The organism is Streptodolium elevatio (assembly GCF_053592165.1).
Map to the genome: position 1 here is coordinate 2985 of NZ_JBSFVE010000028.1, position 94674 is coordinate 97658.

Consider the following 94674-nt stretch of genomic DNA (forward strand, 5'->3'; position numbering starts at 1 on the left):
GGCGCTGGGGGGGGGCCGGGGGGTGGCGCGGGCGCGGCCCCCCCGCCCCCCCGGCCCCCGGCGGGCCGGGGGGGGGGGGGCCCTCCCCGCCCCCCCACCCCACGCCCGCCTGGTCCCCGCCCCCCGGCCGGAGCCGGCCAGGCCCAGCCCGGTCCCGCCCGGTTCGGATCAGGCCGCGCTGTCCGCGAACTTGCGTACGGCCTCGTCGATCTGCTGCTCGCTGACCGGGAATCCGGGGAAGCGGGCCAGGCGCGACAACGGGATCGCGCGGATCATCTGGCCGCTCTCCGGGTCGAAGAGCATCGCGGCGAAGCCCTCGGTGCCGACGGCCTCCCGCAGCCAGGGGCCCGCGGTCGGGTGGGCGAACCACTGTTCGGCGGTGGAGTCGGCCTGGAGCGGCACGGCGAAGGCGTCGCCGCTCAGTTCGACCGTGCCTTCGAGGCGGATGTCGCGCGAGGACGCCCCGACGCGCAGCCCGAAGACGCCGCCCTCGACGATCCAGCGGTTCACGGCCTCGTGCCAGAACGCGAAGGCGCGGCGGCCCAGCGTCAGGGTGACCGGGGTGCTCTCGCCCGGCTCCAGGGTGACCCGGGCGAAGGCGCGCAGCTCCTGCTCGGGGCGGAAGACGGACGCCTCGGGGTCGGCGACGTACAACTGCACGGTCTCGGTGCCCGCGCGGTCGCCGGTGTTGGTGACCGTGACGGTGACGTCGACCTGCGGCTCGGTGCCGTCGGCGCGGACCGCGACCTGGAGGCTGTCGTACCCGAACGTGGTGTACGACAGGCCGTGCCCGAACGGGTAGGCCACGGGCAGGCGGTGCGCGTCGTACCAGCGGTAGCCGATGAGCAGGCCCTCGCCGTACTGCACGCGGCCGAAGTCGCCGGGGAAGTTGCCGATGGTCGGGTTGTCCTCGTACCGCACCGGGACGGTCTCGGCCAGCTTGCCGGACGGCGCGACCGCGCCGAGCAGCAGGTCCGCGACGGCGCTGCCGCCGGCCTGGCCGAGCAGCCAGCTCTCCAGGATCGCCTTGGCGCGGTCCTGCCAGGGGGCGAGCGAGACGACGGAGCCGTTGGACAGCACGACGACGAGGTTCGGGTTGGCGTCCGCGACGGCGTGCAGCAGGGCGACCTGCTGGGCCGGGAGGTCCATGTGGGCGCGGTCGTAGCCCTCGGACTCGTAGGCGGGCGGCAGGCCGAGGAACAGGACCGCGACCTCCGCGCCCGTGGCGGCGGCGACCGCCTCGGCGACGAGTCCGGGGTCGGCGTCCTCGGACTCGATGACGTAGCCCGCCGCGAACGCGACCTCGCGGCGTCCCTCCAGGGCGGTACGCAGCGCGTCGAGGGCGGAGTCGACGCGGGTCGGGTTGACCTGCGACGAGCCGGCGCCCTGGAAGCGCGGGGTACGCGCGAACTCGCCGATCACGGCGACGGTTCCGCCCGCGGACGAGTCGAGCGGGAGCACGCCGCCGTCGTTCTTGAGCAGGACGGCGCTCGCGGCGGCGGCCTCGCGGGCGAGTGCGTGGTGCGCGTCGGCGTCGTAGCCGGCCGGGTCGGCGAGGGCGGGCAGCGCGCGGTCGACGAGCGTGAGGACGCGGGTGACGGCGAGGTCGACGTCGGCCTCGGTGAGCTGTCCGGAGGCGACGGCGTCCAGGATGATGCGCGTGCCGACGCCGCCGGAGGACGGCATCTCCAGGTCGAGGCCGGCCGCGACGGTCTCGGCGCGGCGGCTGACGCCGCCCCAGTCGGAGACGACGAGGCCGCGGAAACCCCAGTCCTCGCGCAGGATTTCGGTGAGGAGCTGACGGTGCTCGGCGACGTACGTGCCGTTGACCCGGTTGTAGGACGACATCACGGTCCACGGGTCCGCCTTGGCGACCACGGTCTCGAACGCCGGGAGATAGATCTCGCGCAGCGTGCGCTCGTCGACCTCGGCGGAGACCGTCATGCGGTCCGTCTCCTGGTTGTTGGCGGCGTAGTGCTTGACCGACACGCCGACACCCTGGCTCTGCACGCCCTGGGTGAACGCCGCGCCCAGCTCGCCGGCCAGCGCGGGGTCCTCGGAGTAGTACTCGAAGTTGCGGCCGCAGAGCGGCGAGCGCTTCATGTTGACGCCCGGGCCGAGGACGACCGCGACCTGCTCGGTGCGGCACTCGCGGCCGATCGCCTCGCCGACCCGGGCGACGAGCGCGGTGTCCCAGCTCGACGCGAGGCCGGCGGCGGGCGGGAAGCAGGTGGCCGGGACGCTGGCGAGCAGGCCGAGGTGGTCGCCGCTCTCGTCCTGCTTGCGCAGGCCGTGCGGACCGTCGGACAGCATGATCGCCGGGATGCCGAGGCGCTCGATCGGCTGGGTGCGCCAGAAGTCGGAGCCGTCCAGGAGCGCGGCCTTCTCCTCGAGGGTGAGTTCGGCGAGGAGCGCCGGGATGTCGAGGTGTGCGGGGACGTCGAGCTGTGCCGGGACGTCAAGCGGTGCGGGGTTGTCGAGCCGTGCGGGGTCGCTGGTCATTTGCGTCGTCTCCGTGGGTGCGGTGGATGGACGGCCCGCCGCCGGAGCGGCCCGCGTCGGCCGTGGCGCCACTATAGGCACAATCCCGACCGCGTGGTAAGTATTCGTGGCAAGAAAACTTATTGCCTGGTAAGTATTGGGTGTGTGGCATTCTGTCGCGAATCCAACCGCGAGGCCGACGCCCCGCGAGGCCGAGGCCGGGAGGAACGGACGTGACCGCCCAGGTGCGGCGCAGCTACGCCAAAGGCCGCGCGAAACGCCGCGAGATCATCGACCAGGCCGTGGCCCTGTTCGGAGAGGTCGGTTACCGCGGCGCCTCGCTCCGCGAGATCGCCGCCCGCTGCGGCATATCCCACCCGGGGCTGATCCACCACTTTCCGACCAAGGAAGCGCTGCTCCTCGCCGTACTGGCGCAGCGGGACGAGGACGACGCCCGGCGCCTCACCGCCGCCGGCGAGGTGGGCGTGGCACGTCTGCGGCGCATGGTCGAGGTCGTCGAGCTCAACACCGGCCGCCGCGCGATCGTCGAGATGTTCACCGCGCTGGCGGCGGAGGCGACCTCCGCGGACCACCCCGCGCACGCGTACTTCGCCGAGCGCTACCGGAACACGATTGCCGGGCTGACGTACGACTACGCGCACGCCCGCAAGGCCGGTCTCCTGCGGCCCGGCATCGACCCGGAGGAAGCCGCGCGCCAGCTCATCGCGCTGATGGACGGATTGCAGGTGCAGTGGCTGATCGACAGCGAGGGGACCGACATGGCCGCGATCGTGCGGGCGCACGTACAGGCGCAGCTCACGGTCGGGGTCTGAGCCCCGCCGTACGCCCGCTTCGGGCGCGCCGGAGCGGTCCGTACGGGTCCGCCGCAAATGCGAACATACGCGCGACGCGCGGACCGAGATCTCCCTGATTCCCCGCGCGGCGCGCTAACCTGCAAGTCAGGGGCCCTGTCCCGGGTCCCGTCGACGCCGTAGCCCCAGGGGAGGGCCCATGTCCGGTGTCACCCCGAGTTCGACGAGCCGCGGCCTGGTCATATGCACCGGGGTCTACCTCGCCCTAGCGTCGCTCTACTCCGCGATCTACAGCCCGCCGGCGTGGATGTGGTTCGGCTGGTCCGTCATGGCCATCGCGACCGTCATCCTCATCGTCACCGACCGCTGACCTTCACCAGCCGCCGATTCCGTCGATTCCGTGGCGCGGCCGTCCGCGAGGCGCGGACCGCCCGCAGGCTTGGGCGTACGCGCGCGCCTGCCTCACAGCACGAGCAGGTCGAACAGCCGGTCGAGCTCCGCCGCCGGGTTCGCGGTCAGCCCCCCGTGCACCGGCCCCGGCTGCACCACCGCGCTGCGCGGCGCCGTCAACCAGCGGAACCGCCGCCCCGGCGGCTCCGCACCCGCGGGCCCGGCCCCCGGCGCCCCCGCGCACACCAGCTCCCACGCCGCCAGCGCGGCGCGCGTCTGCACCGAGTCCGCCGCCGGATCGAGCGCACACAACCGCGGCACGTCCAGGTGCGTACGCGCGCCCAAGAAGCCGAACGCCTGGCTGTAGAGGACAACGCCGGCGTTGATGCACTCGCCGCGGTCCACCCGCGGGATGACGCGGATGAGCGCGTACTCGAAGAACTCGCGCGGCCGCGGCGCCACTTCGGCGGTCAGCGGGGTCGCGCGCGGCGCGGTGGACGGCACGGAGTCCGGCAGGTCGCGCGGCTCGGCGGCCGCCGGAGTCCGCGGGGTCGGCGAGGCGGAGGCAGTCATGAGGCGTCCACCGCCGGGAGCCAGGCGTCGCGCTGCGCGACGCGGGCGAGCAAGTGGTCGACGTACGCCGTGCGCAGCGCCTCGGCCGAGTCGAGCCCGAGCGCGACCTCGGAGTCGTTCGGCACCAGCCACTCGTCCGGCACCAGCCCCGTCACCTCGCTCAGCAACTCCCGCGTGACCAACGGCGCCAGGGCCTTGTCGGCATCGCCGAGGTGCCCGGCGGCCATGGGAGCGAGTACGTGGTCGGACGCGTCGTACGGACGCGTCGCCGCCGCCTTCGCCGCCGACCACGCGTGGTGGAACCACAGCGCGGCCCCGTGGTCGATGAGCCAGAGCCGGTCGTGCCACACGAGCAGGTTCGGGTTCCGCCAGGAGCGGTCGACGTTGCTGGTCAACGCGTCGAGCCACAACACACGCGCCGCGGTCGGGCCGTCCGGCTGCCACGCCACCGGGTCGAAGCCCACCGCCCCGGGCAGGAAGTCCATGCCGAGGTTGAGCCCGCCGGACGCGCGCAGCAGGTCCTGGACCTCCTCGTCCGGCTCGCTGCGGCCGATCACCGGATCGACCTCGACGCGGACCAGGTCGGGCATCGCCAGCCCGAGCCGGCGCGCGAGCTCACCGACGATCACCTCGGCGACCAGGACCTTGGGCCCCTGACCGGCGCCGCGGAACTTGACGACGTACGTGCCGAGATCGTCGGCCTCGACGATGCCCGGCAACGAGCCGCCCTCGCGCAGCGGGGTGACGTACCGGATGGCATGGACCAGGGGAAGCACAAGATCAGCCTAGCGGTGCCCGGGCAGGCGGGCGCACGGCGGCGGCGCGCCCGGCTGTCGCACACCCGGGCCGCAGCGAGGCTGCGCCCCGGGCCGTCCCCTTGGTCGCGCGCCCAGGCTGCGCATTACTCGAACTGCCGGATGATGGTCGGGTCGGTGATCAGGTCGTCCCGGGCCGGCAGCATGGCCTTGCTCAGAATGACCGACAGGGTCCGGTCGCCCTCGCAACGGAGGTACGCCCCGGCGGGAACCGCCTCCCCGCCCACCTTCGAGACGATGCACAGGTACCGGTCGTTCGGGCTCATCAGGACGTTCCCCGACCCGAGATGGATGGCGTACGTCCGCAAGGTGCCGGTGACGCGCAGAAACCTGCCGTCCAGTTCGCAGCGGGAGCCGATGGCGAGGCGGGGCACCAGCCGTGCCGGCAACTCGCGCCGCGTGTCGTCGGCGACGCGGTGCGGGCGCTGAACGGCCGTGCGGGTATGCGGGCCGCCGCCCGCGTCTCGCGGCCGACCGGCCGCCCGGGGGATGCGGCAGGTTCTAGGCTGGTGCCCTACAACTGCACTGCGGATGGCGAGGGTTCGAGGCGCCGCCGCGGGACCGGGGACGGCCGGGGACGGCCAGGGCTGGGGGGACGACGGTCGATGCGCGTGACGATCACCGTGAACGGCGGGGACGGCTCGGACGGCTCGGACGCGGCGGAAGACGTCCGGCACCTGTACCGGTGGCTTCGTGATGCCGACCAACTCCGCTATGACGCGCGTGTCGAACTCGCCTCGGCGGAGGCACCGGACGGGGCGGCGATGGGCCCCGCCCTCGACGTGATCGACATCGTGCTGGCGAGCGGCTTCTCGGCCGCGAGCCTTGCCGCGACGCTGGCCATGTGGCGGAGCAGCCGTCCGCGGGCGGGTTCGGCGACGCTGATGGTGGGGGCGACGACGGTGACCGTGCAGGACGGTTCGCCGGAGACCATCCGGGCGATCGTCGATGCGCTGACGGCGACGCCGAGGTCGGTTCCCGCTCCGACTCGGGTGCCGGCGCGGGCGGATTACCCGGCTATTGGGGCGGTTGCCGCGCCGCCGGCGGATCCCGCGCCGACGGCGGCGCGGCGGCCCGCGGACGGGGCCGCCGAAGGCGACGCCTGATGGCGCCGGGCCTGCACGACCCGCGCGCGTCGCGTGCCGTGCTCATCGGCACCCACACCTACGACCACCTCACCGACCTCCCGGCTGTCGCGCACAACCTGCGCGCACTGCGTACGGCGCTCACCGACCCCCTCGTGTGGGGGCTGCCCGACGCGCACTGCACCGTCGTCGAGCAACCCGGCAGCGCCGACGACGTGCTGGAGACCGTCGCCGAAGCCGCCTCCGCCGCAAGCGACTTGCTGCTCGTGTACGTCGCCGGGCACGGCCTGCTGTCCCCGGTCGACGACGGACTCGACCTCGCGCTCCGCGGCTCGCGGCACGACCAGCGGTTCCGCCGCCTCGGCTACGAGTCGGTACGCGGCGTCCTGCGCGACGCCCGGCACATCCGCGCCAAAGCGGTCGTCCTCGACTGCTGCTTCGCCGGACGCGCGATCGTCGGCGCGATGGGCCCTCCCGTCGAACTCGCCGACATCTCCCAGGTGGAGGGCACGTACCTGCTGGCCGCCGCGTCGGCCACCGAAGCCGCGCTGGCGCCGCCCGGCGAGACGTACACCGCGTTCACCGGCGAACTCCTCGACATCCTCGCCAACGGCATCGCGGGCGCCGACGCGTACCTGGACTTCGCCGTCGTCCACGACCACCTCAGTGCCCGGCTCGCCGCCAAGGGGTGCCCGCGTCCGCAGCAGCGCAACGACGGGCACGGATCGCGAATTGTGCTGGCACGCAACCGCGGTGCCGTGCCGGAGGCCGAGGAGAACGGCGGCCTGCGGGGGCCGCTGCGCGACCTGCTCGTGGCGCAGCAGCGCGCGGCGAGCAAGTTCCCGTACCGGCTGTACGGGGCTCCGTCCAACGCGCTGGCGACGGTGTACGTACGGCAGCAGACACGCGCGTACGTCTCCGAGCGCGACCGCGCCACGGCCGCCGAAACGGACGGGGAGCACAGGCGCGAGTTCGGCCCCGAACATGGCCCGGACGAATCGCACGTACGCCCGGGCAACGGCCCGACCGCCGAACGGCACGTCCGGGCGCCTGGCCCGCGCCCTTCACCCACCCGCTCGACCGCCGCGCGCCCGGCGACCGTCGCCCCGCTGCGCCCGGTGGACGAAGCGCTCGCCCTGCACCGTCACTTGCTCATCCTGGGCGGTCCAGGGCAGGGGAAGTCCACGCTCACCCTCCAGCTTGCGTCGACCCTGGCCGCGGAGTTCCGTGCCGGCGGCGGCGAATGCCTCGTGCCGCTGCGCGTCACAGCCGCCAAACTCGCGGACCTGGACGGGCCCTGGAACACCCGCGTCGAACGCGCCCTCACCGACGAACTCGGCCCGTTCCTCGACGGCGCCCTGCCGCCGGACCTGCCGGCGTTCCTGCCCGCAGAGCACACCCGGCTGCTCATCGTGGACGGACTCGACGAGATCACCAACCCGGAGCAACGGCGGGCCTTCATCGCGATGCTGGGGAGCCGGCTGCAGGACGAGGGCGTACCGTACCGCTTGTTGATCACCAGCCGTCCGCTGCCCCGGGACGAGCTGGAGTTCCTGAACCAACTGGCGCTCGGGACCTACACGTTGGAGCCGTTCAGCCGCGAACAGTTGGCGGAGTTCGCGGGCCGGTGGTTCGGCGGCACGCCGAACGGCCGCCACCGGGCGCAGTCGTTCCTGCACCAGATCGGGCGCGCGGGCGTACGGGAGCTGAGCCGCGTACCGCTGCTGGCCACCATCGCGGCGATCGTGTTCCGCGAGGGAGAGTCGGGGGCGCTGCCGACTAGCCGATTCCGGCTGTACGAGCAGTACTTCGCGTACCTGGACCGCGACCAGACCGCGATGCACCACAAGCAGAAGGCGCGGATCCTCGACGATCTCAAGTACGCCCACGCGGTGCACGTGCAGAGCGTGTCGTACCTGTTCTCGCACCTGCGCGAACTGGTCGAGCACCTGGCCGAGTCCGTCGTCAACGTCCGGGACGCCGACGCCGAACCCCGCGACCTCCTGCGAACAGCCCTGGCCTGGCTCGACGGCCAAGGCTGCCGCCCGACGCGTCTGCAACTGCCGCAGTGGCCGACCCTCGTCGCCACCTTCCTCGGCGCATCCGGCCTGTTCGTGCTGCAAGGCGACCGACTCCGCTTCGTGCACTACACGTTCGCCGAGCACATCGCCGCCGACGTCCGCGCAGCGGGCCTGCCGGTCGAGTTCGACCCGGAGGACGCGGCCTGGAGCACCCTGCTCGACGAAGCGCAGAACGCCGACATGCAGGCATGGGCAGTCGTTGTTCATCACTCGAACATGCACGCGAGCGGCGATGCCATCCTGACCTGGCTGAACGGCGGCGGCACTCAGCACCAGGCCCTGGCGGGCACCTTCCTCGCCAACGGCATCGAGGCGGACGAACGCCACGCCTCGCGCTTCGTGGACCACGTGCTCCACCGTCTGGCGAACCTGCTGCCGCACGAGGAACGCCGACAGATCGTCAGCGACATCGCGGCGATGGTCCAGTATCCGGAGATGCGCACCGCAATCGACCGGTACCTGCGGGAGGGCTACAGGACGTACGACATGCAGATCGCCGTCGCCGAGGCCATCGGCCCCGACGTCCCTCGGATTGTCGAGCCGGTGTTGCACGCCGCCATGCGGGACACGGATGCCGCCGGCAGTCATCGTGCGGCCGCGGCTCGCGAACTCGTCGACCTGGCACCGCACTACTTCGGCGAAGCCGTCCAGGTTCTGCGCGGCATCGTGTCCGCGGAGCGCTCCACTCCCGATGACCGCCGGGTGGCGGCGGCCGCCCTGGGGTCGCTCGATCCTGGGTTCGCGGACGAGGCCGCGGGCGCCCTGCGCGGCATCCTGGCCTCGCAGGCGAGGCTGACTGCCCGCGTCGGCGCGGTTGTGGCACTCGCCGGCCTGGGGCCGAACCACGTCGACGAAGCCGCGGCACAGCTACCAGGGCTCGCGACCGTTCCGGAGGCATCGTGCGAGGACGTCGTGGACATCGCGACGGCCTTTGCCGAACTCGGCGCCGAGCACGCGGTGTCGGCCGCCGAGTTGCTGCGCGCGGCCGCCCACGGCCGCCCCGAATGCGACCGTATGACGGTCGCCGCCGCCCTGCCGCGATGCGGATCGGCGTACCGGGACGAGGCGGCCCGCATGGCACGCGAGACTGCCGCGAGCCCGGACGCCGAGCCGGACGATCGCGAGCAGGCGGCCGCACTGTTGGACCGGCTCGGTCACACCGCCGAGGCGGCGGCGCTGTGCATGGCCATGGCCCGTGAACCGGACAGTTACAGCGGTTCGCGCCGCGCCGCCGCCGCAGTGAGAGCGGCGCAACTCGACGTCGGGTACGCCCCCGAGGCAGCCGAGCTCCTGTGGCAGGCGGCCGTCAACGAGGACGACGCCGAACGGGAGCGGGCCGCCTCCGCCGCGGCACTCGCATCGCTCGGCACGGCGGACCGCGAGCGGGCGGTCGCCTTGCTGCGTGCGGAGATGACCTCCCCGGAGGCCACCGCCGATGCCCGCATCGCCTTTGCGACAGCGCTGGGGAAGCTGAGCCCCGCATACACCGCCGAGGCAACGCGGGCACTCCTCGACCTGAGGTCGGTGGTCCCTGCGCTGCGGTCCGAGTCCCTGGCGGCGGCACTTGCGGATTTGGGGGCCCAGAACACCGAATCGGCCGCCGCACTGCTGCGTACGGTCATCGGCCACCCTGACGCCCACGCCAGGGACAGGGCGTCGTGTGCGAGCGCACTCGCCGAGCTCGCGTCCGCTTACCTCGGCGAAGCGGCGGTCGCGCTGCGAGAGAACGCCCGCGCACCCGACTCGGATGGATATGCGCGCGTGGACAGCGCCGTCAGACTCGCCGGCCTGGCGCCCCGCCATACTGCGGAGGCCGCCGCGATGTTGGCGGCGATGGTGTCCGACGACGGCCACAGTGTCTGGGTACAGAAGGTGGCGGCCGAGGAACTGTCCGAACTCGATTCCCCGTTGGCCGAGTTGGGAGTCGCTCGCCTCCTAGGGGTGCTCGACCAACCTCACACGCGAGCCCACGCGATGGTCTCGACCGCGCGGGCGGTCGCCCGCTTGGCTCCGCAACACGCGGCTGCCGCGTCAGACAAACTCCGTGAGCGTATAGGGGCTCCCGACACCCCGATCGAGGACATAGCCGTCCTCGGCCGCCGCCTGGCCCAACTCGAACCGGAGGACACGGAACGGTTCGCCGAGTTCCTACGCGGCGTTGTTCGCGAGGGTGAGACGACGCCGTACGCGCGGCGCTGCGCGGTGCAGTCGCTCGGCGGACTCGGGCTCGCATTCCACGATGAAGCCGTCGCGCTGGGCGATGTTGTGGCATCGGCCGCCGACGTGCCCAACGAGTACCGCTGGATGGTCGTCGCGGATCGTTCCGAATGGGGACCGAGATACCGTCACCAGGCGCTGCAAGTCTTTCGGGCCGCGCGCTCCGACCGCACCCTCTCCCGGCGTGAACGGTTCGAACTCGCGCGGAAGTTCCGGGATCTGGGGGCCGCGGGGCAGGCGGACGCGACGGCTGTGATGTTCGAGGTGTTCACCGACGCGGACTCCCCTCGCTGGCTGCGCCACCTGGCCGCTCGCGAGGTCGGCACAACCCACCGGGGGCGGGCGCGTGAAGTCGTCGAGCTGCTGCGCCGGGCGACCGCGGACGCGGAACGCCCGGTCCTGGCACGGGTACAGGCGATCGAGGTTCTGGCGTTCGTGGATCCCGACGCCGGAGCACAAGCGGCGGAACTGCTGCCGGAACTGCTGGAGTCCACGTCGGACGCGGCTGCACGCATCGACATCGTCCAGGCCTGGGACGCTTCCGGCCGTCGCTTCGGTCGAGCGGCGGCCGAAACCGTGCGCGCGGTCCTGGCCGACGCAACAGCCGATCCTGCCGAGCAACTCCGTGCCGCATCCGTGCTGTTGTGGATCGGCCCGCAGCACCAGGAGGAGGCGGCAACGGCTTTCCGCGGCATCGTCACCTCGACGCATGCCTCGCTCGACGTGCGCACCATGGCCGCCTACCGGCTCGCCGACATCGCCCCTAGGTACGAGGGCGAAGGTCTGACGCTGCTGCTCGGACTCGGCGACGAGGCGGGAACCGCCCAGGCCGCCGTACTCGTCGCCGGCCGTCTCGAATTCCTCGGCGGGGCGCACGGGCCCGCAGCGACCACCCTGTTCCGCCGCGTCGCGCGGGACGTTGCGGCGCCCGCGTACCTCAGGGGCCTGGCCGCCGGCCGCCTGGCGTACCACGGGCGGGTGAACCGGCGCGAGGCCAAGACGATCCTGCGCGGGATCGTCGCGGCCCCGGACACCCCGCGCCGCACCCGCCGGAGGGCGGCTGTGGACCTCGGTCAGCTCGGAGCCTCCTGCGCCGCCGAAGCCGCGGATGTCCTGTTCGGGATGGCCGCGGCCAGTCCGGCCGGTTCGGTCGCCCGCCGCGCCGCGCTGCGGTCGGCGGCACTCATCGGGCACGCGTACGCGAGCAAGGCATTGGCCGAACTCGACGCCCTGGGGGCGCAATCGCCCTCCTACTGCCACCGGCCGGCGCCGGGGACGGGCCGGGGGAGCGGGGGCGGCGCCGTGGTGGCCACGTGAGCCGGGCGGTTGAGGAGAGCAATCGCAATCTGTTGCGTGCACGGGACGCGATGGATCGCTGCTACGCGCAGCCACTCGACGTCCCGGCGCTCGCCCGGATCGCGCACGTCTCTCCGGCGCACTTCAGCCGGACCTTCCGCGCCGCGTTCGGTGAGACACCGCACCGCTACCTGCAACGCCGCCGCGTCGAGCGGGCGATGTTCCTGCTGCGCGAGACCGACCACCCGGTGACCGAGATCTGCCACGCCGTGGGCTTCGGGAGCCTGGGAACGTTCAGCCGGACCTTCCGCGACATCGTCGGTCGGTCGCCGCGCGCGTACCGGCGGGAGGCGGGTGGGGGCGCGAGCCGGAGCCAGGGGGCCGCGTATGTGTCCACCTGCTTCACGATGGCCTGGACGCGGCCGCGGAGTTGAGCAGTTTCGGAGAAGTTTCCGGCGGACCCGGCAACTAGATTCGTACGCATGTTCACTTCGATCACGCACTCGCAGATCTACGTCCTCGACCAGGACCAGGCCCTGGACTTCTACGTCGGGAAGCTCGACCTGGAAGTCGTCGCCGATGTCGACCTCGGCTTCATGCGCTGGCTGACGATCGGCGTCCCGGGTCATCCGGACCGGCAGATCCTGCTGGAGAAACCGGGGCCGCCCGCGATGTCCGAGGAAACGGCCGAGCAGGTACGCGAGTTGCTCACGAAGGGCGCGCTGGGCGGCCATCTCATCTTCAGCACCGACGACTGCCGGAAGACGTACGAAACGCTGCTGGCCCGCGGCGTCGAGTTCACCGAGGGCCCCACCGAGCAGACGTACGGCATCGACTGCGGCCTCCGCGACCCCTTCGGCAACAACATCCGCTTCAACCAGGCGAAGGCGTAGCCGCCAAACGTACGCTCGCGGCCCGCGACGTGGCTACAGCGCCCAGGCCCACCACTTGCCCTCGCGCGCCACGGCGCACCGGCCCGCAGTGGTTTCGACGGTCCAGGCTCTGCGGGACAGGCGGGTTCCGCCGCCTCTGACGCGGCGGATCGTCCCTACCTGCGCACCGCTCGCTTCGCGGATTCGGTAGACGGCCGAGCGTCCGCGGACCTCCTCGGTCGTCACCGTGGCGACCGGGAGGGTGCGGTCCGGATCGCCGTACAGCGTCCAGGAACGTTCGCCTGCCCCGCGTACGTGCCCGGCCGTGGAGGCACCTTCGGCGATGTGGTCGTACGTGGCGTGCAGCACCGGCCGGTCGTCCGCGCCCTGACGTACTCGGACCGAGGCATGGTGCACCCACCTGGCACCCACCTGCCCCGCCTGTCCCGATGTCACGTACAGCGAAACCGGCACACCCAAGCTCCCGCGCATTGGCCCCCCAAGCGGATTCGTCCGACTCCCCCGAGCCGGCCCGCCAAGCCTAGGCCGGGCCGCGTGCTGCCACGTCGGAAGGTGCGGCGGGGTGCTTGGGGGGCTGACGGCGACTGCCGGACTCTCTCTCGCGCAGGGCGACTTGGACGTGGTGTGCGCCCGGCGGATTCCTCGTCCCATCCGACCGAGATTCAGCAAGCGGGTGATTGAATCTCTGGCCGCTGTGCCCCTCGGAACCCCCCTGAGGGAATTTGAGGGACCAGCGGCACAGCGGCACAGCGGCGCAGCGGCCGCGCCGGGGTGTCTCGTCAGGCCGGCGTCAGCCGACGGCCAGCATGACCGGGAGGATTCGCCGGACGTTCCCGGCAAGGTCGTCGGCGGCGTCCGGGTCGCCGGTCAGGTGGCGCAGCAGGGCGTGCTGGAAGACCCCGTCGTACATCGCGTACGCGGTGGCGGTCGGGAACGCCGCCGGACGGCCGGAGAGTTCGGCGTACTGGTCGACGATCCGGGCGATCATGCGCTCCAGGCTGCGGTCGATGTCCTGGACGTCGTCGCGGAAGGACTCCTCGAACAGGCTCTGGTTGCGCAGGTCGTACCAGAGCCGGTGCAGCGTGGCGTCGTCGCGCAGGGTGGCGGCCATCGCGTCGCCGAAACCGCGCGCCAGGCCGTCGGGGGTCTCCGCGGCCGAGACGCCCTCGTCGTACCGCTTGACGCACTCGACCTTGTACTGCCGGACGCAGTGCGTGATCAGGTCCACCTTGTCGCGGAAGTAGTAGTGCAGGACGCCGTGCGAGAACTCGGAGTTCTGCGCGATGTCGCGCAAGCTCGTGCGCGCGTACCCCAGTTCGGCCAGCGTGCGCAGCGCGGACTCGGCGAGTTGACGTCGCCGGGCCTCGAACTTGTCGACCTGGCGGCGGGAGATCCTGTCCCGGCCCCGGTCCGCAACCTGGGTCATAGCGCGTCTTCCCGTCGGCCGCCGCGGCTCCGGACCTCCCGCGCTCCACCGTCGGCAAGGTCCTCAAGCCGGCCATCCGGCAGCGGCTGCTGTCCTGACCGCCCGAGCCGCGGACGACCTTCAGTACCTGCACATGATCGTGCGCGGGCGACCGCCGAGACGTCGGCCGAGCTCGGCGACGAAGTCGTCCCTCAGTTCGGGCCAGTTCTCGAACGCGACCGCCAGTTCGGCGACGTACGCGCCGAACTCCCATTCCCAGTCGCCCAGCAGCGCGCCGGCTCCGCAGTCTCCGCAGGTGGCCGAGGGCTCGGCGTCCTGCCGCCAGGCGTGCAGCAGCTCGTGGAACCGCTCGAGGTCCAGGGGACTGCCGCACCCGGGGCACGGCGGCGGTTCGAACAACTCGTACGCGGTGTAGGCGTCACGCGTGCACAGGATGTCCGCCTCGTAGCGGCCGTTCAACCACTCGTCGGTGATCCGCCCCTCCGCGGTCGGACCGGCGAGGAACTCGCCGGAATCGCGCGGGCGTACGTGGCTCGGGTTGCGGACGAACAGCCCTTCGCCGGTCAGCCACTGCTCGATCTCCGCGCGGCGGGCGCGCGCCTCGTCGGCGGACAGGTCGAGGGCAAGGACGTACACGATGGTGTCACTCACCCCTCGGATCGTAGGCGCCGCCGACGGCCGCGGAAGCGACGCACCGGGCGCGCACCCGGAAACCGGAGGCGGAGCCGCGGTACCGCGCGGGATGCTCGCGGGCATGACCAGGACGCCGCCGGACCGCCCCCGCACGCTGGTGCTCGCCCCGCGCAGCACGGAGACCGACCGGCGGCTGGGACCGGCCGCGTACCGCAAGGGGCTTCGCGTCGAGCGGTCGCACGACTGGGCTGTTCCCGACGGCGTGCCGCGCGGCGAGGCCTACGTCTACGCCGGGCCGCTCTTCGCGGACGCGGTCGCCCGGGAGTTGGGTGTGGGCCCGCTCGAACCCGCCGACGACTGGCTCGCCCGGCTGCCCCGCGGGCTGACCGGGCGCCGGGTCGAGGCGATGCCGCTGGGGCGGGCCCGCGCACTCCGCGGGCCGCGGTTCGTGAAGCCGCCTGCGGACAAGACCTTCCCGGCGCGGGTGTACGGCGACGGCTCCGAACTGCCCGGGCCCGATGTGGCGGATCAGGACGCGGTCGTACTGGTGTCCGAAGTGGTGCGCTTTCGTACGGAGTTCCGGATGTTCCTGCTGGACGGACGCGTCCGCGCCGCGTCGCGGTACGCCGTCGACGGGGACCTCGCGGTCACTCCGTTGGACGGGTGCGCGGAGGGGGCGGACGCCGAGGCGTTCGCGGCCGAGGTCGCCGCGGACCCGACCCCGGGCCGGCCGAGCGCGGTCGTCGTCGACATCGGGCACACGGACGCGGGGGAGTGGGCCGTCGTCGAGGCGAACGCGGCGTGGGCGTCGGGCGGCTACGCCTGCGACGACGACGGCGTATTGGAGGTGGTGATGCGAGCCGGGGGACCGTTGGCGGAGGTGCGCGCGTCCGATCGGGTGTTCGTACGCGCCGCACCGGAAGTTGTGCGATGAAAAGCCGAGGAACCAGGACAAAAGCCGCCGCCTCCGAGAAAATCCGCATGACTTGCGGGCATCCGGGTAGACACGCGAACCATACCGGCGCCCGATCCGGGCGCCGGTCCGTGCTGCGTGGAGGTATCGCATGCTGATGGCGCATCCGGCGGTTCTGGCGGACCTGGTCGAGCAGTACGAGGCACTCAGCCTCCTCCACGCCGAGCAGGGCACCCCGGAGGCGAGGCGCCGCATGGAGGACGTCGCCTACACGCTGTGCGTCTCCACCGGAACGCGGGACGTCCACGCGGCACTCATCGCCGCGAAGCTCCGCCTCCCCGGGGCGAGGCCCGAGGACGACTCGCTCGTCGAGGCCTGATCTCCGGGACCCTTCGCGGCTGTTCCACCGGGCGTGCCCCCGCGGCACGCCCCTTTGCCGCGCCCCTTCGGGCCTTGCTTCGTCGGCCCACCTGGCCGACCCGCCGTCGGCCCACCTGGCCGACCTGCCCGTGCCGGCAGCCGCGCCGGTTCGTCATCGATCGCGCGTGGCCGGGTAGCCGTGATGCGCAGGTGCAGGCAAAAGGCCTGCGGATCCGACGCGGCTGGTGGTGAGCGGACGTGGTGCCGGGAAGCGGCCGAGGAGTGAGTCCGCGCGCGTTTCCGCGTGCCGAGCGGCGCAACGCTCGGCACGCGGAAACACGCGCCGAGGCAGGGGCAGGGACGCGGTCGGGCGGGGGCACTCGAACCCGGACCGGGACCCGGGCCGCGCCCGGGCGTACCGGGCCGGGGGCCCGTACCGTGGCGGCGCTCACGGCCGTCGGCTGCGCGGTGTTCGCGGTCCTGGCGGTCCTCGTCGAGTCGGCGTGGGCACCGCTGGAGCGCCTGGACGCGGACGTCGCCAAGACGTCCGACCGCTGGGTGCGCGCGGATCCCGTCCGCGAGGACGTCCTGCGGATCCTCAGCGACTGGGTGTGGGACCCGTTCGCCTTCCGCGGCGTCGCGCTGGTGCTCTGCGCATGGCTGTGGTGGCGCCGCGCCGCCCGCCGCCACGTGCTGTGGGCGGCGGTCGCACTGGTGGCGGCCGTCGGGATCAGCGGCCTGTGCAAGGTCGCGTTCGACCGGCCGCGACCGCAGGGCATGACGGTGACCGGACCTGGTGGTTCCTTCCCGTCCGGACACGTCATGACCGCGACCGTCGGCGCCGGAGTGGTGGTGCTGCTCCTGCTCCCGTACCTGTCGAGCCGGGTGCGTCCCTGGGTGTACGCGCTGGCGGCCCTGTCGGTGGTCGGCGTCGGCATCACACGCGTCGTCCTCGGCGCGCACTACCTCTCGGACGTCGTTGCCGGATGGTTCCTCGGCGCGGCCATCCTGGCCGCATCCGTCGCCGTCTTCGCGTGGCGCGGAGCCGACCCGCTGGTGCCGCCCGAACGCCGGTGAACCGAACGGCCGCCCGGGGCGTCCCGGGCGCGCGCGGCACACCGCGTCGGGCCGCCCACACTGGGGGTGTGGGCGGCCCGACAGCCGAGCACGTGACGCGAATCGGCCGGTGCTGCCCGCGGCAGCCCCCGCGCAGCCACCGGCCACCCGCGACCAGCCCGCGCTCAGCCCCCGTTCAGCCCGCCGGGACCGGTTCCGCCGCCGGCACCGGCAGCGGGGCCACCGTGACGGGGATGCCGTTGACCGCGGCGTTGCCGGAGATGGCGTCCACGAACGCGCCGGGCGCCAGGACGTTGGAGTTGACCCCCGCGTGGGCGCGGGCCGTGGCCATGCGCGTACCGGGCTCGTCGTGGCCCCATCCGTGCGGCATGGAGACCACGCCCGGCATCATCTCGTCGGTGACCTGCACGGCGACGTTGATCGTGCCCTCGGGCGAGGCGACTTCGGCGTCCTGGCCGTCGGCCAGCCCGGCACGCGCGGCGTCGTCCGGGTGCATGAGCAGCGTGCACCGATTGGTGCCGCCGACCAGCGCCGGGACGTTGTGCAGCCACGAGTTCTTCGACCGCAGGTGGCGCCGGCTGACCAGCAGCAGCGACGACGGGTCGGCGGCACGTTCGACATGGGCGCGCAGCCGGGGCAGGTCGGCGGTGATGTAGTCGGGCGCGAGCTGCACGCTCTCGAACCCGGCCGCCGCCAGCACCTCGGCGATGCGCGGTTCCATCGGCCCCAGCTCCAGGCCGTTCGGGGCGTCCTTGAAGTTCTGGAGGGTCAGGCCGTCCTCGACCCGCCCGTAGCGGTCGCCCCACGGGCCCGTACGCACCGACAGGTCCGCGATGCGCTCCGGCCCGCCGCGCTCATAGTGCGGCAGCACCTCGTCGGGGTCGAGGCCGCAGATGCGCACGAGCGTGGAGAACCACATGTCGTCGAGCGCCGCGACGTCCACCTCGTCGGCTTTCTGGCCCGCGAGTATCGCCGCCAGCCGCAGCACGATCTCCCACTCCGCCGGGCGGTCGGGGTCGGCCGGCAGCACCGGCTCGGACCACTTCCCGGCACTGCCGACGGCGAAGTTCCACATCAGGTCGTCGAAGTGCGGCACCTGCAGCGGCCCGGGGCCGGGCAGGATCACGTGCGCGTGCCGGGTGGTCTCGTTGATCCAGTTGTCGATGCTGACCATCGCGTCGAGCTTCGGCAGCGCCTCGCGCAACCGCGCCGCGCCCGGCGCACTGACCGCCGGGTTGCCCGCGATGGTCACCAGCGCCCGGATGCGGCCCTCGCCCTCGGTGTCGATCTCCTCCGCGAGGCACGACGCCGGGACCTGGCCGAGGACTTCGGGGGCACCGCGCACGCGCGAGTGCCAGCGCCCGAACGGCGCGCCCTCGGCCGACTTGCTGTGCTGGGTCAGCGTCGCCACCGACCAGTTCATCGGCTTGGGGAACATCAGGCCGCCGGGCGTGTCGAAGTGCCCGGTGAGGATGTTGACGACATCGACGAGCCAGCTCGCGAGGGTGCCGAACTCCTGGTTGCACAGGCCGATGCGGCCGTACACGACGGCGGAGCGGGCGGCGGCCAGCTCGCGGGCGAGCTGCCGGATGCGGTCGGCGGGCACGCGGGTGGCGTCCTCGACGGACTCGGGCGCCCAGTCGCGCGCGAGGTCGCGAAGCGTGTCGATGCCCGCGATGTGCGCGGCGGCGGGACCGAGGTCGACCAGGCCGTCCTCGAACAGCACGTGCACGACGGCCATCAGCAGGGCGGCGTCCGTGCCCGGCACGATGGGCAGCCATTCGTCCGCCGCGTCCGCGGTTCCGGTGCGCCGCGGGTCGACCACGACGACGCGGCCGCCGCCGCGCCGGATGCGCTTGATCTCGCCCATGATGTCCGGGCACGCCAGCAGCGACCCCTGGGAGGCCTGCGGGTTGGCGCCCATGACGACGAACAGGTCGTCGGTGCGCCGCAGATCGGGCACCGGGATGGTCCACATGCCGCCGTACATCAGCAGGGCCGAGACGTTCTTGGGCCACTGGTCGACGGTGCCGGACGAGTAGATGTGGTGGATGCCGGCCATGCCGACCAGCACGCCCGCGTACCGGGCGAGGGCCATGTTGTGGGCGAGCGGGTTGCCGAGGAAAGCGGTGAGCACCTGCGGGCCGTACGCGTCCAGCACCGGCCTCATGACGCGCTCGCACTCGGCGAACGCCTCGTCCCAGGTGACCTCGCGCCAGGTGTCCCCGTCGCGGACCACGGGCGCGCGGAGCCGGTCGGGGTCCTCCTGGAGGGCGCCGAGCGTCGTGCCCTTGGGGCAGATGTGGCCCTTGCTCCACACGTCGTCGCGGTTCGGCCGGATCTTGTGCACGCGGCCGTCGCGTACGTGGACCTCAAGGCCGCACATGGCCTCGCACAGGTGGCATGTGCGGCGGTGCACCGTGGTGGCGCCTTCCGCGGCGCCTTCGCCGGTGCTTTCTGTGGCGCTTTCTGTCGCGCCTTCGGTGGCGCCTTGTACGGTGCCTGTCGCGGGGCCGGTCGTGCGTGCCGTGCCGTCGCCGTCGGTCTGCTGTGCCGTGCTCATCCGGACCGGCCTCCCTAGCTCTGCCGAAACGTGCGCGACTATCGCAGAGATCGCGTGCGGGGAGAAGGGCGACTACTGGTTTTCGTTGGACGCAATTCCGGAAACTGCGGCCGACTCCCGACGGGAGGCGCGGTCACGAGACGGAACGTACCTCTGCACGCTCCGGGCGGTCCGCGTCGCTGCCACCGAGCGCCGCGCCCGTCCGGTCGGCCCGCGGTGTCGGCGCGGCCAACTCCTCGAGCGCGGACCGAGTCCGGGCCCGGAACTCCGCCACCCGGGCCAACTTGATGTCCTCGTAGCCACGCACGACATCCGGCAGTTCCGCGAGCGCGACCACGGCGTCCACGGTCGACGCGTCCAGGAAGCCGAACGCGGCGTCCACCGCCCGGCGGTACTCGCCGACGAGCGCGCGCTCGACCTTGCGGACCCTGGCGTACCCGAAGACATCGAGCCGGGTGCCGCGCAGCCCACGCGCGGCGTGCAGCGCACGGAACGCCGGAACCGCGGTACGCCGCAGCCGAATCTTCCGCTTGACCCCCAGCGCGCGGAGGACCGGCGGGTGCAGCAGCACCGACACGTCCGCGTCGGCACCGAACTCCTCGTCGCGGCGCGCCTTCTCGACCGTGTCCAGGTGCAGGCGCGCGACCTCGTACTCGTCCTTGTATGCCATGAGCTTGTGCAGCCCGCGCGCGTACGCGGCGCCGATCCGCGCGCCGTCCGCCGCGCCGACCCGGGCACGCGCGGCCTTGGTGACGCGCCGGACGTCGTCGGCGTAGGTGCGCGCGTACGCCTCGTTCTGGAACCCCGTCAGATCCGCGATCCGGGTGGCCAGCACGTCGCGCAGCCCGGCGTCGCCCACGGGCGGACCCCCGGCGGCGGAACTCGCGTCGGGCGAACTCGCGTGGGGCGAACTCGGTTCGGGCGCGTTCGCGTCGGCCGCCGCGCGCTCGGCCAGTGCCTGCGACACCGCGTCCACCGCCACCACCGGGCGGTCGGGAACGGCGACGGCGGCCGGCACGGCGGCCGGGTCGACCGCCGCCGCGCGGCCCCAGCGGAACGCGGCCAGGTTCGCTTCCACGGCCGCCCCGTTCAGGCGTACCGCGGCCTCCACCGCCTCCGCGCCGAGCGGCAGGCAGCCGTGCTGGTACGCGGCGCCCAGCAGCAGCATGTTCGCCGGCATGTGGTCGCCGAACAGGGCCTCGGACAGTCCCAGCGCGTCGAAGTACAGGTTGGACCGGGCGGCCGCCGTGCCTTCCGCCGACGGGGCCGCGCCGGGCGCCGCGGTGGCCGCCTCGATGCGCGCCACCGCGTCGTCCGGCGAGCCCGGCAGCGCGAGTTGGTTCGTGACCATCGCCGCCGTCGGCACGATCGCCGTGTTGACCACCGCCACCGTGTGCCCGGCGCGCACCGACGTGAGATTGCCGTCCGCCGCCGCGCCCAGCAGGTCGAAGCCCACCAGCACGTCGACCGTGCCACGCGACGCCCGCAGGGCACCCTCGATCGGGGCGTCCGCGATGCGCACGTCGCTCACCACCGGGCCGCCCTTCTGCGCGAGACCGGTCTGTTCCAGGCCCGCCGCGTACCGGCCGTCCAAGTGCGCGGCCATCTGGAGGATCTGCGACACCGTCACCACCCCCGTGCCGCCGATCCCGGGCATGCGCAGCAGCACGCCGTCACCGTCCGCCGCGAACCGGCGCACCGGCTCCGGCAGGTCCACCGGAAGATCCGGCCGCGCCGCGCGGCGCGTACGCGTTCCCGGCTCGACCAGCAGGAACGACGGGCAGTCCCCCTTCAGGCAGGAGAAGTCCGAGTTGCACGAGGCCTGGTGGATGCGCGTCTTGCGACCGAACACGGTGTCCACCGGATGCACCGACAGGCAGGTCGACTGGTCCCCGCAGTCGCCGCAGCCCTCGCACACCCGCTCGTTGACCACGACGCGCTCGGCGGGAGTCGGCAGCTGCCCGCGCTTGCGCAGCCGCCGCTCTTCGGCGGCGCAGCGGTCGTCGTGGATCAGCACCGTGACACCCTCGACCCCGGCGAGTTCGCGTTCCACGTCGGCCAGTTCGTCGCGGTGCCGGACCCGCGCCACCGGGTCCAGGGCGATGCCCCGATACGCCGCGGGGTCGTCGGTGGTCACCACGACCCGCCGCACGCCCTCCAGCGCGAGCCACCGCGTGAGCGTCGGCACGTCCATGCGGCCCTCCGCGCGCTGCCCGCCCGTCATGGCCACCGCGTCGTTGTAGAGCAGCTTGTACGTCATCCGCACCCCGGCCGCGACCGCCGCCCGCACCGCCAGCGAACCCGAGTGGTGGAACGTCCCGTCGCCGAGGTTCTGCACGAAGTGCCGGTCGTCCGTGAACGGCGCCAGGCCGATCCACTGCGCGCCCTCGCCGCCCATCTGGGTGAGCCCGATCTGGGTGCCGCGCCCGCGCCCGTCGAGCGCGATCATCGCGTGGCAGCCGATGCCGACGCCCACCAGCGTGTCGTCCGACGTCCGGGTGGAGGTGTTGTGCGGGCAGCCCGAACAGAAGTACGGCGTACGCGACGCCGCCATCGGCAGCGCGATCCGCGCGGGCCGCTTCGGCGCACCCGACGACAGGACCGCGGCCGCGGTGTGCGGCAGGCGGTCCGCGCCGATCCGGGCGGCCAGGACCCGCGCCACGTCCTCGGCGCCGACCGCGCCGCGGGCGGTCAGCAGCGGGCGCCCCGCCTCGTCGCGGCGACCGAGCACCAGCGGCGCGTCCGGCCGCCGGTACAGTGCCTCCTTCAGGTGCCCCTCCAGGAACGGCACCTTGTCCTCCACCACCAGGACCTCGTCCAACCCGAACGTCAGCTCGGCCAGTTCCGCGGCGTCCACGGGGAACGGCATGCCCAGGCGGATCAGCCGCAGCCCCAGGTCCGCAAGCTCCGCCTCGCCGATGCCGAGGTCGCGCAGCGCGCGGACGACGACCGCGTACTGGGTGCCCGAGGCGAGGACGCCCAGCCGCGCGCCCGGGGTGGCGGTCGCGGGGGAGTGCGGGGCGCCGGCCATGATGCGGTTCAGGCCGACCGACCGGGCGTACGCACGGGCCAGGTCCAGGCGCCGGGTCAGCATGTCGAGTTCGGCGTCCAGCGACGCCGGGCCCACCAGCGCGGCGGCGGCACCGCGCGGCGTCCGCACCGGCTCCGGCACGACGCCCGCGAACCCGCCCGCGTCGACCGTCGCCGACGCGTCCGCGACATCCGCCACGATCTTCAGCCCGGTCCACAGCCCGCTCGCCCGCGACATCGCCACCGCGTGCAGCCCGAACTCCAGAACCTCCGCCACCGATCCGGGAGCCAGCAGCGGCATCGCCAGGCTCTCCGCCATCGGCTCGCACGAACTGGGCACCGTCGACGACTTGCTCGACGGGTCGTCGCCGATCCACGCCACCGCCCCGCCCAGCGGCGCGGTCCCGGCCAGCGTCGCGTGCCGGATGGCGTCGGCCGCCCGGTCCAGGCCCGGGTTCTTGCCGTACCAGAACCCCACGACGCCGTCGTGCCGGCGGCCCGGCACTTGGTCGGCCAACTGGCTGCCGCCCACCGCGGTGGCCGCCAACTCCTCGTTCAGACCCGCCTGGAACACCACGCCTGCCGGGTCGAGGAACCGGGCCGCACGGCCCATCTCCAGGTCCAGCGTGCCCAGCGGCGAGCCCTGGTAGCCGGACACGAACACCCGCGTGTCCAGGCCGCGCGCGGCGTCGAGGCGGCGCTGCTCCAGCGTGAGGCGTACCAGCGCCTGGACGCCGGACAGCAGAACGCGCCCCTCCTCGGCGGCGTACTTGTCGTCGAGCGACACGGCGGACGGATCGATACGCACAGGAGCCTCCGACACGCAGGGCAGGAGCGGGAAATGCAGGCGACGCGAACGCGGACAAACGGAAAGCGCGGAGCGGGTGGTGCCCCGAAAGCACATCAACGCTCCCGAGGTCACGCAAGTACCTAGAGGTAAATGCGCCGGAAGACGCAAATGCTTGACGCTGAGACGGGAAGGATCGTCAATAGTTTGCGTACGAAGCCCCGAATCGAGAGGTCTCCGATGGCCGACGCCGACGACACCGACCACCGCCTGCTCCGCCTCCTGCGCGAGGACGGCCGCCGGACCTTCTCCGACATGGCCGCCGAGGTCGGCCTCTCCGTCGCCGCCGTCAAACGCCGCGTCGACCGGCTCCGCGACCTCGGCGTCATCACCGGCTTCTCGGTGCAGATCGACCACGCGAAACTCGGCTGGGGCATCGAGGCGTTCACCGAACTGCGGTACGCCGGCAGCACCACCGTCCAGGAGATCATGCGCACCACCACCGGCGTCCCGGAGATCCAGGCCGTCTACACCATCGCCGGCGACCCCGACGCGCTCATCCACGTGCGCGTCCGCGACATCGCCCACCTCCAGGAAGTCATCGACACCCTGCGGCGCGACGGCCGCGTCACCGGAACCAAGACCCTGATGGTCCTCGGATCCTGGACTCGCGAGGCATGATCCGCCACGATCGGCAGCCGTACCACCCCGGGCGCCCGGAGCCCGGCACACGTACCCACCGCCCGGCCCCGAAACCGGACGGTCCGTCAGGAGGCCCCTCGTGTCCGTCCCGACCACCCACAGCACCGACGCGGTGATCATCGAAGCCGCCCTCAACGGCATCAACCCGCTCGCACCGCGCGACCCCGCCGACATCGCCCGCGACGCCGTCGCCGCCATCGACGCCGGCGCGGCGATCCTGCACAACCACATCGACCTGTCCGGACCCACCACCAGCGAGGAAGTCGCCGAACGCTACCTGCGCGCCTGGCGCCCCCTGATGGCCGAACGCCCGGACACCCTCGTCTATCCCACCGTCGGCTACGCCCCCGACGTCGCCGGCTCCTACGCCCACGTCGAACTCCTCGCCAAGGGCGGCTGGCTGCGCATCGGCATCGTCGACCCCGGCTCGGTCAACCTCGGCGGCTGCGACGCCGACGGCATCCCCACCGGCGGCATCGTCTACCGCAACAGCTACGACGACATCCGCCACCAGATGGCCCTGTGCGCCGAACTCCGCCTCGGTCCGAGCCTCGCCATCTACGAACCGGGGTTCCTACGCGCCGTCCTCGCCTGGCACCGCGCGGGACGCCTGCCGGCGGGGGCCATGGTCAAGATCTACTTCGGCGGCGAGTACGGCTACCTCGGCCGCACCACCGCGGGCCCGTCCTTCGGCCTGCCGCCCACCGCGGCCGCGCTCCGCGCCTACCTCGAAATGCTCGACGGCACCGGCCTGCCGTGGTCCGTCGCCGTCATGGGCGGCGACCTGTTCGCCACCCCCGTCGCCCGCCTCGCCCTCGAACTCGGCGGACACCTCCACGTCGGCCTCGAGGACCACGCGGGCCCGGGCCTGCGGGAGACCACCAACGCCGAACTCGTACGCGAGGCCGCCGCCTTGGCCAAGGAAGTCGGCCGCCCCCTGGCCACCCCCCGCGACGTCCCGGCCCTCCTCGCCCTCCCCTCCCCGCAATACCCAGGCCCCGTCGGCGACTGAGCCAAAAGCCACGCGCACCGCACCGAACGACGACCCGCAACGGGAAGCGGGCGGCGCCCTTCGGTGGGCGCGGGACAAGCGGCGGGATGATTCCCGCAGTTGGGGGTGGTATTCGGGGGATCAATTTCGCGTTCGGCATCGTGCATTCCGCCTCCGCTCGCTACGTTGCGCGGGTGACCCTCCAGCAGCTGCGCTACCTCATCGCGATCGTGGAGCACGGCTCGATCTCGGCGGCGGCCGAGGCGCTGTTCACCGCGCAGCCCGCCGTCACCCGCGCGATCCAGGCACTGGAGCGCGAGCTCAAGGTCCCGCTGCTGCTCCGCTCCCAGGGCCGGGCCCGGCTCACCTCCGAGGGCGAGGCGGTCGTCCAGCTCGCGCACCGGGTCCTGGCCGGCGTCGCGGCGATCGGCGAGTCGATGCGTCCCAAGGACGCGACCCCCGCGGCCGCCGCACGGCCGGTACGCCTCGGCACCACGCCCGCGCTCGCCATCCAGATGATCAGCGCCCTGTCGCCCCGGTTCGCCCGGCACCTGCCCGGCATCACCGTCGACGTCGTCACGTTCCCGAGCCGGGACCCCATCTTCGACGCCTTGCGCGCGGGAGAGATCGACGTGGGCCTGACCGACCTGCCGGCGCCGACCGACCTCGAAATGGACCTCCTCCGCCCGCACGAGGTGGTCCTCGTCTCCCCGCAGAACGTCGACCTGCCCGATCCGCTGCCCTGGGAACTCCTGGACGGGCACCCGATGATCGTGCCCACGCGCGCCTCCCCGCGCCGCGCCGACTTCGAGGAGTTCTTCGCCACGGCCGGGATACGCCCCGCCGTCGTCCTGGAGACCGACGAACGCGCCGCGTGGCTGGCCGGCGTCGCGGGCGGCCTCGGGTCCATGCTCTGGTACCGCGACCTCCTCGAAGGGTTCGACGCGATGGTGCGCATGCGGTCCTTCTCCCCGCCGATCCACCGCACGATCGGGCTGGTCTCCGCGCGGCGCGCGATGCGCGCCGAAGTCCGCGCGTTCTACGGCTTCGCCCGGCGCATCAACGCGACCGTGTTCCACGCGAGCGGCGACGGACGCGGCGAGGCACGGGGTGAAGCACGCGGTGAAGCACGGGGCGAGGCGCGGGGTGAAGCACGGGGCGATGGACGCGGCGACGGGCCGGGCGGCTGAGTGCCCGGCCGCACCCGACTCCACCGGCAGCTCAGCGGCGGCGGCCCCAGATGTACGCCCGGTCGCCCTTCTGCGTGAGCGAGAACAACCGCTTCGCGTCCGCGAGCCGCATGTTCACGCACCCGTGCGAGCCGGGCGGCGTGGTGATCGCGCCCGCGTACGCGTGGAACGCCTGCCCGCCGTCGAAGTACTGCGCGTACGGCATCGACACGTTGTAGGCGTACGACCAGTCCTTCACCCGCTTGGCGTAGATCGACTTGAGGCCGGTACGCGTCGGAAAGCCCTTGCGGCCGCTGCGGATCGGGACGGGGCCGTACGTACGGCGGCCGTTCTTGTCCTGCATCCACAGCGTCTGGTTGTCGAGGTTCACGCAGACGATGCGGACGTACCCGCGCGGGCAGGGGTTCGCCGCCGCCGCGGGCGCCGCCTCGACCGCGGGCGCGAGCGCGAACAGCAGCGCGCCGGCGAGCGACGACGACAGCAGCACGTGCCTGAGCGGACGCCGCGGCCCGTCGGATCGGGCGGCGAAGCGGGCTGCTGTTCGCATGTCACGCATGACGGTCTCCTGCGCTGGGCCGAACGCCCAGGGCGGGATCGGAGCCCGGGGCGGCCCTCCAGGATCACGGTGCCCACCCGCCCCGCGCATCTCGGCGTCACCCGCCCGGAGGAAGGCCGATCGTGGTAGCGAAGACCCGTTCGCAGCAGCCGCGCGATCACGCAAGTCCCCGCACAATCGGAGTCATATACCAGGCGCCGCAACGGAGTTCGGCTCCGCCGGCCGACCGCCGGGGCACCGGCGCGCACCGCCGCCCGAGCCCGGAATTCCACCCTCCAGGAGCGCCGACCATGCCCGTCCGGCCCTACGACGCCGTGCTCTGCGACATCGACGGCGCACTGCGCCACTGGCCCGCCCCCGGACACACACCGACATCGACCGCACGCCCTACCTCCCGGTACGCTCGCCGCCGCCCGTAAACCGGCGATGACAGCCGTCCACTACCGCAGCACCGAAGACCTCCGCACCGCCCTGCACCCCCCATCAGGGACGCCCCCACCAACAGCGACAGTCACTCGGCCCGTGAACGTCACCCGGCTGCCCAGACCCCCTCAGGCCCGACGATCCCCGCATCGAAATCCTGTGGTCCGCCAGGGTGGCAGCCGACACGATTGCGCAGTGATCACGCGCCAAGAAGCCGTCTCCCAGGTCGTCGCACGCCTGGTGCCCGAGGCCACCGCCGCACGGGCGGCGTTCGAGGATGCGGTCCGCGTACGGGACCTCGGCTTCGGCTGGCTCGTCCGCCACGAACCGCGCGAAGGCCGGAACGACACGTCACCCCCCGACGATGACAGCGTGCGAGGGGGTGGAGCGTACCTGGTCGATGCGAAGACAGCAGTGCTGTATTTCGTGCTGGCCGTCGACCTGGCGGACGACGCGTGGATCGACGGGTTCCTCTTCCACCACACGCGGCGTCACGTACCCGACGCCCTCGAGACACGCATTCGCGACGTCCTCGCCGCCGGCGGGCGGATGACCGCCCTACGCGAACTTCGCCGATTGGCACCGGCCTTCGACCTCGAACGTGCGCGCGGGTATGTGGACGCGCTCGAGAACCGGGCGGCCCCGCCACGCGTACTGCCCCCGCCGTCAATCCAAGTGGGCCAGCTGGACCCGCCAACAGCCGGTCTGAACGAGCACGTGCACATGTGGACGACCGACCGGGACCAGTGGTACCTCTCAACTCTCCCCGACCATGTTGCGATCCCGATCCATCGAGTCCATCGAGGCGCGGAGGAGTCTGCGCTGGTGATCTGCGACGATCGGCTGGCCGCCGCTGTCGTGGCGCACATGGCCGAGGCCGGAGTGGAGATGGTGGCGCGGGCGCTCGTACCGCCCAACCCGGCGCAGTAGCCGGTGGCTGATTAAGGCATTCGGCGAGCGGTTACTTGCTGGTGACGAGGGATTGTTGGTCGAGGTCGTCGAGGAAGCGGTCGACGATTCGGCGTTGGAGTGCCTCGTCCCTGAGCGATTCGCCGACGATGCGGCCGGCCAGGTCGGTGGCCAGCTTGCCGAGGTCCTGCCGGACCACCATGGAGGCCTGCCTGCGGTCGGCTTCGATCTGCGCGTGGCCGGACGCGACGATCTCGTCCTTGATGCGCGCGCCTTCGGCCCGCAGCTCGGCCAGGGCCGCGGCACCCCGCTCACGCCCTTCCGCGGTGAGGCGGCCCGCTTCGCGTCGGGCGTCGATCAGCTCGGCGCGATGACGCAGCAACTCGGCCTGCGCTTCCGCCTGGGCCTCTTCCGCACGGGCAAGGCCGCCCTCGATGGCGTCCGTACGCTCTTCCAGCGTCTTCCTGATCCGCGGCAGGAGCACCTTCGCCAGGAAGTAGAAGACGATGAGGAACGCCACGCCACCGATGACGATCTCGTCGAGCGGTGGGAGGAGGGGGTTCATCGGCTCGTGCCTGGGGACGCACGGGACCGTCGGGTCGTACGTCGGGTCGTGCGTCGGGACGCAAAGGATCGTCGCCTCGTCGCCTGCGGCAAGGTGCCTCACGGTGGCTTCTTCCGTTGCCAAGTCCAAGGTCACACAAGGAAGACGCGGCGAAGCCCGGGAATGCTGTGCCGGGTACCGGCGACTTTTTCGGTGCCTTCGAAGGGGCGCGCTGCGGATCGGCGGGAGCGTGGCGCGCCAACTGTCCGGAAGCGGGTACGCGGCGGTTGTCCTGCCGAACTGCGCGCCGTGATCGACCTCGGCTGCGCCACGCAGGGCCCGTCGGGCCGGCGTACGGTCCAGGCGGTGATCGCCCTCGCCGACCTGCACACCCGTATGGACGACTGGGCGCAGGCGCGGACGCCGCTGGAGACCGTCGTACTCGAAGGCGACGCCACCGGGCGGCAGGACGACCCCTGGCTGCCGATCACCCGGGCGCGCCTGGCGCGGTCACCGAAGGACTGAACCGGAACCTATGACCCGTCGACGGAACATGTGACCCGTCGAGCAACCTTCGGGTGACCGCCCCAGGCGCCGCGCTGTTCGCGGAGTGGGGTGGGGCGGGGTGAGTTGGGGCAGGGTCAGGAGTCCTTCGGGATCGCGGAGTTGAGGGCGACGCGGTGTTCTGTGACGTTCTCCTTCCGCAGATCCGGGGCGTAGTTGGCGACGATCTCCCGGAACCGTTCGACGGTCTCGTCGTCCATGATCTCGGTGCCGTGGTCGGCCATCGGGATGGTCAGATAGCTGCGTACGCGCCCCAGCTCGTGCGCGCGGTAGCTCATGTCGACCGCATACCGGTTGACCATGAGGCGCTTGTCCGGCTCGTCGTGCGAGATGTCGTTGGCGAGCGTCTCGAAGCCGAGGTTGAGGAACAGGTCGGGCTCGTCCATCAGGCGGGTGTGCGCGGGCGACCCGCGCCAGCCGCTGCGGTTCCAGTTGCTGTTGCCCGGGATCTCGTTCTTGGCCGGAAAGCCGCGGTACTCCGAGTTCGGGAACTCCTCGAGGAGCAGACCGCACAGTTCGCGCGTCTCGATGAGGGTGTCCCGGGTGTCCTCGGGGATCCCGAAGACATACAGGATCTCCGGGATGAAGTCGTTCCGCTCCGCGTGGTCGAACGCGTGGATCAGGTCCGACCGCAGCTCGTCCGCGTGCTTGCGCATCGCCCGCAGCACCGCGACCGAGGCCGCGCCGTCGGCGCCGAACCCGAAGCGGTCGAAGCCGGCCGCGCGTACCAGGTCGCGGATCTCGTCGGACGCCATGGCCGCGTTGTACGAGTCGGCGCGCGTGAGCGCGTGCATGCCGACCTCCACGCCGTGGCGCTCCGAGACCTCCAGCACGGCTTCGAGGCGGCCGGTCAGCTGCGCGAGGTCGCCGCCGGGCAGCGCCTGCTGGAAGAAGTCGAGAGAGGTGCAGTACAGGTAGAGCGACGGGATGCCGAGGCGCTGTGCGTGTCCGCAGTACAGGTCGAGGAACGCGCGGGTGTCGAAGAACGACTCGCGCCGCTTGGTCTGCGCGCCGCAGAAACTGCAGCCGAACAGGCAGCCCTGGCTGAACGGGAGCGTCATCTCGTTGGCGAGGTACACGCGCAGGTCCACGTCGCTCAGCCGGGCCATCTGGCGTTCGAGGCCGGCGTCCATGGCGTCGGGGAGCTGCGCGAGCGCGCCGCGGTCGGTCTTGCGCGCGCCGGGGAAGATGCGCTGGAACTCCTCGGACGAGAGCCGCTCGACACCCTGGCCGCCCACGTGGATCCGGGCGGGGTCCACCCGCTCGGCGAGGTGGCGGTAGACATGGCAGTCGAACAGCACCGGTTCGGCGAGGCGGTGGCGTTCGAGCAGTTCCGCGGCGTACATCGGGGCGACCGGAAGGAAGGGCTGCCGGTCGGTCACGAACGGGGTGCCCTCGGCGAGGTAGTTGTCGTGCACGTACGGCGGATGGATCATCAGAGTTCGGCCGGTCGGCACGGATGCGACGTCCGACGGCGACAACGACAGGGATATCGGCGGCGCGGGTTCCCCCTTGGTTGTGGTGGCGGTGCGCCGGTGTTCTGGTCTGGCGGCGGCGGTGGGCGTACGGCCACTGGCGCGAAGGGACGCGCGAGGGCCCCGGGACGGGGTCGCCGACGGTGTCAGCTACACTGAGTGATCGCGAAGGGGAGTAGTCCTTCAACGTCGGCTGGTCGACACACTGGGCATCTGCGGATGCCCCGGCCACCGAGCCCCGCCTTACGGGCGGGGTGGACGAGACCTTCGGCCAAGGCATGACCGGTCCGCGCATCCGTGCGGGCCTGCTCCGTCGTGCCGGGCCGAACGGTCGTATCCCGCCGCACACGCGGGGCCCGCACGCTCTGCCCGGCCCCGCAGAAAGCAGTTCCGGCGTGACACTCGATCCCCTGGCGATCCTGACCGCCTTCGGGCTCATCTTCCTGGCCGAGCTTCCCGACAAGACGATGTTCGCGTCGCTGGCCATGGGCACCCGCATGCGGCCGCTGTACGTGTGGTTCGGCACGTCCACCGCCTTCGTCGTCCACGTCGCGCTCGCGGTCGGAGCCGGCAGTCTCATCGGCCTGCTTCCCAACGTGGCGGTCAAGCTGGTCTCCGCGGCCTTGTTCGCGTTCGGCGCCGTGGTGCTGCTGCGCGGGAGCGGCGACGATGACGACGAGGACGCCGCGAGCCGTACGGTCACCGGCTTCTGGCCCGTCTACACCACCGCGTTCATGGCCGTGTTCATCAGCGAGTGGGGCGACCTGACGCAGATCACCACCGCCAACCTGGCCGCGACGAACGGCTGGCTGCCCACCGCGATCGGCTCCGCCGCCGCGCTGATGTCGGTCTCGGCGCTCGCGCTGCTGGTCGGCCGGTTCATCGCCAAGAAGGTGCCGCTCAAGACCGTGCAGCGGATCGGCGGGGCGTGCATGGCCGTGCTGGCGGTGTGGACGGTGATCGAGGCGTTCACCGGCTGAGCCCGCCGAAGCCCGCCGCTCCCTGGCCGCCCGCCGCCCCGGCGGGCTGACCGCGCGGCTGAGGACGCGCAGCCTGCCGTCGCAGCCTGAGACGGTCAGAAGGTCCACCGCGTGTGGGTGAAGACTCCGTCGTCCCTGCCGAAGCCGTACGCGGTTCCCGGGGCCACCCGGAACACCAGATCGTCACCCTTGCGGATCGCGCCCCCCATCCCGTGGAAGGTGCCGTCGGGGGAGGTGATGTGCGGGCCGTACTGCGCCTCGTACGCCGCGACCACCTCCTCCAGGCGTGTCGGGTCGTCGACGCGCTGGGCGGTGCCCTCGATCACGATGTCGAGGCCCTCGGTGAGCGAGTTGCCGCCCGTGACGAGCGCGCAACGGCTGTTGTGGGCCAGGTTCTTGGCCTTCTGCTCGGCGGGGCCGGTAGAGAAGTGCACCGCGCCGTCGTGCCAGGCGGCGATGACCGGGGTGACGTGCAGTCGGCCGTCCGGCCGAACGGTGACCGCCCAGAAGATCTCGGCCTCCCGCAGCAGCCGTTCGGCGTCGGGCCACGGGGTGGCCGTGACGTCCGCGGCGCCCGGGCGGGGGTTGAGCGCGGAGCTGTAGCGGGCGTCGAGTTCGGTCGTCGGCTGCTGGGCCGCGGGCTCGTTCGGCTTCGCGTTCGAATTCGCAGGCGAGTTCGCGTTCGGCTTCGAGTTCGGGTTCGAGGGCATGGCGGACTCCTTTCCGTTCCTCCCCTATAGACCGGAACCCGGCGTCCGAATCATCGGTCCGAGGGCTGCGAGCTGCGGACGGCGGCAACGGCGACGACGGGTGTACGTCGAGAGCCCAGGACACCGGTGACGGTGTCCTGGGCTCTCGACGTACACCCGTCCGGGCCCTTCGGCCCGCCCTGAGGCGGCGTCGGCGGAGGCCCGGTCGCGCGCCGGGTCACGCCGCGTGTCCCGCGGCCGCCGCGACGCCGACCTTCCCGCCGCCGGCCTCGGCACGCGCCTGGCGGCGGGCCTCGCGGCGGCCGAGCAGAGCCTTGCGTACGCGGCGGTCGTGCGCGGCGGCACGGTGCAGCTCCTGCGCGCGAGCCTGGAACATCTCGTACTCGAACATGGTGCGCTCCCCTGTGAGGTCTACGTCGCCCGGTCGGCCTGTCCGCCTGGGCTTGCCTGCCTCGCTGGGCCTTTGCGACCCCTCTTCGGCATGCCTCAAGACTCGCGTCCCAGGTGGGGGCCGGACATCGGGCGGATGCCGGATCTTGCCGCCGCCGTGCCTTACCGGGGTCCCTAAGCCACTGCCTTAGTCGCTGCCTAAGGGCGGCCGAGCCGCCTAAGGCACCCGGGCACAGCGCTCGAACATGCCTAGGCAGCCCGTACGACACGCACGACCGGCCCCCGACGACCGGGAAAGGTCAGGAGCCCGCTTTGCCACGGGGGTGCAGGACGGCCTCGGCGATCTCGCGTACGCGCTCCGGCGTGATCCCCGTCCGCTGCTCGACGGCCAGCGGGTGGTCGGTCGCTTCGAGCTCGACGAACGGTCGCCTGCCGACGGCCCTGGTGTGCACATGTGTCTTGAGGTTGGTCGTGCCGGGCGAGTAGACGGGCAGGTCGGTGCACAGCCAACCGAAGTACGGCTGCTCGGACTCACGGCCGGGCGTCTCCCACAGGTCCAGCGCGCGAGCGAAGTTGGCATGGCTGAGGGACACCCAGACGCCCCAGGAGAACACGTCCTCGCTGCCGACGACCGGTATCTCGATGAGGCCCTTGACGAAGAAGTGCTGCGCCCTGATCACGCACTGGTCCGAGGACAGCATGGAGTCCGAGGCATCCGCGAACGCGTGATCCCACACGTCGGGAGCCGCCGTCGAGTAGCCCATCGGCAATTCCGCGTGGTGCTCGCCGCAGCACGTACAGGTGAAACCAAGATCGTGAACCATGTGCAGGACCCTAGTGAGCACCCACCCGAGCGCCCGGTTCAGGTCAGGGTGCGCACGGCTGCCACGTCGTACTCGGCTACGGACGCGGCGAGGATCGCGGTGCGCTGCTCGTCGCCGGGGCCGCCGGCTCGGAACGCTTCGACGGCCGCCTGCGATTCCCAGCGCTCGAAGATGACAATGCGGCCGGCGTCCACCAGGTCGGCGGAGACGGAGAAGTCGAGGCAGCCCGGGGTGCGGCGGGCCTGTTCGACCACGCTTACGCAGTCCGAGAGGTACGCCGCGCGCTGCCCGGGGTCGACGATGATGCTTCCGGCCACGATGACCATCTGGTGCTCCTCCGTGCGAACGGTTCTTGCACGGTAGACCCGCGGCCGGGGGCAGAACTCATCGCTGCGCCCGCTCGGCGGCGGCCGCCGCCACGTGGCCACGTAAGGGTAGAGTCGCCGGGTCGCCCAGGGAGTCGTTTTTCCGTGGCCGCACCGATTCATCCGCGGCGGGGCCTCGGTCCCGCCGTTCCGCTGCCCGGCGAGGAGGAAGGAGCGCGCCATGCGTACCCGCCGCGCCGCCTCCTGCCCGCCGTGACCCCGCGCTGTTCTCGCTGGACGCGACGCGTCGCGATGCACGGGATGCACGGGATGCGATGCGACGCGCGGCCCCGCCGTCGGGGCCGGCGCGTACCCGTCGTCCTGCTCCGGCTTCCACCCGCGCTGCGCGGGTGATCCACGGCCCGCCCCCGGGCGCGCCGTACCCCGCAACACGCGCGCTCCGCCTCGCCGCGGCGCGCCCGAGACACCGAAGGCCCACCCTTGCCCCGTTCCGCCCCGTCCTCCTCGCTGTCGCCGCTCCGTTCGCGGGCGCGCGTCGGGCGTCCGGATTGGCTGTCGTCCCCGAAGGTCCTGCGCACCGAAGTCCTCGCCGGGCTGGTGGTCGCGCTGGCGCTGATCCCCGAGGCGATCTCGTTCTCGATCATCGCCGACGTCGACCCGGCCGTCGGGCTGTTCGCCTCGTTCACGATGGCCGTGGTCATCTCGGTCGTCGGCGGCCGCAAGGCGATGATCTCCGCGGCGACCGGCGCGGTCGCACTGGTCATCGCCCCGCTGAACCGCGACCACGGGTTCGGGTACCTGGTCGCCGCGGTCATCCTCGCCGGCGTCATCCAGATCGTGCTGGGCGCGCTGGGCGTGGCGAAGCTGATGCGGTTCGTGCCGCGGTCGGTGATGGTCGGGTTCGTCAACTCCCTCGCCGTACTGATCTTCATGGCCCAGGTCCCGGAGATGCACGACGTACCGTGGCCGGTCTACCCGCTGATCGCCGCGGGGCTCGCGCTGATGGTGCTGTTCCCGCGCGTCACCAAGGTGGTCCCGGCGCCGCTGGTGTCCATCGTCATCCTCACCGTGGTCACCGTCGCCGCGGGGATCGCGGTGCCGACGGTCGGGGACAAAGGCGAGCTGCCGTCCTCCCTGCCCACCCCCGGACTGCCGGACGTGCCGTTCACGTTCGAGACGCTGAAGACCATCGCCCCGTACGCGCTGGCGATGGCGCTGGTGGGGCTGATGGAGTCGCTGATGACGGCCAAGCTGGTCGACGACATCACCGACACCCGCTCGAACAAGACCCGCGAGTCGATCGGCCAGGGCGTCGCGAACGTGGTCACCGGCTTCTTCGGCGGCATGGGCGGCTGCGCGATGATCGGCCAGACCATGATCAACGTGAAGGTGTCCGGCGCCCGCACCCGCCTGTCCACCTTCCTCGCCGGCGCGTTCCTCATGGTGCTCTGCGTGGTGTTCGGGCCGGTGGTCTCCGACATCCCGATGGCCGCGCTGGTCGCGGTGATGGTCATGGTCTCGGTCGCCACGTTCGACTGGCACTCCGTCGCACCCAAGACCCTCAGGCGCATGCCCGCCGGGGAGATCACCGTCATGGTCGTGACGGTGGCGTTCGTGGTGGCCACCCACAACCTCGCCATCGGCGTGGTCGTCGGGTCCGTCACCGCCATGGTCATCTTCGCCAAGCGCGTCGCCCACCAGGCCGACGTCACCGCCGTCGTCGACCCCGACGGCAAACAGGCCGTCTACGCGGTCACCGGCGAGTTGTTCTTCGCCTCGTCCAACGACCTCGTGCACCGGTTCGACTACGCGAACGACCCCGAGCACGTCGTCATAGACCTGACCGACGCCCACATCTGGGACGCCTCCTCCGTGGCCGCCCTGGACGCCGTCGAGGCCAAGTACGCCGCGCGGGGCAAGAAGGTCACCATCACCGGGCTCAACGAACCCAGCGCGAAGTTCCACGGCAACCTCAGCGGCGAACTCACCGGAGGCCATTGACCGGACTGCCCGGGCAACCTTCCGCGTGGCCGACGGGTCCAACCAGAATCCAACCTGTGGGGGAGTACACGTGCGACGCACATTGGTCAGCGCAACCGCAGCAGCAGCCGCAGTAGCGGCCGCCATCCTGCTCGGGGGGTGCGGTGGCGGGGACGACGACGGCGACAAGGCGACGCCCGCCGCGCCGCCGACAGCGACCGCGACGGATCGGTCTGGGACATCGGCCGGCGGAGGCTCGTCGCCGGGCTCCCCGGCGTCACAGCCGGCCGCCGGGGCGAACCCGTCGGCGCCCGTCGGGGCGCCGCCGGCTCCGGACGCCGCGACGCGGGCGAAGTACATCGCGAGCCTGAACTCGATCAACCCGGCCCTCGTGGACGGGAAGGAGGACCGCGCCGTCGACCGCGGCCTCGACGTATGCCTCGACCTGGGCGCCAAGAAGGACCATGCCACCGTGCTCAAGAACATCCAGGAGCGCTTCGGCAGCCCTACCGTGACCGTCACGGCCGACGAGGCCGACCGGATCAAGGCCGTGGCCAACTCCTGGCTGTGCCCCAAGTTGTAGGCATCCGGAGCACGCCTGCACCACCGAGCGCGCATCGGGCCGTCGCCTGCACGGCCCGATGCGCGGCCCCGACGCGCGGCCGGGAGCGCGACGCGATGTGCGACGCGGTGTGCGACCCCGGGAACCGGTTACAGGGTGACCAGTTCCACGGTCGGGCGCTCGGGGAGCGACTCGGCCAGGAACCAGCGGAACCACAGGATGCCGGAGCGGTGCCCAGCGGTGGAGATCCAGTTCGGCCATTCGGAACGACACGGGTCGTCGTGGGCGACGACGATGGTCCACGACCCGTCCGGCTCATACACGATCTGCGTGCCGTTGAGGGAAACCGGCTCGGTCGCCCGGTACTCGTAGTTGAAGGTCGACAAGAACGGATTCCACAAGCACAGGTTCCAGAACACCGACTCCGGCGAGCGGCCGCGTATCACCAGCGCCTCGTTCTCGGCGAGTTCGAACGCGCCCGAGGCGTAGCACGCGTCGCCCGCCGCCCAGCCGCGGGTGACGGTGGGCACCGGGTACGGCTCGGCGACCGTGTTCGGCACGTGCGCGGTCGACGGGAACATCGCGCCGTGCCGACGCACCCAGCGGGCGGCCGCCCGGAACCGCTCGGACATGTCGCCCGCGTCGAGCCGGTGTCCGGTGGGGTTCGCGGCGAACCCGGCGCCGTCGCCCAGGGGTTCGATGTGCCAGTCCGCGCGGCGCCCGGTCGTCGTGTCGGCGAGGTAGTCGCGCGTGATCGCGCACACCGTCTCGGCGGTGAGTTCGACGAACGCACCGGTGTGGCCCGGCGGGCGTACGGGGGCGAGCAGGATCTCGAACCTGCCGTCGGCGTCGAACGCCAGGTCGCGGTCGTTGACGATGCCGACTATGCGGTCCGTGTCGACGACTCGGTCGCCGGTGCTGTCGAGGGCTGTGCCGTACACGGTGATCGACAGGTACACGGCGTCGCCGCGGCGGCCAGTCACCCGGTAGCCGCGCGCGGGGTCCAGCGGCGCGAACTGGTAGAAGGCGTCGGGGTTGTCGCCGTAGAACTTGCGGTACGGCCCGACGATGTCGACGAAACGCGGCCGCGCCGGGTCGGCGGTGACGAACACGTCCTGCGCGATCGAGAGCAGCGACATCGCCCACCGGTAACCCTCCAGCCGCGACTGCGGATCGGTGACGGTACGCCCCCACCCCGCATCCAACCCCGCGGCCGCGTCCAGGAGTTCGCGGTACGCGTCGCCGACTTCTTCCACAGCGTGCTCCTCGGGTGCGGGTGTTCACATGATCACGTGGGGACGTTCCTACCGCGCGGGGCCGGGGTTCTCAAGGGAAGGCCCGGGGGTCGGCGCGACGTGAGGACACCCGGGGCGGATGGTGTGAGGACGGTCGGAGGAGTCGAGATCGACCACTGGATGGTGGAGTCCATACTTTCGTCGGGTTGGGACGGAACCTCTGGCCGTTACGCCGCGCCCAGCGGTCGCCGCATGATCGACGGTATGCGGAAGCTCTTCGAAACCGTCGGATTCCTCCTGGCCGTCGCAGGCGCGGCCGGGATCGCCCAGCACTACCTGGGGTGGTTCCGGTTCCACGCGGTCGTACGCTTCCTGCCGCTCGGCAACGCCGACGTCCTCTGGGTCAACATCGCGCTGATCGTGGTCGGGGCCATCCTGATGGTCACGCCGGACCTCGTCCGGGGCGGTCAGAACAGGTGAACCGGCGCGGAGCCCCTCCCGGGCCGGCGAGATCGCGGGCTCACCACGGCCCAGTGACTCCACCAGCGGTCGGCGTCGGGCCCGACACCGGTCGGGCCCTCGGCACCGCGACGGCCGCGCATGGCATGCTCGCCACCATGTCCGCCAACCCCGTCAGCCCCGTCTTCGTCGGCCGTACGACAGAACTCGACGCCCTCGATGAAGCCCTCCGCACCGCGGATTCCGGCACCCCGGCCGTCGTCCTGGTCGCGGGCGAGGCCGGCGTGGGCAAGACCCGCCTGCTGGAGGAGTTCCTCACCCGCGCCACCGCCTCCGGCGCCGTGACGGCGGTCGGCGGCTGCATCGAACTCGGCGCCGAAGCCCTGCCCTTCGCGCCCGTCGCGGCCGCGCTGCGGATGCTCGACACGGCACTGGACGGGTCCCTCGCCCGGGCCGCGGCGGGCCGTGAGAGCGACTTCGCCCGCCTGGCACCGGGACTCCTCCGGCAGACCGGCCCCGGCACCGCCGCCGCCCCAGCCTCCGTTCCGGCTCCCACCCTCGAGCCGGCGCCACCCGCGCCGCTGATACCGCCGGGCGCCGGCCCGTCCGCCGCAGCGACGGGCCACGGAACGACGGGCCACGGAACGACGGGCCACGGAACGACAGGCCACGGAACGACAGGCCACGGACCGGCCGCCGCACTCGTACCGCGCGTGCCCGGCAGCACGCCCGGCATGCCCCCGGCCGACCCCGACGGCGGGGCCGCGGACCGCGTACGCCTCTACGACCTCACCCTCCACCTGCTCGACACCCTCGGCGCCGACCGCACCCTCGTGATCGCCGTCGAGGACCTGCACTGGGCCGACTCCGCCACGCGCGAGCTGCTGGCCTACTGGGTCCGCATGATGCGCCGCGCCCGCGTGCTGCTGGTGGCCACGTACCGCGCCGACGCCGTCGACCGCCGCCACCCGCTGCGCCCGGTGCTCGCCGAACTCGACCGAGTGCGCGCCGTACGCCGCCTCGACCTCGCCCGGCTCACCCGCGACCAGGTCGCCGCGCAGCTGCGCGGCATCCTCGGCGACGCGCCCGCGCACGAGACGGTCGAGCAGATCTTCGCGCGTTCCGAGGGGAACGCCTTCTTCGTCGAGGAACTGGCCGACAGCGTCCGCGACGGACGCCTCACCCGGCTCTCCGACTCGCTGCGCGACCTCCTCCTCATCCGCATCGAACAACTCCCCGAACCCGCCCAGCAGGTCGTCCGCCTCACCGCCGTCGGCGGCCCCACCGTCCCGCACCGGCTCCTCGCCGAGGTCGCCGCCGCCCACGCCCGGCTCGACGCGGACGCCCTCGACACGGCCCTGCGCGCGGCGGTCGGCGCGTACGTCCTCGCGCCCGCACGCGACGGAGACGGCTACACCTTCCGCCACGCCCTCGTCCGCGAAGCCGCCCTCGACGACCTACTCCCGGGTGAACGGATGCGCAGCCACGCCGCGTTCGCCCGCGCCCTGGAGGAACACCCCGGCCTGGTCCCGGCCGACGAGGCGATCGGCGGCATCGCCGTCCACTGGTGGGCGGCCGAGAACCCCGCCCGCGCGCTGCCCGCGCTCCTCACCGCCGCCCGGCACGCGGGGGAGCGCTACGCGTTCGGCGAGCAACTGCGCCTCCTCGACGGCGCCCAGCACATGTGGGAGCGCCTGCCCGACCCCGAGGCGCACACCGGCGCCGCACTGGTCGACATCCTCGAGGACGCCGCCACCGCCGCCCGCTACCACAACGCGCCCGACCGCGGCCTCGCCCTGCTGCGCCAGGCCATCGGACTCGTCGACGCGGACGAGGACCCGCGCCGCGCCGCGCGCCTGTGGCTGGCCCGCGGAATGCTCCTGCGCAACACCGCGCGCGCCTCCGGCCTCCCCGAACTCCGCAAGGCGGAAGCGCTCCTGGCCCAGCTGCCGCCGACAGTCGACCACGCGAGCGTCAGCATCCAGATCGCTCGGGCGCAGATGCTCGACGACCAGGCGCCGGAGGCCGTCCGCGCGGCCCGCGAGGCTTTGGAGGTGGTGCGCGCGCTCGGCGACGCGGCGGCCGAGGCCGACGTCTCCAAGACGCTCGCGTGGTTCCTGCTCAGCGTCGGCGACGTCGAGGAGGCCGAGAAGATGGGCCGGGAGGCGGCCGCCATCGCGGAACGCGTCGGCCGCCCCGACACCCTCGTGCACGTGCTGGCCAACCACGCCTCGCTGCTGGAAGGCCTCGGCCGCCACGAGGAGTCCGTGGCCACCGCCCGACGGGCGCTCGCCCTCGCGCAGGAGACCGGGCAGCGGCACATGATGGTGTTCACCTCCGGCAACCTCGCCGAGAGCCTGCTGTCGCTGGGGGAGTGGGACGCCGCCACGCAGGTCGCCGCGGACGCCTTCGCGCTGAGCCCGGGGCCGCGGGCCTCCGCCCACCTGGAACGCGTGCTGGCGGAACTGGCCGGCTACCGGGGGGACCACGAGGCGGCGGTGCGGCACCGTACGCGCGGGCACACGACGGCGACCGAGACGTACCTCGAACCGCAGGGCGTCATTCCGCACCGCGCCCTCGAGATCGCCGCGGCCCGCGACGCGGGGGACCTGGCGGCGGCACGGGCCTTGGCCGCGGCGCAGATGGCCGAGGGCATCGTCTCCGGCCACCAGCGGTACGGATGGCCGCTGCTGGTGCAGGCGGCGCGGGCGGAAATGGTATTGGCACCGACCGCAGGACTCGGGCCCGCGGACGCGGAGGACTCGGCGGCGGCAGACCCGAGGGCCGCCGCAGCGGCTGCCGCAGCGGCGGCCACGGCCGCGCTGCGCGCGTGTGCCGCGACGCTGGCCCGGGACTGCGACCTGGACCGCGCGTACGCGGCCACGGTCACCGCGCTGCTCGACACCGCTGAGGGGCGCGATGACGCCGTCGAGCGTTGGATCGAGGCCGATGCGGCGTGGTCGCGCACCGGCAAGCCGTACGACCAGGCACGCGCGAAGGTGGACCTGGCCGCCGTCCTTGCCGCGGCGGGCCGCCGTACCGAAGCCCGGGACACCCTGTCGGCCGCACACGCCACGGCGTCCCGCCTGGGTGCGCACCCGCTGCGCGCGGAGGCCGAACTGCTGGCGCGCCGCCTCGGCCTGACACTGGCTCAGGGCGGCACCGGCAGCCGCGAGGACATCGGCGGCGGCCCGGGCGCGGCCGGCGGGGACCGGGACGCCGCCGCGGCCGCCGGCCTGCTCACCCCGCGCGAACGCGAGGTGCTGCTGCGGCTCGCCCAGGGGTACAGCAACCGGCGGATCGCGGAGGAGTTGTTCATCAGTGTGAAGACGGCGAGCGTCCACGTGTCCAACATCCTCGGCAAGCTCGAGGTCGCCAACCGCGGCGAGGCGGCGGCGCTCGCGCACCGCCTCGGGCTGCTCGACGACGTCGGCTGACGCGGCTTCGTCCGCTTCGTCGGCTTGCGCGGCCCCCTCGGCTTGCGCGGCCCCTCGGCTTACGCGGTCCCGTCGGCTGACACGGCTCGGTCGGTTGACGCGGTCGCGTCGGTGCCGTCAGGCCTCAGGCCGTCACCGCGCGAACGGTCCGCCGCCTGACGCTCCGCCCGCTTCGCCTCCTCCGCTCTTCGGTGCGTTCTCCGACGCGTTCACCGAAGCGTTCTCCGACTACCGACAACTGGAAGGACCGACGCGCCTGTGTCCACGGCATCCTCAGGCACACCGTCCGTGCCGTTCGTCTGCGTGCACAACGCGGGCCGCTCCCAGATGGCCGCCGGTTTCCTGCGCCACTTCGGCGGCGACCGCGTCGACGTACGCTCCGCCGGGTCCGTTCCGGGCGACCGCATCAACCCGGTGGCCGTCCAGGCGATGAGGGAGGCGGGCATCGACATCGCCGGGCAACAGCCCACGATGCTCACGCCCGAGACCGTGCGGGAGTCCGACGTCGTGATCACCATGGGGTGCGGGGACGCCTGCCCGGTCTTCCCGGGCAAGCGCTACCTCGACTGGCAGTTGGACGACCCCGCGGGCCAGGGCATCGACGCGGTGCGACGCATCCGAGACGAGATCGAGGGCCGCGTCCGAGCGCTGCTGGCGGAGTTGCCGCCGCCGAAGCGCGAGGGCTGAGCCGCCCCCCGAGGGCGCCGGGGCGAGGGTGTACAGCTACGGGACCAGGACCAGGCGCCCGCGGACGGCTCCCCGGGCCAGGCGACCGTACGCGACCTCGGCGTCGGACAACGCGAACGTGTCGGCAACGCGCAGCGTCAGACCGCCCGTTGCGGCGGCCGCGAGCTGCGACAGTTGGGCGAGGCGTTCCCCGTCGGCGGCGATCCACGTGCGGCTCGTACGGATGCCCCGCAGCGGGATCGCGGACGCGGGCCCGAGCGTCGTGTACGCCCCGTGGTTGCGCACCGCCCCCAACACCTCCGCGCCGCCCAGGACCGCGGCGTCGAGGGCACCGTCGACGCCACCGGGGACGAGCGCGCGTACCGCCGCGCCCAGGCGCTCCACATCGCGCGGTACGAACCACTCGGCGCCGAAGCCGCGTACCAGCGCCTCGTCCGCCGCAGCCGCGACAGCGGCCACCCGCAGGCCGCGCCGGACGGCCAGCTCGACCGCGAACCCGCCCACACCCCCGGCCGCGCCCGTGACCAGAACGCTCTGACCGGGCGTCAGCGCGAGATTGTCGAGCGCCTGTTCGGCGGTCAGCGCGTTGAGGGGGATGGTCGCCGCCGCGACCGGGTCGACACCGAGCGGGGCCGGGGCGATCTGGTGCGTGTCGAGCACGACGTACTCGGCGTGCGTGCCGCTCACCGCGTCGAGCAGGTCCGCAAGGCCGATGACCTCGTCCCCGACGGAATACGCCGCCACGCCCGCGCCCAGCGCGTCGACGCGCCCGGCGACGTCCCAGCCGAGACCCACCGAATCGCGAGCCGGATGCAGCCCGCCGGCCGCGAGCACGCCGTTCGCGGTCGCCAGGTCCACCGGATTGACCGCCGCGGCCCGGACCGCGACGCGGACCTGGCCCGGACCGGGCACGGGCAGGGGGAGTTCGACGACAGCGAGGGTGTGGGTGCCCTCGCCGGAAGCCGACGTACGCGGGGACTGCGAGACAAGCGCGCGCATGGCGGAGCTCCTGAAGGTCGCGGGGCCTGCGGACAACGCAGGCCGGGGGGAGTGTGGAGACGTACTGCGCGGACGCAGTGCGGGAAGCGGCCGGAGGGCCGCGGCACCAACTTGCCCGGGGGTACTCTCCGGAAGGAAGTACGTACCTGGAAGTGCGTACCGGAGACGGAGGTGCCCAGGTGGCGACCATGACGGCGGCCGAGCGGCGCGAGCGCGGACGCGAGGCATACGACGCGTACCTCGCCGAATGCCCCTCACGACACGTACTGGACCGCATCGGCGACAAGTGGGTCTCGCTGCTCCTGGTCGCCCTCGCCGACGGCCCCCGCCGCTACGCGGAACTCGGCCGGGCCGTGGCCGGGGTCAGCCAGAAGATGCTGACCCAGACCCTCCGCGGACTCGAACGCGACGGCCTGGTCTCGCGCACCGTCACGCCGTCCGTCCCCGCGCGCGTGGACTACGCCCTGACACCGGTCGGCCGGAGCCTGGTCGACCTGATCGGGGTGATCAAGGTGTGGGCCGAGGGCAACATCGCCTCCATCGAAGCCGCGCGCACCGAGTACGACGCCCGCGAGCAGCCGCCGTCGTGACCCCGGCGGCACGAGCATCGGGTTCCGCACGAGAGCTGCTGCGCTCGCTCCCGCGACGACCTGACACGCCGCCGTACGCCGCCGCAGGCCGCTGCGTAGGCTCGTCCCATGACCGACGCGACATGGGAAGACGTACGCGCACGCGTGCGGGCACTCGCGGAACGCCCCCTCGACGACCGGGCGTTCGACAACGGCGTGTTCGGCGCGCTCGGCCACCGGTTCCGCCTCGACGACCCGCTGACCCCCGAAGGCCTCGCCGACCTCGAGGCCCGGACCGGGGTGTCACTGCCCGAGGAGTACCGCGGCTTCCTGCTCTACGTGGGAGCCGGGGGTGCGGGCCCCGCCTACGGCGTCTTCCCCGTACGGTGCGAGCACGGAACGTGGCGGTGGGTCGGCGACGGGGCCGACCTGGCCGACCTGGCCCGGCTCGCCGAACCCTTTCCCCGCCGGGGCCCCGACACCGAGCGACTCGAAGCCCTCCTCGCCGAACGCCCGGACGAGGAAGAACTCGACGACGACGGCGACGACTTCGACGCCGCGCTCGAGGAGTGGAGCGACCGATGGGAAGCCCTGATGTGGTCGGCCGACCGCACCGTCGGCGCGATCCCCATCTGCCACCTCGGCTGCGCCACCCGCCAATGGCTGGTCCTCACCGGGCCGGAACGCGGCCGCATCTGGGCCGACGACCGCGTCGACGAGGTGGACCTCGAACCGCTGCTCGACGCAGCCGGCGAACCGGTGACCTTCGCCCGGTGGTACCTCGGCTGGCTCGAGGCGGCGGAGCGCGAACCGTCCCTGACGTAGCCGCCCGACCAGGACGCCTGTTCAGGGCCCGCGCGCCCGGAAGCGCCGTCCTGACGCCTGCTCCCGCTCCGACTCCAACGTCAGCCGGAGCAGGCGCCGCGCTGGTCTTCCTGCCACTCGCACACCGGGCACAGCGTCACGCCGCGTTGCGCGGCCGGGTATTCGGTCGGCTTGCCGCAGTACACGCAGTCGGCGAGTCCCGCAGTCGTCCCCGCGTCGGCGGCGGGAGGCAGTGGCCGCGCGGCCGACGCACCGCAGTACGGGGCGCCGACAGCCGGGTCGGCGGCTGCGGGGGAGTGTGCGGCGTCCATGGCCACGACTGTACCGGCGCGCCCCGGTTGCAGGCCGCCGCGGCCGGGGAACGCCGGAACGCCGAACCTGAAGGCGTGTCAGCCGTGCGCGATCGGAAGGCCCTGCGTTCCGATCAAGGCGCGAGAGCCCAAGGGGGCATCCAGGGTTACCGACGCGGTGCGCCCGGCCCCGATCGCCGTGCACGCCACGCCCGCGGCCGACTCGTGCGGATGACGTACGACCGCGAGAGCTACCACGCCGACGCGCTGCACCGACTCGACCGTGTAGTCCTCACCGCACGGCCCGGGCTGGTCCGGGGCACCCGTGAAGCCGAGTGTGATCGTGCGGCCGTCGGGCGACACCGATGCCCTGCTGCCGGGGCCGTCGATCTGCGGACCGCTGGGGCCGGCGTCCGGGTTCAGGCGGGGCGGCTGCGGGTCGCCGAGCAGCGCCGCGGCGCGGCCGCGTACTGCCGTGCCCTCGAACGTCATCTCCCACATCGGCACGGTGGCCGGCCCGTCGCTGGTGACGACCGTGCCGGTGGTCAGGGTGATGCCGGTGACCGGGATGCGCGGGAACGGCTGCGTACCGCACGTGGATTCCATCGCCGGGGGGACGCTGCGGCCGAAGGACTGCCGCGGGGCGACGAACGGCCGGTTGAAGACCGTTCCGTCGGCGCGGCGGACCTCGCCTTCGGCGGGATGCGGAGGCACCGTCGCGGTCGGACGGATCTCGAAGCACGCGTTACCGAACGAGGCCTTGTACACCTCGTTGTGCCGCTCCCACGTGCCCACCTGCTCCACGGCGCCGGACACCAGCACGAACGCCGGCCCGGCCGGCCGCTTCGTCTGCGCCTGCTCCCACGCGTCGGCCGCCCGGGTGACCGCCTCGCGCGCCACGCGGGGGAAGTCCTCGGGCCTCAGAGGCTCCCCGGGCGGCGGCAAGGGTATGCCCGGTGACGCGGGGGGCTCAATGGCGCGGGCGGGGCCTCCGTGGTTGAGCTGCGTTGTGAAGTGGTTCATTGGGTGGACGAAGAGCCGTTTCCCGGTTGGGTGGAGGCGCAGTTCACGGACGCGGCGGGACGTCGCTGGTCGCTGTTCGACAAGCCCCCGATTGTCGCGGCAGCGAGAGATCTCGGCCCGGATTCGTCCTACCGGTCGAGGCCACCGTCACAAGCGTGGTCCGCGAAGGTCACGACTCGCCGGCGAACGACACGGTGACCATCTCCACCTCGCCGCACGGAGCCGCGACACCGGACAGGCACGACGAGTTCACGGTGCGGCGGGACCAGCTCATCCGCTGAGCGCATGGTTGTGGAGCGGCGCGAAACGGCTCGATCAACGTCGGATCACTCGCTGAGATCACCCCACCCACACCATGACCAACGCGACGGCGAATCCCCAGTTATGGACAACCTTCAGGTGGTGAGGACGACTTTGCCCTCGACTTGGCGGGACTCGAGTGCGGCGTGGGCTTCGGCTGCTTTGGACAGCGGGAAGCGGGTCATCAGCGGGACCCAGCGGCCGGAGGCCGCTTCCTCCAGAGCGCGTGCGGTCAGCTCGTCGCGGCCGCCGGCGGGGAGGGACTGGGGGCCGAGTGCCCAGGTCGCGGTGAGTTGGCGGGCGACGAGGTCCTGCGTGGTGATCGCGGTCGGTTCGCCGGAGGCCCATCCGTACAGGAGGAAGCGGCCGCCTGGTTCCAGGAGTTCGAGTGCCTGGCGGCCCAGGGTGCCGCCGACGCCGTCGAGGACGACGGTGACGCCGCGGCCGGCCAGGGCGGCGCGTACGCGGGCAGGCCAGTCGGGGTGCCGATAGTCCGCCGCGACGTCGGCTCCGAGGGCGCGTACGCGGTCGGTCTTGGCGGTGCCGCCTGCGGCCCCCACCACGGTGGCGCCGGCGTGCCGGGCGGCTTGGACGAGCAGGCTGCCCAGGCCTCCGGCGGCGGACATGACGAGCACGGTGTCGTCGGGCGTCAGTGCGGCGACGTGCAGGACGCCTTGCGCGGTGGCGCCACTGGTGACGACCGCGACGGCGGTGGCGGCGTCGAGTCCCTCGGGGAGCGGGCGGACTCCTTCGAGCTGTGCCACGGCCATTTCGGCGTAGCCGCCCGCGGCGTGGAGCTGGGCGACCACGCGGCGGCCCAGCCAGTGTTCGTCGACGCCGGGCCCGAGCGCGCCCACCACACCGGCGACTTCGCCGCCGGGCGTCATGGGTACCGCCGGCGGCTGGTGCGGCCCGACGGCGGTGCCGCCGCGCAGCCGTGCCTCGATCAGGTGGACTCCGGCGGCTTCGACGTGGACGAGTACCTGGCCGGCGGCCGGGACCGGGTCGGGGACTTCCTCGTACGTCAGGTTCTCGGCCGGGCCGTGGGCGTGGAGGCGTATTGCGTGCATGCGCCGACTCTGACACGGGTCGGTCGGGGGTGCGGAGGCGGTCCCGGTGCGGCGGGGGCCGGCCTGTGCCGTCGGGCGGGAGTGGTGTGCGGCGGCGGTGGTCAGTGGGGGAGGGGGACGGTCACCCAGATGGTTTTGCCCCCCAGGTCGGGGTCGGGTTCGATGCCGGCGGTCCCGCCGCATTCGTCGACGAGGTACTTGACGATGTGCAGGCCGCGGCCGCTGTCGTCGTCGACGGTTTCGAGGAGGGCTTTGGGGCGGAAGGGGTGGCGGTCGTGGACGCCGATCTGGATGCAGCCGGTGTCGGTCAGGTGCAGGATCACGTCGATCTGCGGGGAGAGCATGCCGGCGTGCTTGACCGCGTTGGTGACGAGTTCGGACACGACGAGGCGGAGTGTGTCGGCGCGTTCGTGGTGCGGGGGCAAGCCCCATCCGGTGGCGACGTCGATGACGGCGTGGCGTGCCTGGGGGACGGCGGCGTTGTGCGGCGGGATCTGGAACCGGCAGGCGGGGGTGGCGTCGCGCAGGGCGGTCATGCCGCGGCCTCCGGGGTGTGGGCCGCGCGCGGGTGCGCCGGTGCGGTCTGTGTGGTGCGGGTCCTGCGGCGCAGGGGGCGCATGCTGTGACTGCGGGTGTTGCGGGTGTTGCTGCGCATGCGGTGCGTTGCGTGACTCATGGTGCCCCCGGGGGCGGATGCGGCTGTTCGGAGCAGCGTACCGACCCTTTCGCGACTATGAGTGTCGAATCCGTCACTCCGTGTTGGTATCCGGGGTCTTGCGGGATCTCGTACGGGGCGCGCGGGTGCGTCGGACGCGGACCGGCGCGCACTCGGTGGGGAGTGCGCGCCGGTGGGTCGGGCCGGTGGGGGTGGGGGCGTCGGCGGCGGGTGCGCCGCAGGTGGGCTGTTGGCGGTGATGCGAGTGGGGCGGATGGGGTCTGGGTCGGCGGGGGCCGCCGGCGAGTGCGGGCGGGTCAGCCGCGGGTGAGGTCGGGGGTGTGGACGTCGGCGCCGTCGAGGTGCGGGCGTACGAGGACCTTCACGTGGTCGTCGGGTCGTCCGAGCGTGTCGATCGCGGCGGCGACGCCTCCGAAGCCGACCTCGCCGGTGACGAGCGAGGCGGCGTCGACGGTGCCCTCCGCAATCCGCCGGAGGGTCGCGGGGTACTGCTCGGGCGGGTAGGTGAGGCACATCTTGACCGTGAGGTCCTTGTAGATGCCGACGACGGGTCGGAAGGAGTCCATGGTCATGCAGACGCCGATGAGCATGACGGTGGCGCCGCGCGGGACCTTGTAGAGGACGTCGTTGAACATGCCGGCCTTGCCGGAGCATTCGAAGACGGTGAGGGGCTGGCCGGCCTCGGAGACTTCGCGCCAGACGGCGAACGGGTCCTGTTCAGCGGGGTCGACGACGACGTGGGCGCCGAAGGCGCGGGCGAGTTCGCGGCGGCGCGGGGACGGTTCGGAGACGATGACGGGGGCGACACCGCGTTCGACGAGGCCGCCGACGGCGCCGAGTCCGATGGGGCCGGAGCCGATGACGATGGCGCCGCCGCCCTTCTCGGCGCCCGAGCGGGCGACGTTGCCGAAGCCGACGGCGAGGGGTTCGGTGAGCGCGGCTACGGGTGCGGGGACGTGGTCGGGGACCTTCACAAGGGCGGCGGCCTGCATGACCATGCGTTCGCCGAAGCCGCCGGGGAACTGGTTGGAGTAGCCGATGGTGCGCAGTGTGCCGCCGCCGTCGAGGGCCCAGGGGAGTCCGACGACGACCTGGCCTTCGGCGAAGCCTTCGACGCCGGGGCCGGGGCGCACGACGCGGGCGGACAGTTCGTGGCCCATGACGAGGTCGGCGTCGGGGTCGAAGATGAACGACGGGGTGTCGGAGTCGATGGAGGCCTGGAGGAACTCGGCGGTGTGCTTATAGGCGGACAGGTCGGAGCCGCAGATGCCGCACGCGGCGGTTTCGACGAGGACCTGGCCGGGGCCGGGGGTGGGCTCGGGGACGTCGTCGACGGTGAAGTGCCCGCCGCGCAGGACCGCTGCTCGCATGGTGGTCGCCTCTTCTTGTGTCGGGGACTTCTTGGGTCGGGGTCTTCTGATGCCGCGAAGTGCGGATGCCCGGGGGTTCGCGGGCGGGGGTGTTCGCGGGTGCCCGGTGTGTTCGGGGTCTCGGGTGTGTTCGGGCGCCGGGTGCTCAGGCCAGGTGCTCAGGCCGGGTCGGTGCCGTCGCGGTGCTGGGTGAACGCGGCTTCGACGGCCTGGCGGAGTGCGCCGATGAACTTGCCGCTGTTCTGGTTGGCCCAGGCCATGGACGCCTGGCGGGGGCGGTTCGCGCCGGTGAAGTGCGGGATGACGTACTCGGCGAAGAGTTCGTAGCTGCGGCGCTTGGCGGCGGGGTCGGCTATGGGCAGGTCGAGGAGCAGCAGGGTGCCGAAGCCGCCGGACTTCTCGGCCATGGCCTCGATGCGGGCGATGGCGTCGGCGGGGCTGCCGATCATCGCGACGCCGAAGGTGGGGAAGCCGTCGGTGGTCCACTGGCGCACGGCGTCGGCGGCGGTGGCGCCCCAGGGCATGGTCATGCCGGTGAGGCCCTCGATGTAGCGGACGAGGTGGAGTACGCCGTACTCGGCCTGGCGGCGGGCCTCTTCCTCGGTGTCGGCGAGGTGCATGGGGACGACCAGGCGCCAGGTGTCGCGGTCGGCGGTGTGGCCGTTTTCGGCGCAGGTCTTGGCGTAGATGTCCCAGTTGCCGGAGAGGGCCTCGAAGCCGTTGGGGTCGGAGGCGGCGAGGGAGAGGAGCGAGAGGCCGTGCGTGCCGGCCTGGACGGAGCCGGACGGGGAGACGGTGGAGGCGCAGGCGACCTCGATGCCGCCGCGCTGGTAGGGGGCGAGGTGGAGACGGGCTTCGTCGAGCGTGAACCAGTCGGTGGTGCGGGTGACGATTTCGCCGCGGAGGAGGGCGACGACGGCTTCGAGTGCCTCGGCCATCATGCCGCGCTGCTTCATGGGGTCGATGCCCATCATGAAGGCGTCGGAGGCGAGTTGGCCGGGGCCGGCGCCGAACATGACGCGGCCCTGGGACTGGTGGTCGAGCTGCACGATGCGGTCGGCGAGGACGAGGGGGTGGTGGTAGGGCAGGGAGTTGACGCCGGTGCCGAGGCGGATGCGGCGGGTGCGTTCGGCGGCGGCGGCGATGAAGACCTCGGGGGAGGCGACGGTCTCGTATCCGGCGCTGTGGTGTTCGCCGATCCAGGCCTCCTCGAAGCCGAGGTCGTCGAGGCGGGCGACGAGGTCGAGGTCGCGGCGTATCTGGAGGGTGGGGTTGCCGTCGATGCCGTGGTAGGGGGCGATGAACGCGCCGAAGCGGGTGGGGCCGACGGGTGCGGCGGGGTCGGCCGGGGTGGTGGCGCCGGTCGGGGCGGCGGAGGGCGCGGTGGTGCGGGCGGCGGCGTCGGTCATGGGGCTGCCTCTCGGGCGATGTCGTTGGACGCAAAATTATGATGACAGTTCTTATGTCCTATCGTTGAGGACGTGCGAGGTCAAGAGCACCGGCCTTGTTGCTGACAAGGCGACGTCGATCCGAGATCATCAACGGGCCCGCCCCCCGTCCCCCGAGGTCCCCGAAGCAAGGAGCGGACATGACCACCGCACCGCGCACCCGTCGTCGCAGCGACGGCAGCCCGAGCGCCCGCACCCTTCTGCTGACCGTGCTCGGCGAGTACGTCGGGTACGCGGGCGCCGACCGCGTCTGGTCGGCCGCGGTGGTCGACGCGCTGCGGGCCTGCGGGGTGGAGGAGACCGCGGCGCGGCGCGCGATCACGCGGCTGACGCACGAGGGTTGGCTGACCACGGAGCCTGCGGGCCGGTTCACGCGGCTGGTGATGACGCCGCGGCTGGTCCGCCTGCTGGCGAGCTGGACCGCGCGGCTGCGGCGGGCGATGGAGGAGACGCCGTGGGACGGGACCTGGCAGCAGTTGCTGATGCGCGTACCGGCCACCGCGCGGACCGAACGGGCAGCGGTGGAGGAGCAGTTGGCCTTTCAGGGCTTCGGCACGCTGGGCCAGGGCGTGTGGATCGCGGCTGACGCTGGCGGGATCGGTGCGTTGCGTGAGCTCGTCGAAGAGCTGGGGTTGGGCGCGCATGCGATGTGGCTGACGTGCCGTGCGGAGTCGGTGCCGGGCGGCGGCGCGGGGTCCGCGGCGGACCGGGCGCTCGCGGCGCAGGCGTGGGACCTGGACGCGGTGCGTCCGCTGCACGCCGACTTCCTGGCCCGCTACGGCGGGGCGCGGGCTGAGGGCGACGAGGAGGCGTTCGTGCTGCGGACGCGGTTGGTGCACGCGTGGCGGCTGACGTTCGACAAGGACCCGCGGCTGCCCGGCGTACTGCTGCCGCCGGACTGGCTGGGCCATGAGGCGGCGGAGTTGTTCGTGCGTACGTGGCTGGACTGCCACGAGGCGGCGGACCGCTGGTGGGCTCGGCTGGACCGGGATCCGCGGCCGACGGCGGCGCAACGGACGGCCTGAGCGGGTGCCCTGAGCGGCGATTTCGGTCCGCGGGCGCGACGGGGGTGTGGCCCCCCGGTCGGGGCGACGGCGGCGCGGGTCGCCGCTCGGGCCCGGTCCGCCGCTTCCCGGTGGCTGTTTTCCGGCCGAATTCGGGCGGATCGAAGAGGAATAACGAATTCACCGGCGAGGTCTGATCTTTTTGATTCCCCTATCGCCGGGCGGTGCGACCTGCGTAGGCTTCCGAGCGGTTGGGGTGTGCGTTCACCCCGCCTGAAATTTTCGTACCGGGGGAGCGGGAGTCCTGTCGGATTCGCCCGCGGCGACGCGATCGAAATCCGAGGGGGGAGAAAAGACCCGCCGGAGCTGGAGAGGATGTCTCATGCCCGAGATCGACCTCGGAGTGGCGACGGACTGGAACGAGGGCGACACGCACGGCCGCGTCAGGTTGCGGCAGAACCAGGTCTACCCGAACGCGCCCGCCAAGCAGGACGTGCTGATCAGCGGCCCGAACAGCATCGAGCTCGCGGTGAACTCGAACAACTCGCTGACGCAGGAGGCGGACAAGATCTATTTCACCACGTACCACGGCACGACGAAGAAGATCATCGCCGTGCTCGACTCCGACGGCAACCTGCATATCGCCGGAAATCTGATCACCGAGCAGAAGGACCTGTCGTACTAGCCGGCACACCCAGGCGCGGCAGGTAATTCTCGGGAGATCGAATTCCCGGGCGATCGAATTCCGGGTCCGGATTTCCGGGCGGTGAACTGTTTTGCCGCGCCCGATTTCGCCCGGGCGGTGAGATCGGCACATCAGGTACGAGTACGAGGTCCGCGGACCGGAGCATTCGCTTCCGCGTCCGGCGGCCGGTGGGGGCGGCGCTTCTCGACGCCGTCCCCACCGTCGTTCCGGTACGGCGCTACACCGCTACGCCGCCGGCGGGGGGCAGGTCGAGGATCATGTCGAGGGACGGCGCGCCGTCGGGGCCGGGGAACGGGCGGCCGACGGTGCGGAAGCCGTGCTTGACGTAGTAGCTGATGGCGCGGGGGTTGTCGGCGAGTACGCCGCCCCACAGGATGATGCGCCGCCGGCCGAACCGGCGGGCGACGTCCGCGACGAGCGGAAACACCCGCGAGCCCACGCCCTTGCCCTGGTGGTCGTCGGCGAGGGTCGGGCCGAAGCGGCAGTCGGCGGGCGTCAGGCGGATGCCGGCCCGGCGGTAGCGGGCGACGTCGCCCGGCGGGAGGTCGAGGCTGAACTCCATCAGGCCGACGATCGTCCCGGACGAGGGCGCGGGGCCTGCTCGGGAGGCGTCGAGGACGAGCCTGAGTTTGTCGTGGCGTGCGATTGCGGCACACAGTTCGCGGGCGGCGTCGAGGTCGTACCCGTCGAAGGTGCTCAGTCGCCGGGTCTCCGCGGACAGTCCGGCGAGGAACGCGGCGAGTCCGTCCGCGTCGCCGTGTTCGAGCGGCCGCAGGATGAGGGCGGTGCCGTCGTCGCGGTCGAGGGTGTACGTGAGGATCGCCGGGTCCCGCGCGACGTTGCCGAGTCGCAGCACGGGTCAGCCGACCCGAGCCGGGCTCGAGGCGTCGGCCGAGGTGGCTGAGGACGCCGGGGCGGCCGCTGCCGGGGTGCCGGGGGCGGGCCCGCCGGTGACGGTGTCCCATGTGGCCATCGCGAGGTCGGCGGTGCGGGTGAGTTCGGCTCGTGAGGCACCGTCGCGGGCGCGGATGGACAGGCCCTGGACCACCGCGACGTAGTAGGCGGCGACGGCCGACGTGTCGGTGTGCGGTGGGAGGTCGCCCTCGCGTACCCCGCGTTCCAGGCGCAGCCGCAGGTCGCGCAATCCCTCGTTCCGGCGGGTGGCGAGGAGGTCGCGTACGGCGGCGTTCGCGTCGGTGCAGTTGGTGGCGGCGACCACGAACATGCAGCCGGCGGGGCCGTCGTCGTCCGCGGTACGGGTGTTGGCGCGCAGGATCGCGGCGACGGCTTCGCGGGCGGTGGGCTCGTCGGTGAGCGCGCGGTCGACGGCGGCGCCGAGGGTGGCGTCGTAGAGGGCGACGGCTTCGCGGAAGAGCTGCTCCTTGGAGCCGAAGGCCGCGTACAGGCTGGGCGAGGCGATGCCCATGGCGGTGGTGAGGTCCCCCATGGAGGTGGCCTCGTAGCCGCGCTCCCAGAAGACGCGCATGGCGCGTCCGAGTGCGGTGTCGCGGTCAAAGCTCCGGGGGCGTCCAGCTCTCACCATGGGTATGTCCTTCGTTCAGGACTTCTGTGTCGTTCCTTCAATATATCGCTTGACGTGGGCAGATGTGCCGTGGAAGCGTTCTGTGTCGATCAACACAGAAGTCGCCGTGCGGCGACCGCGCCCCCGCGCCGCGGCTTGCCCCTGACGACTGCGAAGACCAGCGCGCGACAACGACGCGCGACAACGACGTGCCACGCAAGTTGCGACAAGACCTGCGATGACACGACCTGCGAAGGAGCCTCCGATGGCCGTGCCCCACGTTTCCGCCGCCGAGCCCACCCATGTGCCCACCGACGCGACGTACCCCGCGGGCGGTGTGCTGGTCGGCAAGGCGGCACTGGTCACCGGTGGCAGCCGGGGGATCGGTGCGGCGATCGTGCGCAGGCTCGCACGGGATGGCGCCGACGTCGCGTTCACGTACGTCAGTGCGGCGGGCGAGGAGCACGCCCGCAAGGTCGTCGCCGATGTCGAGGCCGCCGGACGCCGGGCGCTGGCCCTTCGTTCCGACGCCGCCGACCCGGCCGCGGTCACCGCCGCGGTCGACCGGGCCGCCGCCGGGCTCGGACGCCTCGACATCCTGGTCAACAACGCGGGCGTGTTCCCCAGCGGCCCGGTCGAGGAGGTCTCGTTGGCGGAGGTGGACCACACGATCGCGGTGCACGTACGGGCGGCGTTCCTGGCCTCGCAGGCGGCGGCGCGCCATCTGCCGGACGGCGGCGGGCGCATCATCGGCATCGGCAGCACGCTGGGCGAGCGCGTGCCGTTCGCCGGCGTCACCCTCTACGCGATGAGCAAGGCCGCCCTCGGGGGCCTCACCCGCGGACTGGCCCGCGACCTGGGGCCGCGCGGCATCACCGTGAACGTCGTGCACCCCGGCTCCACCGACACCGACATGAACCCGGCCGACGCCGCCGACGCGGACTTCCAGCGCGAACTCACCGCGCTGGGCCGCTTCCTCGACCCGGACGACGTCGCCGCAACCGTGGCCCACCTGGCAGGCCCCGCCGGCCGCCACATCACCGGCGCGGCCATCACCGTCGACGCGGGCGCCAACGCCTGAGAGTCGACCAACGCCGAGAACGACTTCGAGGAAGCCGGGGACGTCGAGGCTCCGCCGCACGGGCGGACCGAGGACTTCCGGATGAGGGCCCGACTGACGGTGGTCGCGTTGTTCGAGGGGGCATTGCGCGGGGATACCCCCCACCCCTATGGTCCTCATATGAAGACTTGTTCATATGAGGCAATGAGGGGTGCCCGGTGACCGCCCCGCAGCCCGACGCCGACGCCGCGTGCGCGGTGCGCGTCGTGGACGCCGACCGGGTCGCGGCCGTACGCGAGGCGCTGCCCGACGAGGGCCGCGTCGCCGACACCGCGGCGGTCTTCGCGCTGCTCGGCGACCCGGGACGGCTGAAGCTGCTGGTCGCGCTGCTGGAGGGCGAGATGTGCGTCTGCGACCTCGCGGCGGCGTGCGGGCAGGGCGAGTCCGCCGTGTCCCACCAACTGCGGCTGCTGCGCGCACACCGCGTCGTCACCGCCCGGCGGTCGGGGCGCATGGCGTACTACCGTCTTGCGGACGCCCACGTGCGCCTGCTCCTCGACGTCACCCTCGCCCACCTCGAGCACGCCGGGCCCGCGGACACCGTGGCGACCACCGCGGCTGCCGCGGCGCCGACCCGCACGGGGGGTGCGGACCGATGACGTCGACGGACAACGTGCCAAACCAGGGCGGTCAGCGCCACGACGACCACCGTCACGGCCATGACGACGGCCACAGCCACGCCGCGGGCTACGTCCCGGACGACGTCCGGGACGGCAACGGCCGCCGCGCGGCACGCGCCAAGAACACCCGCTCAGGCGACCACTCGCACGACCATGCGCACGGCGACGGGCACGCCGGGCATTCCCACGGGGTGTCGCCCGACGCCGACCGCCGCTACCTCACGGCCGCGCTGGTCCTGATCGGCGGCTACATGGCCGTCGAGGTCGTGGTCGGCGTCATGGCCCAGTCCCTGGCGCTGATCACCGACGCGGGCCACATGCTGACCGACGCCGTGTCCATCGTGCTGGCGCTGGTCGCGATGCGGCTGGCGGCGCGGCCGGCGCGCGGGCGCTGGACGTACGGCCTCAAGCGCGCCGAGATCCTGTCGGCGCAGATCAACGGCATCACGTTCCTGCTGCTGGTGGTGTGGTTCACGTACGAGGCGATCCACCGCCTGATCGACCCGCCCGACGTCGAGGGCGGCCTCGTCGTGATCACCGCCGTCGCCGGGATCGCGGTCAACGTCGCCGCGGCGTGGCTGATCAGCCGGGCGAACCGGTCGAGCCTGAACGTCGAGGGGGCGTACCAGCACATCCTGAACGACATGTGGGCATTCATCATCACGACGATCTCCGGCGTCGTGGTCATGACCACCGGCTTCGCCCGCGCCGACGCGATCGCCTCGCTCGTCGTCGCCGCACTCATGCTCAAGGCCGGGCTCATGCTGGTCCGCGAGTCGTGGCGCATCCTGCTGGAGGCCGCCCCCGCGGGACTCGAACCGGACGAGATCGGCGGCGAACTCGCGCTCCAGGACGGCGTGTCCGAGGTGCACGACCTGCACATCTGGACCATCACCTCGGGCTTCCCCGCCCTGTCGGCACACGTGCTCGTGGACGCCGGACACGACTGCCACGCGGTACGCGACCGCCTGGAACGCGTACTGCGCGAACGCTGGCAGGTCGAACACACCACCCTCCAGGTCGACCACGCGCCGCCCGGCGTCTGGGAGATCGCCGAGGGACCGAAGGCCGAAGGCGCCACGAGCGCCGATCCGTCGCACTGCGCGGACCCACACGGCACGGTGCACCGCGCGGCGGGCACGCCCCGATGACGACGTGGTGCGCGCAGCCTCCGGCTCGGCGTGCCTAGACTCCGGGGGTGGACGTGACCCAGGGCGCGGCGGACGGCCGTACTCACGAGGACAGCCCGCCGCGCCCTGCGGCCGACGGCGGACAGGACGCCGCGCTCGACGCGGTGGCGGTGCTCGCCGACCCGGTGCGCCGCGCCCTGTACCGCTACGTGGCCGCCGCGGGGCGCGAGGTCGGCCGAGCCGAGGCCGCCGAGGCGGTCGGGGTGCAGCGCACCCTCGCGGCGCACCACCTCGACAAGCTGGCCGAAGTGGGCCTGGTGGAGGTCGCGTTCGCGCGCCCGGCCGGGCGCAGCGGGCCCGGCGCGGGGCGGCCCGCGAAGCTGTACCGGCCGGCGGCGGGGGAGCTGTCGGTGTCGGTGCCGCAGCGGGCGTACGACGCAGCGGGCCTGGTCTTGGCCGAGGCGCTTGAGCGGCTGCGCGCGGACGACGCGGTGGCGCGCGCGGGTCGTGAGGAGGGCTACGCGGCGGGACTTCCGTTCCGGGCCCGGGCCGCCGCGGGGTCGGGGAGTGTCGCGGAGCAGGGCGTACGCCTGGCCGAGGCACTGCGCGCCCGCGGGTACGAGCCCGAACCCGACGCCCGGGACGCGCGTGACGCACAGGACGCCGAGTCGATCCAGGGGACCTGCCGGGACGCGGAGCACGGGCCGCTGCCGAGTGCGCTGCGGCTGCGGAACTGCCCGTTCCACCGGCTCGCCGAGCAGTTCCCGCCGCTGGTCTGCGGCATGAACCTCGCGCTGCTGGAGGGCCTGGTCGAGGGCGCCGGTACGCCCGCCTGGCGGCCCAGGATCGCCCCGGCGGGCGACGGCTGCTGCGTGGTCCTGGAACCGGCACCCGAGTCGGCCTGAGCACGCCACGCCGCAGGACCGCTGGTCCGCCGGGTCCGCCCGGCCCGACGGGGCCCAGGAGCCGACGGACGTACCCGGCCATGCGCGCCACCACCCCACCCCGTCACCCCACTCGCCACGTCGCCCAACGGGACGCGTCGCGGCTCCGTCGCCGTGCGCGCGCGGGGCGCCCGTGCGCCCCGAGACGGGCATCGTCCACCACCTGATTTCTAAAAACAATGGAGATTGACATACCGCCGCGCGAGATGGTGACATGACGCCCATGCCGAACACGCCTGCCGACACGGCCCCGATGCCCGCCTCCGCCGCCACGCCGCACCCGTCGGGCGAGCCCGCCGAGGGGGCCGCCGCCGCGTACCACGTGGCACAGCTCAACGTCGCCCGCCTGCTCGCCCCGATCGACTCGCCGCAGCTCGCCGACTTCGTCGCCGGTCTCCACACCGTGAACCTGCTCGCCGAGTCCTCGCCGGGCTTCGTGTGGCGGCTGATCGGCGACGAGAACGACCGCGACGCCACCTACGTGCCCACCGTCTTCGACGCCGACGTCCTGGTGAACCTGACGGTGTGGGAGGACGTCGACTCCCTCTGGGAGTTCGCGTACCGCGGCCACCACCTGGAGTACCTGCGCCGCCGCAACGAATGGTTCGGCGACATGGGCGAGCGCTACCAGGTCCTGTGGTGGGTCCCCGTAGGAACCGAGCCGACCGAACGCGAGGCCGCCGACCGCCTGGAACACCTCCGCACCCACGGCCCAACCCCCGAGGCCTTCACCTTCCGTCAGCGCTACCCGGCGCCCGCCACACCCTGACGCGCCGGAGGACGCCCGCGTGGACCGAGTTCGCGGGAGGTTGACGGAAGACCGTCCCGCGCGCCCGGCGTGCACCTGCGAGCCTCGCGCCATGAGCGGACCAAGCGGACCGAGCGGATCGAAGTGCACAGGGTTCGGGCGCGTCGACCTGGAGCGGGGGGTGCGGGCGTCTGGAGCTGTACGCAATCGCCATCACGTGAGGGCGCGACCGGCGACGCCCCGGCCGGCAACGGTGCCCGAGGCGTACGTAACTTCCGGTTCCCGACCGGCAGGAGCCCCGCGCGCCTAGGCTGCGAGGTGACAACGCGTCCGTGGGCCGGGGGGCCTCGACGGACCGGCCGGGCACCGCCGCGGCCGGGACCGGGACGCGCATCTCAGGGGGGACCTGATGAGCGGAACTGGTTGCTCTGCCACGCCCGGAAGCGGCTCGGGGAGCGCGGGGGACGGCACCGACGGGCCGGGTCGCAGTCTGCGGACCCGGCTGTTCTTCACCGCATGGAGCACCGCCGTCGTCGTCAACGTGCTGATCGTGCTGGTGGTCCTGGCCAAGGTGACCGACTGGTGCGACACCGACTGCGAGGGCAGCGACGTCTTCCAGGACAACGTGGGCGCGGTCCTGTTCGGCGGCCTCCTCATCGGCGCGTGGTCGGGCATCTGCGCCGGGTTGTTCGCCGTCGCGCTGCCGAACCGCCTGGCCGCGGTGCGCGGCGTCGCCCCGCTCGCGGCCGTGGCAGGGCAAGTGGTCGGCTACCTGACGATGGCGCCCTGGTGGCTGCGGCTCGCCGTCACCGGCCCGGAGGCCTGGGAGCTGCACAGCCTGATCCTGTTCCCGCTCCCCGAACTCGCCGTCGGCCTGGCGGTGTTCGTGGCCGTGTCCCATGCGGCGCGGCGCCCGGCCAGGCCCCTCGTACGGGCTGGGAACGGGAGCACGTAGACAGCCGGGGGAACGAGCGGAACCGGGAACGGTCTGCGGGGACGGGAGGCGCAGGGGACGAACCGGCGGCGACGACCACGCGGCTAGCGGCGCGTCCATTCGGGTTGCGCGAAGTCGGCCGCGCGGGCGTCGAGGCGGCCGAGCAGCACCACCTCGCGGAACTGCCACAGCAGCGCCCCGGTCGGGGCGTGCATCACCATGTCGGGGCGCAGCCACATCTGCAGCAGCGGCGGGCCGCCCGGCTGCGGCAGCCAGCGCGGCGTGTCGGGGTCCGCCAACCGCGTCAACTCCACCGGATACACGGCGTGGACCTCGTGGTTCGGGGTCAGCACGACAGGACCGGCGACGGCCGCCACGATCGGGGTGATGGCGAAGCCGGAGGTGGCCGGGAAGTCGTCCAGACGCCCCAGCACCGCGTCCTCGCCGAGCAACAGGCCCAGTTCCTCGGCGAGTTCGCGCAGCGCAGCGCCGACCGCGGACTCCCCGTCGTCCACCCGGCCGCCCGGCAGGCCCCACTGGCCCGCGTTGCGGCCCCGGTACGCCCGCCTGATCACGATCACACATGCCACGCCGTCGAACTCCGCCGTGCACAGCACCACCGCGGCCCGGCGCATCCCCGGCGCGTCGGCGACCTCGGTGTGCCGGAAAGCCGCGAGCCGCTCCCGTGCCGTCGCCGCGAACTCGCCCACACCCACGCCTGCGCTCATGCCCGGCCCCTCTCCGACGGGATCATCAGGCTAGTGCGCGCCCACCGCGGAACGCCAAGAGGTCCGCCAACCCGACGTCCGGGCCCGGCCGACACGGCACCCAAGGCACCGCACCCGAAAGAACACCCCGAAGGACAGGTGAGGGAACATTCGAAAGAACACGCGCAACAACGCCCGCCGCAAGGCTGACACAGCGCCAAAAACCGTGCTCTGCGAGGCAATAGCCCACCGGGTTGGTTGCCCGAACGGAGCAACGAGCCAATAGGATCATCGACCGTGGGCCACCGGCCCGCCCGCGCGTGCCGGTCAGCACACCCAGGCAACCCGGCACCACTTAACCCCCGGACGGACAACGCGAACCCATGTCCCACCCCTCCGCCCAGCACCCGCACGACGGCGTCACCGGTACCGTGCAGCTGAACCACACCGTCGTCCACGCCGCCGACCCCGCGCTTTCGGCCGAGTTCATCGCGGTCGTGCTCGGCCTGGAGGTCGGCGCCCGCTTCGGGCCGTTCCTGCCCGTCGACCTCGGCAACGGCGTCACCCTCGACTACTACGAGATGCGCGACGAGCCGATCCAGCCGCAGCACTACGCCTTCCTCGTCCCGGACGAGGCGTTCGACGCGATGCTCGCCCGCCTGGACACGCTGGGGATCGTGTACTACGCCGACCCGGGCCACACCGAACTGGGGCGCACCAACGACCTCTTCGGCGGGCGCGGCGCGTACTTCGACGATCCCGACGGCCACAACATGGAGATCATGACGCGGCCGTACGCCCGCCCCTAGCCCGCTTCTAGCCCGTGCCCGCAGTGCCCGCAGTGCCCGCGGTGCCCGAGGCGTCCGCGGCACCGGCGAGGTAGCGGCCGCGCGAGAGGGTGTACACCTTCACCCGCTTCCCGTACGCCGGCACCACCGTCTCGCGTTCCTCGGCCATGCCGAGTCGGCGCATCACCTGCATCGAGGCGGTGTTGCGGACGTCGCAGATGCTCACCACCCTGGGGAGCCGGGCGTACGCGAACGCGAACCGCAGCACCTCACGCGCCGCCTCGGTGGCGATCCCGAGCCCCCAGTACGCGCGGCCCAGCCGCCACCCGATCTCCACCGCGGGCATGATCTCCGGCAGGAACTCCGGCTCCGCGAGGCCCACCCAGCCGACCAGCGCGCCGCCGGATCCACCGCTGCCGGATCTCCCGCCGGGCACGCCACCCGGCCCGACGCCGGGCATGTCACCGGGCCCGCCGCGCAGCTCGACCGCGAACAGCCCGAACCCGAGGGTGTCCCAAGCCTGTTCGTACGCCGCTATCGCGGCCGCCGTCTCCTCGCGAGTCCGCACCCCGCCGTCGCGGATGAACCGCATGACCTCCGGGTCCGCGTACATGGGCGCCAACGCCTCGACATCGTCGGCGCGCCACCGGCGCAGCAGCAGCCGGTCCGTCTCGATCTCCATCACCACGCCCCCATGCTCCCGCAGGCCCCCGCCGCCGCGTACACGCCCCTCCTCCGCACACGTGCGCGCGCGGAAGCGCACGCGCACCGCACACGGAAACGCCGGTGGGCCCGCACCTCTCGGTACGCGCCCACCGGCGTTTCGCCCCGCACAGCAGGGCGGCGGTCACTGCCAGACGAAAGCCGGACAGTCGACGTCAGCTCGGCGTCAGGCGGACGCCGCCCGCACCGCGCGCAGCCGCTCCGCCCGCAACTGCTCGTGCCAGCGGTCCTCCAGCGGCGTCAGCGGCACACCCGTCGCCCAGGTGAGCAGCAGGTCCGCCAGCGCCGGATTGCGGGACAGCACCGGGCCGTGCATGTACGTGCCGATCACCCGGCCCGCGAACGCCCCTTCCGTGCCGTCCTCCGTACCGTTGCCGAACCCGGCCGTCACCCGCGCGAGCGGCTTGACGCCCGGGCCCAGGTGCGTGACGCCCTGATGGTTCTCGAACCCGGACAGCGCCGGGAGCCCGAGCGTCGGCTCGACGTCGGCCAGCACCTCGCCGACGCACCGCCGGCCCACCGGACCGCGCCCCGACTTCACGTCCAGCAGCCCCAGGCCCGGCTCGACCCGGTCGAGGTCGTCCACGAACTCGTGCCCGATGATCTGGTAGCCCGCGCACACCGCCAGCAGCGTCGCACCGCGCGCGACCGCCTGCCCCAGCCCCGGGTCCTTGCGCAGGCGTTCCGCCGCCAGCCGCTGCGGACGGTCCTCGCCCCCGCCGATCAGGTAGATGTCGCCGGACGTCGGCACCGGCTGGTCCGACCGCACGTCGATCCGCTCCACCTGGATCCCGCGCATCTGCGCGCGGCGCTCCACGATCAGCGCGTTGCCCTGGTCGCCGTACGTGCTCAGCAGGTCCGGGTAGATCCACACCAGCCGGAGACTGCTCATCCCGATCACGCCTGGGCCTCCTTGATCGTGCGGCGCAGCTGCTGGAACGCCGTGTAGTTCGCGATGACCTCGATCTGCCCCTGCGGGGCCGCGGCGACCGCGCTCGCCAGGTCCTCGTGGACGGTGAACGTCAGCCCGGCCACGTCGAGGCGCACCGCGAGGTCCAGACGGCGCTGCCCGAGCACGAACAGCGGACGGCCGGCCAGCTTGGTGTAGTCGACGTCCCACAGCCACGAGGTGTCCTTGCCGTCCGCGTCGAGCGCGTTGACGGACAGGATGACCGGCGCGGGCGCGGGGTCGATCAGCGAGAACGTCTCCAGCCAGCCCGCCGGGTTCTTCGCCAGCAGAAGGCGCAGGTTCCGGCCGCCGTACGGCACGATGTCGTACCGGCCCGCGACCGCCGTGACGTGCTTCATGCGCGCGAGCGCCGCCGCGGTGTCCACCCCGAAGACGGACGCGACCGCGGCCGCCGTCGTCGCGTTGGCGCGGTTCGCCCGGCCCGGGAGCTGGAGTTCGAGCGGCCACACGCGCCCGTCGGGGTCGACCATCTCCTCGCCGACCAGCGACCACGTCACCTGCGGACGCCGGAAGTCGCAGTCGCCGCAGTACCAGTCGTCGCCGGGACGGTGCATCACACCGCCGCAGGAGGGGCAGGACCACGAGTCCTCCTGCCACATCTGGCCGGCCGCGACCCACACCACGTCCTTCGCGGACGACGCCGCCCACACCACGAGCGGGTCGTCCGCGTTCGCGACCAGGACGGCCTCGGTGCCGCGCAGGCCCTCGCGCCACTTCTCGGCGAGCATGCGCGTCTCCGCGGCCCGGTCCAGCTGGTCGCGCGACAGGTTCAGCAGCACGATCGCGATCGGGTCCGTGTCGCGCGCGACACCCGACAGGTACTTCTCGTCGACCTCGATCACGCCGAACCGGGCGTCCCCCGCACCCGCGAGCGCGGAGGTGATCCCGGCCGGCATGTTCGCGCCCAGCGCGTTCGACACCACCGGACCGGCCGCGCGCAGCGCCTCCGCCACCAGCCGTGTCGTGGTCGTCTTGCCGTTCGTTCCCGAGACCAGCACGACCTGGAGATGGTCGGCGAGCTGCGCCAGCAGGTCGGGGGCGATCCGCAGCGCGATTTTCCCGCCGATCACCGAACCGCTGCCCTTGCCGGCGCGGCGCGAGATGGCCGCGGTCACCCGGCTCGCGGTCACCGCCAGTTTGGACCTCGGCGGCAGCGCGTCGGGTCCGCGCGAGGGCCCGGCGCCCTGGCCCGGGACGGGGGTTCCTGTCATCGGATGCGTATCCTCCAGCGGTCTCGCCTGCCGCCGACACCCAGGCCCGTGCGACCGGGCGGCGGCCGTTCCCTCGGCCCCCCGCGTCCGGCGGACAGGGCACGGACACGGGAGCCCCGCCCGGGTGCGCCGGTCCGCACGCGACGCCCTAGGCCGTTCGCGCGCGGACGGCCGGGCGCCGTACGGCACCTGACACACCCTCGGAGGTCCGCACCCGGTCCTGCCGCCGGGGCGGGGGATCCGTATACGTCGCGTCAGCCTATCGAGATTGGCCCCCTGAGGTGGGACGCCGCTCGGGCACGACGACCGGCGCGACCACAGGCGCGACACCGGCCGGGTCCGACGGCCCAGCGGTCCTGCCGAGCCGACCTGGCCACCTGGAGCCCCGCGGACCCAGGGTGGGAACCCGGGGCCGACCGTTGGCGGGGTCAGCCGTTGTAGGGCGCGGCGACATCCAGGACCCAGGTGACCCCGAAGCGATCGGTGAGCATGCCGTACAGCGGCGCCCACGCCGCGGGCTCCAGCGGGCGTACGACGCCGGCGCCCGCCGACAGCTTCCGCCACAAGGCGGCGATCTCGTCGGCGTCGTCGCCGCGCACGGAGACGAAGAACGGGCTCTCGCCCCGGCTCCAGGGCAGGTGCGAGGGCACGTCGTACGCCATCACGTGGAAGCCGTCGGCGCCGGCCACCTCGCCCCACATGATCCAGTCGGCCTCGCTCTCGTCGTGGACGCTTCCGGCGTCCTTGTAGGTGACGGCGACGCTGCGCCCGCCGAAGACGGATTGGTAGAAGTCCAGCGCCTGGCGTGCGTCGCCCCGGAAGTTCAGGTGGGTGGTGGTCGTGACGGACATGGCTGCGTCTCGCTTTCGGTGGGGTGTGGGTGCGGGGTGGGCGCCCTCACGCGGTCGTTCGTGCCGGTGCCGCAGCGCCGCCCGGTTCCCCAACCGTCGCAGCGGTAGCGGACAGGTTGTGTCCTGTACTGAGGGCAGACTTATGTGCATGCATAAGACGTCCGCACGGCTGCTCGCGCTGCTCTCCCTGCTGCAAACGCGCCGAGACCGGTCGGCCTGGGCCGGATGGCCGGGCGACGACCTCGCGGAGCGGCTCGGCGTCACCCCGCGCACGGTCCGCCGTGACGTCGACCGCCTGCGCGAACTCGGCTACCCGATCACCGCGGTCAAGGGCCCGGCGGGCGGCTACCGCCTGGATGCCGGCACGCACCTGCCCCCGCTGCTGTTCGACGACGACCAGGCCGTCGTGCTCGCCCTCGCCCTGCGGACCGCGTCCGCGGCCGCCGGCACCGCGCTCGCCGACGACGCGGCGCGGGCCCTCGCCACCGTCCGGCAGGTCATGCCGCCACGGCTGCGGCACCGCATGGACAACACGGTCCACGTCACCGCCGTCCCCTCGGCGCCGTACGAACCCGCGGGCAACGGCCCGGACACTCCACCCGCCGGCACCCGCCTCATCGCGGACCTGAGCGCCGCCGTCCACGCCCGCGAGGAACTGCGCTTCGACTACGCACAGGCCACCGCGGGGGATCGCGGAGGGGAGCGGGCGCAGGGACAGGGACCGGAGCGCCGCCGCGTACAGCCCCATCACCTGGTGGCGTGGCGCGGCCGGTGGTACCTCCTGGCCTGGGACCTCGACCGCGAGGACTGGCGGACGTTCCGCGCCGACCGCCTCCACCCGCGTACGCCGACCGGACCGCGCTTCACCCCGCGCGAACTCCCCGGCGGCGACGTGGCCGCGTTCGTCACGGGGCGGTTCCGCGGCTCCGGCGGCACGACCGCCGACTGGCCGTGCCGGGGGCAGGCCGTCCTTGCCCTCCCCGCCGCCGAGGTGATCCCGTACGCGCACGACGCGGTCGTCGAAGAACTCGCCCCCGACCGCTGCCGGGTCGCGCTGGGCTCCTGGTCGTGGCCCGGCCTGGCCGCCGCCTTCGGCCGCTTCGACGCGGACATCGAGGCCGTCACCCCACCCGAACTCGCCGACGCCTTCGCCCAACTCGCTGCCCGGTACGCGGCCGCCGCCTCCCGCCGAGGCGCGTCCCGCTGACCCGTGTGGTTTTCGGTCGAAGATCACGGCCCGCGACATCAGACATCTGCGGAAAATGTGGTGACGAGCGGCTCTCGGCCCGGCGCGTAACCGGAATCAGCGGTTCGCCCGCACCGCGCGTTCTGGGCGGGATATCCCGTTCCGGCCATTCGGAGACCGGGCACGCCTGTCCGGCGGCACGTGTCGCCCTACGTTTCCAGCCGCCACTGCGGCGTCGAGAAACCCAGTTGGCTGGTCAACGCGCCTGGCAGCGCCCGGTTGTTGTCCATTGGCGCGGGTGCGGGCACTGTCGGGCGGCCGATCCGGCTCCCGGCCCGGGCGTCGACGGCCCGTCAGCGAGGATGCCGATGACCAGGAAAATCGTGTGCCTGTTGGCTGCCTGTTTTCTGACCCTCCTGATTCCGCAGTCGGCGCACGCCGACGTGATACCAGGCACGTACAAGAAGATGTTCACCGGCAACTGGAACTGTCTGGACGCCGTGGGCCAGACCAACAACCAGAACGGCGGCGGAGTGCAGCAATGGGAGTGCCTGCCGCCCGAGCAGGCCCTCAACCAGATGTGGTACGCCCAGAGCCTGGGCTACGACCTGTACTGGCTGCGCAGCATGGGAAGCGGCTACGGACAGCGCTGCCTGACCACCGACGGAACGTCGAACGTGTTCCTGTGGGACTGCCAGGCCGACCCGGGGTACTCCGGGCAGCAGTGGCACTCCCTCGCCGGCGGCAGCGGAGCGCTGATCAACCAGCGCACCCAGACATGCCTGACCCTCGCTCCGGTGTCCACCTGGCCCGGCAACGGCAGTGCGATCTACCTGGCGCCGTGTCAGTTCGAGCTTGTGAACGGCAACTGGAGGGCGATCTCCAGGCAGCAGTTCAACGCGGTCTGAGCCTTCCGCCGACAGGCGGTCCACTCACCGCTCACCCTCGCCGTCGGGCCCCGCACCCCACAGGTGTGCGGGGCCCGACGGCGAGCAGCCCGAAACCGTCCGCGAAGCGCCGTTCCTCCGCAAACAGGACGGGCGCTGGACGGGCGCTGGACGGTCACCCACGAACACCACTCGTTCCCGATGACGCCCACGCCTGACGCCACCACGGAGACGGCGGATGCGACGGCGGCGGACCGGGACGCCGCGGACCGACGCTCCGAAACCGAAATCCGCGACCTCCACCACTGGTGGTTCGCCCACACCGCCGGCAAGGACCTCGACGCGATGATCGCCGACAGTGCCGAGGACGTCGTCGCGTACGAACAGGAAACGCCGCTGCGCCACACGGGCGTCGCCGACCTCCGTACGACCTGCAAGGCAGGCCTCGACGCCGCCGGCGACGCCACCGTCCACTGGGACGTCCCCGACCTCACCGTGGCCGCGCGCGACGACCTCGCCGTCGCCTGGGGCCTGGACCGCATCCGCCTGGCGAACCCCGGCGGCTCGGCCACCGAGGCCTGGTCCCGCGCCACCCGCGTCTTCACACGCCGGGGCGGCCACTCGCGGATGACCCACCAACACCTGTCCGTCCCCTACGACGGGCAAACCGCGCGGGCCGCCCTCGACCTGACGCCGTAGCCCGGTCGGCCGCGTTGGGCGGGGCCGACCATCCGGGGCGATTCCCCGGGACGATGCCCGGGCCGGTCCTCGGGCCGGATGGACCGGCTAGGAGATCGTTCCGGCCGTGTCGTCGTCGGCGCCGCCCAGCGCCACGGCGACGGCCGCGTCTGCGACCGCGAGGGCGCCCAGCACCACCATCCACGCCTTCTCGCGCCGGTCCAGCGCGCGCCACCGCCCGACCGTGCCCGCGCCGTCGGACACATCGGCGGCCACCTGGAGCCACGCCCACTCGGCGGCGCCCTTGCCACCCCGGTCCAACGCGTGCCACCAGCCCGCCGCGACCACGGTGTCGCGTACGCCCAGCCCCCGCGACAACGCCGACGCGTCACCCACCCCCGCGGGCCGCGCCGGAAGCAGCCGACCCGCGGCGTGCGGCGCCACCGCCTGCACCACGCCTACGGCGATCCGGCCGGCCGCCAACAACCGTGCGGCGCCCAGCGCCTGACGGGGGATCGGCCGCGAACGGTGCCGCGCCACCGCCCGCGACACCACCGCCGAGGCGCCCGTCGCCACCGTCGTGGTCACCTTGGCTCCGGTGGCCTTCGCGGTGGCCGCCTGTCTCGGCGCGACCACCCTGGCGACCGTCGTACCGCCAGTACCGCCCCCCATGTCGACCGCCCTTCCCTCCGCTGTACCCGCTTGTACTCGCTGACCGACCGTTGCAGCCGCGACCGACAAACGAACGCCGGCCGACGACGTCGTGCGTCGTCGTTCCTCCGCCCCGTACGGGCCACTGTGCCGAACTCGGGGCACCCGGCGCAGCCGGATTCCCCTCACCCTTGCGAGGACACCCCGCACCGTCCCCGCGCGGGGACGTGGGCTGTCACTTCACTCTGTGAACCGCCAGGCCGCGCCGAAACGCCCCCAGCCCCGGCAAACCGTCCGGTCGCGGCGGGAACGCCGAGCCCGCGGCGCGCGACCCGCCGACGGGACAGGGGGGCACAGGACAGGAAGTACAGGGGGGCGGGGTAGGCGCAGCAAAGTGCTACGCCCGACGCGCGCCCACCGGCCGGTACACGACCAGCCGGCGCCCCTTCGCGATCCGCAACTGCGACGCGCCCGGCCGCACCTCGCCGTCCACCGCGAGCGGCGCGCCCGCCTGAATCTCCGTCAGGCGCATCGCCCGCGCCGTCGACGCCTCGTACACCCGCGAGCGACCCAGCGTGCCGGACAGCACCGCGGCCACCAGCCGGATACGCGCGGCCGGCTTCGCGGCGTCGACCAGGCGGACGTCCAGCAGGCCGTCGTGCAGGTTGGGCCGGTACGCGGGGGCGAAGCCCGGTGGCGCGTACGCCCCGTTGCCGAGGAACAGCAGCCACACCGACCGCGCCCGCCCGTTGACGCGCAGCTTGACCGGCCGCGCCTCCTTGAGCACCTCCACCAGGCCGACCAGCATCGCCGGCCACTTCCCGATCCGCCCCTCCATCGCCTCGCGCGCCCGCACCAGGTCGGGGTAGACGCCCAGCGAGAACGTGTTGAGGAACACCTCGGGGTCCATCCCACTCAACGGCCCGAAGTCGTAGGTGCGGTCGCGCGCGATCTCCGCAACGTCCACGAGCACCGCCTCACCCGCACGCACCGCACGCGCGGTGTCCTCCAGGCGCTGCAGGCCCAGGTCGGCCGCGAAGTGGTTCAGCGTCCCGGCCGGGAACACCGCCAGCGGGCAGCCGAAGTCCAGCGCGACCTTCGCGGCGGCGTTGATCGACCCGTCGCCGCCCGCGATGCCCAGCACCGCGGCCTCCGACGCCGCCTGCCGAAGCAGCGCCACCAGGTCCGAACTGTCGGGCTCGTCGCCGTCCGCGCCCTCGGCGGCAGCGGGAGCCGTACCGGGTGCCGTACCGGGGGCAGCGTGCGGGCCCGGCTGCGGCGTACCGCCCTCGGACGCGACGTCCTCGCCGTCCCCGTTCGCGGGGGCCCCGCCGTCCTCGGCGTCCGGCTGCGGCACCCGTTCGAGGATCGTCGCCAGCGGCAGCAACTCCCGCAGCCGGGGCGCCACCTCGCCGTCCGGGCCCGCCGAGGCGTTCACCACGACCACCAGGCCCTCGCCGCCGTCCAGCGCCGGCACCCGGACCCTGGGCTGCGGCGCGAAGGCGGCCACCACCGGACGCCGCGGCCACCACCGCAGCGTCACTGCCGCCAACCCCGCACCCAGCGCCGCGCCGGCCAGCACATCACCCGGGTAGTGCACCCCCGTGTACACCCGGGAGAACGCCACACCCGTCGCGAGCACGCCGGCCGCCGCACCGAGCGACCGCGACTCCAGCGCCACACCCGTCGCGAACGCAGCCGCCGACGCCGCGTGCCCCGACGGGAACGACGTCGTCCACGGCTGGCGCGGCAGCCGGCGTACGTGCGGCACCAGGTCCAGCACCGGACGCGGACGCCGCGTCCAGTTCTTCAGCACCACGTTCGTCACCGTGGACGCCAGCGCCACCGACCCCAGACCGCGCAGCGCCGCCCGCCGCCCCGACCGGCCGCCCGACAACGCCATCGACCCGGCCGCGACCATCCACAGCCGCGACCGGTTCGCCGACCGCGACAACGACGGGAGCGCGCGGTTCGCCCACGGGACGTGGTGCGACGCCACCCACGTGAACGCCGCCTGGTCCATCGCGTGCACGCGGCCGAGCACGCCCGGCTTCGTCCCGGAGACCGTCGGGGCGGACCCGGCCGCGCTGGCCACGCCCAGCGCACCCGCGACCCCCGCCGCCACCCCGGTCACCGCACTGCCGACCGAACTCGCCGCCTGGCGGCGCAGCGCCGCCACCGAAGGGCCGTTCAAACCCGCCAGCCCATGCCGCGCCCCATCCCGTGCTCCACTCCAGACATTGGTCAGCGTGCCGTTCAATGCACCGTTCAAGGCGCCGCCCAGCGCGCCGTTCACTCGGCTGCCGCCATTGGCCGCGGCCCGGGCGGCCCGCGTCGCCTTCGCCGCCTTCGCCGTTCGTGCCGCCGCCGCGGCCGTGCGCCGCGTCATCGGGCGAGCGCCTCGGACAGCCGGACCAGGTCCGCGCGGTACTCGATCACCGGCTCCCACTCCGCGGGCCACGCGGACATGCCGTACGCCGCGCCCGCGAACGCCCCCGCCAGCGCCGCGATCGAGTCCGAGTCGCCGGACGAAGCGGCGGCCCGGGCGAGCGCGTCCACCGGGGCGTCCTCGTACATCAGGAAGCACAGCAGCCCGGTCGCGAACGCCTCCTCCGCGACCCAGCCCGCCCCGGTCACCCGGCACGGGTCGCTGCGCCGGTCCGCGAGCACGAGCGCCGCGTCCAGCCGGTCCAGCACCGCCAGGCACTCGTCCCAGCCCCGCTCGACGAACGCCTCCGGCGTCGTCCCGAACGGCCCCCGCCACAGCTCGTCGCCCAGCCAGTCCCCGTGGTACACCGACCGCTGCGCCTCGGCGTGCGCCCGCAGGTACGCCGGGAGGTCCTTCGGCGCGACCCCCGCGCGCAGGGCGTGCACGGCGGCCGCGGTGAGGTCCGACGCCGCGAGCGCGGTGGGATGGCCGTGCGTCATCGCGGCCTGCAACTGGGCGGCGCCGCACCGCTCGGCCTCGCCGATGCCGTCCACGAGGGCGACGGGAGACACCCGCATGTTGGCGCCACAGCCCTTGGACCCGCGGATCGTCGCCCACGACCACTCCACGCCGTCCGCGAGCGCCTCGCAGGCGCGCAGGCAGGTGTTGCCCGGAGCGCGGTTGTTGTCGGGGGAGGCCCACCAGGTCAGGAAGTGCGTGCGCAGGCGCGGGGTCAGCCGCTTCGCGTCCAGGCGCGGACCGCGGCCGCCCGCGACCGGGCCGTCGGGCACGGCGCCGGGCGAACCGCCCGGCGAACTGTCGGGCGTATTTGCGGGAGTTCCGGTGGGCTCGCGCGAGGAGTCCGCGCCCAGGACGTCCGCGAGTGCCTCCGCGACGGCCAAGGCCATCTGCGTGTCGTCGGTCACCAGCGCCACGCCGCCGTGCACCGGGAGTTCGCGTGGGCCGGGGACGTCGTAGCGGCGCATGATCTCCGCGTACGAGAGGAACTCGGTCGGCGCGCCGAGCGCGTCCCCGTACGCCAGCCCGAACATCGAGCCCGCCACCCGGTCGTACCCCACACGCACCCCTCCGTCGTGTCCGTCGTCTTCGCCGTATGTGTCATGTGTGTCGTCTGCGTGATGCGCGTCGTGCGCGCGGCGGCGCCGCGGCCCTCCGGAATCTGCCCCGACAGCGAGACTGCCACCGAACCGGCCCGGCATGCCCAACCGGTCACCGGCCCGACCGCCCACGAGCCCAACCGCCGCAGCGTAACGCCCGGCCCGCCCGGACGCGCGCCGCGCGGGCCGCGCCCAGCGCGCCGGATGTCGGTGCCGATCCGCGCTCCGGGCGCACGCGCGGCACATTTCACGCATAACAGGAGCCGCCACGGGCGAAGAGTGGTGCATGGACGTCCTGAGCAGCCGCATCCTGCTGCGGCCCACCGACCTCGAACGCACCCGCGCCTTCTACCGCGACGTCCTCGGGCTCGCGGTCTACCGCGAGTTCGGTACGGAGGAGCACCGCGGCACGGTCTTCTTCCTCGGCGGCGGCTACCTGGAGGTCTCCGCGGGCTCGGACACCGTGCCGACCCCGGCGACCCAGCTCTGGATGCAGGTCCGCGACCTCGCGGACGCCCACAAGACCCTCGCCGAACGCGGCGCCGAGATCCTCCGCGAGCCGCGCCGCGAGCCGTGGGGCCTGGACGAGATGTGGATCGCGGACCCGGACGGCCTGCGCATCTGCGTCGTCGAGGTCCCCGAGGACCACCCGATCCGCTACCGCCCCGGCACCTGAGCGGGGCCGTACGGAAGCGGCCTCGGGGATGCGGCCGTACGGAAGGACTGTCGGGCAAGGCTGTCGGCCAGGTCCGCGCGGGACGGGTCGGGACTACTGCCTGTCCGCCGACTCGGCGTCGGCCCCGTTGCCAGTCGCGGTCCCGGCCCCGGTCGCCGCCTCGCCGGCCTCCGCGGCCGCGGCCAGCGCGGTCGGCAGGGCGCCCCACAGGAGTTCGGTGAGGTAGACGGTCAGTTCCGCGCGCTCGCACGGCCGTTCGTCCAGCCACCAGTCGCCGCAGGCCTGCACCATGCCGACGATGCCGTGCGCCCACGCACGCGCGAGCACGCCCGTGGCGCCCACCGGGTCGAACGAGCGCGCCAGTTCCTCGCCGACGCGCCGCTGGTACGCCGTCACGTGCCCGTGCACGTCCGCCGACTCGGCGCCCGCCCGGTGCAGCAGGAAGCGGTACACCTGCGGGTTCGCCTCGATGTGCGCGAGGTACGTGTCGATCGTCGCCTGCACGCGCGCCCTGGGGTTGTCCGAGCGCCCAGGGTCGACGGCGGCGCGGATGGCGAGCGCCAGTTCCTCGGTGTGGCGCTCGGCCAGTGCCCGGTACAGGCCGTCCTTGTCGCCGAAGTGCCGGTACAGGATCGGCTTGGTGATGCCGGCCTCGGCGGCGATGGTGTTCATCGACGCGTCGGGGCCGTCGCGCATGACCACGCGGTCGGCGGCGTCGAGGAGTTCGAGGCGGCGGAGCGCGGAGCGTCCGCTCGCGGGCCCCGTGGCGGCGGCTCCGGATGCGGCGGCGCCCGTGGCGCCGACCGCGGTGCCGTGCGTCGTCCCTGTGCCCGTCCCCCTGCCCGTGCCCGTTCCCGCGGCGGAACCGGTGGCGGCTTCGTTGTGCGTCATGCGACCCTTCGCCGAACCCTCGCTCGTGTGGTACGCGTCGTGCTTCGAGGCGCCCCGGCCTTGACAGACGTTACCAGGAGTAACACACTGCGGGTTACCCGCCGGTAACAGCCAGGTGTCCCACCCCAGCGTCCCACCCCGCACACCACCACGACACCTCCACCCCACCGCCGCGTCCGCACGGCCCGCACCACGCACCGCGTACCGCACCACCGGCAGCCACCGGCGCCCCGGCCCCGGACCCGCAACACCCGGCACGGCATCACACCACCAACCACCGCAGGGAGCCAGACCCGATGAGCGCATTCTCCCTCCAACTCACCGACGACCAGCGCACCGTCCGCGACTGGGTCCACACCTTCGCGGCCGACGTCCTGCGCCCGGCCGCCGCGGAATGGGACGAACGCGAGGAAACCCCCTGGCCCATCCTCCAGGAAGCCGCCAAAGCCGGCCTCTACTCCCTCGACTTCTTCTCCACCCAGGCCTTCGACCCCACCGGCCTCGGCATCCCCCTCGCCATGGAAGAACTCTTCTGGGGCGACGCCGGACTCGGCCTCGCCATCACCGGCACCACCCTCGCCGCCGCCGGCGTCGTCGCCAACGGCACGCCCGACCAGGTCGCCACGTGGGCGCCCCAGATGTTCGGCACCCCTGAAGACGTCAAAGTCGCCGCCTTCTGCTCCAGCGAACCCGACGCCGGCTCCGACGTCTCCGCCATGCGCACCCGCGCCACGTACGACGACATCACCGGCGAATGGGTCCTCAACGGCGTCAAAACCTGGGCCACCAACGGCGGCATCGCCCACATCCACGTCGTCGTCGCCACCGTCGACCCCACCCTCGGCGCCCGCGGCCAGGCCAGCTTCGTCGTCCCGCCCGCCACCCCCGGCCTCAGCCAGGGCCAGAAGTTCAAGAAGCACGGCATCCGCGCCTCCCACACCGCCGAAGTCATCCTCGACAACGTCCGCATCCCCGGCGACTGCCTCCTCGGCGGCAAGGACAAGCTCGACGAACGCATCGCCCGCGCCCGCGAAGGCGCCCGCTCCGGACGCACCAACGCCGCCATGGCCACTTTCGAGTCCTCCCGGCCCGCCGTCGGCGCCCAAGCCGTCGGCATCGCCCGCGCCGCGTACGAATACGCCCTCGAATACGCCAAGACCCGCGAACAGTTCGGCCGCCCCATCATCGACAACCAAGGCGTCGCCTTCACCCTCGCCGACATGCGCACCCGCATCGACGCCGCACGCCTCCTCGTCTGGCGCGCCTCCTGGATGGCCGCCACCGGCCAACCCTTCGAAGCCGCCGAGGGATCCATGTCCAAGCTCTATGCCGGCGAGACCGCCAAATGGGTCACCACCAACGCCATGCAGATCCTCGGCGGCAACGGCTTCACCCGCGAGTACCCCGTCGAACGCATGCACCGCGACAGCGCCATCTACACGATTTTCGAAGGCACTTCGGAGATCCAGCGCCTCGTCATCGCCCGCACCATCAGCGGCGTCCCCATCCGCTGATCCCCGAACCCGCACACGTCGAAGGCCGGTACCCAGAGAGGGCCCGGTACGCCGAGAGGGCCCGGTACGCCGCACCACGCGGCGCACCGGGCCCTCGGCACGCACCTGCCGCTCAGCCCCCCAACGGAGGACGCCCGCCACCCGGAGGAGCCGGCTCCGGCTGCGGAGCGGGACCGGGATCCGGCGGCAACGGATCCGGGAACGGGTCGGGCAACGGCTCGGGAGCAGGATCCGGGGACGGCCCCGGACCCGGAGCCGGAAACGGATCAGGCGGCCACGGGCCCGGAGGACCCGGGGGAGCGGGCGGCGGACTCGGCGGATGGGTCACCACAACCTCCACACACACGGACAGACCACCCCCCACGACTCCCCGCATACCCGCCACCCGACCCGCCAACTCCCAGACCCGGAAGTACGACCACGCCATCACCGCGCGGACACGCGTGCCCGACTACCCCGACGCATCCGCCCCCGGCACCGGGGCCACGAACAACGACTGCGCCACCGACCCGAACAGCCCCGCCTCGTCGAACAACCGGGTACGCGCCACCCCCACCCCCGCGTCCCCCAACTCCGTCGCCGACCGCAGGCACAACCACTCCGACACCGGCACCCGCAGCAGATGCACCGACAGGTCCAGGTTCGGCCACACGAACCGCCGCGAATCCAACTCCGCACCGATCCCCGAACCTGTGTCCGCCACCAACACCACCCGCTCCAACGCCCCCAGTGCCTCACCCTCCACCAACGGACGCCCGCACCGCACCCACGCCGTCGCCGGCCCCGGATGGCGGAACGACCCCTCCAGGAACCGCCAGTCCAACGCGCGCCCGTACCCGAACCGCCGCGCCAACGGCCCCTGCGGCTCGGCCGGCACCGGCCCCGGCACCTGCGACGACGCCAACGCCCCCTCGGGCAACCCGGCGACCTTCGCCGCCCGTACCCGCCACAACTGCGCCGACAGGCACACCCGCCCGTCGACACTGAGCTCACCCGCCACCAGCTGCACGCTCCGGCCGTCCCGCACCACGCGCACGGCCACGCGTACCTCACCCACCGGCACCGGCCCCAGGAACTCCACCGTCAGACGCGCCGGAACCAACTCCGGACGGGGCGCCAACCGCTCCAACCGCCCCGCCAGCAACGCCGACGGCGGACCGCCGTGCTGCTGCTCCAGACTCCACGGCCCCTGCGTCAACTCCGACGCCGCAAACCGCTCCGCACCCAGCGGAACAAAAAAGGCCGCACCGGCATTGACCGATTCCGCCGAGACGTCCACCGCGCCGACCACCTCAAACCCCCGTCCGAGACCGACCACCACCAAAACCCGCCACCAGCACCCGCCACCAGCACCCGGAACGCAAAGGCCGGGCTCCGCGCATCCCATCACACCGAGACCACGCCACACACCGCAAAGACGCGACCGCGACGACGCGACGGGATCACCGGGCCCGGCAACCCCACCCACCATTAATCTGACAACAACCCGCACCGACGACGGCCGGAGGACCCTCGCAGGACACCTGCTGACACCTGCTGACGCCGTCCGTCGCCCGTCCACCGCCGACAGTACGAAGCCGAACCCGAACCGGAGCCGCCGCCATGTCCAACCAGGTCCCCATCACCTCCACCCCCCTCCCGGGCATCGGGACCCAATACACCCTCCAGACCCAAGGCGGCCGCGCCCTCAGCATCGTCGCCGCCCGCGACGGACGACGCAGCCTCGCCATCTTCGAGATCGACGACCCCGACGCCTGCGGCCCCGGCGTACGCCTCACCCCGGCCGAAGCCACCGCCCTCGCCGAGCTCCTCACCGGGGAGTAACAGCCCGCCGCCCACCCCGAACCGGAGCCGCGCACCACTCCATGCACTCCGCATCGCTCTTCATCCAAATCGGCGCCATCATCCTCGGCCTCAGCGTCCTCGGACGCCTCGCCGCGCGCATGGGCATGTCCCCGATCCCGCTCTACCTCCTCGGCGGACTCGCCTTCGGCCACGGCGGCGTCCTCAGCCTCTCCGAGAGCGACGACTTCATCTCCGTCGGCGCCGACATCGGCGTCATCCTCCTGCTGCTGCTCCTCGGCCTCGAGTACAACGCCAAGGAACTCGTCGGCAACCTCCGCGCGGGCACCCCCGCCGGACTCGTCGACTTCCTCCTCAACGCCACCCCCGGATTCGTCGCCGGACTCCTCCTCGGCTTCGAACCCGTCGGCTGCATCGCCCTCGCCGGCGTCACCTGGATCTCCTCGTCCGGCGTCATCGCCAAAGTCCTCCGCGACCTCGGACGCCTCGGCAACCGCGAAACCCCCACCATCCTCAGCGTCCTCGTCCTCGAAGACCTCGCGATGGCCCTCTACCTGCCGATCCTCACCGCGCTCCTCGCCGGGGTCGGCCTCCTCGGCGGCAGCATCACCGTCCTCATCGCGGTCGGCACCATCGCCGTCGTCCTGTTCGTCGCGCTGCGCCACGGCCAGGTCGTCTCCAAGGCGCTCTCCAGCGAGGAACCCGAGTTCCTGCTCCTCGGCGTCCTGGGCCTGACCGTTCTGGTCGCCGGACTCGCCGACAAGCTCCAGGTGTCCGCCGCCGTCGGCGCGTTCCTCGTCGGCATCGCCATCTCCGACGAAGTCGCCGAACACGCCCAAGAGGTACTCGCCCCACTCCGCGACCTCTTCGCCGCCGTCTTCTTCGTCTTCTTCGGCCTGTCCACCGACCCCGCCGACCTGCCGCCCGTCCTACTCCCGGCCCTCGCCCTCGCGGTCGCCACCACCCTCACCAAGATCGCCACCGGCTACTGGGCCGCCCGCCGCGCCGGCATCGCCAAACCCGGCCGCTACCGCGCCGGCGGAGCACTCGTCGCCCGCGGCGAGTTCTCCATCGTCATCGCCGGACTCGCCGTTGCCGCGGGCACCGACACACGACTTGGACCGCTCGCCACCGCGTACGTCCTCATCCTCGTCATCGCCGGCCCCCTCACCGCCCGCTTCGCCGAACCCGTCATGCGCCGCCTCTTCGGCCCCAAACCCGCCCCGCGCCGCACCTACACCGACGAACACGACCTCGACCTCCTGCCCTGATCCGCACCGAAGTCCCCCTCGGACGCATCGTCCTGGAGTTCCTCCGCCATGCCGTACGGCGGGCGGCCCCTGCCGGCCCCCGGGTCAGGACGTAAGGAGGAACACCACGGCCACGGCCACGGCTGCGAGGACGGCGAAGGACAGCAACCAGAGAACGGGGAACGCTGCGGGCCGCAGCGCCCGGGCCGCGGACGCCGGCCACCGCAACGCCGCGCGGCGGTACGACAGATCGCCGCGGAAGCGGCCGTGACCTCCGTACCGCTGACGCGGCGGCGGGCCGGGGGAGGGGAGCGAGGGGTAGGGCTGCGCACGTCCCGGCGGAAGTGACGGTGGGGGCGGAGGCGGGGGCGGAGGCCGACTGGGGTCGCCTGGGTCGCCGTACATGCGTGCCTCCCGAGAACGGCGGGGGTGCGCGGCAGTTTGCGGTTCCAGCATGGCGCTAGTCGGGGCGAGGGAACACCCTCGGTGGAAGATCCGCGTCTGCGCGTATATTCGCGTGCACCGACGGACGGCAAGGGGGCCGTCCGCGTGATGTGATGCGGGGAGTACGGCGCATGCCGGACGAGCTACAGGAACTGGCGCGAGTCGCCGCGGCGAACGTGGTCAGGGCCATCGGAACGGAGTCCTGGCAGACCGTACGCGGCTCGCTGCTCAACCTCCTGATGCGGCACGGCGATCCGGGCGCGGCGACATGGGTCGACGCATTCGGGAGCATGATCGAGGGCGCGGACGGCCGAGAACAGAACGGACTGCGGGACGCCGCGTACGCGCGCTTCGAGTCGGTGTTCTCGGGGCTGCTCACCACCCGCCCCGACGCCGCCGCGGAAGTCGCGCTGCTGGTCCTTCCGTCGTCCGGGCCAGGTGCGCACAGCGCGCCGGGTACGCCGGGCGCGCCGGGCGCGCACGCGGCTCCGGCCGCGCCCAACATGGTGAAGGACCCGTACTCCTCGGCACCGCAGTCCTCCCCGCAGCAGGCTGCGCCGCACGCGTCGCAGCCGCAGGGCTTCCCCCCGCCGTCGCAGTTCCCGGCCGGCGGCGCAAGCGGACCAGGCCAAGGACAAGGGCTTCCGCCGATGCCTCCGGGGCCTCCGCCGGCGACCCCGTACGGGGCCCCGGCAGGCGCGATGTACCAGCAAGCGCCGGCCCAGGGACCACCGCAGGGGCCGTACGCCGGCGCCCCCTACCAGGGCGGGCAGCCGCCGATGCCGGGCGGGGCGTCGTCCGGCAAGTGGCTGATCGGCGGCCTCGCGGCCGTCGTCGTGATCGGAGCGGTCTTCGGCGGAATCGCGTTGTTCGGCGGCTCGGATGACGACGACTGCCCGTCCGCGTCGGCGGCCTCTTCGGGGGCGGCCGGGACACTGTCGGCGGTCGCGAACCCGTCGAGCAAGTGCGGCGGAGTGGGCCCGGCAGGCCAGTCCGGCAAGGGCGGCTCCGACGGCAAGGGCGGCACGAGCGGCAACGGGAACGCGGCAACGCTGAGCGGACCGTGGAGCGGGACGTACGACAACAAGGTGCCTGCCACACTGTCCGGTTCGTTCTCGATCACCCTCGAGCAGAGCGGCAGCAGCGTGGAAGGCCAGCTCGATCTGGACGTCGCCGACTGCGACCTGTCCGGCCCGGTCGACGGAACCGTGACGGGCGACAAGGTGCAACTCCGCTCGAGCGGCGGCTCCTCGGACACGATCAGGCTGGAAGGCAAGCTCTCGGGCGACCGCTTGACCGGCACATACACAACCACCTGCAACGACGCATCAGGCACCTGGGAAGCCGAACAGGGCTAGGCCGTTTGTTTCAGATCATCCGATCGTTGGATGGTTGTGGGGGATCCAGCGGATGGCCGTATCCGCGTCGCCGACCACGTCGAGCCCGTACGAGGAACTCACCATGCACCGCCTTCAGTTGGCGATGACACCCGCATCCTGCCACGCAGGCGCCACTGGCTGCGGTGGTGCCGACCCCGCACCGGGCATTCACTTCCCGCGCTGCCGTGCCACTCCCGATGCAGGCGGCACCTGCGCGACCTGCGCCCGGCCGCGTGGCCCGGCGGGTGTCGGGGTCGACGAGGCGGCATCGACCGGGAAAACCGGGAAGCGAGTGCCCCGTCACCGACACCGACGGGCCCGGGCCTCCCAGCCGACACCCCGCCGACCCGAAGGGCATTCGTGAATCCCGGGACGAAGGCCCTGGAAGGACTCACCGGTTTCGAGCGCACCGAAGGTGGTCGAACAGTTCCGTGAGGTTGTCGGCCCACCGCGAGGGAGGCCAACCACCGGTTTCGACCCCGAATACGTATACGTGTCCGTAAGAGGCGCCGAGGCGGTGATCGACGAACACGATCTCGCCGTCACCGCCGAAACACCCCGCTGTTCCCACCCGAGCGGGACATCGGCACCATGCTCGATCACGCCGTCAAGACCTTCGCCCCTCTGGAGACGTACCAGGGGGAGGCCAACGCCGTCCCGGTGCCCCTGCCTCCAGGCACATTGCAGCAGAGAACTCTAGTGACGTCATCCGGCCGGGAATACGGCGCCAATGCACCATTTTCGGCGCTCCAATGGGCGCGGACGCACTTCCAGGCCCCCACACGGGGGTCGTCGCGCACCGCCCCTATTTGCTGCCCGGTAACGCGGTGCACCGTTGCGCGCCGACGCCGTACTTGACGGCTTCCGCGGACTGCGCAACGGCCTTACCGAACATCCAGATCGCGTTGTCGCTGTGTGCGTTTTCTGGTTGGTGGTTTCACGCCGCGCGGCCGGATACTTCCCGGACGTACCCGTCCCCGGAGAGGAATACGGAACATGCGTACGCTCGCGAAGCGTGTTGCCCAGGCCAGCGCCGACGGCGCTTTCGCGCTCGCCGCTACCATCGGTCAGGCCCAGGCCCAGGCCCAGGCCCAGGCCCTCGCCCTGGTCACGGCCTGATCGCGAGACCCACGAGACCGGGTGTCCGCGCCGCGGCGAATACGCCTCGCGATCCCCCCACAACGCGCCTTGGCCGCGGCGCGGACAAGCGACGGGGGCCGAGCGGCCTTGGCCTATGAGCGCGAACATCGACCTAGTGCGAGCTGGGCCCAAGGCTTCGCCGGAAGGATGAGTCCTGGCGGACGAGTGCTGGCCCTATCGACGGACTACGACCTGAACGAGGCAGACGTGGGAGGACGGTGCCCCGCTCTTCGCCGATAAGCGCGTGACAGGACTCCGTGCCTGCCCCGCCCTATTCCCTTGCCACGAAACGGAATTGGATCATCCGTTTACCGTCACGCCACGACCTCTCGAGGGGGCACACATGGAAGAGATTCTGCGCCTGGCTCGGCCAGACATCCTCGCGCTCACCGCCTACGTCACCGGTCGCGACGACTCGGACACGGCCGGAATCTCGGTATACCTGGACGCGAACGAGAGCCCGTACCCGCCGTTCACCGGCGAACCCCCGCCCGACGACACCCAATCGTGGCCCTCCCACCGCTACCCCGAACCCCAGCCGACGTGGCTGCTGGACCGACTCGCGTGTCTGTTCGCGACGGCGGCGGACCAGTTGCTCGTCAGCCGCGGCGCGGAGGAGGCCATAGCCCTGCTGGTCCGCGCGTTCTGCGACGCCCGCACCGACCACATCGTGGTCAACCCGCCGACGTTCGCGATGTACGAAGTCGCCGCGCGGATCCACGGCGCGGGCGTGCGCGCGGTGCCCCTGGTGGCCGCCGAAGGCTTCCGGCTCGACGTCGAGGGCGTGCTGCACGCCGCGTCCGCCGGCGCCAAGCTGGTCTTCGTGTGCACCCCCAACAACCCAACCGGCACCCCGGTGGCACACGACGACGTCCTCGCGGTGGCCGAGGCCCTGCGCGGCAAGGCTCTGGTGATCGCCGACGAGACCTACCAGGACTTCCACGACGAGGCCACCCTGGCCGACCACATCGGCGCCCAGCCCAACCTGGTGGTGCTGCGGACGCTGTCCAAGGCGTACGGCCTGGCGGGGGAACGCTGTGGGATCACCATCGCCCACCCACAAGTGATCCGGATCCTGCGCAAGGTTCTCGCGCCCTACCCGCTGACCCAGTCCTCGCTGCGCGTACTCGCGCACGCCCTGTCCCCGCGAGGGCTGGCACACGCCCGCACGAACATCCTCCGCATCCGCGCCGAACGCACGCGCGTGGAGGCCGCGTTGGCCGCCCGACCCGAGGTACTGCACGTTCACCCCAGCGTCACCAACTTCGTGCTGTTCGAGGCCGAGGACCCCGTCCTCCTGGTCAAGCACCTCCATGCCGCCGGCGTCAAAGTCCGCGACCGAAGCGACCAACCCGGCCTGGAAGGCTGCGTACGCGCCACCATCGGCACTCCGGCAGAGAACGACGCGCTCCTTACCGCAATCGACCAATTCACCCCCACTGCCGGCACGTGCCACGCCCATTGAGCGCATAGCCGCCTGATTGGATGGACGAACCACGACCAGCCGGGCGCCGGACGGCTGGCAGCCGACTGCTCTCCCGCCGCCGGGCGGTGCGTCGGCGCTGCGCGAGGACGAACGCCGGTGGGCCTGGTGCATGGCGCGTTCACCGGCGACGCCGTGGCGTTGCGTCGGGTCCGGCCGCGTACGCGGCAGCCGCGGCGGCGACGTCGCAGTGTGGCGACAGGATGTCGCCTTCGACGCGCCGGCGGCCTTCCCAGCCCGAGGGTGCGTGCCATGTCAAGGGCGGTGGGGAGGTCTCCGGCGCGGCGCGCAAGGTGAGCCAGGCCGCGTCGGGTGTCGGGGGCGACCTGCGGCATTCCGGCGACGGACTCGGCGGTGCGTCCGAGGTCGCGCTGGGCTTTGGCGAGGTGATAGACGGCCGTCTGGGTCAGGTCGGTCGGCGGCGGTGACGGCGGTGCGACGCTGGCGGAGGTGACCGGCGGGGCGTACGACGCAGCCGAGTTCGTCGTCGGCCTGGCCGTCCCCGACTGCACCAAGACCGTCTCGTCGCGCGACGACGGCGGCGGCACCACCGTGTGGTCTACCGCCTCCCCTGACGCTGCCCGAAGCCTGGGCGAGCGAGAGGTGCGCGTCGTCAGCCTCGCCGCAGAGGTGCGAGTGCGTCAGCCCACGTGACGACTTCGGTCAGTAGCTGCTGGAGCATGGCGGTCTGCCGCTCGCCGGGGGTGAACATGGTGTAAGCCTCGAAGTCCGTGGCCAGGGACAGGTTGACCTCGGTGCGGACAGTGGCCATGTGCAGTGCTCCGGCGACGAGGCGCAGTTGCTCGGCGGCGCGGGCTCCGCCGGCGGTGCTGCCGTAGGAGACGACGCCGGCGACCTTGTTGTTCCACTCCCGGTACAGGTAGTCGATCGCGTTCTTCAGCGCTGGGGGTATCGAGCGGTTGTATTCGGGTGTCACGAATACGTAGGCGTCGAACTCGGAAATGCGGGCACTCCATGCGCGTGTGTGGGCGTGCTCGTAGTCGCCCAGCAGCGGCGAGCGTGGCTCGTCGAACAGCGGTAGCTCGTGGTCGGCGACGTCTATGAGTTCGATTTCGGCGTCGTCTCGCTTCTTGGCGGTCTCGACGGCCCATGCGGCGACCTGGGGGCCGACCCGGCCGGGGCGGGTGCTGCCGAGGATGATGCCGATTTTGGTCATGCCAGGTCTCCGTGTCTGTCGGGTGCAAGCGGGCGTGGTGGTCGTTCTGAGGCCAGTGGCGTCAGTGGGGACCCGTTGGGCTGGCCGTGGTCGCGGCGTTGCGCTGGAGACGGCGTCCAGCGGGTGCGGACGCAGTGGCCGTGCCGTATGAGCTCAGGGCATGGGGTGGTGTCGTGGTGCCAGGGCCATGGTGAGTCCGTTCAGTCGCAGGCGCGTGGCGCCGCGCAGGTGCGGCAGGTCGTGGCTGCCGTCTCCCGACGGGGTGATGAAGGCCACCTGCTCGGTCCAGCGCAGCCGGGTGCCTTGTACGTCCGGCCGAAGCTCGATGGTCGCCAGGGAGGTCCAGCGCAGGACATCGTCGACGCGTGCTTCGTAGACGTGGACGATTCGTCGGTCAGGGACGATGTCGATGTACCGGGCTCGGTATTCGAGGTGTTCGGGGGGACTGTCCATGGTGGTGAAGGTGCTGTGGACCGTCTCGCCGCCGCCCACCGCGAACTCGTGGCGGTAGGAGGAGGTCGTGCCCGGAAGCCTGAACCACTGCTGCCTGACCGCCGGATCACTGAACGCCGTGAACACTGTGGCCGGCGGCGCGCTGAGGTGCTGCTCGACCGTGAACGTCTCGTGCCGTGGGCCGGCCGCCGTATTGCCCGCGAGGTCGCCGGACACCGAACCCTTCATGGGCCGATCTCGCCGGTCGCGGTGCTGTGCGCCGGGAACGTGCCCCGGTCTCCATGCGCGGTCATGATGTCCTCTCGTGGTGTGAGGTCGCCCCGTCGGGCGGGGCCGCTCCTTCACTTACTATCAGTAAGAAACGTGGGGGCGCGGGTTTTGACGCCGCCCTCGCACACGCACTTTCACGTCACCTACGCACGTTGGAGGAAGTAACGCGTGGATGCCGCCATGCGCGCCGATCTCGCCTCGCGGGGCGTCTCGCCGGAATGCCTGGAAACCATCGAACTCGTCCGGGACGTGCTCACACGCGTCGGCGACAAGTGGACGGTCCTGGTGGTCGGTGCGCTCTCTTCCGGTGGACCGCTCCGGTTCACCGCCCTGCACCAGCAGATTCCGGGCATCTCTCAGCGGATGCTGAGCCAAACGCTTCGATCGCTGACCCGTGACGGCCTGGTAACCCGGACCGCCCACGCCGAAATGCCGCCTCGGGTGGAGTACGCGCTCACACCCCTCGGCCGCTCGCTCGGCGACGCCGTGGCAGGTGTCGTGAGCTGGGTCAGAAAGCACCAGTCGCAGATCATCGACAATCGCGGCGAGTTCGACCGAGACGAGGCTGCCCGAGGCGGGGACGCTGCAGCCGACGGTCCTGGGCGAGACCTTCCAGGAAGGCGAGTTCGGTGATCTGAAGGCGCCCCTCGTCGAATAGCGGCGACGAGGAAATGAAACTGAAAGACCAATACACCCGGCCCCGCAGCGCCGCCAGAAGAGCGAAGATCGACATCGACACGGGCGCCTTCTGGCTCCGTACGACGGACGACGTCCTGACGCTCCTGCCCCAAGACCGGCGCCGCGCCTACGACGTCGGTTACCGCCGGGGGTCCGACCGAGCTCGCGCTGTGCATCGAGTCACAGGGTGGGGCGGCCGGGAGCGTTTGTTGAGCGAATGCGCCGCGCGCCGCCGTTTGTCGTGGTGGTGGCGGTGTTTGGAGGTTGGTCCGGTTGGCCCGGCGGTGTGGTCGGGCCGCCGGGCCGGAACGGGTGCGGCGGCCCCGACGCTCGGGGGTGACGTCCGGGGCCGCCGACAGGGACGGCCGCGCGCCGCAGGGGGAGTGAGGAGCGCGCGGATCCAAGGATCGTGCGGCGTCCGGTCTGAGGCCCGGGCTGCCGCATGCCTTCCCGAACACCCACGGTAGGCACGGTCGACGGCGACAGTGCGGTGCCACGCTTGATCAAAACCGGTCGGTTCGCGTCGAGTTGCAGCACTCCGACCGGGGCAGCCGGGTCCGCGGCATTGTCGGCCGCCGCCGTATGCAGACGCCGTCGTTGCGTCGTCGTGCAACACGCCGGCGAGCAGTCGCGCGTCACTGGGCCGCTCGATGTCGGGCCACACGCATCGGCTGCACCCCTCGCGGCCCCGGCGGCGCCCGGTCGACTCCAGGCGAGGGAACGTACGCACCGTCCCCGGCGCAACGCTGCGGGCCCCTCTCCCGTTGGCGGCCGAACGGAGCACACCCGCTGCGGGGTACCGCCACGAACGGGCGTACCCGGGCCGCTGTTTGATGCGGTCGGCTCCGGGCCATGGAGTGATTCCGCGGCGTGCCGGGAACGCGCATCTTCCCGGGTGCGTATCGGCGCTCGGGCCAGTCGTCCGTCACGGATTCGGAGCGAGAAACTGATGCCGCCGCCCACGAAGTTCGACCGCTACGTCCCTCCCGCTCAACAGCCGCCGCGACCGCAGCCCCCGTCCGCTCCCGCTGACCCGCCGCCGGGGCCCGAGACGCAGCCTCGGGACGACGAATAGCCGTTGCCTTGCGCCCGCGACGAACACGGCGGCCCTGGGCCGGGCAACGCGTGTCCTTGACGACAAAGCCAACGCGGGTCGCCGTGCTACCTAAAGGAACTCGTGATGGCTCGGTCGTTGTGGCAGCAGTCGCCCGCTCGGGTGCGCGGCGCGGCCGAAGCGGCCATATGCCCTACGAGTGCCGACGGCCGGACGAGTTGCAGTACGGCATGACCGCGCTCGCCGACCTGGGGGAGTACGCCACGCCCAGCCCGATGCTGGTGCCGTCGGTGCTCGACGACCTGGCGGACAACTTTGTCGCGTGGCGCGCGCGGTCCGCGCAGCCGGAGGAATGGCTGCGGCTGGACCCGTGGGCGCGCGACCACTTGGAGCTGCTGGCCGACCTGTTGCGCGGTTGGGTGGACGCGGCGGAGGGCGACACGCTGGTGCACGCGGACCTGTGGGTGGAGCAATTTGATTGTCACGCGGTTGCGCGTCATGGTGACCGACTGCTGGACGTGTCCGCTTGGCCGTCCCCGGACGGGGGTGCGGGCAGCTGCAACGCGGTAGGCGGTCACGGCTGGTCGACAGCGAAGACGTACGCGGTCCCGGGATTGCGGACGACAACGGCGTGGTCGGTGCCCACAGGCGCGGGCGGGTCCGTCACCGCGCGCTGGAGGACCGCCTTGGTCCGCAGGTCAACGGCCATCGAAGGGTCCTTCCCGGAATACAGGACCGGTCCGACGACGGCAACCGGGTCCAGACGGGTCTCGTCCTCGGCCTGCCTCCACAGCAACGTGCCGGTGCCCTGCTCCCACGCGGCGGTGGTGTCTGTCGTGGCCACAACCGCTACGGTGCCGCGCGCGTCGGTGATTCCGGACTTGGGCGAGCCCGGAAGCACGGGGCCGGTCGCCAACAGCCTGCCGGTGGCGGGGTCGTTGACGCTGTAGGCCGTGGAGGGCTCTCGGGGCGTGTCGAAGGAGCTGGTGTACCAGGCGACGACCAGGGCGCCGCTGGTCCCCTCGACGAGTTCGGGTTCCGAGCTGACATCGGCTCCTGAGGGACGACCGAGAGCCTGCTCACCCCACAGGCGGGCTCCGGTGACCGCGTCGAATCCCGCGAGAGCCTCCGCATCGTGGTCGTCGGACCGATGGACGACCACGCCGGACGCGACGGTTGCGGTGTCGTTGGCGCAGACCCTGTCCTGACAGGGGATCCGCCACCCGGGCGCGTCGCTGCCCGCATCGCTGACGACCAGCGCGCCGGGGCTGCCGCCCTGGCCGGCCTCGACGACGATGCGGCGTCCGTCGACGATCAGGGGTTTGTCCTTGCCTGCGTGCTCACCCCTCGCGACGCGTCGCCCGCCTTCGTCGAACGCCTCGACCAGCCAGGTGGTCCGCTCCGGGGAGATTCCGTCGGACGGCGTCGTCTTCACGCTCTGCGCCACCAGCGCCGGGCGGCCGTGCCAGGTGGTTGGCGTCAGCCTGCCGGTAACTTCGACGCTCGCGCGGACCGTTCCGGTTGCCGCGTCCCGAAACTCGACGGTACCGACGTCACCGCGCGAGGCGACCACGGCGACGCTGGACCCGACAGGCGACGCGGCCCCGCCCTGACTGGCCAGGGGCACCGACCACAACGGCGCACCCCGCACCCCTGCCGGCACCCCTCCGGGAAAGGCCGACGCCACCGGTGCGCCGTCCTTGGCGGTACCTCCGGACACGTCGGCCGGGCCCGCCGCACCACCCGAGCCGGAGCACCCTGCGGTCGCCGCCATGGCCAACAACACCGCACCTGCCGCTGATAACGCCCGCCACCGCAAGACCACACCAACTCCCCGACCACACACCAGCCATGTCCCGCACGAGCACGGAACCCTAGCGGCAACCAGGGCCGCCCCGCAGCCACACAACAACCGCACGCGACCACGACAGCATCCGGACCGGGCCGGCGTCGATGCCAGTGCGGCCGTGGGGGAGCGGGACCCACCCGGGGCCGCAGGTCACCCACCGTTGTGGGCGCCGCCGATTCCGAGGCGGCGGCGCTCCGCGGCCGTCCACGCCTCCGCGAGAGCAGGCCACTGGTCCCCGTCATCCTCGGCGCTGCGCGATTCGGTGTCAGCGGCGCGTTCGGCCGCCAGGAGCCGGGGGACCTGCCCAGGCGGTGCCGGTGTCGTGGGGACGGGTCCGGTGCCGTAGCAGCAGCGACCCGCACATCACCCGCCACCTCGAGGCCGTTCGCGTCGGTGAAGGGACGCCGTCATGAGTCGCGATTGCCTTGGTTGCCTTCAACCGGTCACTGTTGCCTCGATGCCGAAGCAGCGGCTTCGCGCGGTGACCTCGGCGGACTCGATGACATCGTTGTTGCCGAGTCCCATCAGCATGGTGGTGCTCATCGAGAACGTCGCAGTCACGTGCATGTGGCTGCCATTGCTCCTGGGGAATGCGAAGCTCTTGCGGGCCCGCCATGTCGGCTGGGCGCAGGCCCACCCTGTCCCGCCCACCTCGTACGGGACCACGGCCTTTCTGCTGGCCGTCCCGCGCAGCTCTCGGACCGTCAGATCCTGGTCGAGGAGGGGCGGTGCGTCCCGGGTGAACTGATCACGCCGATCCCGAGGGTGAGTTCGAAATCCACGTCAGGGTGCGTCATCGCGGACATCGCCGCTGTGCGCACCTTGTCCGACGCCGCGAGATTGGAGCGGCCGAGCCTGTGCGCGCGTTTAGAAGCCAGCATGGCAAGGAGACGGTCCATTCCCGGGCAGTAGTGGAACCGCCTGGGATCGCCGGGACCGCCAAGGTCTTTCAAGAGGTCCTGGGAAAGGTCGGCGCCTGTGCCGAACGCGTTTTTGTCAGCGGAGACGAAGTAGACATCGCTTTGGCAGCTCGCCACGCTTGGACGGCGGTGAGCCAGGTAACGGCGTCGCGGCCTCCGCTCTTAGGCGAATCGAGCGCGGTCTTGGCCGGGGCTTGACGACGTACTTCGTGGAGCATCCCTTCGCGGAAGGCCCCCTCCGAAGTGGGGAGGATGCGGTCGAAGGTCTTCCGGAGGAGATCTCCGCGAGCGGTCAGCGCCCTGTCGGCAATGTCGGGGCCGACGCGTGCGGCCCTGCACGCGCTGTGCGGAAGCAGGCGTTCGAGGCCCCTGACGGCGCGCCGGTGCCGCGCAGCGGCGTCCATGGTGTCCCGTCGGATGTGAACCAGGTGTTCTTCCAGCGCCAACTCCGGCAGGCACAGATCAAGCTTCCGCGCCGACGCGACCTTCCGCAGCATCGCCAGGAGCGGCCCGTTCGGGCTGGGCGTGCTCGAGCTGGTTCGGGTCAAGGACGATCACAAGCGGCAGCGTAGCGGAGCATGAGCCCGATCGTGTCCGGGTCATGGGAACTCCCGGAACGGAGCCAGCCTGGTCTCGGCGTTCCTGACCTTCAGATCGACCAGGGGCGACACGGGGAATGGCGTGTTGACTTACTTCAGCGGTGTCCGGGGTGGGCCATGTCGACCATGAGTTTGAGGGGATGGCGGACGGAGGGGTGGAACGGGGCGTGGGTGAGGGCGTCGTGGGCTTGGGCGAGGCGTTCGTCGATCATGCGTCGGACGACCGTCGGCGCGCCGGAGGTTTCGACGAGGGCGCGTGCCTGTTCGAGTTCGTCGGTGTCCAGGTCGGGGTTGCCCATGAGGTTGCGCAGGTGGCGGGCGGGGGTGGGGCCGAGCATGCGCAGGGCGAGGATGATGACAACGGTGTGCTTGCCGGTACGAATGTCCTCGCCGGGGTTGCCGTGACCGGGGGTGACGTCGTCGAGGTCGTCCCACATCTGGAACGCCTCTCCGACGGGGCGGGCGTAGGCGGTGCAGGCGTCCAGGAGTGCCGGGTCGGCTCCGGCGAGGGAGGCGCCGATCTGCAGGGGCCGCTCCACCGAGTACTTGGTGGTCTTGTGGCGAACGACGTTCAGGGCGTGGTCTACGTCGGCGGCGTAGTCCTGGAAGCCGCGCACGTCCTGGTATTCGCCGGCGATCAGTTCGGTGCACAGGGCGTGGAAGAGGGTGCGGGCGCCCAGCGCCGGTGCAGTTGGCGGCAGGGAGCCGGCGAGTTCGGAGGCCCAGGCGGCGCACAGGTTGCCGAGCAGCAGGGCGGCGCTGCACCCGAGCCAGTCCGCGCGAAGACCGGGGTGCCGCAGGGCGAGGGTGCGATGGACGGTGGGGCGTTCGTGGCGCATGTCGGAGTGGTCGATGAGGTCGTCGTGGATCATCGCGTAGGTGTGCAGGAGTTCCAGGCCCGCGGCGGCCCGCAGCACGTCTTCGGTGGGGGGCCGCCCGTCGACGGCTTGCCAGCCGAGGCAGCAGAACAGTGGGCGGGCCCGTCGGCCGCCGGAGGCGAGGAAGTCGGTCAGGACGTCGACGAGGTCGTCGAGCAGGCCGGCGCAGGGGTCGGCGCGTTTGGCGTCGACGAACGCGGTCAGCGTGTCGTCCACGGCTTGCCGGGTCCGGACCAGGTCCACCACCGCGAGTTCGGCCAAGTTCGGCACAGCAATTTCCTCCAGGAGACGGTGGGAGACACGGCGGTAGGGGACCAGCGGTGGAGGACCGACGGCATCGCTGTGTCGGGTTCGCGGTTCACCGGCGTTTCACAGCCCTGCGGTGTCCGCCAGGGGCCACAGGGTTGCGCTGCCCGCCGTACCGAGCAGGCACCCGACGGCCACCTGGCTAAAGGAGTGGGCGCGTAACTGCAGGCGGGACCAACCGATCAGCGCCACCAGCGGCGCAACCACGACCAGCCATGCCCCCAGCGCGCCGTACGCGGTGCCGAGGACGGTGGCGAAGGCGCCGGCCACGGTGCAATGCACCGAGACCTTCCACACGGCGGTCAGCGCTGTGGTCGCCGCGCACAGCGCTGCCAGGGTGAACGCCACCGCGGACACCGCCTGGTCCGCGCCGACGGCCGCCAACAGGATCACGACGGCGGTCACGTACAAGCTCAACCCCACCGCGACGGGCGCGCGTTGGGTGCGCACGCTCAAGTGCCGGTCCGTCCACCGGCCGCGCCGTACCCCGGCACGGACGTAGAAGCTGGGCGGGACCACGAAGACGACGGCCGCCAGCAGGCCCCAGCCCACCCCGACCACCCGGCCCCCGTGAGCGCCGGTCAGCGGGAAGACGGCGAACAGCAGGTACTTCGGGCTCAAGCCGTCGCTCACCCGACGCGCGAACAACGACGCGGAGGACAGCGTGTGAGGCAAAGTCATGACAGTCGCGCACTTCCGAACCGCTGATCGAGTCACCGACACAGGGCGCATCCCGCCCTGCACCCACACTCCTGTGAACCCGACGGCCCTGTCACGTACCACCACGCGCCCAACCTCAGAATCACCCCTGCAGATCCCCGAACAAGTGCTCCCGCCAGCTACGGCACCAGTCCGCCGCCCGCGTCTCGGGGTAGGTCGGTGTAGTCCTGGCCGGGGATCGGCCGGACCAGGGCGCCGGCACGATGTGGACCTCGTCGACCGGCCCCGGGCTTCCCGGCCTTCAGGGCCGGGGAGCCTCTTCGTGGGAATTGCATTGTGCGAAAATCCGCTTTTGTGACGGATCTTTCTTCGGCCGAACGGCCAGACGCGGACGACGTCGAGCAGCGGGTTTTCGCGAACAGCGGCGCTCCCGGACCCGGCGGCCGCGGCGAAGGGGGCTCGCAGGCCGAGGGCTCGGGTGAGCGGACGGCCGGGGACCGAGTCACGCGGCTACGGCGGCGTCTCGAACGGTTGATCGGCATCGCCGCGACCGAGGGCAACAGCCTCGTCCCGTTGCGCAACGGGGACGAGATATTCGCCGCCATGCTGGCCGGGATCCGCCGGGCCGAGCACACGGTGGACATGATGACGTTCGTCTACTGGAAGGGCGAGATCGCCCGCCGGTTCGCCGAGGCCCTCGCCGAGCGGGCCCGCAGCGGGGTGCGGGTGCGGTTGCTGTTGGACGGCTTCGGCAGCCGTTTGATTGATGCCGACCTGTTGGAGGCGATGGCGCAGGCCGGTGTGCAGATGGCGTGGTTCCGCAAACCGCTCCACTTGTCTCCGCTCAAGCAGAATCATCGGTGCCACCGCAAGGTCCTCGTCGTCGACGAGGAGACCGCGTTCACCGGCGGTGTCGGCATCGCAGAGGAGTGGTGCGGGAACGCCCGCAACGAGCACGAGTGGCGCGACACACACGTCGAGCTCAGCGGACCCGCGGTGGACGGCGTCGCGGCGGCGTTCGCGCAGAACTGGGCCGAGTGCCACCCCGAACTCTTCGACGACCGGGACCGGTTCGTCGAGCACCGCGCCCGGGGCGGGGCCGTCGTGCAGGTCGTGCGCGGCTCGGCCAGCTTCGGCTGGCAGGACATGCAGACCCTGCTTCGCGTCATGCTCGAGTCCGCGGAGGAACGCTTCCGACTGGCCACCGCATATTTCTCACCGGACGCGTACTTCATCGAATTGTTGTGCGCAGCAGCCCGGCGAGGCGTCGAGGTGGAGATCGTGCTGCCCGGGCCGCACACCGACAAGCGGGTCTGCCGGCTGGGCGGTCAGCACCACTACGCGGACCTCATCGCCTGCGGGGTGAAGATCCACGAGTACCAGCCGACGATGATGCACGCCAAGGTCATCACTGTCGACCGCGTCGCCGCACTGATCGGCTCGACCAACTTCAACCGCCGCTCCCTCGACCACGACGAGGAGGTCATGCTCGCCGTTTTGGACCCGCAGTTCACCTCCACCCTGGACGCACACTTCGACGAGGACATGGCCGCCAGCGAACTGATCCAGGCGGGCCGGTGGAAGAGACGCTCCCTCGTCCAACGGATCCAGGAGATGGCCGTCCAGCCCATCCGCCGCTTCCTCTGACCGACCGATGACCGACCGTCCCCGCGGCAGGAGCTTGCGCCGCCCCGCCCTCCAGGGATTCGGTCCGCCGCCGAAGCCGATGCCCTGTGGGAGCCGTCAGCCCCAGATCAGCCGGATGCGGCGGTGCCGGGCCCGGATCCGGGCGAGCAACGTGTGGGCGGCGGCGCGGTCGGTGGTGTCGGCCCCGGTGACCAGCACCTGGAGCGGCAGGCCTGTGCAGGACAGCCCGGTTGAGGTGCCCTCCGGTGACGCGGTCGACGGCCGGTTGATCGACTAGTGCTGTGACCGGAAAGGTTCACCGGTTCTCGCCCCCCAGCACGGCGCCTCGCGGCGTTGCGGACCCTCGCGACGAGAACCGGCAAACCTTCCCGGCCACAGCACTAGCTGGTCGGCCGGGCCCGCGCCCAGGGCCTGGACCTGGTGGGTGAGGGCGGGCTGTTGAAACAGCTGACCAAGCGGATCCTGGAGTCCGCCCTCGAAGGTGAGATCACCGATCACCTCGGCTATGAGAAGCACGACGCGGTCGGCAGGGACACCGGGAACTCGCGGAACGGCACCCGGGCGAAGACCGTGCTGACCGACGTCGGCCCGGTGGAGATAGCGGTGCCGCGGGACCGGGACGGGTCGTTCGAGCCGCGGATCGTCCGCAAGCGGCAGTGGCGGCTGTCGCATCCCCAGCGGCATTCCCGGCCCCGCTTCGTGGACCGTCGGCGGCTCTGATGGCGCTGCCTGATGTCACCGCGACACGACAAACTCGCGCCCATGACGTCAGAGTTCCCGCCGGTTCGCACCTCGTGGGCCCGGATCGATGCATGCCTCCTCGCCCATGCGCCCGCCTCGTACGCAGTCCTCGCTCCGCCTGCGGACGCCGCCGATGTCGAGGCGGCGCAACCCGATGAACCCGCGCGCAGCCGACCGGGGGCACCGCCCACGCGGGTGCTGGTGCGCTGGTTCAGATGCGGGGGGTGGGGGTGTAGCGGCAGCCCGGGGTCTTGGCCTCGATGGTGGTGACGCCGTCGTGGGGCGCGAAGTCCTTCTCACAGTTGAGGTAGGGGAGCTTGGTGGCGGCGAGTTGCTGTTCGGCGCTGGCCTTGGCCTGCGGGCCGGCGTTGCCGACCAGGGTGACGGTGAAACCCATGCCGACGCGTTCGCTGGAGGCGATGTCGCGGTCCTTGTGGAACGCCTCCATCGTGGAGTTGTCTGCGTCGACCAAGAGGATCGCCACGGTGAACTGCTGCCCGCCGTACCAGCACAGCGCCTTCTGCTTGCCACCGCGGACCTGGTCGGCCCGGGTGAGCTCGACGGCGCTGCCGCTGGTGTCCATGCGCTCGCAGGCGCCCAGTGCGGGCTTGAGCAGCGCGGCGACCTCCTCGAACGAAGCCGCCCGCGGCAGTTCCGAGGTCGAGGACTCCGCATCGCTGCGCCCCTCGGAACCGTCGCCTCCCGTGGCGGCCCCGCCGCCGGCCCCGTTGGTGGCGCTGGAAGTGGCCCCGGCGACCGGCGACGTGTCCGGTTCGCCGTCATCGCCTGCGCAACCCGTCACCAGCAGCGCCGCGGCGGTCAGTAAGACAAGACTCCGAACCCTCACCGAACTCCCTTCAACAGGCGGGCAAACGCCCACCGCACCGACGCAGCAGCCTAGTAGTGCTTTGTTAGCTCGGTCTGGGTTTGCGGTGGGCGGTGGGGCGTCTGCAGGTGGGGCAGGTGCCGTGCCAGGTGGCGAGGAGTTGT

At 72.3% G+C, this 94674-nt stretch carries 88 protein-coding genes and 1 pseudogene; 45 read left to right on the forward strand and 44 right to left on the reverse strand.

The window, feature by feature from the left end; genetic code table 11:
• Nucleotides 1–168: 168 nt before the first annotated feature.
• Nucleotides 169–2502 carry a glycoside hydrolase family 3 C-terminal domain-containing protein gene (locus tag ACWD12_RS35190; RefSeq protein ID WP_450103004.1) on the reverse strand — a complete coding sequence of 778 codons (2334 nt, stop codon included), beginning with the start codon at nt 2500–2502 and terminating at the stop codon, nt 169–171.
• Between the two features lie 212 nt (nt 2503–2714).
• Between ACWD12_RS35190 and ACWD12_RS35195 the strand changes: the two genes are divergently transcribed.
• Both ACWD12_RS35195 and ACWD12_RS35200 read left to right on the forward strand, forming a co-directional pair.
• Nucleotides 2715–3314 carry a TetR/AcrR family transcriptional regulator gene (locus ACWD12_RS35195; protein WP_358355733.1) on the forward strand — a complete coding sequence of 200 codons (600 nt, stop codon included), beginning with the start codon at nt 2715–2717 and terminating at the stop codon, nt 3312–3314.
• A 178-nt stretch (nt 3315–3492) separates the two neighbouring features.
• Nucleotides 3493–3663, forward strand: coding sequence for a hypothetical protein (locus ACWD12_RS35200; RefSeq protein ID WP_358355731.1), 171 nt, complete (start codon nt 3493–3495; stop codon nt 3661–3663).
• A gap of 92 nt (nt 3664–3755) precedes the next feature.
• On the opposite strand, the gene ACWD12_RS35205 is transcribed toward ACWD12_RS35200, so the two are convergent.
• The 3 genes from ACWD12_RS35205 to ACWD12_RS35215 all read right to left on the reverse strand — a co-directional run bounded on the left by ACWD12_RS35205 (nt 3756) and on the right by ACWD12_RS35215 (nt 5460).
• Nucleotides 3756–4157 carry a DUF3037 domain-containing protein gene (locus tag ACWD12_RS35205; RefSeq protein WP_358355786.1) on the reverse strand — a complete coding sequence of 134 codons (402 nt, stop codon included), beginning with the start codon at nt 4155–4157 and terminating at the stop codon, nt 3756–3758.
• A 95-nt stretch (nt 4158–4252) separates the two neighbouring features.
• On the reverse strand, nt 4253–5032 hold the full coding sequence (locus ACWD12_RS35210) for a HipA family kinase (protein WP_450103005.1): 780 nt from the start codon (nt 5030–5032) through the stop codon (nt 4253–4255).
• A gap of 125 nt (nt 5033–5157) precedes the next feature.
• Nucleotides 5158–5460 carry a DUF7737 domain-containing protein gene (locus ACWD12_RS35215; protein ID WP_450103006.1) on the reverse strand — a complete coding sequence of 101 codons (303 nt, stop codon included), beginning with the start codon at nt 5458–5460 and terminating at the stop codon, nt 5158–5160.
• 222 nt (nt 5461–5682) lie between these two features.
• On the opposite strand from ACWD12_RS35215, the gene ACWD12_RS35220 reads away from it, so the two are divergent.
• From ACWD12_RS35220 to ACWD12_RS35235, 4 genes are read left to right on the forward strand one after another with little or no spacing between them, the layout of a single operon-like run.
• The gene (locus tag ACWD12_RS35220) at nt 5683–6177 is read left to right on the forward strand and encodes an effector-associated constant component EACC1 (protein ID WP_450103007.1); all 495 of its coding nucleotides are present in this window, start codon (nt 5683–5685) and stop codon (nt 6175–6177) included.
• On the forward strand, nt 6177–11771 hold the full coding sequence (locus tag ACWD12_RS35225) for a caspase, EACC1-associated type (RefSeq protein ID WP_450103008.1): 5595 nt from the start codon (nt 6177–6179) through the stop codon (nt 11769–11771). Before ACWD12_RS35220 ends, ACWD12_RS35225 begins: the two co-directional genes overlap by 1 nt.
• On the forward strand, nt 11768–12184 hold the full coding sequence (locus ACWD12_RS35230) for a helix-turn-helix domain-containing protein (protein WP_450103009.1): 417 nt from the start codon (nt 11768–11770) through the stop codon (nt 12182–12184). Before ACWD12_RS35225 ends, ACWD12_RS35230 begins: the two co-directional genes overlap by 4 nt.
• Before the next feature lie 48 nt (nt 12185–12232).
• Nucleotides 12233–12643: a VOC family protein gene (locus ACWD12_RS35235; protein WP_358355722.1), complete on the forward strand. Its 411-nt coding sequence runs from the start codon at nt 12233–12235 to the stop codon at nt 12641–12643.
• 33 nt (nt 12644–12676) lie between these two features.
• On the opposite strand, the gene ACWD12_RS35240 is transcribed toward ACWD12_RS35235, so the two are convergent.
• The 3 genes from ACWD12_RS35240 to ACWD12_RS35250 all read right to left on the reverse strand — a co-directional run bounded on the left by ACWD12_RS35240 (nt 12677) and on the right by ACWD12_RS35250 (nt 14720).
• Nucleotides 12677–13096, reverse strand: coding sequence for a hypothetical protein (locus ACWD12_RS35240; RefSeq protein WP_450103010.1), 420 nt, complete (start codon nt 13094–13096; stop codon nt 12677–12679).
• Between the two features lie 337 nt (nt 13097–13433).
• Nucleotides 13434–14069 carry a TetR/AcrR family transcriptional regulator gene (locus tag ACWD12_RS35245; RefSeq protein WP_450103011.1) on the reverse strand — a complete coding sequence of 212 codons (636 nt, stop codon included), beginning with the start codon at nt 14067–14069 and terminating at the stop codon, nt 13434–13436.
• 120 nt (nt 14070–14189) lie between these two features.
• Nucleotides 14190–14720, reverse strand: coding sequence for a hypothetical protein (locus ACWD12_RS35250; protein ID WP_450103012.1), 531 nt, complete (start codon nt 14718–14720; stop codon nt 14190–14192).
• A gap of 103 nt (nt 14721–14823) precedes the next feature.
• Between ACWD12_RS35250 and ACWD12_RS35255 the strand changes: the two genes are divergently transcribed.
• The 3 genes from ACWD12_RS35255 to ACWD12_RS35265 all read left to right on the forward strand — a co-directional run bounded on the left by ACWD12_RS35255 (nt 14824) and on the right by ACWD12_RS35265 (nt 17052).
• Nucleotides 14824–15636 (forward strand): ATP-grasp domain-containing protein, encoded by an 813-nt coding sequence (locus tag ACWD12_RS35255; RefSeq protein ID WP_450103013.1) that lies wholly within the window; start codon nt 14824–14826, stop codon nt 15634–15636.
• A 130-nt stretch (nt 15637–15766) separates the two neighbouring features.
• On the forward strand, nt 15767–15994 hold the full coding sequence (locus tag ACWD12_RS35260; RefSeq protein ID WP_358355711.1) for a DUF5133 domain-containing protein: 228 nt from the start codon (nt 15767–15769) through the stop codon (nt 15992–15994).
• Nucleotides 15995–16413: 419 nt separating this feature from the next.
• Complete coding sequence (locus tag ACWD12_RS35265; protein WP_450103014.1) at nt 16414–17052, forward strand: phosphatase PAP2 family protein; 639 nt, start codon at nt 16414–16416, stop codon at nt 17050–17052.
• Between the two features lie 175 nt (nt 17053–17227).
• Here ACWD12_RS35265 and ACWD12_RS35270 read toward each other — a convergent pair whose 3' ends face one another.
• Nucleotides 17228–19615, reverse strand: a complete 2388-nt coding sequence (locus tag ACWD12_RS35270; RefSeq protein WP_450103015.1) for a molybdopterin-dependent oxidoreductase — start codon at nt 19613–19615, stop codon at nt 17228–17230.
• A 133-nt stretch (nt 19616–19748) separates the two neighbouring features.
• Nucleotides 19749–23453: an indolepyruvate ferredoxin oxidoreductase family protein gene (locus tag ACWD12_RS35275; protein ID WP_450103016.1), complete on the reverse strand. Its 3705-nt coding sequence runs from the start codon at nt 23451–23453 to the stop codon at nt 19749–19751.
• Nucleotides 23454–23672: 219 nt separating this feature from the next.
• Between ACWD12_RS35275 and ACWD12_RS35280 the strand changes: the two genes are divergently transcribed.
• The 3 genes from ACWD12_RS35280 (at nt 23673) to ACWD12_RS35290 (ending at nt 26315) form a co-directional block, all read left to right on the forward strand.
• Entirely contained in the window at nt 23673–24113 is a 441-nt protein-coding gene (locus ACWD12_RS35280) for an Lrp/AsnC family transcriptional regulator (protein ID WP_450103017.1), read from the forward strand.
• Nucleotides 24114–24213: 100 nt separating this feature from the next.
• Nucleotides 24214–25146 (forward strand): 3-keto-5-aminohexanoate cleavage protein, encoded by a 933-nt coding sequence (locus tag ACWD12_RS35285; protein ID WP_450103018.1) that lies wholly within the window; start codon nt 24214–24216, stop codon nt 25144–25146.
• A 173-nt stretch (nt 25147–25319) separates the two neighbouring features.
• Nucleotides 25320–26315: a LysR family transcriptional regulator gene (locus ACWD12_RS35290; protein ID WP_450103019.1), complete on the forward strand. Its 996-nt coding sequence runs from the start codon at nt 25320–25322 to the stop codon at nt 26313–26315.
• Between the two features lie 31 nt (nt 26316–26346).
• Here the strand turns inward: ACWD12_RS35290 and ACWD12_RS35295 are convergent, their stop codons facing one another.
• A complete protein-coding gene (locus ACWD12_RS35295; RefSeq protein WP_450103020.1) occupies nt 26347–26871 on the reverse strand; it encodes a L,D-transpeptidase in 525 nt (174 codons plus the stop codon).
• Nucleotides 26872–27489: 618 nt separating this feature from the next.
• Here ACWD12_RS35295 and ACWD12_RS35300 point away from each other — a divergent pair.
• Nucleotides 27490–28224, forward strand: coding sequence for a hypothetical protein (locus ACWD12_RS35300; RefSeq protein WP_450103021.1), 735 nt, complete (start codon nt 27490–27492; stop codon nt 28222–28224).
• 31 nt (nt 28225–28255) lie between these two features.
• Here the strand turns inward: ACWD12_RS35300 and ACWD12_RS35305 are convergent, their stop codons facing one another.
• Complete coding sequence (locus ACWD12_RS35305) at nt 28256–28768, reverse strand: F0F1 ATP synthase subunit B (protein WP_450103069.1); 513 nt, start codon at nt 28766–28768, stop codon at nt 28256–28258.
• 288 nt (nt 28769–29056) lie between these two features.
• On the opposite strand from ACWD12_RS35305, the gene ACWD12_RS35310 reads away from it, so the two are divergent.
• The gene (locus tag ACWD12_RS35310; RefSeq protein ID WP_450103022.1) at nt 29057–29272 is read left to right on the forward strand and encodes a hypothetical protein; all 216 of its coding nucleotides are present in this window, start codon (nt 29057–29059) and stop codon (nt 29270–29272) included.
• Nucleotides 29273–29388: 116 nt separating this feature from the next.
• Here ACWD12_RS35310 and ACWD12_RS35315 read toward each other — a convergent pair whose 3' ends face one another.
• Nucleotides 29389–30747 carry a hypothetical protein gene (locus ACWD12_RS35315; RefSeq protein ID WP_450103023.1) on the reverse strand — a complete coding sequence of 453 codons (1359 nt, stop codon included), beginning with the start codon at nt 30745–30747 and terminating at the stop codon, nt 29389–29391.
• Between the two features lie 434 nt (nt 30748–31181).
• Here ACWD12_RS35315 and ACWD12_RS35320 point away from each other — a divergent pair, with 434 nt between their 5' ends.
• Entirely contained in the window at nt 31182–31766 is a 585-nt protein-coding gene (locus ACWD12_RS35320; protein WP_358355873.1) for a TMEM165/GDT1 family protein, read from the forward strand.
• A gap of 95 nt (nt 31767–31861) precedes the next feature.
• Here ACWD12_RS35320 and ACWD12_RS35325 read toward each other — a convergent pair whose 3' ends face one another.
• The 4 genes from ACWD12_RS35325 to ACWD12_RS35340 form a co-directional block, all read right to left on the reverse strand.
• Nucleotides 31862–32476, reverse strand: coding sequence for a pyridoxamine 5'-phosphate oxidase family protein (locus ACWD12_RS35325; RefSeq protein WP_450103024.1), 615 nt, complete (start codon nt 32474–32476; stop codon nt 31862–31864).
• Nucleotides 32477–32693: 217 nt separating this feature from the next.
• Nucleotides 32694–32867, reverse strand: coding sequence for a hypothetical protein (locus tag ACWD12_RS35330; protein ID WP_358355877.1), 174 nt, complete (start codon nt 32865–32867; stop codon nt 32694–32696).
• 298 nt (nt 32868–33165) lie between these two features.
• Nucleotides 33166–33630, reverse strand: a complete 465-nt coding sequence (locus ACWD12_RS35335) for a DUF2199 domain-containing protein (protein WP_450103070.1) — start codon at nt 33628–33630, stop codon at nt 33166–33168.
• Between the two features lie 98 nt (nt 33631–33728).
• Nucleotides 33729–34016: a putative quinol monooxygenase gene (locus ACWD12_RS35340; protein ID WP_450103025.1), complete on the reverse strand. Its 288-nt coding sequence runs from the start codon at nt 34014–34016 to the stop codon at nt 33729–33731.
• Nucleotides 34017–34496: 480 nt separating this feature from the next.
• Here ACWD12_RS35340 and ACWD12_RS35345 point away from each other — a divergent pair, with 480 nt between their 5' ends.
• Nucleotides 34497–36017 carry a SulP family inorganic anion transporter gene (locus ACWD12_RS35345; RefSeq protein WP_450103026.1) on the forward strand — a complete coding sequence of 507 codons (1521 nt, stop codon included), beginning with the start codon at nt 34497–34499 and terminating at the stop codon, nt 36015–36017.
• A 70-nt stretch (nt 36018–36087) separates the two neighbouring features.
• Nucleotides 36088–36579, forward strand: a complete 492-nt coding sequence (locus ACWD12_RS35350) for a DUF732 domain-containing protein (protein ID WP_450103027.1) — start codon at nt 36088–36090, stop codon at nt 36577–36579.
• 128 nt (nt 36580–36707) lie between these two features.
• On the opposite strand, the gene ACWD12_RS35355 is transcribed toward ACWD12_RS35350, so the two are convergent.
• On the reverse strand, nt 36708–37814 hold the full coding sequence (locus ACWD12_RS35355) for a DUF1214 domain-containing protein (RefSeq protein ID WP_450103028.1): 1107 nt from the start codon (nt 37812–37814) through the stop codon (nt 36708–36710).
• Between the two features lie 243 nt (nt 37815–38057).
• Here ACWD12_RS35355 and ACWD12_RS35360 point away from each other — a divergent pair, with 243 nt between their 5' ends.
• From ACWD12_RS35360 to ACWD12_RS35370, 3 genes are all read left to right on the forward strand, one after another.
• A complete protein-coding gene (locus ACWD12_RS35360) occupies nt 38058–38273 on the forward strand; it encodes a hypothetical protein (RefSeq protein WP_358355887.1) in 216 nt (71 codons plus the stop codon).
• 137 nt (nt 38274–38410) lie between these two features.
• Nucleotides 38411–41689: a helix-turn-helix transcriptional regulator gene (locus tag ACWD12_RS35365; protein WP_450103029.1), complete on the forward strand. Its 3279-nt coding sequence runs from the start codon at nt 38411–38413 to the stop codon at nt 41687–41689.
• Nucleotides 41690–41947: 258 nt separating this feature from the next.
• Entirely contained in the window at nt 41948–42376 is a 429-nt protein-coding gene (locus ACWD12_RS35370; protein ID WP_450103030.1) for an arsenate reductase ArsC, read from the forward strand.
• 36 nt (nt 42377–42412) lie between these two features.
• Here ACWD12_RS35370 and ACWD12_RS35375 read toward each other — a convergent pair whose 3' ends face one another.
• On the reverse strand, nt 42413–43375 hold the full coding sequence (locus tag ACWD12_RS35375; RefSeq protein ID WP_450103031.1) for an alcohol dehydrogenase catalytic domain-containing protein: 963 nt from the start codon (nt 43373–43375) through the stop codon (nt 42413–42415).
• 179 nt (nt 43376–43554) lie between these two features.
• Between ACWD12_RS35375 and ACWD12_RS35380 the strand changes: the two genes are divergently transcribed.
• Together ACWD12_RS35380 and ACWD12_RS35385 are read left to right on the forward strand one after the other, a co-directional pair.
• Nucleotides 43555–43965, forward strand: a complete 411-nt coding sequence (locus ACWD12_RS35380) for a winged helix-turn-helix transcriptional regulator (RefSeq protein WP_450103032.1) — start codon at nt 43555–43557, stop codon at nt 43963–43965.
• 108 nt (nt 43966–44073) lie between these two features.
• The gene (locus tag ACWD12_RS35385) at nt 44074–44769 is read left to right on the forward strand and encodes an SMI1/KNR4 family protein (protein WP_450103033.1); all 696 of its coding nucleotides are present in this window, start codon (nt 44074–44076) and stop codon (nt 44767–44769) included.
• Between the two features lie 80 nt (nt 44770–44849).
• On the opposite strand, the gene ACWD12_RS35390 is transcribed toward ACWD12_RS35385, so the two are convergent.
• The 6 genes from ACWD12_RS35390 to ACWD12_RS35415 all read right to left on the reverse strand — a co-directional run bounded on the left by ACWD12_RS35390 (nt 44850) and on the right by ACWD12_RS35415 (nt 50907).
• Nucleotides 44850–45080: a hypothetical protein gene (locus ACWD12_RS35390; protein ID WP_450103034.1), complete on the reverse strand. Its 231-nt coding sequence runs from the start codon at nt 45078–45080 to the stop codon at nt 44850–44852.
• 78 nt (nt 45081–45158) lie between these two features.
• Entirely contained in the window at nt 45159–45959 is an 801-nt protein-coding gene (locus ACWD12_RS35395) for a hypothetical protein (RefSeq protein WP_450103035.1), read from the reverse strand.
• 518 nt (nt 45960–46477) lie between these two features.
• On the reverse strand, nt 46478–47452 hold the full coding sequence (locus ACWD12_RS35400) for a zinc-binding dehydrogenase (RefSeq protein ID WP_450103036.1): 975 nt from the start codon (nt 47450–47452) through the stop codon (nt 46478–46480).
• A 101-nt stretch (nt 47453–47553) separates the two neighbouring features.
• Nucleotides 47554–47988 (reverse strand): ATP-binding protein, encoded by a 435-nt coding sequence (locus ACWD12_RS35405; protein ID WP_450103037.1) that lies wholly within the window; start codon nt 47986–47988, stop codon nt 47554–47556.
• A gap of 436 nt (nt 47989–48424) precedes the next feature.
• Nucleotides 48425–49498 (reverse strand): zinc-binding dehydrogenase, encoded by a 1074-nt coding sequence (locus tag ACWD12_RS35410; RefSeq protein WP_450103038.1) that lies wholly within the window; start codon nt 49496–49498, stop codon nt 48425–48427.
• A 158-nt stretch (nt 49499–49656) separates the two neighbouring features.
• The gene (locus ACWD12_RS35415; RefSeq protein ID WP_450103039.1) at nt 49657–50907 is read right to left on the reverse strand and encodes an LLM class flavin-dependent oxidoreductase; all 1251 of its coding nucleotides are present in this window, start codon (nt 50905–50907) and stop codon (nt 49657–49659) included.
• Nucleotides 50908–51086: 179 nt separating this feature from the next.
• Here ACWD12_RS35415 and ACWD12_RS35420 point away from each other — a divergent pair, with 179 nt between their 5' ends.
• A complete protein-coding gene (locus ACWD12_RS35420; protein ID WP_450103040.1) occupies nt 51087–51971 on the forward strand; it encodes a PaaX family transcriptional regulator in 885 nt (294 codons plus the stop codon).
• A 361-nt stretch (nt 51972–52332) separates the two neighbouring features.
• Entirely contained in the window at nt 52333–52635 is a 303-nt protein-coding gene (locus tag ACWD12_RS35425) for a DUF6342 family protein (RefSeq protein ID WP_358355920.1), read from the forward strand.
• A gap of 238 nt (nt 52636–52873) precedes the next feature.
• Here the strand turns inward: ACWD12_RS35425 and ACWD12_RS35430 are convergent, their stop codons facing one another.
• Together ACWD12_RS35430 and ACWD12_RS35435 are read right to left on the reverse strand one after the other, a co-directional pair.
• On the reverse strand, nt 52874–53512 hold the full coding sequence (locus ACWD12_RS35430; RefSeq protein ID WP_450103041.1) for an N-acetyltransferase family protein: 639 nt from the start codon (nt 53510–53512) through the stop codon (nt 52874–52876).
• Nucleotides 53513–53515: 3 nt separating this feature from the next.
• Nucleotides 53516–54199 carry a TetR/AcrR family transcriptional regulator gene (locus ACWD12_RS35435; RefSeq protein ID WP_450103042.1) on the reverse strand — a complete coding sequence of 228 codons (684 nt, stop codon included), beginning with the start codon at nt 54197–54199 and terminating at the stop codon, nt 53516–53518.
• A 244-nt stretch (nt 54200–54443) separates the two neighbouring features.
• Between ACWD12_RS35435 and ACWD12_RS35440 the strand changes: the two genes are divergently transcribed.
• From ACWD12_RS35440 to ACWD12_RS35465, 6 genes are all read left to right on the forward strand, one after another.
• Entirely contained in the window at nt 54444–55259 is an 816-nt protein-coding gene (locus ACWD12_RS35440) for an SDR family NAD(P)-dependent oxidoreductase (protein WP_450103043.1), read from the forward strand.
• 197 nt (nt 55260–55456) lie between these two features.
• On the forward strand, nt 55457–55897 hold the full coding sequence (locus ACWD12_RS35445) for an ArsR/SmtB family transcription factor (protein ID WP_450103044.1): 441 nt from the start codon (nt 55457–55459) through the stop codon (nt 55895–55897).
• Nucleotides 55894–57069, forward strand: a complete 1176-nt coding sequence (locus ACWD12_RS35450) for a cation diffusion facilitator family transporter (RefSeq protein WP_450103045.1) — start codon at nt 55894–55896, stop codon at nt 57067–57069. Before ACWD12_RS35445 ends, ACWD12_RS35450 begins: the two co-directional genes overlap by 4 nt.
• 47 nt (nt 57070–57116) lie before the next feature.
• The gene (locus ACWD12_RS35455) at nt 57117–57953 is read left to right on the forward strand and encodes a helix-turn-helix transcriptional regulator (RefSeq protein ID WP_450103046.1); all 837 of its coding nucleotides are present in this window, start codon (nt 57117–57119) and stop codon (nt 57951–57953) included.
• 253 nt (nt 57954–58206) lie between these two features.
• The gene (locus ACWD12_RS35460; protein WP_450103047.1) at nt 58207–58761 is read left to right on the forward strand and encodes a DUF3291 domain-containing protein; all 555 of its coding nucleotides are present in this window, start codon (nt 58207–58209) and stop codon (nt 58759–58761) included.
• A 388-nt stretch (nt 58762–59149) separates the two neighbouring features.
• Nucleotides 59150–59695, forward strand: coding sequence for a hypothetical protein (locus ACWD12_RS35465; RefSeq protein WP_450103048.1), 546 nt, complete (start codon nt 59150–59152; stop codon nt 59693–59695).
• Nucleotides 59696–59778: 83 nt separating this feature from the next.
• Here ACWD12_RS35465 and ACWD12_RS35470 read toward each other — a convergent pair whose 3' ends face one another.
• The gene (locus ACWD12_RS35470) at nt 59779–60402 is read right to left on the reverse strand and encodes an NUDIX domain-containing protein (protein ID WP_450103049.1); all 624 of its coding nucleotides are present in this window, start codon (nt 60400–60402) and stop codon (nt 59779–59781) included.
• Between the two features lie 362 nt (nt 60403–60764).
• Here ACWD12_RS35470 and ACWD12_RS35475 point away from each other — a divergent pair, with 362 nt between their 5' ends.
• Entirely contained in the window at nt 60765–61190 is a 426-nt protein-coding gene (locus ACWD12_RS35475) for a VOC family protein (RefSeq protein ID WP_450103050.1), read from the forward strand.
• A 7-nt stretch (nt 61191–61197) separates the two neighbouring features.
• On the opposite strand, the gene ACWD12_RS35480 is transcribed toward ACWD12_RS35475, so the two are convergent.
• From ACWD12_RS35480 to ACWD12_RS35495, 4 genes are all read right to left on the reverse strand, one after another.
• Nucleotides 61198–61851: a GNAT family N-acetyltransferase gene (locus tag ACWD12_RS35480; protein WP_450103071.1), complete on the reverse strand. Its 654-nt coding sequence runs from the start codon at nt 61849–61851 to the stop codon at nt 61198–61200.
• Nucleotides 61852–62058: 207 nt separating this feature from the next.
• Nucleotides 62059–62790, reverse strand: coding sequence for a type 1 glutamine amidotransferase (locus ACWD12_RS35485; protein ID WP_358355949.1), 732 nt, complete (start codon nt 62788–62790; stop codon nt 62059–62061).
• Entirely contained in the window at nt 62790–64073 is a 1284-nt protein-coding gene (locus ACWD12_RS35490) for a MurT ligase domain-containing protein (RefSeq protein WP_450103051.1), read from the reverse strand. The genes ACWD12_RS35485 and ACWD12_RS35490 overlap by 1 nt, the downstream gene beginning before the upstream one ends.
• A 428-nt stretch (nt 64074–64501) precedes the next feature.
• Nucleotides 64502–64924, reverse strand: a complete 423-nt coding sequence (locus tag ACWD12_RS35495) for a VOC family protein (protein ID WP_358355942.1) — start codon at nt 64922–64924, stop codon at nt 64502–64504.
• A gap of 148 nt (nt 64925–65072) precedes the next feature.
• Between ACWD12_RS35495 and ACWD12_RS35500 the strand changes: the two genes are divergently transcribed.
• The 3 genes from ACWD12_RS35500 to ACWD12_RS35510 all read left to right on the forward strand — a co-directional run bounded on the left by ACWD12_RS35500 (nt 65073) and on the right by ACWD12_RS35510 (nt 67696).
• Nucleotides 65073–66131 (forward strand): helix-turn-helix transcriptional regulator, encoded by a 1059-nt coding sequence (locus ACWD12_RS35500; RefSeq protein WP_450103052.1) that lies wholly within the window; start codon nt 65073–65075, stop codon nt 66129–66131.
• Between the two features lie 347 nt (nt 66132–66478).
• A complete protein-coding gene (locus ACWD12_RS35505; RefSeq protein WP_358355944.1) occupies nt 66479–67018 on the forward strand; it encodes an RICIN domain-containing protein in 540 nt (179 codons plus the stop codon).
• Nucleotides 67019–67198: 180 nt separating this feature from the next.
• Nucleotides 67199–67696 carry a YybH family protein gene (locus tag ACWD12_RS35510; RefSeq protein ID WP_450103053.1) on the forward strand — a complete coding sequence of 166 codons (498 nt, stop codon included), beginning with the start codon at nt 67199–67201 and terminating at the stop codon, nt 67694–67696.
• Nucleotides 67697–67783: 87 nt separating this feature from the next.
• Here ACWD12_RS35510 and ACWD12_RS35515 read toward each other — a convergent pair whose 3' ends face one another.
• From ACWD12_RS35515 to ACWD12_RS35525, 3 genes are all read right to left on the reverse strand, one after another.
• Nucleotides 67784–68347 (reverse strand): hypothetical protein, encoded by a 564-nt coding sequence (locus tag ACWD12_RS35515; RefSeq protein ID WP_358362608.1) that lies wholly within the window; start codon nt 68345–68347, stop codon nt 67784–67786.
• Between the two features lie 376 nt (nt 68348–68723).
• A complete protein-coding gene (locus tag ACWD12_RS35520; RefSeq protein ID WP_450103054.1) occupies nt 68724–70520 on the reverse strand; it encodes a phosphatase PAP2 family protein in 1797 nt (598 codons plus the stop codon).
• A gap of 191 nt (nt 70521–70711) precedes the next feature.
• Complete coding sequence (locus ACWD12_RS35525) at nt 70712–71806, reverse strand: ADP-ribosylglycohydrolase family protein (protein ID WP_450103072.1); 1095 nt, start codon at nt 71804–71806, stop codon at nt 70712–70714.
• A gap of 352 nt (nt 71807–72158) precedes the next feature.
• Here ACWD12_RS35525 and ACWD12_RS35530 point away from each other — a divergent pair, with 352 nt between their 5' ends.
• Nucleotides 72159–72548: a VOC family protein gene (locus tag ACWD12_RS35530; RefSeq protein WP_358362612.1), complete on the forward strand. Its 390-nt coding sequence runs from the start codon at nt 72159–72161 to the stop codon at nt 72546–72548.
• 93 nt (nt 72549–72641) lie between these two features.
• On the opposite strand, the gene ACWD12_RS35535 is transcribed toward ACWD12_RS35530, so the two are convergent.
• Nucleotides 72642–73439 (reverse strand): TetR family transcriptional regulator, encoded by a 798-nt coding sequence (locus ACWD12_RS35535; protein WP_450103055.1) that lies wholly within the window; start codon nt 73437–73439, stop codon nt 72642–72644.
• Nucleotides 73440–73735: 296 nt separating this feature from the next.
• Here ACWD12_RS35535 and ACWD12_RS35540 point away from each other — a divergent pair, with 296 nt between their 5' ends.
• A complete protein-coding gene (locus ACWD12_RS35540; RefSeq protein ID WP_358362616.1) occupies nt 73736–74953 on the forward strand; it encodes an acyl-CoA dehydrogenase family protein in 1218 nt (405 codons plus the stop codon).
• A gap of 451 nt (nt 74954–75404) precedes the next feature.
• Here ACWD12_RS35540 and ACWD12_RS35545 read toward each other — a convergent pair whose 3' ends face one another.
• Nucleotides 75405–76232, reverse strand: coding sequence for a thioesterase family protein (locus tag ACWD12_RS35545; protein WP_358362618.1), 828 nt, complete (start codon nt 76230–76232; stop codon nt 75405–75407).
• 323 nt (nt 76233–76555) lie between these two features.
• On the opposite strand from ACWD12_RS35545, the gene ACWD12_RS35550 reads away from it, so the two are divergent.
• From ACWD12_RS35550 to ACWD12_RS35575, 6 genes are all read left to right on the forward strand, one after another.
• Nucleotides 76556–76777 carry a hypothetical protein gene (locus ACWD12_RS35550; protein WP_358362619.1) on the forward strand — a complete coding sequence of 74 codons (222 nt, stop codon included), beginning with the start codon at nt 76556–76558 and terminating at the stop codon, nt 76775–76777.
• A 41-nt stretch (nt 76778–76818) separates the two neighbouring features.
• Complete coding sequence (locus ACWD12_RS35555; protein WP_358362621.1) at nt 76819–78027, forward strand: cation:proton antiporter; 1209 nt, start codon at nt 76819–76821, stop codon at nt 78025–78027.
• Nucleotides 78028–78581: 554 nt separating this feature from the next.
• Nucleotides 78582–79808 (forward strand): hypothetical protein, encoded by a 1227-nt coding sequence (locus ACWD12_RS35560; protein ID WP_450103056.1) that lies wholly within the window; start codon nt 78582–78584, stop codon nt 79806–79808.
• A gap of 1017 nt (nt 79809–80825) precedes the next feature.
• The gene (locus ACWD12_RS35565) at nt 80826–80948 is read left to right on the forward strand and encodes a hypothetical protein (protein WP_450103057.1); all 123 of its coding nucleotides are present in this window, start codon (nt 80826–80828) and stop codon (nt 80946–80948) included.
• A 364-nt stretch (nt 80949–81312) separates the two neighbouring features.
• Nucleotides 81313–82434 carry a histidinol-phosphate transaminase gene (gene hisC, locus ACWD12_RS35570; protein ID WP_450103058.1) on the forward strand — a complete coding sequence of 374 codons (1122 nt, stop codon included), beginning with the start codon at nt 81313–81315 and terminating at the stop codon, nt 82432–82434.
• Between the two features lie 468 nt (nt 82435–82902).
• On the forward strand, nt 82903–83106 hold the full coding sequence (locus ACWD12_RS35575) for a hypothetical protein (protein ID WP_450103059.1): 204 nt from the start codon (nt 82903–82905) through the stop codon (nt 83104–83106).
• Here ACWD12_RS35575 and ACWD12_RS35580 read toward each other — a convergent pair.
• The gene (locus ACWD12_RS35580) at nt 83066–83629 is read right to left on the reverse strand and encodes an NADPH-dependent FMN reductase (protein WP_450103060.1); all 564 of its coding nucleotides are present in this window, start codon (nt 83627–83629) and stop codon (nt 83066–83068) included. The genes ACWD12_RS35575 and ACWD12_RS35580 overlap by 41 nt on opposite strands.
• A 153-nt stretch (nt 83630–83782) precedes the next feature.
• Nucleotides 83783–84310 (reverse strand): SRPBCC domain-containing protein, encoded by a 528-nt coding sequence (locus ACWD12_RS35585; RefSeq protein WP_450103061.1) that lies wholly within the window; start codon nt 84308–84310, stop codon nt 83783–83785.
• Between the two features lie 210 nt (nt 84311–84520).
• On the opposite strand from ACWD12_RS35585, the gene ACWD12_RS35590 reads away from it, so the two are divergent.
• Nucleotides 84521–84985 (forward strand): winged helix-turn-helix transcriptional regulator, encoded by a 465-nt coding sequence (locus ACWD12_RS35590; RefSeq protein WP_450103062.1) that lies wholly within the window; start codon nt 84521–84523, stop codon nt 84983–84985.
• A 1673-nt stretch (nt 84986–86658) separates the two neighbouring features.
• Here the strand turns inward: ACWD12_RS35590 and ACWD12_RS35595 are convergent.
• The 5 genes from ACWD12_RS35595 to ACWD12_RS35615 form a co-directional block, all read right to left on the reverse strand.
• Nucleotides 86659–87858, reverse strand: coding sequence for an outer membrane protein assembly factor BamB family protein (locus tag ACWD12_RS35595; RefSeq protein ID WP_450103063.1), 1200 nt, complete (start codon nt 87856–87858; stop codon nt 86659–86661).
• Nucleotides 87859–88368: 510 nt separating this feature from the next.
• Nucleotides 88369–88500, reverse strand: a complete 132-nt coding sequence (locus ACWD12_RS35600) for a hypothetical protein (RefSeq protein WP_450103064.1) — start codon at nt 88498–88500, stop codon at nt 88369–88371.
• A gap of 137 nt (nt 88501–88637) precedes the next feature.
• Nucleotides 88638–88970, reverse strand: coding sequence for a hypothetical protein (locus ACWD12_RS35605; protein WP_450103065.1), 333 nt, complete (start codon nt 88968–88970; stop codon nt 88638–88640).
• A 577-nt stretch (nt 88971–89547) separates the two neighbouring features.
• Complete coding sequence (locus ACWD12_RS35610; protein WP_450103066.1) at nt 89548–90600, reverse strand: polyprenyl synthetase family protein; 1053 nt, start codon at nt 90598–90600, stop codon at nt 89548–89550.
• A gap of 99 nt (nt 90601–90699) precedes the next feature.
• A complete protein-coding gene (locus ACWD12_RS35615; RefSeq protein ID WP_450103067.1) occupies nt 90700–91317 on the reverse strand; it encodes a hypothetical protein in 618 nt (205 codons plus the stop codon).
• A gap of 510 nt (nt 91318–91827) precedes the next feature.
• On the opposite strand from ACWD12_RS35615, the gene ACWD12_RS35620 reads away from it, so the two are divergent.
• Nucleotides 91828–92943, forward strand: coding sequence for a phospholipase D-like domain-containing protein (locus ACWD12_RS35620; RefSeq protein WP_450103073.1), 1116 nt, complete (start codon nt 91828–91830; stop codon nt 92941–92943).
• A 384-nt stretch (nt 92944–93327) separates the two neighbouring features.
• Nucleotides 93328–93609 (forward strand): annotated as a pseudogene (locus tag ACWD12_RS35625) (transposase); the annotation flags it as partial.
• 286 nt (nt 93610–93895) lie between these two features.
• Here ACWD12_RS35625 and ACWD12_RS35630 read toward each other — a convergent pair.
• Nucleotides 93896–94531: a hypothetical protein gene (locus ACWD12_RS35630; protein WP_450103068.1), complete on the reverse strand. Its 636-nt coding sequence runs from the start codon at nt 94529–94531 to the stop codon at nt 93896–93898.
• Nucleotides 94532–94674: the final 143 nt, after the last annotated feature.

Bases quoted from the DNA above. Each gene is read 5' to 3' on its own strand.
- ACWD12_RS35270 (WP_450103015.1), bottom strand. From the start codon at position 19,615: ATGAGCACGGCACAGCAGACCGACGGCGACGGCACGGCACGCACGACC.
- ACWD12_RS35490 (WP_450103051.1), bottom strand. From the start codon at position 64,073: ATGACAGGAACCCCCGTCCCGGGCCAGGGCGCCGGGCCCTCGCGCGGA.
- ACWD12_RS35335 (WP_450103070.1), bottom strand. From the start codon at position 33,630: ATGGGCTACTCGACGGCGGCTCCCGACGTGTGGGATCACGCGTTCGCG.
- ACWD12_RS35295 (WP_450103020.1), bottom strand. From the start codon at position 26,871: ATGCGTGACATGCGAACAGCAGCCCGCTTCGCCGCCCGATCCGACGGG.
- ACWD12_RS35405 (WP_450103037.1), bottom strand. From the start codon at position 47,988: ATGACCGCCCTGCGCGACGCCACCCCCGCCTGCCGGTTCCAGATCCCG.
- ACWD12_RS35225 (WP_450103008.1), top strand. From the start codon at position 6,177: ATGGCGCCGGGCCTGCACGACCCGCGCGCGTCGCGTGCCGTGCTCATC.
- ACWD12_RS35415 (WP_450103039.1), bottom strand. From the start codon at position 50,907: ATGACCGACGCCGCCGCCCGCACCACCGCGCCCTCCGCCGCCCCGACC.
- ACWD12_RS35410 (WP_450103038.1), bottom strand. From the start codon at position 49,498: ATGCGAGCAGCGGTCCTGCGCGGCGGGCACTTCACCGTCGACGACGTC.
- ACWD12_RS35595 (WP_450103063.1), bottom strand. From the start codon at position 87,858: ATGGCGGCGACCGCAGGGTGCTCCGGCTCGGGTGGTGCGGCGGGCCCG.
- ACWD12_RS35505 (WP_358355944.1), top strand. From the start codon at position 66,479: ATGACCAGGAAAATCGTGTGCCTGTTGGCTGCCTGTTTTCTGACCCTC.
- ACWD12_RS35540 (WP_358362616.1), top strand. From the start codon at position 73,736: ATGAGCGCATTCTCCCTCCAACTCACCGACGACCAGCGCACCGTCCGC.
- ACWD12_RS35260 (WP_358355711.1), top strand. From the start codon at position 15,767: ATGCTGATGGCGCATCCGGCGGTTCTGGCGGACCTGGTCGAGCAGTAC.
- ACWD12_RS35535 (WP_450103055.1), bottom strand. From the start codon at position 73,439: ATGACGCACAACGAAGCCGCCACCGGTTCCGCCGCGGGAACGGGCACG.
- ACWD12_RS35340 (WP_450103025.1), bottom strand. From the start codon at position 34,016: ATGGTCATCGTGGCCGGAAGCATCATCGTCGACCCCGGGCAGCGCGCG.
- ACWD12_RS35555 (WP_358362621.1), top strand. From the start codon at position 76,819: ATGCACTCCGCATCGCTCTTCATCCAAATCGGCGCCATCATCCTCGGC.
- ACWD12_RS35425 (WP_358355920.1), top strand. From the start codon at position 52,333: ATGCCCGAGATCGACCTCGGAGTGGCGACGGACTGGAACGAGGGCGAC.
- ACWD12_RS35525 (WP_450103072.1), bottom strand. From the start codon at position 71,806: ATGTTCGGGCTGGCGTACGGGGACGCGCTCGGCGCGCCGACCGAGTTC.
- ACWD12_RS35465 (WP_450103048.1), top strand. From the start codon at position 59,150: ATGAGCGGAACTGGTTGCTCTGCCACGCCCGGAAGCGGCTCGGGGAGC.
- ACWD12_RS35280 (WP_450103017.1), top strand. From the start codon at position 23,673: ATGGCCGACGCCGACGACACCGACCACCGCCTGCTCCGCCTCCTGCGC.
- ACWD12_RS35560 (WP_450103056.1), top strand. From the start codon at position 78,582: ATGCCGGACGAGCTACAGGAACTGGCGCGAGTCGCCGCGGCGAACGTG.
- ACWD12_RS35190 (WP_450103004.1), bottom strand. From the start codon at position 2,502: ATGACCAGCGACCCCGCACGGCTCGACAACCCCGCACCGCTTGACGTC.
- ACWD12_RS35245 (WP_450103011.1), bottom strand. From the start codon at position 14,069: ATGACCCAGGTTGCGGACCGGGGCCGGGACAGGATCTCCCGCCGCCAG.
- ACWD12_RS35375 (WP_450103031.1), bottom strand. From the start codon at position 43,375: ATGCGCGCGCTTGTCTCGCAGTCCCCGCGTACGTCGGCTTCCGGCGAG.
- ACWD12_RS35530 (WP_358362612.1), top strand. From the start codon at position 72,159: ATGGACGTCCTGAGCAGCCGCATCCTGCTGCGGCCCACCGACCTCGAA.
- ACWD12_RS35400 (WP_450103036.1), bottom strand. From the start codon at position 47,452: ATGCACGCAATACGCCTCCACGCCCACGGCCCGGCCGAGAACCTGACG.
- ACWD12_RS35460 (WP_450103047.1), top strand. From the start codon at position 58,207: ATGACGCCCATGCCGAACACGCCTGCCGACACGGCCCCGATGCCCGCC.
- ACWD12_RS35510 (WP_450103053.1), top strand. From the start codon at position 67,199: ATGACGCCCACGCCTGACGCCACCACGGAGACGGCGGATGCGACGGCG.
- ACWD12_RS35365 (WP_450103029.1), top strand. From the start codon at position 38,411: ATGTCCGCCAACCCCGTCAGCCCCGTCTTCGTCGGCCGTACGACAGAA.
- ACWD12_RS35565 (WP_450103057.1), top strand. From the start codon at position 80,826: ATGCGTACGCTCGCGAAGCGTGTTGCCCAGGCCAGCGCCGACGGCGCT.
- ACWD12_RS35325 (WP_450103024.1), bottom strand. From the start codon at position 32,476: ATGCCCTCGAACCCGAACTCGAAGCCGAACGCGAACTCGCCTGCGAAT.
- ACWD12_RS35255 (WP_450103013.1), top strand. From the start codon at position 14,824: ATGACCAGGACGCCGCCGGACCGCCCCCGCACGCTGGTGCTCGCCCCG.
- ACWD12_RS35440 (WP_450103043.1), top strand. From the start codon at position 54,444: ATGGCCGTGCCCCACGTTTCCGCCGCCGAGCCCACCCATGTGCCCACC.
- ACWD12_RS35515 (WP_358362608.1), bottom strand. From the start codon at position 68,347: ATGGGGGGCGGTACTGGCGGTACGACGGTCGCCAGGGTGGTCGCGCCG.
- ACWD12_RS35305 (WP_450103069.1), bottom strand. From the start codon at position 28,768: ATGAACCCCCTCCTCCCACCGCTCGACGAGATCGTCATCGGTGGCGTG.
- ACWD12_RS35450 (WP_450103045.1), top strand. From the start codon at position 55,894: ATGACGTCGACGGACAACGTGCCAAACCAGGGCGGTCAGCGCCACGAC.
- ACWD12_RS35500 (WP_450103052.1), top strand. From the start codon at position 65,073: ATGCATAAGACGTCCGCACGGCTGCTCGCGCTGCTCTCCCTGCTGCAA.
- ACWD12_RS35235 (WP_358355722.1), top strand. From the start codon at position 12,233: ATGTTCACTTCGATCACGCACTCGCAGATCTACGTCCTCGACCAGGAC.
- ACWD12_RS35480 (WP_450103071.1), bottom strand. From the start codon at position 61,851: ATGGAGATCGAGACGGACCGGCTGCTGCTGCGCCGGTGGCGCGCCGAC.
- ACWD12_RS35585 (WP_450103061.1), bottom strand. From the start codon at position 84,310: ATGAAGGGTTCGGTGTCCGGCGACCTCGCGGGCAATACGGCGGCCGGC.
- ACWD12_RS35385 (WP_450103033.1), top strand. From the start codon at position 44,074: ATGACCGACGCGACATGGGAAGACGTACGCGCACGCGTGCGGGCACTC.
- ACWD12_RS35330 (WP_358355877.1), bottom strand. From the start codon at position 32,867: ATGTTCGAGTACGAGATGTTCCAGGCTCGCGCGCAGGAGCTGCACCGT.
- ACWD12_RS35360 (WP_358355887.1), top strand. From the start codon at position 38,058: ATGCGGAAGCTCTTCGAAACCGTCGGATTCCTCCTGGCCGTCGCAGGC.
- ACWD12_RS35580 (WP_450103060.1), bottom strand. From the start codon at position 83,629: ATGACCAAAATCGGCATCATCCTCGGCAGCACCCGCCCCGGCCGGGTC.
- ACWD12_RS35615 (WP_450103067.1), bottom strand. From the start codon at position 91,317: ATGACTTTGCCTCACACGCTGTCCTCCGCGTCGTTGTTCGCGCGTCGG.
- ACWD12_RS35435 (WP_450103042.1), bottom strand. From the start codon at position 54,199: ATGGTGAGAGCTGGACGCCCCCGGAGCTTTGACCGCGACACCGCACTC.
- ACWD12_RS35470 (WP_450103049.1), bottom strand. From the start codon at position 60,402: ATGAGCGCAGGCGTGGGTGTGGGCGAGTTCGCGGCGACGGCACGGGAG.
- ACWD12_RS35600 (WP_450103064.1), bottom strand. From the start codon at position 88,500: ATGCACGTGACTGCGACGTTCTCGATGAGCACCACCATGCTGATGGGA.
- hisC (WP_450103058.1), top strand. From the start codon at position 81,313: ATGGAAGAGATTCTGCGCCTGGCTCGGCCAGACATCCTCGCGCTCACC.
- ACWD12_RS35475 (WP_450103050.1), top strand. From the start codon at position 60,765: ATGTCCCACCCCTCCGCCCAGCACCCGCACGACGGCGTCACCGGTACC.
- ACWD12_RS35315 (WP_450103023.1), bottom strand. From the start codon at position 30,747: ATGATCCATCCGCCGTACGTGCACGACAACTACCTCGCCGAGGGCACC.
- ACWD12_RS35550 (WP_358362619.1), top strand. From the start codon at position 76,556: ATGTCCAACCAGGTCCCCATCACCTCCACCCCCCTCCCGGGCATCGGG.
- ACWD12_RS35390 (WP_450103034.1), bottom strand. From the start codon at position 45,080: ATGGACGCCGCACACTCCCCCGCAGCCGCCGACCCGGCTGTCGGCGCC.
- ACWD12_RS35200 (WP_358355731.1), top strand. From the start codon at position 3,493: ATGTCCGGTGTCACCCCGAGTTCGACGAGCCGCGGCCTGGTCATATGC.
- ACWD12_RS35495 (WP_358355942.1), bottom strand. From the start codon at position 64,924: ATGTCCGTCACGACCACCACCCACCTGAACTTCCGGGGCGACGCACGC.
- ACWD12_RS35420 (WP_450103040.1), top strand. From the start codon at position 51,087: ATGACCACCGCACCGCGCACCCGTCGTCGCAGCGACGGCAGCCCGAGC.